The sequence below is a fragment of the Pseudoalteromonas sp. NZS71 genome, assembly GCF_015864715.1.
GTDB classification, from domain to species: Bacteria; Pseudomonadota; Gammaproteobacteria; order Enterobacterales; family Alteromonadaceae; genus Pseudoalteromonas; species Pseudoalteromonas arctica.
This window is the reverse complement of record NZ_JADYWS010000004.1, coordinates 57,672-173,014: the sequence shown is the minus strand read 5'-3', so window position 1 is coordinate 173,014 and position 115,343 is coordinate 57,672. Positions and strand designations below refer to the sequence as shown.

Here is a 115,343-nt window from a genome sequence, read left to right as displayed (position 1 = left end):
TTTACCGGGTTACGATATGATCTCTAACCTATCGGTAGCTAACGATGGCGGTGGTCGCGATAGCGATGCACGTGATCCTGGTGATGCAGTTGCTGCGAATGAATGTGGCACTAACGGTGCACAAAACTCTAGCTGGCACGGCACGCACGTAGCCGGCACAGTTGCTGCGGTAACCAATAACGGTGAAGGTGTTGCAGGCGTAGCTTATAACGCAAAAGTAGTGCCTGTTCGTGTACTTGGTAAGTGTGGTGGTTTAACCTCTGATATTGCAGATGGTATTATTTGGGCATCTGGCGGAAGTGTTTCAGGTATTCCTGCCAACTCAAACCCTGCAGATGTAATAAACATGAGTTTAGGCGGCAGCGGTTCATGTAGCTCGACAACTCAAAATGCAATTAACACCGCGCGTAGTAACGGCACTGTGGTAGTTATTGCTGCAGGTAACGATAACGATAACTCAGCAAACTACAACCCAGGTAACTGTAATGGTGTAGTAAACGTAGCATCAGTAGGTCGTAATGGCGGTCGAGCTTATTACTCAAACTACGGTAGCAATATTGATGTTGCAGCACCGGGTGGCGCGCAAAGTTTTGCAAACGACTCTGAAGGTGTTCTATCAACTTACAATTCAGGTTCGTCTACACCTTCAAGCGACAGCTACGGTTATTCGCAAGGTACATCAATGGCTGCGCCTCACGTAGCAGGTGTTGCTGCACTTATTAAGCAAGCAAAACCAGATGCAACGCCTGACGAAATAGAAAGTATTTTAAAATCAACAACCCGTTCGTTCCCTGCTACATGTACTAGCTGTGGTACGGGTATTGTTGATGCAGCCGCAGCTGTTGCAGCAGCAAGTGGCGGCACCACTCCGCCTACAGGCGGTGATAGCGAGCTTATTAATGGTGAAGCTAAAACAGGTTTAAGTGGGGCTGCAAATGCACAAGCATTTTACACGATGACCGTACCAAGCGGTGCAACTAACGTAACATTCACTATGAGTGGTGGTACTGGTGATGCTGATTTATACGTACGTGCGGGCAGTAAACCTACAACTACTACCTATGACTGTCGCCCTTATAAAGGCGGTAATAGCGAAGAGTGCTCTATTGATAACCCTACAGCAGGCACTTACCACGTAATGCTTAACGGCTACTCTGCGTATTCAGCTGTGAGCTTGGTAGGTAATATTACTGGTGGTTCATCGTCTGGTGGCAGTACAGGCACTCCACAAGCTGGCGGCGGTACTATAAGCGATGTGACAGCCAATACTGGTCAGTGGAAACATTACACGTTAGATGTACCTGCAGGAATGAGTACGTTTGCAGTAACAACGTCGGGTGGAAGTGGCGATGCAGACTTATTTGTAAAATATGGCAGCCAACCAACAACCACTACGTACGATTGTCGCCCTTATAAAAATGGCAACGCAGAAACATGTACATTTACCAATCCACAAGCAGGTACTTGGCACTTGAGCGTTAACGCTTATAGCACTTTCTCTGGTTTAACACTTAGCGGACAATACCAACCGTAATTTAAAGTTTGAGCCGTAAATAAAAAACCGATGTTGTTTCCAACATCGGTTTTTAAATAGTAAGTAGCTGATTAATTAAAGCTAAAACCTACACTTTATTACTGTTATAGCTTCTCTAGTACTGATTCTGCGCGGCTTACAACAAACTCTTTGTCTTGCTCTACAAATAAACCAGTTACTACTGCATTTTCAACAATCATAGCGTAACGCGTTGAACGTAAACCACCAAAACTAGCGGTATCTTTATCAAGCCCTAACGATTTAGTGAAACTTCCATCGCCATCAGCAAGCATTGTAATTTCTTGCGCGTTTTGCGAGTCGCCCCATGCTTTCATAACAAATGCGTCATTAACAGATACACAGTAAATAGCATCAACACCTTTTGCTTTAATTTTATCAGCAAGAGTAATAAATTCAGGTAAATGTGCATTTGAACACGTTGGTGTAAATGCACCTGGCACTGCAAATAACACGACTTTTTTACCTTCAAACAACTCTTTATTTGTAAGAGATTGCATACCGTCGTCAGTTAATTGCGTTAACGTAACCGATGGTAATTCTTGGCCTTGCTCAATCATGGTGGTTCCTTTAAAAGATCAATACAGAATAAGTAACAATCATACTACGTAACCTATTACAGTGTAGGTAAAGTGTAACTAACTTAGTAACTCAGAGTAGTCTAGCAAAGGTTTGTAGACCGAGTTCACTACATTTTATGAAAACTATTTTAGCTTCTATAGTTTTCATAAAATTTATTGCTCTGTAGTTAAGGTAAATTCAAATCATTTATAAAGCGAGAAAAGTCATTACCTAACTTTTTATCCCGCATGCTGTACTCTACAATTGCTTTTAAATAGCCTAACTTATCTCCGCAATCGTGAGAGCGACCACTCATATGGAATGCTTCAACGGTTTCTTGTGCCATTAATGCGTCAATAGAATCTGTAAGTTGTATTTCACCGCCAGCACCTACAGACGTTTTTGCGAGTAGAGGCCAAATATTCTTACTCAGTACATATCGCCCTACAACAGCAAGATTTGAAGGTGCTAAATCTGCATCAGGTTTTTCAACCATTGCTTTAATTGCAGCACTTTTACCTGGCATTAACTCAACACCGTTTATATCAGCAATACCATATTTACTAACGTCTTCTTTAGCTACTGGCTCAAGCATTATTTGACTTGCTTGAGTTTCTTTAAAGCGTTTAATCATGGCCGCTAAGTTTTCAGTTTTTTGGTCCGCTGTATAAGCATCAAGTATCACATCTGGCAGGAGCACTACAAAGTTATCGTCACCAACTATTGGCTTAGCACACAAAATAGCATGCCCTAGCCCTTTAGCTTCACCTTGGCGTACACTCATAATGGTGACATCAGGCGGACAAATAGAGCGAATCTCATCTAATAAAGCACGTTTAACACGTTTTTCAAGAGTAGCTTCTAGCTCGTAACTTGTATCAAAATGGTTTTCGATTGCATTTTTAGAGCTGTGTGTAACTAATACAATATCTTTAATACCGGCAGATACACATTCGCTGACAATATATTGAATTAGAGGTTTATCAACTATAGGGAGCATTTCTTTTGGAATAGCTTTTGTCATAGGGAGCATTCTCGTCCCTAAGCCTGCTACTGGAATTACAGCTTTCATATCTATCCTTAGTGATTAAGTTTGTAAATAAACTAGCAGATACAAAATAGATACCAGCTGAATAAAGTTACCTCTTTTGAAGAAGTAAATTTGAAGCTGCTTTTAAAATGAAGACTCTACACTTTGGGAATATAAAATAGATAGGTAAATAGTGAACTTATTAATGATTTTGTTAGGGGTGAGATTACATTAGCTAAATAAAAAAGTCTGAAGTTGTTATTAATAACAACTTCAGACTAATTAATATTTAACAATACCTTACTGAAGGTAGAGTTATAAAACCTTTTTATAATTAAAGACCAGCGCGATCTTTAATTACTGCAATAAGTGGTGAGCTAGCAAAGTTGCCTTCAGCCCAAGCAATATCAGCACCATCTGCTAGAGCACTTTTTGATAAGTTTTTAACTATATACTCACCAGTATCCACTGCATTACTAGCAACAGCATGGCGTAATAAGTTATTACCATTACATTGTACTGCATCATAAATATTACGAATTTTTACACGAGAGCTTTTAAGCTTGCTGCGTAATCGGTTTTTATCGTCTGCCGCAATATATTCACAAATAGATACTGCTAATTGATCTTCAGCATTTGCAGGTGCTGTATACGAAAAAGAACTTACAGCGACAACAGCAGTAAGTGCAACTAGCTTTGGTAATTTAAACATGACAAACCCTTTATAATACTTTGTTCTTATATAGACTATCAAATATTATATCAATCTATCAAAAATTACGCAATAATGTTAATGTTCTTTATACAAAGTTACGAATTTATAACTAGATTTGTTTTTTTCATCAGGAAGGTTTTCTTGCTCTTCTTTCACGTCCCAATTAGCAACTTTATTGTAATCAGGAAACTGTGTATCGCCTTTAATATCTAAATCAATAAAGGTTAAATACAAGCGTTCTGCTTTTGGTAAAAATTGCTCATAAATATTACCGCCACCAATAATCATTACTTCTTCAACAGCACAAACTAGTTCTAGTGCGGCCTCTGGTGTAGTTACCACTTCAATACCCTGTGCAGTATATTCGCTGTTTCGAGTAATAATAATATTACGACGCCCAGGTAAAGGACGGCCTATTGACTCAAAAGTTTTACGACCCATGATCACAGGTTTACCCGTAGTTATTTTTTTAAAATGCTGAAGATCCGCAGGTAAATGCCATGGCATTTTATTATCTAGGCCAATTACACGGTTATTTGCCATTGCTGCAATCATTGAAATTATCATAATAAACACCTAGTACTTTATTCTTAAACAAAGAAAAAGGAGCATAAGCTCCTTTTTAATAAATTTTATTTAATTAACGCTCGTAGACAACTTCTACGTCGTAATCATCTTCATCCCAGTCGTCCCAATCATCATCATTGCCTTTACCTTTAGTGGCTTTTTCATGATAGGTATCCCACTTGAATTCAACTTCTTCATCTTCAACTTGTACAAACTTCTCTTTAGGCATGCTATCAAGTAGTGTCATTATGTTGTGGATTAAAGGTTGAGTATTAAGTTTATTAATTGCTGAAATGTGATAAATATTTTCAGTTTCGCCCAGCTCTTCTGCAATCGCTTCGCATAGCGCTTTTGCTTCATCTGCTGGTAATAAATCTATTTTATTAAACACTAACCAGCGTGGTTTTTCAGCTAATTTAGGACTGTATTGGTGTAGCTCGTTAATAATCGAGAATGCATTATCAACAGGGTTTGAACCATCTACCGGCATTACATCAATAATGTGCAATAACACACGACAACGCTCTAAATGCTTCAAGAAGCGAATACCTAGGCCTGCACCATCAGATGCACCTTCAATTAGACCCGGAATATCGGCTATAACAAATGATTTATTTGCTTCTGGACGTACCACACCTAAATTAGGAATAAGCGTCGTGAATGGGTAATCAGCTACTTTTGGTCTTGCTGCAGATACACTGCGGATAAACGTAGATTTACCTGCATTTGGTAATCCTAGTAAGCCTACATCAGCTAATAATAGTAACTCTAACTTTAAGTTACGTACTTCACCGGGTGTGCCCAATGTTTTTTGACGAGGTGCTCGGTTAGTACTTGATTTAAAACGTGCATTCCCCAAGCCGTGGAAACCACCTTTTGCAACCAAAATTCGTTGACCATCTTGAGTTAAGTCGCCAAGTCCCTCTTGGGTATCAACATCCATGATGCGCGTGCCTACAGGCACCATAACAAATAAATCATCGGCTTTTCGGCCTGTACAGTTACGGCTACGACCATTAGTACCACGTTCAGCTCTATGAAAGCGCTCAAACTGATAATCAATTAGGGTATTTAAGTTTTCATCAGCTTGTAGATAAACACTACCACCGTCTCCACCGTCACCGCCGTCTGGTCCACCATCTGGAACATATTTTTCACGACGGAAAGACACGATGCCGCTGCCACCGTCTCCAGCTTCTGCGCGAATTTCTACTTCATCTACAAACTTCATGATTACTCACTTTAGGGATTGGCTTGTTTAATAACTCTATTATATACCCAAGCCAACACAAATGCAGGCTTGGGTATATATTTTGACTGACTACAAAACAAAAAACCCCGCAAAGGCGGGGTTTTTAACTACCTTACTGATTACTCAGTTACGATAGTTACGTATTTACGGTTTAAAGGACCTTTTTGTTCAAACTGAACTTTACCATCTGCTTTTGCGAAGATAGTGTGGTCTTTACCGATACCTACGTTAGTACCAGGGTGGAAACGAGTTCCACGCTGACGAACAATGATGCTACCCGCTAGAACTGATTCGCCACCAAAACGCTTAACACCTAGGCGTTTGCTTTCTGAATCGCGACCGTTACGAGTACTACCAGCTGCTTTTTTATGTGCCATTTCTAAGTACCTCTAATTAAGCGCTAATGCTAGTGATTTTAACTTCAGTGAACCATTGACGATGGCCCATTTGCTTACGAGAATGCTTACGGCGTCTAAATTTAACAACCTTAATCTTCTCACCGCGACCATGTGAAACAACCTCAGCTGTTATCTTGCCACCGTTTACGAACGGTACACCGATCTCGATTTTCTCACCATCAGCAACTAAAAGTACTGAATCAAATTCTACTGCCGCACCAGTTTCAACGTCTAATTTTTCAAGACGAATCGTTTGACCTTCAGTCACACGATGCTGTTTACCACCACTTTGGAAAACCGCGTACATAATTAACTCCGTCTGTGCACCCTCAAATCGGCGCAACTAAAATATTCTTCGATAGGGCGCGAAGTTTACGCTAACGCGAAATAACTAGCAAGCCTATTTTGTAATTAAAATGAATAAAAAGTAGCTGCTTTGAGAGCAATTCAATATTTACCCCATTTTATATTAATTAGCCCTTTTGCCAAGCGCTTTTTAACTCTTAGTCGAAATAAATTAATGTACTCAAATATGACCCTCACAGCTTAATATCTAAGCACACCATAAACTGTATATTGATTATCAATTAATCAGTTATCTTGGCTAATTCAGTCTAAATTAAGTACTTTAATAGTGTTTTTTCAATCAATCGTCACAAAATATCGAGCTAGTGCATTTTTTGTTGTACAATCTGCGCCGTTCACACATAAAAATTGGCTCGGAGATCAATGGATATAAAAGCTATCCAGGCGTTAATCGAAAGCGATATGAATGACGTCAATCAACTTATACATGCGCAAATGCGCTCAGATGTGGCGTTAGTTAATCAGCTTGGTTTATATATAGTTAGCAGTGGCGGCAAACGCGTTCGTCCAATGCTGGCAATTTTAGCAGCCAAAGCGCTCGGTTATCAGGGTAAAGATCACATAACACTTGCAACAATTGTTGAGTTTATTCATACAGCAACGCTATTGCATGATGATGTTGTAGATGAATCAAACTTACGACGTGGCACGCCTACAGCAAATGCTGAATTTGGTAATGCTGCTAGCGTATTGGTTGGTGACTTTATTTACACTCGTTCATTTCAGCTTATGGTTGGTCTTGGAAAAATGCAGATTATGCAAATACTTGCCGATGCAACAAACATTATTGCTGAAGGTGAAGTATTGCAGTTAATGAACTGCAACGACCCAGATACGACCGAAGCCAGTTATATGCAGGTTATTTACTCTAAAACAGCTAAGTTGTTTGAAGCAGCGACAGGCCTTGCTGCCATTATTACTGAGCAAGACCAAACTACTCTCGATGCACTAAACCTATATGGTATGCATTTAGGTACTGCGTTTCAGCTAGTAGACGATGTACTCGATTACAATGCAGATGCTGAGCAGTTGGGTAAAAACATTGGTGATGATTTAGCTGAAGGCAAACCAACGCTTCCACTTATTTATGCTATGCAACATGGTAGCAAGCAGCAAACGCAGCTTATTCGTGATGCAATAGAGCACAGTAATGGTATGGAGCATTTAGAAGAAATTCTATCGGCACTAAAGCAAACTAATGCGCTTGAATTTACAATGCAAAAAGCAGAGCTTGAAGCTGACAAAGCTATTGCGTGTTTAGACTTTTTAGCTGAGTCTGACTATAAGCAAGCACTCATAAGCCTTGCTCGTATTGCGGTTGACCGCGACCACTAGTTTTAACTAGTTACACAGTGTGAAATTAATTCTGAGCAATAAAAAAGCCTGCAAATGCAGGCTTTTTTGTTATTCTACTTTGGCTATTACGCCATGAAATCAACACCTTCTTTGATGTCTTTTTTCAGTGTTTCAAGCATGTCATTTTTTGCTTTTGTTTCAAATGCGCTTAGTTCGCCGTAAGAAAGAATTTCTTCTACGCCGTTTTTACCTAAACGTACTGGATGTGCAAAGTACTCTGCATCGCCACTTTCAACAGCAACGTAAGCGTAATCTACAACTTCTTCACCCTGTAGGCCTTTAACTAAAGACATACAAAAACGAGCTGCAGCAGCACCCATAGATAGCGTAGCTGAACCACCGCCTGCTTTAGCATTTACAACTTCAGTACCCGCATTTTGGATACGTGGAGTAAGTGCAGCAACTTCTTCATCAGTGAAAGAAACACCTTCAACTTGAGAAAGTAGAGGAAGAATAGTTGTGCCTGAGTGACCACCAATTACTGGTACTTTCACAGTTGCTACGTCTACGCCTTTAAGTTCAGCAACAAATGCTTCTGAACGAATAACGTCAAGCGTAGTAATACCGAATACGCGTTTAGCGTCGTAAGTACCTGCTTTTTTGAATACTTCAGCAACGATTGGAACTGTGCCATTTACTGGGTTAGTAATAATACCTACTAACGCTTTAGGACAGCTAGCAACAATGCCTTCTGCTAAAGTTTTGATGATACCAGCATTTACATTAAATAAATCAGCACGATCCATACCTGGTTTACGTGGCATACCCGCTGGGATAAGAACGATGTCAGAGCCTTCAAGCGCTTTGTTTAATTCGTCTGCGCCAAAGCCTGCTACTTTAACATCTGTTGGGATGTGAGAAAGGTCAACCGCAACACCTGGTACTACTGGTGCAACATCATAAAGTGATAATTCAGAGCCAGCTGGTAAGCCTGTTTTTAATAATAAAGACAACGCTTGGCCGATACCGCCTGCAGCACCTAATACAGCAACTTTCATTGGAATTCTCCGTAATTTGAGGTAGGAAACATTTGTGGCTCTTAAGATAATGAAATTAGCGACTAAAAACAAATTTATCCTGTCTATTTCAAGTATATTTTCGACCATAGTCGTAAACTTTTGTGATTTAACGCATCAAACTGACAAGTTAACTAAACAACTGCTGCATAATTATTCATTTTTGTGTAGAATTTGCGGCATAAATAACAAAAACGAATAAAGACTATGCAACCACAAGATAAACAAGAAGCACTGGTAAAAGCATTTAAATCACTATTAAAAGAAGAAAATTTTGGCTCTCAAGGCGAAATAGTTGATGCATTAAAAGATCAAGGCTTTGACAATATAAGCCAAAGTAAAGTATCGCGCATGTTAAGTAAATTTGGTGCTGTACGCACACGTAACGCCAAACAAGAAATGGTTTACTGCTTACCTGCTGAAATGGGTGTACCTACGGCTAAAAGCCCATTACGCCAATTAGTAATCGACATTATGCACAACGAAATGATGATCATTATTCGTACCAGTCCAGGCGCCGCTCAGCTTATCGCTCGTTTATTAGATTCATTAGGTAAAGCAGATGGCGTACTAGGAACAATTGCAGGCGACGATACTATTTTTATCGCTCCTGCTAAAATATCTGAAATAGATGTAACACTTGAACGTGTTCGCATTTTATTTGATACGGTTTAATAGCAAACTAAATTTGTTTTAAAAACCCGACTGAAGGCGCAAAGAAAGCAGAACCCATATCGGCTTGAGTAAAATCAAGCCAGTGGTCGTAACAATCCCCTTCCCCTAAACGACTATTAAGTACTTTTTCAAATGCGGTGCCCGTACAAGAGCATGTAATTGATAACATTCCCTGCTCATACACATCGCCATAAGGCATGCTCTGATTTAATAATAGCGGTTGTCCGTCTTCGTCTTTTAGCTCACTTCGCGAAGCATGGCTGGTTTCGATCGCGGGGGTAATTAGCGTGTTATCAAGGCGCGTACGCCCCATTATTTGTTCTTGCTCGCTCAATGATAAGTGCTGCCACATAGTTAAATCATGCTTATAGCGCTGTACATGAATATAACTCCCCTGATCTTCAAAATTGCCAGGGTTACTAATTAAAGCCGTAGCGCGCTTTTTTCTTCCATGTGCGGTGTCGCCACCATAAATAAAACCATTAAAATCACGACCATCTAAAAAGCGAAAATTACGAATTTGCTCCACCAGCTCAACATCGGGAGCAAATAGTTTTAAAATTTGCAGCGCAAATAAATGGTTAACGTCTTCACGGTCAGAGCGAATTTGCACAAATAAATCGCACGGTTGTACGCTCATTTGATGATCGCTATGGTTTATATTAGGAAAGCTCTGTAATTCGCTTGGGATGTATTCAGGGAGGATATGCGGCCAATATTGCGCACCAATAGCAACCATACAAGAGAGCATTGATTCTGAAAATTGATCGCTAAATTCTTCTTCAATAGCGCTTACTTGTTTTAACTTTGCGCGAAGTGATTCATCTTGACCATCAAACACATTAAAAAATAAGTGCAAACCGTGTAAGTTTGCTTCAGCACAAATCCCTGATTGCGCTTGCGCCATTGTTATTCCTTAGTTTTACAGATAAAAACACAGCGAATAACAAATTAATTACGATTCGAAAAAATTCACCGTGTGAGGTTTTATTTTTATTATAGCCTGTTCATTATTTTCAAATGACTGGCCATATTGTGCAGCAACTTCAATTTCTTGTTTATCAATAACAAGTGAATAAACATACGCCGAACCAATAAAGCGACGACTTATGATTGTAGCTCGCTTGCTGAGTTTGTCACTTTGGTTATCTGCCACTAATTCTATTTGATGAGGGCGCACATATATAAGCCCTACGCTTACGTTTTGCTTACTCTCAATATAAGATTCGACTAAACCAAATGGTGTTTTGTATTCAGTTGCTGTTAATACTTCTGCGCTCAAGTATATGCCTTGACCCAGAAACTCTGCAACCTCCTTTGAACATGGAGCTGCAAAAAGCTGCTCGGGCGTGCCTTGTTGCTCAATTTTACCGCGATGCATAATGGCAAGTGTATCTGAAAACGCAAACGCCTCTTCTTTTGAATGTGTAACAAACACAGCAGACACTTGAGTTGCCTTAATAATTCGACGTATATCGGCAATTAATTCAAAGCGTACTTGTGTGTCGATATTTGAAAAGGGCTCATCAAGTAGCAATAAACTAGGCTTATAAGCTAATGCACGAGCAATAGCTACACGCTGCTGTTGACCACCCGATAACTGATGCGGGAACCTGTCGGCACAGCCAATTAAATGTACCAGCTTAAGCATTTCATCAACGCGTTGCTGCTTTTGAGCTTTACTCATTTTACTAAGCCCGAATGCGATATTATTTGCTACCGTTAAATGCGGAAACAATGCATAATCTTGAAACATCATGCCGATGTTACGGTGCTCAGGCGAGACAAACGATTGCTCATCACTCACTAATTTACCGTCTATAAAAATAGACCCTTGCTTAGCTTCAATTAAACCTGCAATCGCTTTTAACGTGGTCGTTTTGCCGCACCCACTCGCTCCGAGTAGGCAAACAATTTCATCTTTACCTACTGTTAAATCTAAATTGTGGATAACCTTTGTGCCGTTATAGTGATAGCTCACGCCTTGTAAAATTAAACTACTCATTTAACTACGCTGCTCCATAGAACGATTAATAAAATACAAAGGAATAAACCCAACAATAACAATAAATAATGCCGATATAGAAGCAAGCTCTAACTGCTCGTCACTCACATACTGAAATACATGAGTAGCTAAGCTTTCAAAATTAAACGGCCTGAGCAATAGCGCAGCCGGCAGTTCTTTCATGCACTCAATAAATACCAATAACGCAGCAGTAAGCAATCCTCTTCGCAGTAAAGGTAGGTGCACTAAACGCAGTGTTTGTCCTTGGCTTTTACCCATTGATTGGCTTGCCATATCAAGTGATGGGCTAATACGTAAAAAACTCGACTCAATTGCTCCGTGTGCAATGGCGTAAAACCTAACAATATAAGCAATAATAATAGTAAGAATGCTACCTGTAAGCAGTAAGCCAATATCTAAATTATACGGCTCGAGCGCTGTGTTAATGGTGTTCTCTAATAATGTAAGGGGTAACAAAACCGCAATAGCGAGTACTGTGCCAGGCAACGCATATCCTGTGCTTGCTAAACGCCCAGGAATAAGCGGATACGTTTGCTTTGCCACACGCTGATAAAAAACCACAAAAACACTCAACGTAATCGTTATTAGGCTCACAACCCCTGCCACTTTTAAACTTTGCCAAGCGTAACTAAAAAACTCTACATTCCATGCTTTATCAAAGTAAGTAATGGCGTAATTTATGAGTACTGCAATAGGAGTTACAAACGCGATAAGTAAAATAAAGCTACAAAATGCCGTTGCGAGCCAAGCTGACTTTCCTTTTAATACATAGAGAGATTCACTATTTACACTTGATTGGCGCTCAAATACAGCTTGGTTACGACGACTAAAGCGCTCTGCCATTAATGCTAAAAATAACAGTAATAACATCACACCCGATATTTTAGCTGCCGCTGTAAGTGAGTAATAACCAAACCACGTATCGTACACAGCCGTAGTTAATGTACTTACGGCAAAATAACTCACTGTTGCAAAGTCAGCCATGGTTTCCATACTTATAAGCGCAAGAGCCGCCACAATAGCCCCACGAGAGAGTACTAAGCTTACTTTAAAGAAACTTTGCCAAGGAGATAATCCCATTAACTGGCTAGCTTGTACTAATTTGAATGACTGCTCGCGAAGAGCCGTTTTAAAAATCAAAAATAAATACGGATAAAGCACCAAGGCAATCATAACGATGGCGCCGGGTAATGTACGTATATCAAAAAACCAATAGTCATTAGGCGATTGCCAACCAAACCATTCTCTCAGCGCTATTTGCACCGGGCCCGCATAATCTAATAAATCAGTGTATACATAGGCAATAATATAGGTGGGCATAGCAAGGGGCAGCATAAGTGCCCATTCAAACTGTTTTTTACCCGGGAAACTACAGTAAGCCGTTAGCCATCCAAGTGGCAAAGCTATGGCGCAGCTAAGGACGCAAACACCTAAAACAAGCAATACGGTATTGGTTATGTAATCCCAAAGCACGGTATCCCACAGGTGAGAAAACACCTCAGAGCTACCTTGTAGAGATTCAAAAAGAAGAAAAAACAACGGGGCCGATAGAATTAAGCCAGTCGACCACGCAAAGAGCTGCCATTTAGACAGCTTAAATTTATTAGTCATTAAAGATCGAACTTCACCTCATCAATTAGCTTAAGCGCTAACGGACGATATTTACTAATCTCATCAAGTGGCAAGCTGTCTTCTTTAAAACTCCCCCAAGACGCAACCAAACTTGATAGTTCAACACCCGACTTAACTGGATACTCCATATTTAATGAGGCATACATGTTTTGTGCTTTGCTGTCGGTCATATACTCTATGAGCTTTAATGCATTTTCAGGGTTTTTAGCATATTTGGTAATAACCGCACCCGAAACATTTATGTGTGAGCCACGATTAGTTTGATTCGGAAAGTTAATATTTACGGCCTCAGCCCAACCTTTTTGTTCTTTATCTTCTAGCATTTTACCAAGGTAGTAACTATTACCTAATGCCAAGTTACATAAACCTTCTTTAACGGCTTTAACTTGAGCACGATCGTTACCTTGAGGTTTACGTGCTAAATTAGCCTTAACACCTTCAAGCCACTCTTTGGTTTGCGCTTCACCATGGTGTGCAATCATAGAAGCCACTAAACCTAAGTTATATGGATGTTTGCCAGAACGCGTACAAATTTGTCCTTTGTATTTAGGATCTGCTAAATCTTCATAAGTGAGCTTAGGTAACGCACCAATTCGCTCTTTTGATGAATACACATTACGCACTCGCTTAGTAAGCGCGACCCATTGGCCATCACCGTCACGAAAAGCTGCAGGCACGTTATTATTTACACTGTCACTTTTTATAGTTTGTGTTAATTTTAAATCTTCTAATTGAATAAGCGCACTAAAATTAGAGGTTAATACTAAATCGGCTTTACTATGTTTACCTTCACGTTTAACACGCTCAATTAACCCTTTTTTAGCAAAAACAACATTGGTTTTTATTCCCGTTTGTTTTGTAAAATCTTCTAAAATTGGCTGAATCAAAAACGGCTGACGAAAAGAATAGATATTAACAACGTCACTTGCAAAGGCTGGTGCCGATGCTGCTAATCCTAAAACAAGTGTAAATACTGTCTTCATTATTTCACCTAAATAATTGTTATTATCATCGAATTCTACCGCGCTCATTCAAAAAGTGCACACTTTAAATAAATGTAAATATGTAAATAACGCCCAAAAAGGAAATGCAGTGTAAGAGATGTCTCACGGATGTGACAGCTAATGAGTAAAAATCAAGATAAAAAACACACAAAAACAACCTAAGCACCTGTATTAACTGAGCTTTCACATTATTACTATTGCGTAAATACTAATTGAATGTAGTTTTATCCCTATTTTAGTTGCTCTATTGCACTATAATTTACGCATCAACCAAGCAATGACGCTTATTGAGTAAAAGGAAATGGACTGCTTACTCAACCAACCAATGATTAGGTTACCAGGACAACACGGATTTTAGGACAGGCTCAGGATGAGTATCACAACGCAATGTTGTAAAAAGGACAGCGTCAGGAAGATGCGAAAAGGATAACAACACGGCTAAGTTGTTTAACAGGATGTTTAAGGAATAAATGGATAGGCCTTTAAGGCAACACAATGGATTGGTTAAAATAGGGATACACTAGGAAGTGTAATTAAGGATTTGGTAATAGTATTTACCCTACAGGATGTTTAGGAATTTAAGGATACAGGCCCGGATGGTCTACATTACATAGAACTAAAAAGTAATATAGTAATAAACATGGATTAGTAAAAATTGGAGTTGATTAAGTTCAATTGCAGGATGCAGAAAATTAGAAGATTCCGCAAGCGCGCCTAGAGATAGAGCGCGCTTTTCTTTGCCTAAAATTTGGGTTTAGTAAAGCTCTAAGCAACTACCACTAACTTTTGCAGGGTAATACTGCATCCCAGTTAATCAATATTAATACCTTCAAATACTTTATTAATATTTTAAATTTCGCTAAGTTTTTCATTAATTGCGCCGATAACTAAGTAACGCAAGGATCATAAATACTCAATGGATATGAATTTTAAAACGCCGCAAAGCAATACCTTTTTATGTAAAGTATCAGACGCAAGTACAGCAAAACCAATTGGTGTTTTTAGTGCCCAAACTCCCAACGAAAATCCGTATAAAGCTTTATTTAGCCCCAAAGGTTATAACTTTTTAAATATGCCAATGAGTGAGTTTAAAAACATACTTAACGTAATTATCCAGTTAGAAAGCGATATTTCTATTAGTAAATGGGGTGAGGGTTCTCGACCTGATGAATTTAGTTATCAGCTTAATAGAATAGCAAACGCTATTGCGACTACTCACTTTAAGGGAAAAACCGATATTAGCTGTTACTTTTTAAAGCGAGTCGAAGAGGCTAAGGATATGATTGGTGAGGACTGCACCTCGTTTATTCAGGCTCACAATAGCGTAAGCCAATTATATAATACGGTTTTACAATTAACATCTGAAGAAGGCTTCAGAGCAATTCAAAATAAAGCACTTGCTCACTTGAAAGAGCAGCAAGCTTTCGCTTAACTGCGTAAAGCTACTCTTCTAGCGGTCGGCCTTTATTGCGCTTACCAAGCAAATACGCATCACGAAACTTAATAAAATGCTGTTCTAATTTAGAAGATGCATCCATTTCGCCCGCAAGTGCTAATACCATAATAGCCACTTCAGCAGTGCCTAGTTGATGCGCATGAGGGGCAACACGTAATCGGTAATCAGATAGTTTATCAGCAGTAACAGAAAGTACAGGCAAGTTATCTAAGTATGGGCTTTTGCGAATCATTTTTTTAGCTTCACGCCAGGTACCATCTAAAAATATAAATAGCGGTTTTTTACCCTCTTCAATACTTATTTCGGTAATGGCCCTGCCCTCTTCTACATCTTCAGCAGGGAATACTACCATTGGCTGATATTGTGAATCGCTTATCAAAGCTAAAAGAGCGGGATTAGGGTCTGTTCTGTCCCACCTAAAGGCGTGGTTATCTGGCACTATTTCAGCAATTAAGCGCCCAGTATTAGAAGGTTTAAAACTTTCATTGTGATACATTAATAAGCACACAGCTGCTTTACAATCTGCATGCTCAACACCTTTACAAATACAGTAGTGCTTAGCTATTAAGCATTGCTCACAGCGATCTAATTTACCGCCTCGAGCATTAAACTCTCGACGGGATTCACTTATTTGTTGAGCGCGTAATGCTAAAACTGAGTTTTTCACTGTATTTACCTTCAATTAATTAAGCGCGCATTGTAACGACTTATCGCTATTTAATCTTATATTTATAGCCATACCAACCTGCATAAATCTTTGATCAATTTAACGAATTAAATTGCACTATAACGTCGTTAAAAATTTTTTATTTAGAACAACTAGATACAAAAACTTTTGCCTAGTTCTAGCGTAATTTTCTTAACGTTAAATAGACCCCATATATAAGCAGATTCGTATCATTGAATTAATTCAACATCTCTTAAATTAAAAACCAGGCATAAAAAAACCCAACCGAAGTTGGGTTTTTCAAACAAATGCTAAAAAGTTAAATTACTTCTTTTTAACTGCTTTTTTGTTTGGTAAGTCAGTGATCGAACCTTCAAAAATTTCAGCTGCAAGGCCGATTGATTCATTCAATGTAGGGTGAGCATGAATAGTAAGCGCTAAGTCTTCACCATCAGCACCCATTTCAATACCTAAACCGATTTCGCCAAGCATTTCGCCCGCGTTAATACCGATCATAGCACCACCGATTATACGGCCACTTTCTTTATCAAAAATAAGTTTAGTAGAACCTTCAGTACGAGATGATGCAATAGCACGACCAGAAGCTGCCCACGGGAATACCGCAGTTTCAATTTTTAGGCCTTGCTCTTTTGCTTCTTTCTCAGTAACACCTACCCAAGCGATTTCTGGGTCAGTATACGCAATCGAAGGAATACATTTAGGGTCGAAGAAATGCTTCTGACCAGAAATAACTTCTGCAGCGACATGACCTTCATGAACCGCTTTATGCGCAAGCATAGGCTGGCCAACTAAGTCACCAATTGCAAAAATATGGCTTACGTTAGTACGTAATTGCTTATCAACATTAATAAAGCCACGCTCATCAACGTTTACGCCCGCTTTTTCAGCATCAAGTAAGTTACCGTTTGGAGTACGGCCAACTGCAACAAGCACTTTGTCGTAACGTACAGGTTCTGCTGGTGCGTTTTTACCTTCAAACGTTACGTATAAGCCATCTTTTTTAGCTTCAACACCAACAACTTTAGTTGAAAGCATTACGTTGAATTTTTTGCTTACGTATTTTTGGTAAATTTTGATAATGTCTTTATCAGCTGCTGGAACTAATTGGTCAGCAAATTCTACAACATCAATTGCAGAACCTAGTGCACGGTAAACCGTACCCATTTCAAGACCGATAATACCACCACCAAGTACAAGTAGTTTTTCTGGTACATCTTTAAGCTCTAGCGCGCCAGTTGAATCAATTACACGGTCATCTTGTGGGATGAAAGGTAAGTTAACTGGTTTAGAACCTGCTGCAATAATCGCGTTATCAAACGTGATAGTTGTAGAGTCTTTCTCGCCTTCAACTACTAAAGTATTGCTGCCAGTGAATTTACCGTAACCAGATACAACTTTCACTTTACGCATTTTAGCCATGCCCTCTAGTCCACCAGTTAACTGGCCAACTACAGAATCTTTCCAAGTACGAACTTGGTCAAGATCGATCTTTGGTGCGCCAAAAGTAACACCATGAGATGACATTTCAGCTGCATCATCAATCACTTTAGCTACGTGTAAAAGTGCTTTTGAAGGAATACAACCAACATTAAGACATACGCCGCCTAATGTTTCACGAGATTCTACCAATGTAACTTCTAAGCCCAAGTCAGCAGCGCGGAATGCCGCAGAGTAACCACCAGGACCACCGCCTAGTACAACAACTTGAGTTTTTAATTCGTTGCTCATGCTATTACCTTAATTGTTTGAACGGGACACTGCCCTAAAGTTTAACTGCCATGTTTCTGCAAGGCAGAAAGTGAGAGCAGATCACAAATTTGTGCAAAGATTGTATCATTGCAAATGGTAAAAATCCCAGCTAAAAACAACTGGCTGGGATTTGATTCTATTCATTGTCCAGCGATTACATCACCAATTGGCGAATATCGCTCATGTAACTTGCAAGAGTCACAGTAAAGCGTGCAGCTAAGGCTCCGTCAATAACCCTATGGTCGTATGACATAGACAGCGGAACCATTAGTTTTGGTTCAAACTCTTTGCCATTCCATTTAGGTTTCATTTCAGATTTAGACACACCTAAAATAGCCACTTCTGGCGCATTAACAATCGGCGTAAATGCCGTACCGCCAATACCGCCAAGGCTAGAAATAGTAAAACAACCACCTTGCATATCAGACGATGTAAGCTTCCCGTCACGTGCTTTAACAGATACTTCCATTAATTCGCGTGATAGTTCAATAATGCCTTTTTTATCAACATCTTTAAACACTGGTACAACTAAACCGTTTGGCGTATCAACTGCAACACCAATGTTAATGTACTTTTTAAGGATTAAGCTTTCGCCGTCTGCAGAAAGCGATGAGTTGAATTTTGGAAATTCAGCAAGTGCTTTTGCAGCTGCTTTCATTACAAACACAAGCGGCGTAATTTTAACACCCAGCTTTTTCTTCTCGCTAAGCACATTTTGCTCTTTACGGAATACTTCAAGGCTTGTGATATCAGCTTCGTCAAACTGTGTAACATGTGGGATTTGCACCCAGTTACGGTGTAAGTTTTTGCCTGATAGCTTTTGAATACGAGACAGCTTTTGCTCTTCAATTTCGCCAAACTTAGCAAAATCAACTTTAGGCCATGGAATAAGACCAAGCTCGCTACCACCAGCGCTACTACCTGCTGACAATTGACCAGACTCAACTTGCTTAACTAAGTTTTTAACGTAGTTTTGCACGTCTTCTTTAACTATACGGGCTTTGCGACCAGTGCCTTTAACATTAGCTAGGTTAATACCAAACTCACGCGCTAAACGGCGAACAACAGGTGATGCATGAGCATACGCGCTGTTTTCTGTGAAGCTTTCATTACTTGCTTTTGCAGGTGCTGCTTGAGCCGGTGCCGACTCAGTTTTAGCCGCAGCTGCAGGTGCTGATTTTTCAGCTGGTGCAGGTGCTGCTACTGGCGCGCTGCCTGCAACTTCAAATACAAAAATTAATGAGCCAGTCGATACTTTATCGCCAGCGGCTACTTTAATTTCTTTAACTGTACCTGCAAATGGAGCTGGTACTTCCATTGCAGCTTTGTCGCCTTCAACGTTTAAGATTGATTGATCTTCTTCAACCGTATCGCCAACTGCAACCATAATTTCAGTTACTTCAACTTCATCGCCACCAATATCAGGTACATTAACTTCTTTAGTACTTGGTGCTGCGTTTGCTGTTGAGCTAGCTGCTGGCGCTTCTACAGGAGCCGACTCTTTAGCCGGTGCTGCAGATTCACTTCCTGCTACTTCAAAAACAAACACTAATGAGCCTGTTTTAACTGTATCGCCAGCGGCGACTTTAATTTCTTTAACTATACCGGCAAATGGAGCTGGAACTTCCATTGCTGCCTTGTCGCCTTCCACGTTTAAGATAGATTGCTCTTCTGAAACGGTATCACCAACAGCAACCATGATTTCAGTTACTTCAACTTCATCATCGCCAATGTCTGGTACGGTTACTTCTTTAGTTGAAGAACCTGTAGAAGCAGCAGGCGCTGCCTCTTCAGATTTAGCTGGAGCAGCGGCTGATGCTTTTTCTTCACCAGTGCTTTCACTCTCGCCTTCAAACAAAAATACTAAAGAGCCAGTTGTAACGGTGTCGCCAACGTTTACTTTAATCTCTTTCACTGTACCCGCTTGCGAAGCAGGTATTTCCATTGATGCTTTGTCGCCTTCAACATTTAATAATGATTGGTCCACATCTACTTTGTCGCCAACGCTTACTAATATTTCGGTTACTTCTACTTCATCGTCACCAATATCTGGTACTTTAATTTCAATACTCATTGCAAACCTCTTATGCGTACAGTGGGTTAAGTTTGTTAGTGTCGATGTTGAACTTTTTAAGTGCTTCAACAACTACTGACTTCTCAACTTCACCGCGTTTAGCAAGTTCAGATAACGTAGCAACAACAACGTAGCCCGCGTTAACTTCAAAGTGACGACGTAGGTTTTCGCGGCTATCAGAACGACCGTAACCATCTGTACCTAACACTTTGTAGTTGCTGCTTGGAATGAATGAACGCGCTTGTTCTGCGTAGTTTTTCATGTAATCCGTTGCTGCAACAGTCACAGAGTCGTTTAATACGCTTGTGATGAATGCTGTTTTTTGCTCGCCTTCAGGGTTAAGCATATTGAAACGTTCAACATCTTGACCTTCACGCGTTAATTCATTGAATGACGTAACAGAGAACACGTCAGACGCAATGCCATACTCTTCGCTTAGAATCGTAGCGGCTTTACGTACTTCAGTCATAATAGTACCTGAGCTTAATAGCTGTACGTTGGCTTTTTTACCTTCGTAACTTTCAAGCTTGTAAATACCCTTACGAATACCTTCTTCAGCGCCTTCTGGCATAGCTGGCTGATGGTAGTTTTCGTTCATAAGCGTTAGGTAGTAGTAAATATTTTCTTGGTCATCACCGTACATACGACGAATACCGTCTTGTACAATAACAGCTACTTCAAACGCGTAAGTTGGGTCATATGAAATACAGTTAGGAACCGTATTAGCAAGAATATGACTGTGACCATCTTCGTGTTGCAAGCCTTCACCATTTAGCGTTGTACGACCCGCAGTAGCACCTAATAAGAAACCACGTGCTTGTTGATCGCCCGCCATCCATGCCATGTCACCAACGCGTTGGAAACCAAACATAGAGTAGTAAATGTAGAACGGGATCATTGGTAAATCGTTAGTGCTGTATGAAGTTGCAGCAGCAACCCATGATGACATTGCACCTAACTCATTAATACCTTCTTGAAGCACTTGCCCTGATACAGTTTCTTTATAATAAGAAACAATATCACGATCCTGTGGCGTATAGTTTTGGCCATGCGGGTTATAAATACCGATTTGACGGAATAAACCTTCCATACCAAATGTACGCGCTTCATCGGCAATAATTGGTACGATGTTTTTACCAATGCCTTTATCTTTTAATAAGATATTAAGTGCACGAACAAAACCCATAGTGGTTGAAATATCACGCTTTTGCTCTTCAAGTAGCGGCTTAAACGCGTCTACTTCTGGCAACGTAAGTTTTTCACTAAAACGTGGAATACGCTTAGGTGTATAACCTTTAAGTTCATCACGACGAGCATGTAGATATTTATACTCAGGTGAACCTTCTTCAAGCTCTAAATAAGGTAGTTCTGCAAGTTCCTCTTCAGATACTAAATCATCAAGACCAAGGCGTGAACGTAAATGCGCAACATGCGACATGTCCATTTTTTTCACTTGGTGCGCAATGTTTTTACCTTCAGCTGCTTCACCCATGCCGTAACCTTTTACAGTTTTAGCAAGAATTACAGTTGGACGGCCTTTAGTGTCTTCTGCTTTTTTAAATGCAGCAAATAATTTTGATGACTCATGACCACCACGCTTAAGCGCGAAAATTTCGTCATCTGTCATGTCAGCAACAAGTGCAGCTGTTTCTGGGTAACGACCAAAGAAGTTTTCGCGTACATACGCGCCATCTTTAGCTTTATATGTTTGGTAATCGCCATCAACAGTTTCGTTCATTAACTGTAGTAATTTACCCGTTGTGTCTTTAGCTAGAAGAATATCCCAACCGCTGCCCCACACTAGTTTAATTACGTTCCAGCCAGCGCCTTTAAACAAGCCTTCTAGTTCTTGAATAATTTTACCGTTACCCATAACTGGGCCGTCTAAACGCTGTAAGTTACAGTTAACTAAGTAACAAAGGTTATCTAGTTTTTCACGTGCAGCAAAAGAGATTGCACCGCGTGATTCTGGCTCATCCATTTCACCGTCACCTAAAAACGCGTATACACGTTGGTTTTTAGTATCTTTTAAGCCACGACCATCTAAGTATTTTAAGAAGCGCGCTTGGTAAATAGACGAAATAGGACCTAAGCCCATTGATACCGTAGGGAACTGCCAAAATTCAGGCATTAACTTAGGGTGTGGGTACGATGGTAAGCCTTCGCCATCAACTTCTTGGCGGAAGTTATCTAGTTGTGCAGCCGATAAACGACCTTCAACAAATGCACGTGCATAAATACCAGGAGAAATATGACCTTGGTAATAAACTAAGTCACCACCGTCTACATCATTTGGTGCTTTAAAAAAGTGGTTAAAACACACTTCATAAAATGCAGCAGATGATTGGTAAGACGCCATATGGCCGCCTAAGTCGAGATCTTTTTTAGATGCACGTAGAACGATCATAATCGCGTTCCAACGTATAATTGAACGAATACGGCGCTCAAGATTTACATCACCCGGGTAAGCAGGTTCTTGATCTACAGGAATAGTATTAACGTAGTTCGTGGTAATACCCGTTGGCATATCAACGCCGTCTAAACGGGCTTGCTCTAATACTTGCTCAAGTAAAAACTGAGCTCGTTCAACACCTTCTTCGCGCACAACTGATTCAAGAGCTTGTAACCACTCTTGTGTTTCTAGCGCGTCTACGTCAATTTTATTGACTTCAGACATATGGAGGTTTCCTTATGTTTAAAATACGAATATTGTTAATTTAATATCACAGCTACTTAATTTGTGTGTTCAAAGTAGTTATGTACTAACTTAATTTTGTTTAGTGCGTCTTAAACTACGTTCAATTCGCGAATGTTCTTTGCCTGCTTCAAGTAGTGCTTCTTCGATAAATGCTAAGTGCGCATTACTTGCTAAACGGGCTTGTTCTGGATTACCGTCAATAACGGCATCCATTAATAAACGCCTGTGTTGGGCTAATTGACTGCTAATATCTGACTTTTTTAATAAAACAGTTAAATTTTGCAATACATTTTGCTCAAGCAGCGCTTTCATGCCTCTTACTAAATGCAGTAACACCACATTATGCGAAGCTTCTGCCACGCTAAAGTGAAATGCATTAATTGCTTTTGCTTTTTGCTGTAAATCATCATTAACTAGGGCAATTTTATCAAAGCTTTCTTTCACTTTGCTAAAATCGTTGCTGGTCCCGCGCAGTGCCGCGTAGTAAGCAGCAATCCCTTCTAATGCATGACGAAATTCAAGTAAATCAAACTGCGACTCAGGGTGTTTACTAATCAAATCAAAAAGTGGATCAGTAAGCCCTTCTTCGAGCTGATTTTTTACAAACGTGCCGCCACCTTGGCGACGCGTAACTAAACCTTTCGCTTCTAATTTTTGAATTGCCTCACGCAGTGACGGGCGAGACACTTCAAATTGCTTTGCTAGTTCACGCTCTGGTGGCAACTTTTCACCTGGTGCTAACGAGCCTTCAAGAATCATGTTCTCGAGTTGCTGTAAAATAACATCAGATAACTTTGCTGCTTTGATCTTTAAAGACATGAATCAACGTCCGCGTTGTATAAATACCAAGAGCCCATAAAGCGGGGCTTTGAGTAGTATGATTTACCCAAAAGGTAAATTGGTCATACCAAAAATTTTCAATACGGTATCAAAAACCTTATTAGCTGTCAATTTACAGGTAACTTGAGCAATTAAAGTAGCGTAACGCATTTTGAACGAAGATTAAACAATGCGCAATTTACAAAAATTGTTATAACGTTAATAGTATGAAAACAATTGGTCTGACCAGAAAAATAGAGTGTTAACTCTAGTTGAATTTATTAAAGAAATTAATAACAGGATAAAAGTACCAAAGAAATAGCTGCAATTTACACACGATCAGTCCACTAAATATAAAACATAATACGCGCTATAAAATTTCGATCACGCAATATCGTAGCAGCGGGTTTACCCCGCGACTATTGTGCAAGTAATTACCTAAACGTAAAACACAATGCGCGATGTAAAATCGCGACTACGCAAATTTATAAAAATTGCATATGCTTTAAATTCGTGGGTCTGTGATTGCTAAAATACGGGTATGTTATGCATCGTTCATATTTATTACGAAAGGGAAGAGTATCAAAAGCAAACCAATATTATGCTATTACACTGGTTTGTCATGAGCGAAACAACCTATTCACAAGCTTAATAATTAATAGAGCTATTATCAATGAAATGAGGGGATTAGAAAGAGAGCAACTGATTAAATCAAATACTTTCGTGATAATGCCAAACCATATTCATTGGTTATTACAATTATCCGATAGCGCAACATTAAGTGAGGTAATTAGAAGCTTCAAAGGACGCTCAGCCACGGTGTATAGACAATTTGGCAGACAAAAGCTTTGGCAAAAAGGGTTTTATGATCACTTAATAAGAAATACCGAAGACTTAAATAGCTGTGCTAGATACATAGTCGCAAACCCTTTGCGTGCAAATTTAATAGAAAATATTGCAGACTACCCATATTGGGATAGTATTTATCTAAACTCGTAGCAGCGGGTTTACCCCGCGACATTTGGCAACTAATCTCCCAACCGAAAAACAAAATGCGCGATGTAAAATCGCGACTACGCAAATATCGTAGCAGCGGGTTTATCCCGCGACATTAGGCAACTAATCTCCAACCAAAAACACAATGCGCGATATCGTAGCAGCGGGTTTACCCCGCGATTATTGTGCAAGTAATTGCCTAAACGCAAAACAAAATGCGCGATGTAAAATCGCGACTACGCAATCGTAGCAGCGGGTTTACCCCGCGACATTTGGCAACTAACCTCCCAACCGAAAAACACAATGCGCGATGTAAAATCGCGACTACGCAAATATCGTAGCAGCGGGTTTACCCCGCGACATTTGGCAACTAATCTCCCAACCAAAAACACAATGCGCGATATAAAATCGCGACTACGCAATATCGTAGCAGCGGGTTTACCCCGCGATATTTGGCAAGTAATTGCCTAAACGTAAAACACAATGCGCGATGTAAAATCGCGACTACGATAGTCCACCAAATAATGTAAGTAGTGCTATAAGTACTAAGTAAAATAATACATTGCGCTTAACAAGCTTAATCATACAAGTGGCTTCGTAGGTACAGCCGTAATAACGCTTTTCAACTTGCTCTGCAGCAAGTGCAGTACATGTTACTACTTCTCGGTTTGGAGATTTAAAGTTAAGTACGTAACGTAGCCAACAGCTTGTGCCTTTATTAAAGTTACCTATTACTAAATAACCAAAGCTGGTAATACGTGCAGGTAACCAGTCGAGCCAAAACAATAGTTTATGTATAAGTTTAAAACGCTTAGCAAATATTACTTTATGATCTTCTCGTACTAAATCAGCTAAAGTACGTACCAGTGCATATAAAACCGCACCTGGCGCGCCTAAAACAACGAACCAAAAAATAACCGCACAGTAAAATCTAAAGTTTACCCACGCCAATGTTTGCCCAAAGGTTTCGCCACTTTCTTCGTCTTCTGTACGCTTTTGACCTATTTGCAACGCATATAAAGATGCAGCAGTACCGTCATCTCGCGTTAACGCATTTAAATACGACTTATATAAAGCACGCTGCTTAGCACAACCAAAGCAAACCAAAAGCACCGCGATATTAATGCCCAACTGCCACAAAACAAAATCAGATAAACAATAAATTAGTGCCATCGCAATCACTGGAAGTAAAAGCCAAATTAAAAAGCCCGGTGCTGAGCTAAATAAGCCCTTATCACCAAGTAATTTATTAGAGCGATTTAAATAACCATTTGCGTAATAACTTATCTGCCAGTAATTAGACCGAGCTCCTAAGCGCTCTAGTATTAATGCAATTATTATAGAAACTAAAATCATGGGAATAACTCTCTTAACTTAGTTGTTCAAGCATATTAAAAAACAATGGCCAATTAAAGCTACTGCCAGGATCGGTTTTACGCCCAGGGGCAATATCGCAATGCCCAACAATACGCGAAGGGGTAATTTTTGGATAGCGTTGCATTATAGATTTACTAATAATAGTTAATGTTTTGTACTGTGCTAAAGAATATGGAGCAGTGTCGGTACCTTCAAGCTCAATGCCAACGCTAAAGTTATTACAAGCAGGTACCCCCTCAAACTCGGATTGCCCTGCATGCCAAGCGCGCTTTTCAAAAGGCACGTATTGTATAACCTCACCGGTGCGCTTTACAAAGCAATGGGCCGATACACGTAAATTCTTTAAGTCACTAAAACTCGGATGAGCATTGCAATCAATGCACCCCATAAATAACTCATCAACAAAAGGTGTACCAAACTGCCCTGCTGGCAATGATATATTGTGAATCACCAATAAAGAAATATCAGCCTCATCAGGGCGCTCATCAAAATGCGAACAAGGCCGCTGCGCCACCGTACTTAAAACACCGTCTAAATTTATTTTCATGATACGTTTATTATATAAATATCAAGATATACATATCGCTGATGCTAATGGATTTATTAAAAAAATGATAGTAACAAGCGAGGTATAAAACCTCACCTACAAATAATTCAAACCCATACGTAGGTGCTAATTTACATCCGCTCATGTAACATAACTTTTGAAATTAAAAGCGAGCTATAAAACCCTACCTACAGATAATTCAAACCCATACGTAGGTACGAATTTACTTCAAGCGCTTATCTTTATATTAGCGAAAAGGCAATCGCTTCTCTTTCTTTTATAAACATAGTAAAATTTGCTTAATTTATTAACGCTTATGAGCTTTTATTATGTCTATCCCGCACTCTTTAGTTAGCCAACTTGTCACTCTTGCACTCGACGAAGATCTAAATTATCAAACAGCTCAAGAAGGCGATATTACCGCGCAGCTTATCCCTCAGAGCGAGCAAGCCAACGCAAAAGTAATTACCCGCGAAGACTGTATTTTTTGCGGAAAAGACATCATCCTAGAAGTATTCAAACAGGTAGACCCAAGCGTTAAAGTTAATGTACTTATAAATGATGGCGACGCAGTTAAAGCAAACAGCACATTATTTACCGCTATTGGCTCGGCTCGTTCAATATTAACTGCCGAGCGTACAGCACTTAACTTTGTGCAAACGTTATCGGGTACAGCCACTACTACAGCACATTATGTAAAAGAATTAAGTGGTACAACAACGCAACTACTCGATACACGCAAAACCATACCTGGTCTGCGCGCTCTTCAAAAATACGCAGTAAAATGTGGCGGGGGTGCAAACCATCGAATTGGATTATTTGACGCTTTTTTAATTAAAGAAAATCATATAGCAGCTTGTGGCACAATAAACAAAGCAGTAGCTCAAGCTAAACAAAACCACCCAAACAAACCTGTCGAAGTCGAAGTAGAATCACTCTCAGAACTTAAGCAAGCGATTGAGGCTGGTGCCGACATAATAATGCTCGACAACTTTAGCGTAGAACAAATTAAACAAGCCGTAATTTTGACCAACAAGCGTGCAAAATTAGAGGTTTCAGGCAACATGACTCTAGAAACGCTCAAAACTTATTCACAAGCCGGCGTCGATTTTATATCAAGCGGAGCGTTAACAAAAAACTTACAATCAATCGATTTATCGATGCGTTTTGAACAATTTTAAAGCAACAACTGCCAATTAATACCGCTAATCGATTGACAAGTTAAGTAAAAAAGCATTAAATAACCCGAAAGGCTTACTTTGTAACATTTTGTTAAATAAAATCGCTTTTTTATAAGAAGATACGTGCTAAATACTAAAATAAAATGGTAGACTAATTCTGTTGTACTATTTTATTTTAAAAGGTAGTCATAAATAACTAGTACCTTTAGTTTTTAAAGACATAATTAAAAACTAAAGCAACTAAACTACTTACTTTATGCCTATACTATTTGTTGCTACAACATGTAGTGCTCTTAGTAAACTTTTATAGCTAGTACTAAACATAATGAATTCACATACGGCTTTTGTGTTTCATACTCTAAAGCTAAAGTGTAATAAAATTAATTTTAAGTAAAACTGTAAAGTAAATCAGTTAAATTAAGTGAGGCATTTTGCCACTTAAGTGATTTAAGTTACAAAAATCTATCCTTTAGGAGAGGAAACATGAAAACAATGACTCAAAAACAACAGGGTTTCACCCTAATTGAATTAATGATTGTAGTAGCAATCATCGGTATTCTTGCTGCAGTAGCGTTACCACAATATCAAAATTACACAGCTAGAGCACAAGCAGCTGAAGCTGTATCTTTAGCAGCAGGTTCAAAAACAGCAATCGCAGAGTTTTACCAATCTAATGGGAGCTACCCAGCAGCTACTACTGCTCCAAAACATACAGAATTATCAGTAACAGGAACTTATTCAAGTTCAGCAGTTACAGCTGCTACTGGTGTTATTGTGGTAACTATGAACACCACTGACGTTTCATCAAAACTACAAGGTAAAAAGTTTACATTTACCCCTGACCTTACAAATAATGCATTCAAGTGGACTTGTACAAATGACCTTGCAACTGGTGACGAAAGTATCGCACCTAAAGGCTGTACAGGAACAACAACTCCTTAATAGTATTAGTAGAAAGAGGGGTTTTGCCCCTCTTTCTGATACACTCGAAACCTAAGGCTACTTCTTAACCTACTAATACCAGTAACTGTCTTGAAACCCTAAAGTAACAAAAAACCTGTAGTCAAAAGAAAAATCAAACTATTTTTGAGGCTTTATATTGTGGCAAAAAAGCAAGAAAGCAAGGGCTTGGATATTTTTCAATGGGTCGGTGTAAGTGCTCGTGGTAAGAAACTAGAAGGAGAGTTAACAGGAAATAGCATAGCACTTGTTAAAGCTCAGCTTCGTAAGCAAGGCATAACACCTTCTAAAGTAAAGCGTAAGGCAAAGCCTCTTTTTGGTATTCAAAGCGTACAAAAAATCACCCCTAAAGATATTGCTTTAGTAACTCGGCAAATAGCAACTATGCTAATGGCAGGTGTACCTCTTATACAAGCAATTGAAATGATAGGCTCCGGGTCTTCCAATAAAAGTGTCTCCAAATTAATGGAGACTATTGCTGACGAAGTAAAAGCGGGCCAACCATTATCTACAGCACTTAGAAAACATCCACGTTATTTTGATGATTTATATTGTGATTTGGTTGCATCAGGCGAGCAGTCTGGTGCACTTGATAGAATTTTTGACCGTGTCGCAATTTATAAGGAAAAATCTGAAGCATTAAAATCTAAAATAAAAAAAGCAATGTTTTACCCTGTAGCAGTTCTAGTGGTCGCACTTATTGTGACTTCTATATTACTTATTTTTGTGGTACCACAATTCCAGGATATTTTTAATGGTTTTGGTGCTGAACTACCTGCATTTACTTTATTTGTAATTGGTATATCTGAATTTATGCAAGCATATTGGTGGATGATACTAATCACTATTGTTGCCTTTGGTTATGCATTTAAAGAAGCTAAATTAAGAAGCTTAAAGCTCAGAGATGCAACTGATAGATTAATATTGAAAATGCCTGTTGTCGGTATGATACTAAATAAAGCAGCAGTTGCTCGCTATGCACGAACGCTTTCGACCACTTTTGCCGCTGGTGTGCCGCTGGTTGATGCACTTGACTCTGCTGCAGGGGCTTCCGGCAATGCCGTTTATCGTTACGCTATTTTAGACATAAAACTCGAGGTTAGCTCTGGTAATCAGATGAACTGGGCAATGCGTAACTCAAAAATATTCCCTGATATGGTAATACAAATGGTCGCGATTGGTGAAGAATCTGGCTCATTAGATGGCATGCTTGCTAAGGTAGCGACTATTTATGAACAAGAAGTTGATGATGCAGTAGACGGCCTTTCAAGCCTACTTGAGCCACTTATTATGGCCGTACTAGGTGTACTTGTTGGTGGCTTAATTATCGCGATGTATTTACCTATTTTCCAACTTGGTTCTGTTGTTTAATTATCAAAAATAACAATTTACAAGAAATAAAAGAGAGCCTCACTTTTTTGCTAAGGTATAGCTATTAATGTCTTCTCACTTACTCTCTTTCACTTCTCTTTGTGATAATAATTTCACTTAATTTTTAGAACAGTTTTTAGGTAAACAAATGCAAAGTATTATTGAAGTAATGCAAAGCCAACTGTGGTTTTATTTAACCACCGTTGGCTTAATTAGTTTATGTATCGGTAGTTTTTTAAATGTGGTTATTTATCGCTTACCATTGATGATGCAACGTGAGTGGCAAAGCGAATGCCGTATATTGCTAGATGATGATCTTACAGCTAATAAATCTAAACAAGCCAATAACAATGAGCCTTTTAACTTAGTAAAACCCAATTCTACCTGCCCTAAATGTAAAACTGCCATTAAACCTTGGCAGAATATTCCTATTATTAGTTGGTTAGCACTTAAAGGTAAATGCGCAAGTTGCAGTAATCCTATTTCGGCTCGATACCCTGCTGTAGAGCTAATTACTGCCCTATTAAGTTTAATTGTTGCCTATAGCTTTGGTGCGACCGAGCAAGCCCTTTTATATATTTTTGTAACGTGGATTTTAGTTGCACTGACCTTTATTGATATTGATCATATGCTGCTGCCAGATCAACTTACACTTCCGCTAGTATGGCTTGCACTTATTGCCTCTGTAATGGGTTACACAATTACGCCTACTGATGCCATTATTGGTGCTGCTTGCGGTTATTTAAGCTTATGGAGTGTGTTTTGGCTATTTAAGTTATTAACTGGTAAAGAAGGTATGGGCTATGGCGATTTTAAATTGCTTGCTGTATTTGGGGCATTACTTGGCTGGCAGTCATTACTTACAATTATTCTGCTTTCGAGCGTAGTGGGTGCCATTATAGGTATTGCGCTGTTGAGCATACAAGGTAAAGACAAAGCAACGCCTATCCCTTTTGGGCCTTATTTAGCGATAGCTGGCTGGATTGCAATGCTTTGGGGCAACCAAATTCAAGGCGCTTATTTTAATTTAATAGGTTATTAAAATGAGTGAACAAATTACTAAAGTTAATAGCTGGGTATTAGGTTTAACAGGCGGTATTGGCTGTGGTAAAACAGCCGTAAGCAATATGTTTGAAGAACTTGGTATTACAATAGTTGATGCCGATATAATTGCGCGCGAAGTAGTACTCCCAAATAGCAAAGGGCTAAAAGCGATTACAGCACACTTTGGTGAGGATATTTTATTGCCTGATGGCACATTAAATAGAGCAGAATTGCGCGCAAAAATATTTACTAGCAACAATGACAAAGAATGGCTTAATGCGTTACTGCACCCTCTTATACGGATAAAAATACTAAACGATTTAAATAATGCAACTAGCCCTTATGTTGTTTTAGTAGCGCCTTTATTGTTTGAAAACAACCTTGATAAATATTGCGACCACACCCTACTTATTGACGTACCAACCTCTGTACAAATAGCGCGTACAGTAAAACGTGACAACACAAGTAGTGAGCAAGTTAAAAGTATTATTGCCTCGCAAATGTCACGTGCCGATAAGCAGCAAAAAGCGGATGATATTTTAAATAACGACCGTAGTTTAAACCTAGTGCATATAGAACTTGTTGATCTTCATAAAAAGTACCTACAATATGCATTACACAACAAAACTAACTCACATTAACACTGTCCTAACTCACACAAACTCGTATTTTAGTTAGTAAAATCACAACAAAGAATGAAAGGTGATGTAATCACCTTCTTTTTTCTGATAAATTGCTTACTATTGAAGGAATAAAACAGGTGCGCAATGAATATTAACTCACCGTTATTGAGAAAATTTATAACCCTTGGCCGCATTGATGCCGACACGGTTAAAAACAAACAAAATGAATTTGCCTCAACAGCTGAGCTTATTTCTAAATGTGGAAAAATCGATAGTAAAGATTTAGCTGAACAATGTATTGATCTGTTTCGCGTACCTTATTTTGATTTAAAAGACTTTGATCCTACAAGAATCCCGGCCGATCTCGTAAAAGAAAAACTTATACGTAAACATCATATTTTGCCGCTTGTTCAAAAAGATCGAAAAGTTTATATAGCAGCATCAGACCCAACAGATTACGGCGCATTCGAAAACTTTGAGTTTAGTACCGGTCTTTCATGCGAAATTGTTGTTGTTGATTATATTCAACTCGATACCAAAATCGAGCAATTACTAGATGCTACTGGCAGCCTAAATTTAACTGATGACGAGTTTCAGGAATTTGCTGATTTAGACTCAGAAAGTCAAAGAGATACAGCACCACAAGATGATGATAAAGACGACGCGCCTATCATCGTATACATCAACAAAATTTTAATGGATGCCATTAAAAAAGGCGCCTCTGATTTACACTTTGAACCGTATGAGCACAAGTACCGTATTCGCTTTCGTATTGATGGCATTTTGCATGAAGTTGCAAGCCCACCCAATACATTAGCCACCAAGCTTTCTGCGCGTATTAAAGTAATGTCGCGACTCGATATTGCCGAAAAACGTAAACCACAAGATGGTCGTATAAAACTAAAAATCACTGAACGCAAAAGTATCGACTTTCGTGTAAGTACTATGCCTACCTTGTGGGGCGAAAAAATAGTAATGCGTATCCTTGATTCATCAAGCGCTATGTTAGGCATTGATGTATTAGGTTACGAGCCTGAGCAGAAAAAGCTCTATATGGATGCACTTGCCCAGCCTCAAGGGATGATACTAGTAACAGGGCCAACGGGTTCTGGTAAAACAGTATCACTATACACAGGTTTAAATATATTAAACCAGCCAGAGCGTAATATTAGTACTGCGGAAGATCCGGTTGAGATTAACCTTGAAGGTGTAAACCAAGTACAAATTAATATTAAAGCCGATATGACTTTTGCCAATGCACTGCGTGCTTTTTTACGTCAAGATCCTGATGTAGTTATGGTAGGTGAAATACGTGACCTAGAAACCGCAGAAATATCAATAAAAGCGGCGCAAACAGGTCACTTAGTTTTATCTACTTTGCATACAAACTCAGCACCGGAAACAATCACCCGTTTATTAAATATGGGTGTGCCCGCTTATAACGTAGCAAGTTCGATCAGCTTAATAATAGCCCAACGTCTAGCTCGTCGTTTATGCCCTAAATGTAAAACGCCAGAACAACTTCCGAGTGAAGAACTGGCTCGCCAAGGATTTAGCGCCAAGCAAATTGAAGAAATGACGTTATATACGCCTAAAGGGTGTGATAGCTGTACCGATGGTTATAAAGGCCGAGTGGGTATTTACGAAGTAATGCAAATTACCCCTGAAATTGCCCAAATTATTATGCGCGGTGGTAACTCGCTTGAAATAGCTGACGTTTCACTTAAAGCCGGATTTAATAATTTACGTTTATCAGGTTTACGCAAAGCAGCCGATGGTCTTACATCCCTTGGTGAAATTAACCGCGTGACTAATTTTTAAAAGTCCATAGTAAAAGTTACAAGGTTCTGAACACTAAATTCAGAGCCTTACTTATACCTAGAGACTCATATCTAAGTAATGTAAAATGCAGAAAAAGATTGTAAAGAGTAAATTATGCCTACTATTGTAAACTGCCCAACCTGTAAAACTAAAGTTGAATGGTCAGAGCAAAGCCCATTTCGTCCTTTTTGCTCAAAACGCTGTCAGCTAATTGATTTAGGTGAATGGTCGTTTGAAAATAACAGAATTTCTGCACCAATCACCTCGGCTGAAGAGTTTAGCCAAGACATGATTGAAGATATTGAAGCTATGCTGGCTAAAAATGAAGATGACTTTTTTAAGTAATTTATCTTCATTATGCCCTAAATACGAAAACCAGCATTAAGCTGGTTTTTTAGTATTTACAAAAAGTATAATTAACTTTTTTGTTTACTGTGCTTTTTATTCATACGCTTTTGCATTTTAGCAAATTTCTCTTTTTGCTCAGCGTTAAGAACTTGCATTACTTGGTGCTGCGTTTTTAGTTTAATTAAACCAAATTGATCACCTTTTTCGCGGCGTTCATTTAATAGCTCTTTTGCTGCATTTTCGTCAAATGTTGCCGCCGAAAGTAACGCATCCATTTTAGCTTTATGCGCTTCACGCATCGCTTTACGGGCTTCTTTATCGTCGCCACGCAACGCTTTCATCTGTGTTTTTTGCGCTTCAAAAATAGCTTTTAGCTTAGTTTGCTGCTCATCTGTTAAGCTTAATTTTTCAACGCCGCGCTCAGAAAGTAAAAAGCGAGCTTGAGAATGGCCTTGTTTATGTCCGTCGCCTTTAGCTAATACGCTACCAGCACCAAGCGTTGCTGTTGCTAAGCCACAGATAAGTACTAATTTTGAAAGTGTGTTTAATTTAGTCATAATCATTACCTTAATATTGAATTGGTTGGTTGAGCGATTGTGGCTGCTAAGCCAGTGAGTTAACTATACCTAACTCAATGCAAAGTAACGCAAAGCAGTGTAAAGGTTGTGTAAAGATTCACCTTTGCACTATTTAGCGGGTAAAATAACGCTATAAACAACTCTAAGGGTTTGTAAATGAAACTATTAATGATTGATGACGACACTGGCCTTTGCGAGCTATTAAGTGAGTATTTAACTGCCCAAGGGTTTGAAATACAAAGCGTACACGACGGTGAGCAAGGCCTTAAACTAGCACAAGCAAATGACTACGCCCTTATATTGCTAGATGTAATGCTACCAACGCTTGATGGTTTTGAAGTGCTTAAACAACTTAGGCAAACAAAACTCACACCGGTCATAATGCTTACTGCAAAAGGTGAAGACTTTGACCGTATTTTTGGCCTAGAGCTAGGCGCTGATGATTACATTCCAAAGCCTTTTAATCATCGTGAATTACTAGCCCGCGTAAAAGCGATAACACGCCGTATAGAGCACATTAATAGCTTAAATGCAGCTACAACGAGTAAGTTACTCGTTAATGGTATTACTGTTAACCTTGCTGCGCGAGAGGCCTCAATCGACGGCTCTACACTGACTCTTACTGGTACAGAGTACGAAATACTCACGCTATTGTGTAAAAATGCAGGCGAAGTGGTTAGTAAAGAGCAAATTAGCGAAGAAGTACTAGGCAGGCGTTTAGCTTCTTTTGATCGCTCTATCGATATGCATGTAAGTAATATCCGTAAAAAAATAGCTGAGCATATTTCAGGTGAGCGAATTAAAACAATGCGAGGTACGGGTTATGTCTTTATCCAAGGCGAATAAAAGCACTTACTTTGCTTGGTTAAAACATCCTGGGCACTACCTGTTTTTTAAAGTATTTATTTGGTTTTGGTTAACTATAATCGGCACCGTAGCAGCGCTTATATTTTTAAGTAATATAACCGCTATTAATGCGGTATCTAACGAGCCACTTTATGGCCCAATGAAAAAAAACCTAATATATACCGCCAAAAGTATTGAGCGTACTGCCATTAAACATAAGCGCAGCCTAAGTGAAGTATTAGTACACCCTCGCCTATCAAAGCGTAAACTTTTATACTTAAGCGCAGCTCAAAGCGAGGACTCTCTTAGTAGTAAAGAGGTGCCAGAGAGCATCGATTTAAGTTTATTAAATTTCACTCAAAATATGTCACCGCAAATTATTTTCACTGAAAAATATCAAGCCTTCGGCCCTGTTAATATAAACGTGCCTGAAGGGAGTTTTTATCTTTATGAAATAGATATTAATCATCAACCACCGCTAATAATGCGCTTTAAGCTTATGCCTAATTGGATGAAAATAGTCATCGCAATTGTTGCCTCTCTTATTTTAAGCTTTGTATTTAGCCGGAACTTAATAGCCCCTATAAATAGCCTTAAAAAAGCGGCAATTAAACTATCAGCGGGTAACCTAAGCGCAAGAGCCGACATTTCTGTAAACCGAAAAGATGAGCTAGGAATACTAGGGCGAGATTTTAACAGCATGGCTAATCAGTTAGAGCTTTTAATCAGCTCACAAAAACGCTTATTAGCCGACATATCACATGAGTTACGATCGCCTCTTACACGTTTAAAAATGGCTACCGGGCTTGCACAAATGCAAGCTAACGACGCTAGCCAATCGTATTTATTACGCATAGAAAAAGAAGCTAACCAACTCGATAAAATGATTGCCGACGTGCTGCAAGTTTCTCGCTTAGAAGCAAAAAGCCAAGCGCTTTCACTGCAAAAACAATCATTACAAATAATTGTAGATCACGTTATTAACGATGCGCAGTTTGAAGCAAAACAAAATAATAAGCAGCTAAATATAGTGGGCGCTGTAGATGTAAACATTAATTGCGACGAAGGCCTTATTGCCAGTGCGCTTGAAAACCTATTACGCAACGCTATTAAATACGCAAATAATACAATTAGCATTACTCTAAAGCATGCTGATGCCATTTATATAGAAATATGTGACGATGGCTCTGGTGTGCCAGATGATCAACTGAGCAAGCTTTGCGAGCCCTTTTTTAGGCAATCAGATGCGCGCGATCGCGTAAGTGGTGGCACGGGTTTAGGTCTTGCGATTGCTAAAAATGCTATTACTGCGCATGGCGGCAGTTTAGTATTATCAAATAAAGAACTAGGTGGCTTGTGTGCTAATATAACCTTGCCATTAATAAAAGAGTAAAGCATGTTTTATAGTAGTGAGCGTGAGCTTAAGAGTAATCAAATAACAATTAATAACTTTTATAAAAACACGCTAATTAAAGCTTATTTAGATACACCTAACGGGCAATTATTTTATGCTTATGCCATACCAGATAAAGCCAAAAATGCCATTGTAATAAGCTCTGGGCGCCTTGAAGGGTTAGATAAATATAAAGAGTTGTTATGGGAGCTGTATAACAATAATTTTGCCATATTCATAGCCGATCACCAAGGACAAGGCCGCTCTTATCGCCACCTACTAAATAAGCACAAAGGCCATGTTAATCAATTTAAAGATTACAGCGCAGACCTAAACTTATTTAATACACAAATAGTGGATACTCATTGGCAAGGTAAAAAGGTGTTAGTGAGTCATTCAATGGGCGGCGCCATAGCATTTGACTATCTTGCGCATTTTGAACACAACTTTAGTGGCGCGTTTTTATCAGCGCCTATGCTTGATATTTATACAAAAAACACACCAAAGCCTTTAGCTAAATTAATAGCAAGTACTGCAACCCTTTTGGGTCAAAAAGACAATTACGCACTAGGGCAAACCGATTACATACCCGATGAGTTTGCTACAAATGTATTAACCAGCAGCCCAGTGCGTTACGAGCTATTTAGGCAAACATATCAAGAAGAGCCATTACTACAGCTCGGCGGTGTTACTTACGGCTGGCTAAATGCGACGTTTGCATTTATAACTTCTGTGGATAACTTAAGCGTGACTATTCCACTTTATATTGCCAGTGCGCAAAACGACGAAGTGGTTGATAACAATGCCCAATATAAATTAGCAAACAGGCACGTAAACACGGTACTTAAAAGCTTTGAAGGCGCTAAACACGAGCTGTTTTTTGAACGTGATGAAATACGCCAGCCATTGCTTAAAAGCTTGTATCAGTTTTGTGAGTCGGTGACGGCTTAATAAGTACCGACAAAGGGTCGAGGTGGATCAGTATATCTACCTCAGACTCAAAGCGTTCTTTAAGCATTGCCTCTACTTCATCAGCTACGTTATGTGCGCGAATCAAACTTAAATGATCATCAAGCTCTAAGTGCATTTGGATAAACTTAACTTTTCCGCCTTGGCGCGTGCGAATATCATGCACACCATGTACATCAGCATGGGCTCTGGCTATATCAAATATGCTTTGCTTTTCATCATCTGGCAGTTCTTTATCCATTAAATGATCGGCACTATCGCGAGCAATATCCCAGCTGTTATAAAGTAAGTAACCCGCTACACCTATCGCAAAAACAGGATCGGCATACAACACACCATAATAAGCTAACAAAATAGCTAATAGCACAGCGGCATTTAATATTAAATCACCTTTGTAATGTACTGAGTCGGCTTTTATAGCAATTGAATCGGTGTATTTAACCACCTTGTTTTGTACAAATACAATGACGAGCGTGCACGCAATAGCAAAAATACTTACCCACACACCTAATAAAGAATGGCTTAACTGTATAGGGTTAAATAATCGCTCAATACCATGAAAAGCAAGTAGGCAACCTGAGCCTGCAATAAACGCGGCTTGCCCAAGTCCAGCAAGTGCTTCAGCTTTTCCGTGTCCAAATCTATGGTCATCATCTGCTGGGCGCAGTGCGTAACCTAACACTAAAAAACTCATGGCGGTGGCAGTAATATCCATTAACGAATCAGTTAACGAGCCAAGCATTGAGGCAGAGCCAGAAGCCAGCCATGCCCATGTTTTTGCGCCAATCATTAAACTAACCATTACCATGGTAACAATGCTTGAAGTTTTAACCCAAAATTCGTAGCTACGGTTATGCACGTTTTAATCCGATAATTAGGAGTACTCAATAGTGTGAGTATATCATTTTTTTAAAAGGTTTCGTGTATACTGCCCGTCGTCAAACTACAGATTATTTTATAAGGCTCATTATGCTGGATATTGTTTTATACCAACCTGAAATACCGCCTAACACTGGTAATATTATTCGCCTATGTGCCAATACCGGCTATGCATTACATTTAATTGAGCCGCTAGGTTTTGAGTGGGACGATAAGCGCGTGAAACGTGCAGGACTTGATTATCATGAATTTAGTCATGTTCAACGCCATGCCTCATTTGAAGATTACCTTGAAAAATGTAAACCAAAAAAAATATATGCATGTACAACCAAAGGTAGTCAGTTTCACCATGAAGCAAGTTACGAAGCGGGTGACTGCTTGGTATTTGGCCCAGAAACTCGCGGCCTGCCTGACGATATGATCCAAGCACTGCCAAAAGAGCAGCGTGTACGTATTCCTATGCAAGCCAATAGCCGCAGCATGAACCTATCAAACGCAGTAGCCGTGTTTGTTTACGAGTCGTGGCGCCAGTTGGGTTTTCCTAACGCGCAGTAAATAGCTTTGAGCTAAACAACAAAAAACCGACATAATGTCGGTTTTTTAGTTTTATAAACCCTTATAAAATTATTCAGAACGTTGCTCTCGGCCTAATAGCGCCATTGCAGCTTCTTTCATATCTTTATTTTCATAAAGCACTTTATAAATTTGCTCGGTAATCGGCATTTCTACACCGCTACGCTGCGCTAATAAATACACTTCTTTGGTATTTCTAAAGCCTTCAACTACTTGACCAATTGATTCAATAGCAGCATCAACGCTTTCGCCTTTACCTAACGCTAAACCAAATCGACGATTACGTGATTGGTTATCTGTACACGTTAGTATTAAATCGCCAAGGCCTGCCATCCCCATGAAGGTTTCTGGCTTAGCACCAAGAGCGCAACCTAAACGAGTAAGCTCTGCAAGGCCTCGGGTGATAAGTGCGGTACGCGCATTAGCGCCAAAACCAACACCGTCCGAAATACCGGCACCAATGGCAATTACATTCTTAACCGCACCACCGAGTTGTATACCAATAAAATCATCATTGTTATACACACGGAATGAGCGACCACAATGAAGTAAATCAGCAAGCTGCTGAGCAAATTCAGGTGACGTAGAAGACACTGAAATAGCTGTAGGTGAACCCATCGCCATTTCTTTTGCAAACGTAGGACCCGACAGTACCGCAAGTGGAATATCATCACCCAATTCTTGCAAAGCCACTTCTTGTAACAAACGTCCAGTATTAGGCTCAAGCCCTTTAGTTGCCCACGCTACTTTGGCACCGTCTTGCAATGCAGGTTTTATCTGGGCAAGTGTGTCGCCAAAAGCATGACTTGGCACAACAACAAGTACAATAGCGCTGCTAGCAACGGCATGTTGTAAGTTAGCTTCAAGAGTAAGAGTATCTGGAAAAGGAGCATCAGGTAAGTAACGTTGATTTTTCCGCTCAGCTGCAAGCGTGGCAACGTCGTCGCTATTTCTTCCCCAAAGTGTCACGTGGTGACCATTTCGGGCTAAACAAATAGCAAGGGCGGTGCCGTAAGACCCCGCCCCTAATACAGTAACAGCTGTAGTTGCTGTACTCATAAGTTATGCGTCTGCTGAAGCCTGGTCAGCTTGCGCAGTACGTTGTTGCATGTATTGTGAAAATAACGCATCAAAATTAACTGGCGCAAGGTTAAGCTGTGGGAAAGTACCACGGTTAACAAGGTTTGAAACAGCTTCACGTGCATATGGGAACAACACGTTAGGACAAAATGCACCTAGCATGTGCGCAAGTTGCACTTCTTCAACTTCAGCAATAGTAAAAATACCTGCTTGTTGAATTTCACATAAGAACGCAGTTTCTTCACCAAGAGAAGCGGTTACAGTTAGCGCTAAAACAACTTCAAATACACCTTCGTCTAGTTTATTAGAGCGTGTATCTAGGTCTAGCTTAACTTCTGGCGTCCATTCTTTTTGAAAAATGGCCGGAGAGTTTGGCGTTTCAAACGATACGTCTTTAGTGTAAATACGTTGAATAGTAAATTGTGCGCCGTCTTGTGCAGCTGCTACGTTTTGATTTTCTTCGTTCATTGTTATTCCTAACTTGTTCGTTATTATAATTAAATTAAGCGTTTAGCTTAGCGTCAAGTTTACCTTGCGCTTCAATAGCCATCATGTCGTCGCAGCCACCGATATGTTCATCATTAATAAAAATTTGCGGTACTGTGCTTGCACCACCTGCTTTGGCAATCATTTCATCGCGTAGCTCAGGCTGTACACCAATATCATAATTTGTGTATTCAACGCCTTTGCTGTTTAAAAGCGAAAGAGCACGCTGACAAAATGGACAATACGCCTTGGTGTATAAAACAACATTACTCATAATAAATCCTCTATCGGCCTAGCTAAACTGATTAGCGACCTGTTGTAGTTGGTAAGCTGGCAGATTGCCACGCACCCATGCCACCTGCTAATAAGTAAACTCGTTCAAAACCAGCTTTACTCATAGCGGCTGCAGTACCTTGGGCAGTCATACCTGTAGTACATACAACTATAATGGGTTTAGTCTTGTACTTTTCAAGGCTTGAAAAGTCAGATTTTTTCGCATTCTCTGGGCTTAAGTGCTCAGCACCAGAAATACGCCCTGCATTAAACTCTTTTTGCGCACGTATATCGATTACTTGACCGTCATCACGGTTAATAAGTAACGTAAGCTGCTGAGGATTTATTTGACGAACAGCTGAAAGCTTACTCTTTATCCAGCCACTAACAATAAGGAAAACAATACCAACCCAAGCAAGGCTTAAAATGGGATGATTTGTAATAAATTCAATATATTGATCCATTCTACTTCCACTATGAAATTATGTTTTAAACCTAGGGCGTGTTGGCCTTTGTGGATTGAAATTTGTTCAATCTAGGGGCGATTAAATCGCGGCGCGAGATTTGTAACCTAGTGGGCTAAGTAAAAACCGAGCAACAAAGAGGTAATAGTCCCTAGAAAGAACCCAACGGGCAGCGTATGTTTGGTATTTATGCTACGTTATCGCCTATTTATGGGGAGTAACCACACTTCATAGGCTCTGCCTTGCCTAAAAACCAAACATACTGCTGCAAATTCAACCACCAAAGTGCAACACGCCCTAATATTTTAAGGATTTTGTACTTTAGCCACGCAAGTATACCCAAACCAACCTAAAATGCGAGTTTAGGAGCACTTAGAGACGTTTAAAAAACGATAAAGCCCCCCATATATAGTTAACAAGAACTCTTGATAATAAATCTATCTCAAGCAGAGTTCAGGTTAGTCAATGAGGTATAAGTGAAAAAATTTAATATCTTGTTTTCAATGCTGATCCTAGCTTAAAAACACGGTATGCTAAAACCACGCTAATAAACCTTTTAGGTGCACAGTATCCATCAACAGATACTAATTTTCAGGAGCTATTATGACAGAGCATAAAAAACCACTGGTATTAATGATTTTAGACGGTTGGGGATACCGCGAAGATACGCAAAGTAATGCTATTCTTGCAGCTAACACACCGGTATTAGACAATTTATGGGCCACACGGCCACACACATTAATATCAGCTTCGGGTTTAGATGTTGGTCTTCCTGATGGTCAAATGGGTAACTCAGAAGTTGGCCATGTGAACTTGGGGGCTGGTCGCATTGTTTATCAAGATTTTACCCGTATCACTAAAGCAATTAACGATGGCGAATTTGATTCAACCCCAGCCTTAGTTGAAAACATAGATAAAGCGGTAAGTGCAGGAAAAGCAGTTCACATAATGGGTCTTTTAAGCCCAGGTGGTGTGCATAGCCATGAAGACCACATAGTTGCTAGCATAAAACTTGCTGCAAAACGTGGCGCTAAAGAAGTTTACTTTCATGGCTTTTTAGATGGCCGCGATACACCTCCACGTAGTGCTAAAGCGTCAATCGAACGTATTGAAGCGTTATTTAGCGAACTTAAATGCGGTCGTTTGGCGTCACTTATTGGCCGCTACTACGCAATGGACAGAGACAACCGTTGGAACCGCGTAGAAAAAGCGTACAACGTAATTGCATTAGCTGAAGGTGACTTTAATTTTGATAACGGCGTAGAGGCACTTAATGCAGCGTACGAACGCGACGAAAACGACGAATTTGTGGCCGCTACAACCATTACACCAACAGGCGCCGCTCCTGCTTCAATAAACGATGGCGACACTCTAATTTTTGCCAACTTTAGAGCAGATAGAGCCCGCGAAATTACTCGCGCTTTTGTTGAGCCTGATTTTGATGGATTCGCAAGAAAAAGAACGCCAGAGCTTAGTGCATTTGTAATGATGACAGAGTATGCAGCCGATATAGATGCACCTATTGCCTTTGGTTCAACACCGTTAGTAAACGTACTTGGTGAGTGGTTTGAAAAAAATAACAAAACACAGCTTCGCATTTCAGAAACCGAAAAGTACGCACACGTTACGTTTTTCTTTAGTGGCGGGCGCGAAAGTGAATTTAAAGGCGAAACACGCGAGCTAATTCCTTCGCCGCAAGTTGCAACCTATGACTTACAACCTGAAATGAACTCAGAAATGCTAACCGACAAGCTAGTAGCAGCAATTAAAAGCGGTAAATACGATGCTATTATTTGTAACTACCCTAACGGCGATATGGTTGGTCACTCAGGTGTATTTGAAGCTGCTGTTAAAGCTTGTGAAGCTGTAGATAGCTGTATCGGCCGTGTTGTTGATGCACTTGAAGAGTTTGGTGGTGAAGCACTAATAACAGCCGATCATGGTAATGCTGAGCAAATGGCTGATCTTAAAACAGGCCAAGCGCATACTGCTCACACTAGTGAACCTGTACATTTTATTTATGTTGGTCGCGATGCAGAGCCTATGCAAGGTAAGGCATTAAGCGATGTAGCCCCTACAATGCTTCACTTAATGGGCATGGAGCAACCAAGCGAAATGACTGGTACGCCTATCATGATGTTGAAATGACACATGAATAGACGTATTAACCGGTTAATTAAGTGCGGTTTAATACTAACTTCATTAGTGACTGCATCTGCAGTTGCTAATGAGGATCGTACTAAAAAAGACTTATCAGAAGTTCAAAATGCACTTGAGCAAAGCCAAGCTGAGTATAACACCCAAAGAAAAAAAATAGCGTCGCTACAAAAAAACCTAAAAAGCCATGAACTCGATATAGCTAAAAATGCTAAAGCACTTAACATGGCAGAGCAATCAGTAAAAGAAACTAAAACACAGCAAAAAGAGCTACAAAATAAAGCCGATGAGCTCGATAAAAAGCACACTCAATTTCAGAAAATTTTAGCCGCGCAACTTAAAAGCGCCTATATGGCCGGTGGCGACGACTACTCTAAAATGCTGTTAAATCAAGAAGACACTGCAAAATTTGAGCGCACACTTAGTTATTACAACTACTTAAATAAAGCCCGTATTGAACAAATTGAAGATCTAAAAGACCTTCAAAAGCAAATAGTACAAAACCAAAAAGAGCTTGTTAAAACACAAGAAAAACTAGCGCTTTTATTTGATGAGCAAAAAAGACGTCAAACTGCATTGCTTAATGCACAAAGTGAACGCCAAGCTAATCTTAAAAATTTACAAGCTCAGCTCAACAGCACCAAAAGTTCAATAAACTATTTAAAAGAAAACCAACAAACTTTGGTAGCAACAATTGAAGAGCTCGAAAAAGAAAAAACACAGAAAATTGAATTACTGGGCCTAAATAAAAACAAAGGCAAATTAGACTGGCCGAGCAAAGGCAAGTTAGAGCACACATTCGGCCAACGTAAACATGGTGGTATTGATTGGAAAGGCGTATTAATTGGTGCAAAAGAAGGCACTAATATTAATAGTGTACATAACGGCCAAGTTGTATTTGCCGATTGGCTAAAGGGCTATGGTTGGGTAATTGTTGTAGACCATGGTGAAGGTTTTATGAGCCTATATGGTCATGCCCAAACACTGCTAAGAGATGTAGGCGACATGGTACGCGAAGGCGAAATCCTTGCTTTAGTTGGCCAAAGCGGCGGACAAGCTAGTTCTGGTCTATACTTTGAAATACGCCACAAAGGACGCGCAGTAAATCCTGTAAAATGGTGCAAACGCATTTAATTAAATAAATCGCTGCACCGCTCTGGAGCAGCTGATGACAACTAAAAAAACTGTAGTAATTACCATTGATCAAAAAAATACAGGCTTTTATATAAGTCTGTATTTGCTTGTATTACTAACCTTAATCGCTTTTTCTAGTAACGCACTAGCAAGCTCGATTAAAGATCTTAAAAGACAACAAATAGACGAAATACTCTTTAACATTCATGCCTACTATGTTGAAGATCTCACCTTACAAAATAGCCACCACATTAAATATAATAGCCAACAGTTTGAGCGTTTATATTCAAAGCTCGACTCTTACTCTAAGTACTTAAATGAGCACGAACTAACCTCATTATTTGATAACACAAATGGACGTTACACCGGTATCGGTATTGAGGTTAAAAATATCGACGAGAATATGACTATTGTTAATGTGGTTAATAACTCCCCCGCAAAAGCAGCGGGTATTTTGCCAGGCGATATTATTGTAAGTGTAAACAACCAAGCAGCCCAAAACCTTACAATCGATGAAGTAGCAACACTAATAAGAGACAGTAAATTTTCAAATATAGACCTAATTATAAGTCGTGATAACAATAAAAACCCACTCACGTTTCATGTAGCACGCCGCCAAATAAACCTCGAAAGCGTAACAAGCGAACTTCTAGATTTTGGTACTGGTTATATAGCTATCAATAACTTCTCTAACCACACATTACATGAGGTTGCTCTGCAAGTTGCTGCCCTGCAAAGCCACTTTGGTTACCCACTTAAAGGCTTAGTAATTGATTTACGTGATAACCCAGGGGGTACATTACAAAGCGCAGTAGCGGTATCAGACCTATTTTTACAAAGTGGTACTATAGTGACGACTAAAGGACGTTTTTACGATGCCAACCAAGCATTTTATGCAAAGCGTGGAGACATTCTAAAAAATGCCCCCATTGTTGTGCTTATAAACGAAAACTCAGCCTCTGCAGCCGAAATACTTGCAGCAGCGCTAAAAGATAATAAACGAGCAACCGTTGTTGGCAGTCAATCTTTTGGGAAGGGTTCTGTACAATCGCTCATTCCTCTAGGTGACGGCAACACTGCATTAAAGCTCACCACAGCTAAATACTTTACGCCGCTAGGTAAATCGATTGATGGAATAGGAATAACCCCAGATGTGGCGGTTAATCAAACAAACCTTTCACAAAGTAATAAAGCCGTTATAATAAAAAATGAACACACTAACAGTAACGCGCAATTACTTACTGGTAACTTAGCCGACTTACAGTTAGTTAAAGCAAAACAATTACTCAGCATGCAGTAACTTGTATAAGCTGTTAAACAAAGCTAAAAAGATAATAAAAACTATAAACGTGAAAATAATAAAATGGCTAATATTAGCTATTTGTTTTAGCTCAGCAACAATTAGCGCCAAACAAATAGCAATAGTGATAGACGATATAGGCTATCATCAACGGGACTTAGAATTCCTTTCCTTACCAGGGCAATTGTCGTATTCAATTTTGCCCCATACCCCTTATTCGCAAATTTTTGCAACGCTTGCTAGTCAATCAAACAAAGAGTTATTACTTCATGTACCTATGCAGGCACTTAACGGTAAAGAACTCGGACCTGGCGCGCTTACTTTAAATATGAATAAAGAGCAGCTTCAGCAAACTCTCGGAACAGCTCTCGCTAGTTTACCGCAAGTTAAAGGCGTTAATAACCACATGGGCTCAGCGCTTACGCAGCAAAGCCAAGCTATGAAGTGGACAATGGAAGTACTTAAAAAGCGCCATTTATATTTTTTAGATAGCCGCACAACCGATTTAAGCCAAGCACAAAATGCTGCTAACTTTTTAGGTGTTGCCAATATTAGTCGCCAAGTGTTCTTAGACAATATAACTACACCAGAACAACTCCAGCTAAGACTTGAAGAATTAAAACAACTAGCCACTACCCATAGCTTTGCCATTGCAATTGCTCACCCCTATCCAGAAACAATTGATTTCTTGCGTGAAGCGTTACCCCAGTTAATAGATCAAGGCTTTGAACTCGTGCCGGTTTCGCAGCTGGTTGAGCGTAAATACATTCAGTTGGCGCAGGCTGAGGGTAAAGGGATTAGTGCTAGATGATATAAGCTTTAAATAATGCTATATCCAAATGATAAACTAACCATTCAATATGCAGCGCATCGGTATTACTTGATAGGATATTTTATCGTTGGGTTTCGCTTCGCTCAAACCAACTTACGCGAAAGCAAAAAGCCCCGTATTTTCATACAGGGCTTTTTAAATTTGCTGCTTAAGCAATATTAGCTCATAGCACTTTGTAACTTTTTCATCGCTGTTTTTTCAAGCTGGCGAACACGTTCAGCAGATACACTGTACTTTTGTGCAAGCTCTTGAAGAGTCGCTTTATCATCCGACAACCAACGTGCGCTAACAATATCTTGTGAACGTTCGTCTAGTGTTTTAAGTGCGCTAAATAAACGAGTATGCGCTTGCTCTTTCCACTGCTCTTGTTCAACGTCGTCAGCTAAATCAGCTGCGCCATCTGTTAAATATTGTACTGGAGAGTACGTGCTTGTCGGTGCGTCGTCGTTATCGTCGCCCGTTAGGTCAAAGCCCATGTCTTGGCCGCTCATGCGCGATTCCATTTCACGTACTTCTTTTTCACTCACACCTAGCTCGCTAGCAACGGTACTAACCTCAGCTTGATTAAACCAACCTAAACGCTTTTTGTTTTTACGAAGATTAAAAAACAATTTACGTTGCGCTTTAGTGGTTGCAACTTTAACTATGCGCCAATTTTTAAGCACAAACTCATGAATTTCGGCTTTAATCCAATGCACTGCAAACGATACTAAACGTACACCCACTGTAGGGTCAAAACGTTTAACCGCTTTCATCAGGCCTATATTACCTTCTTGAATAAGGTCAGCTTGTGGTAAGCCGTATCCCGAGTAGCCTTTAGCAATATGTGCTACAAAGCGTAAATGCGACATAATGAGTTGCTTGGCAGCACTAAGATCACCTTCTTCCTGAAGCTTTTTAGCAAGTTCTTGCTCTTGTTCAACTTTAAGCATAGGAATAGTGCTTACCGCTTGAAGGTAACCGTCCATGCTTGCGCTTTGTTGTCCGACTGTAAGTGCCATTGCGTATAAATCTTTACTCATTTTTCACCTCGGTGATAAACATTTGAAACTATCTTAGCACTCTTTCTTTAAGAGTGCTAACCCCAATTTAAAACTTTTTTAAAGTATAAATCAAGCAGTTTTTAGTATGTGTTTAGTCTACTACAAGCGACTGAATAAGTGATGAATTGAGGGGCTGCAGCAGGTTAACCTCGCTGCATCACCTTATTTACAACTCATTACTTCATGGGAGGATAGTACATAAATATGACAGTTTTAATAACAGGAGGTACAACCCAGTCCGATACGATACGCATATCAAGCTGGGTTGGTTCACTTATAGTTTGCAGGATTTTTTATACTTTATCGGGTTCTATTTCTTTAATATATCGATTTACAGAAAGGTACGAGCCCACAAATCCTAAGCTTGTTGCAAGCAACACTAAAAAGCCGAGCTCATTAAGCGATAATCCAATTAACGAGAAGCTTGTTTGATACACCCCCGCTACACTGCTCACAGCGCTTGAAAGCCACCACATCATTAGTCCTACGCATATAAAGGCAAATAAACCACCTATTACACCATACCAAATACCGGTCCACAAAAATGGGGCATGTATAAAGGTGTTAGTTGCGCCGACTAGCTTCATTACTTGTATTTCTTCTTTTTTATCCATGATCGACAAACGGATGGTGTTACCAATAATAAGCGTCACTGAGGTAAGCAGTAATAATGCGATGGTTATTACACTTTCTTTCAGTAAATCTAGTAATGCATTTAAACGCTCTAGCCACGCTATATCGAGCTTACCAAAATCAACTTCACGTTCATTTTCTAATTTAGTTAGCAGTACTTTAGCCGCATTTGGGTGTCTGTGACGTTTTGTAGGAGTAACAAGTACCACATCAGGTAATGGGTTTTTATCTAAGTACTCTAAAGCTTGCCCAAAGCCAGATACGTCTTTAAATTCTGTTAGTGCTTTTTGCTTTGATATAAATTCAACGCTTTCCACTTCTGGATAAAGTGCTAAACGCTTTACTAATGTTTGCGTTTCTTGCTCGTTCATACTTTCTTTTACAAACAACGATATTTCACTCGCTTCTTCAAAACCACTACTGACTTGCTGGACGTTTTTAACAACAAGATAAAGTGTTGCAGGTAACGTTAGGCTCAAACCAAGTACAGCAATAGTCATCATAGATGCAAGCGGCGTACGCCACATTTCACCTAAGCTATGAACACCTTGGCGAAAAATATTAATAATGAAAAAATAACCGCCAGCTAATACTGATTTTTTTTGCTTGTCGTTACTATTTTGACGACTTTTAAAAAGTAAACTCATAGTGCTCCCTCAGCGAGCGGATCTTGAAGCATGCGGCCATCTTTTAAGGTTAGACTGCGGTACTTCATACGTGCAACCAAACCTAAGTCATGCGTCGCTATAAGAACAGTGGTGCCGTGTTTATTAAAGTCCTCAAACAGCTTTAGGATTTCCATTGAAAGCTCAGGGTCTAGGTTACCTGTAGGCTCATCGGCTAACAAAATTGGCGGAGAGTTTACAATTGCTCTGGCAATACCAACACGTTGCTGCTCGCCTCCAGAGAGCATAGACGGATGACATTTTATTTTGTCTATCAGGCCTACTTTATCAAGCGCACCATGAACACGTTTAGCTATTTGCTTATGGTGAGTACCCTCAATAATAAGAGGCAGTGCCACGTTATCAAAAATGGTATAGCGCTCTAGTAAACGGTGGTTTTGAAAAATAATACCTATATCACGGCGAGCATAAGGAATTTGACGCGAGTTTACTTTATTTAAATCAACACCGTTGATAAATACACTGCCTGCCGATGGGCGTTCCATTAAGCTAATTAACTTAAGCAACGTACTTTTACCCGCACCACTGTGGCCGGTTAAAAAGGCAAGTTCACCCGGTTTAACATGAAAATTAACTTTTTCGAGGGCGCGGTGCCCTCCAGGATAAGTCTTACTTACTTGCTGAAAATTTATCATCTTTTTATTATGCCAATTCAATTAGTTTACTAATAAAATTGGTATTCCTCGCAATTAAAAAGGGAGCAAGCTCCCTCTTTTGGTAAATTAAACGTCGTCCTCATCTTGGCTAAATAACGCATCAATAAAGTCATCGCTTTTAAAAGCGCGTAAATCATCAATACCTTCACCAACACCAATGTAACGAATTGGAATATTAAACTTATCTGCAACCGCAAAAATAACACCACCCTTTGCAGTTCCATCAAGTTTTGAAAGCGTAATACCAGTTAAACCAACGCATTGATTAAATAAGTTCACTTGGCTAATTGCATTTTGACCTGTGCCAGCATCAATGGTTAGCATCACTTCGTGCGGCGCATCAGGATCAATTTTTTTCATAACACGAGCTATTTTTTCAAGCTCCTGCATTAAGTTATCTTTATTTTGCAAGCGACCCGCTGTATCTGCAATTAACACATCTATATTACGTGCTTTTGCAGCTTGGAATGCATCAAAAACAACCGATGCACTATCTGCACCCGTATGCTGTGCAATAACAGGAATGCTGTTACGTTCACCCCAAACCTGAAGTTGCTCAACAGCAGCCGCTCTAAACGTATCGCCAGCAGCCAGCATAACCGACTTACCTTCGCTTTGAAATTGCTTAGCCATCTTACCAATAGTCGTTGTTTTACCAACGCCATTTACGCCCACCATTAAAATAACAAATGGCTTTTTATCTTTGGTAATTACTAAAGGCTGTTCAGCCGTTTTTAGCATCGCCGCCATTTCTTGTTTCATTAACTCATAAAGCGCATCACCATCTTTTAACTGCTTACGGTTTGCAGCATCAGTTAAGCTATCAATCAACTTCATGGTGGTATCAACGCCTAAATCGGCGGTAAGCAGCTGTGTTTCAAGATCTTCAAATAATTCGTCATCTATTTTTTTACCACTAAAAATAGATGCAAAGCCAGAACCTATATTAACGCGAGTTTTTAACAAGCCCTTTTTAAGGCGAGAGAAAAACCCTTCTTTTTTCGGCTTTTCTGCTTTTTTAGCTTCTTCAATTGCAAGTTCTGCTGTGATACGTTCTTGTTCTAAAAGCTCATTTTCTGCTTTTTCAGCAGCAATGCGTTCTTGCTCTAAGCGTTCTTTTTCTGCTTTTTCTAAAGCAATGCGCTCTTGCTCTAAACGCTCATTTTCTGCTTTTTCTAAAGCAATGCGTTCTTGCTCTAAACGTTCATTTTCTGCTTTTTCAGCTGCAATGCGCTCTTGTTCTAAACGCTCGTTTTCTGCTTTTTCAGCCGCAATGCGCTCTTGCTCTAAACGCTCGTTTTCTGCTTTTTCAGCCGCAATACGTTCTTGTTCTAAACGTTCATTTTCAACTTTGTCAGCAGCAATACGTTCTTGCTCTAAACGCATTTGCGCTTCTTGTTCTGCTAAACGTTTTGCTTGCTCTTGTCTTTGTGCTTCAGCATCTGCTTGTTCTTTTGCTAATAACTCAGCATTCGCTTGCTCTATTGCAAGCTTTTCAGCCTTTACAGCTTCATCCTTTTTTTCAAGGCGTATTTGCTCTAGTCGCTCAGCCTCTACCTTTTCTGCAGCCAATCGCTCTTGCTCTAACAGCATCTGCGTTTCTTGATCGGCTAAACGTTGTGCATGTTCTTGTCTTTGCGCTTCTGCATCAGCTTGTTGTTTTGCAAGTAATTCAGCATTGGCCTGCTCAATTGCAATCTTTTCTGCGTTTTCAGCACGCTCTTGCTCTAAACGTTTTGCTTCAATTTGTTCAGAAGCAATACGCTCCTGCTCTAAGCGCTCTGTTTCAGCCTCTGCTTTTAAACGTTCAGCTTCAGCTTGCTCCTGTGCTAGCTTTTCTTGCTCTAAACGTTTAGCTTCAATTTTTTCAGCAGCAATACGCTCCTGCTCTAAGCGCTCTGTTTCGGCTTCTGCTTTTAGACGTTCAGCTTCAGCTTGCTCCTGTGCTAGCTTTTCTTGCTCTAAACGTTTAGCTTCAATTTGTTCAGCAGCAATACGCTCCTGCTCTAAGCGCTCTGTTTCGGCCTCTGCTTTTAAACGTTCAGTTTCAGCCTGCTGCGCAAGCTTTTCTTGCTCTAGCTTCTGCGCTTCTTCTTGCGCTAATGCTTGTTGTTTATCAGCGGCTGCTTTTTGCTCTGCTTCTTTTTTATCTGACTTGCCAAAACCGAGCCACGACATGAATTTACTTTTTTTTGTCATACTTGCTAATAACCACTTATAAAAATCTGATAAACTAAAATTTGAAATAGCTTGGCAATGCCCAGCAATAGTTGCTAATAAATACAACCATTCAAAACGTAAGTGTTCAATAGTAACACTTTTAATACGGTTGAAAAATGAAGCTACACGTAATCACCCATAATATTATCTGAGCTAGATACCATATACCATTTTTTAGTGAGCTAAATGAGAAAAAAAACAACGCAAAATAAAGCTACTAACAAGCCCAGTGATGGCTTTATTAGAGTGATTAGTGGCCAATTTCGAGGCCGAAAACTCCCTGTTAAAAATGTAGAAGGCTTAAGACCTACTACCGATCGAATTAAAGAAACTGTATTTAATTGGCTAATGCAAGATACGCGTGACACAAATGTACTTGATTGTTTTGCAGGTTCTGGTGGGTTAGGATTTGAAGCGCTATCTCGATTTGCAAAAAACGCCACATTTATCGAGCTCGACTCGTCAGCTGCCAAGCAATTAGAACAAAACATTAGCACTTTAAAGCTCGACAACGCATACGTTAAACATACTAATTCACTCTCCTTTTTAGAGCAAAAAAACACAAACGAAGCGTTTAATCTTGTATTTGTTGACCCACCATTTCGTAAAGATTTAGCGCAAACAACCTGCGATTTATTAGAAAAAAACCAATGGTTAAGCGATGATGCATTAATTTATGTTGAAGTAGAAACAGAGTTAACCACCTTCAAGAACCCGAGCAACTGGTTGTTAATTAAAGAAAAAAAGGCAGGCCAAGTGTTTTGCAAACTCTACCAGCGCCAAGCAAATTAATACTGTTTTACATGATGCGTTTCTGTTAATATTGTCCTTTACATGTGGTGTTGCTTCGGATTACAATACCGCACCATTTTTGAACCACTTGATCAATGTTTGATCAACTTGAGCAACGCTCATAATTTAGGTAGGTGAATTTTTAATGCCAGTAATTAAAGTAAGAGAGAACGAACCGTTTGACGTAGCACTTCGTCGCTTCAAGCGTTCATGTGAAAAAGCAGGAATCCTTTCAGAAGTTCGTCGTCGCGAGCACTATGAAAAACCAACAGCTGAGCGTAAGCGTAAAAAAGCTGCTGCAGTAAAACGTCACATGAAAAAACTTTCTCGTGATAACGCACGTCGCGTTAAATTATACTAATATATTAGGTCTTGTATAAATGAGCCTTTTAATAACGCTAAAAGATGCGCAAAAAGATGCGATGAGAGCTAAAGACAAATTACGTCTTAACCCTATTCGTATGGTACTTGCTGCAATCAAGCAACGTGAAATTGACGAGCGCATAGAACTAGACGACGCAGGTATTACCTCCGTTATAGTGAAGCTTGTTAAACAACGTCGTGACTCTTACACTCAGTACAAAGATGCTGGGCGTGATGATTTAGCTGATATTGAAGCCAATGAAATAGTAGCACTTGAAACTTTCTTACCTCAAAAATTGAGTGAAGAAGAAATCATTGCTCTCATTGATGCGGCTATTGCTGATACTAACGCAGCAGGTATGCAAGACATGGGTAAAGTAATGGGTATAATCAAAAGCAAAGCCGAAGGTCGTGCCGATATGGGCAAAATCTCTGGTTTAATTAAGCAACGATTAACTGCCTAATACTCCCACATACATTAAAGTATGATTGAAGTGAACCGAGCCTTGCGCTCGGTTTCTTTGTTTTTAACTTTAATAAAAAGTACACCTACTAGGTTACTTTAAAATGAAATTTTTTATAGCTTCCCTATTTATTTTGCTATCATTTTGGTAAGTTAAAGCACGCTATACTTTGCATCAAGCAAGTATAAAAAAGTAAATTTCATATTCGTTATTCTTCTTATTATTTCAGGACTGTATTTTACTAATGGCTGGAAAGATCCCACGTAACTTTATAGACGATTTACTTGCCAGAACCGATATTGTCGACCTGATAGACTCAAAAGTAGGTCTAAAAAAAGCAGGTAAGGATTATCAAGCTTGTTGCCCATTCCATAACGAAAAATCGCCCTCATTTACGGTATCGCAAGACAAACAGTTTTATCATTGCTTTGGTTGTGGCGCTAATGGTAATGCTATTTCGTTTGTAATGGAGTATGAAAAGCTTGAGTTTGTAGATGCTATTGAAGAAATAGCAAGCATGCTTAACTTAGAAGTACCTCGAGAACAAGGCACAAACTCAGCACCAGAACGTACTGCTGCGCAAAAGCGCTCTGATTACGATTTAATGCTTCATACTGCGCGCTTTTATCAGCACCAATTAAAACACCACAGTAATTCTGCCGCCGTTATTGAATATGTAAAAGGCCGTGGTTTAAGTGGTGAAACAGTTAAAAAGTTTATGATTGGCTACGCTCCCAGCGAATGGGATGGATTATGTCTTCAGCTTGGCCGCAATAAAGAACAAAAAGAGCAATTAGTTGAATTAAAGCTAGCTTCAGAAAAAACACCAGGCAGACAATTTGATTTTTTCCGCGACCGATTAATGTTTCCTATTCGCGATAAACGCGGACGCGTTATTGCATTTGGTGGGCGTGTAATGCAAGCCGACCAAGGGCCAAAATATTTAAACTCGCCAGAGACCCGAATTTTTCATAAAGGCTTTGAGCTTTACGGACTTTATGAAGCAAAGCAAGCCCATAAAAAGCTTGAGCATGTAATGGTTGTTGAAGGTTACATGGATGTTGTTGCCCTAGCCGAGCAAGGGATTGAATATGCCGTTGCATCGCTAGGTACCGCAACAACAAGCGAGCACATGCATACGCTGTTTAGAACAACAGATAAAGTAATCTGTTGTTACGATGGCGACAGAGCTGGCCGTGATGCAGCTTGGAGGGCGCTTGAAAACGCACTTCCTTATTTAAATGACGGTAAAGCACTGCAATTTACTTTTTTACCCGATGGCGAAGACCCTGACTCTCTTGTACAAAAAGAAGGTAAGGAGCAATTCGAATTGCGCCTAAGCCAAGCAGATGACTTTACCAAAGTATTGTTTAATAAATTAAGCCAAGAAGTTGATTTAACACTCGACTCAGGAAAAGCTAAATTACTCAGTGCAGCACTTCCACTCATTGAAAAAATCCCAAGTGAATTTTATCAAGAAAACATTCTTGAACAGTTAGGGCGTTTAATCGGAAGAACACGTGAGCAATTAAATAACCGTTTAAAAACGCCAAAGCAACAGCATTCGATTGAACGTAAGTTTAAAATAACACCAATGCGTCAAGCGATTGGTATTTTAATTCAACATCCTAATTTGGCTAAAAATGTGCCATATTTGCCTGAACTCGCACAAATGAATATTGCTGGTATAGGGCTATTATTACGCTTACAAGAGCAAGCTTTAGAAAAAGAAAGCATTACCACAGCGCAACTACTCGAATTTTTTAGAGGAACTGAAGATTACGAGCCCTTAATCAAGCTTGCAACGTGGCAACACGACATAAATGAAGAGCGTTTAGAGACGGTTTTTAAAAATACTTTCAAGTTTATTGAAGATCAGTGTTTAAATTATCGACTCGAGACCCTATTAATAAAGGACAAGACTCAAGGCCTTAGTAGCGACGAAAGACTTGAGTGTCATTTGTTAATGACAGCGTTAAAAGCCACTAACAGCTAGTCAAAATTGATTTAAACTGTTATACTGTGCTATTCACTGCGTCACATTATTCTAGTTGGCTTTAATGCAAACTACATGATGGCGCCTGTTGTATCAACTTATCAGAGTGGAAGAAACAATCTCTATGGATCCAACTCCTCAGTCACAATTAAAACTTCTGATTCAAAAAGGTAAAGAGCAAGGCTACTTAACTTTTGCAGAAGTAAATGATCACCTTCCACAAGACATTATAGACTCAGATCAAGTAGAAGATATCATAAGCATGATTAATGATATGGGTATCAAGGTTAGCGAAAACGCGCCTGATGCTGATGAATTAATGATGCAAGAAACAACGACAGACGAAGACGCAGCTGAAGCTGCCGCTGCAGCCCTTGCGACTGTAGAAAAAGAAATCGGCCGTACAACGGATCCGGTTCGCATGTACATGCGTGAAATGGGTACTGTTGAACTTCTTACACGTGAAGGCGAAATTGTAATCGCTAAACGTATCGAAGAAGGCATTAACCAAGTACAGATTTCTGTTGCAGAGTACCCTGAAGCAATCACTTACCTGCTAGAGCAGTGGGATAAGTTTGAAGCTGAAGAAATGCGTTTAAGCGATATCATCGTTGGATTTATCGATCCTAATGAAGATACAGCGCCAATTTCAGCAACTAATATCGGTTCAGAATTAAGTGCTAAGCAACTTGATGACGATAAAGATGACAAAGATGATGCTGATAGCGATGACGAAGATGAAGAAGAAGTAGACACAGGGCCAGATCCTGAAGAAGCGCGCATTCATTTTGAAAATTTACGTGATTTATACAATAAAGCACGTGATACGTTTGAAGCTAAAGGTCGTTCGCATCCTGAATCACAAGCCGCCATTTTTGAAATTGGTGAGCTTTTCAGAACCTTTAAATTAATACCTAAACAGTTTGACCGCATGGTAAATAACATGCGTGAAATGATGGATCGTGTTCGCGTTCAAGAACGTCTAATCATGAAACAAGCTGTACAAATTGCTAAATTACCGAAGAAAACATTCGTTAAGCATTTTGCTAATAACGAAACTGACGCTTCGTGGGTTGATTTAGAAATTTCAGGTAACGAAAAATACTCAGCTAAACTTGAAGAAGTTAAGCCAGAAATCATTCGTAGCATTAATAAACTATCTGTTATTGAACAAACAACAGGTTTAAGCATTGAGCGTATTAAAGACATTAACCGTCGAATGAGCATTGGTGAAGCGAAAGCACGCCGTGCGAAAAAAGAAATGGTTGAAGCTAACTTACGTCTTGTAATCTCAATTGCTAAAAAATATACAAACCGTGGCTTACAATTCTTGGATTTAATTCAAGAAGGTAACATTGGTCTGATGAAAGCAGTTGATAAGTTTGAATATCGCCGTGGTTATAAGTTCTCTACTTATGCTACGTGGTGGATACGTCAAGCAATCACTCGCTCTATTGCTGACCAAGCAAGAACAATCCGTATTCCAGTACATATGATTGAAACGATTAATAAACTTAACCGTATTTCTCGTCAAATGTTACAAGAAATGGGTCGTGAGCCAAATCCAGAAGAATTAGCAGAACGCATGATGATGCCTGAGGATAAAATCCGTAAGGTACTTAAGATTGCTAAAGAGCCAATTTCAATGGAAACACCAATCGGTGATGATGAAGATTCTCACTTAGGTGACTTTATCGAAGATACAACTATTGATTCGCCAATTGATTCGGCAACAATGGAGTCTCTTCGTGGCGCAACTAACGATGTACTTGCAGGCCTAACAGCCCGTGAAGCTAAAGTACTACGTATGCGTTTTGGTATTGATATGAATACCGACCACACCTTAGAAGAAGTAGGTAAACAGTTTGACGTAACACGTGAACGTATTCGTCAAATAGAAGCGAAAGCGCTGCGTAAATTACGCCACCCTTCTCGCTCAGATTTACTGAAAAGCTTTTTAGACGCTAAATAATTTAGCGCTACTATATAAACTAAAAAGGCCGCTATAGCGGCCTTTTTTCTATTTGAAGGAAATAATCATGGCTTGGATCCAAATTCGTATTAACGCCAATGCTGCAACAGCAGATGCAGTAAGTGACCTATTAATGGAAGCGGGTAGTGCTTCAGTAACCTTTATTGACGCAAAAGACACCCCTATTTACGAACCCAAAATTGGCACCGTTGTATTTTGGGCTGATACAACAGTAATTGGCTTGTTTGAAGCTAATCACGATATGAATGCAGTCGTTGCGTTATTGAAACGCCATGATGAACTAAAAGACAATTTAGTATACAAAATAGAGCAGCTTGAGGATAAAGACTGGGAACGTGAATGGATGGATAACTTCCACCCTATTCAATTTGGTGAAAGACTATGGATTTGTCCAAGCTGGCGCGACATTCCAGATCCTGATGCAGTAAATGTACTGCTTGACCCTGGCCTTGCTTTTGGTACGGGCACACATGCAACAACGGCCTTGTGTCTTAAGTGGTTAGAAAGCCAAGATCTAACAGGTAAAACGGTTGTTGATTTTGGTTGTGGCTCAGGCATTTTAGGTATTGCAGCTATAAAACTAGGCGCAGAGCGCATGATTGGGATTGATATTGATCCTCAAGCGCTTGAGGCAAGCCTCGATAATGCTAACCGCAATGGCGTTGCAGACAAACTTGAAGTATACCTTCCAGAAAACCAACCTGAGTTTACCGCCGACATAGTAGTGGCAAATATATTAGCCCAGCCACTTCGTGAATTGCACAGTGTAATTTTAGGTTTATTAAAGCCTGGCGGCAAAATTGCCATGTCGGGTATTTTAGAAGAACAAGCACAATCAGTTGCTGATATTTATGCACCGTTTATTGAACTAGATGATATTGCCGTTGAAGGTGATTGGACTCGAGTAAGTGGCACTAAAAAAGCGTAATAAACTGCATAACCAAATTTAGAGCATTAACTCAAAACCTGCATGTAAAGCCTGTATTTAACAGGCTTTACTATTTTTTTACATATTAAAAGTTTTCTGATTATTGTGTAAAAAATAAAACTTGTATAAATTTCAAACAAATCAACCTACTTGTCATGTGGTTATCAAATGTCAATACGAAAAGGGCAAAAAAAAGTTACTTTTGTTCAATTTATAGCCTTTGATTTTTGTGAAAAAAACCGTAAACTTAGCGCCCCTTGAAAAGAGGCCTATTGAATATAGTGCGTATCGGTAAATACCAACTTGAGAATAATGTAATTGTCGCGCCAATGGCTGGCATTACAGACAGACCATTTAGACAACTTTGCCGTCGTTTAGGCGCGGGGCTTGCTGTGTCTGAAATGCTATCGTCTAATCCTAAGGTTTGGAAAACGGAAAAGTCGATGAACCGTATGGATCACAGCGGTGAGTCGGGTATACGCGCTGTGCAAATTGCAGGAGCAGATCCTGAGCTTATGGCGCAGGCCGCACAATTCAATGTTGCTAACGGTGCACAGATCATAGATATCAATATGGGGTGCCCAGCAAAAAAAGTGAACAAGAAACTCGCAGGCTCTGCCTTATTACAGTTTCCTGAACTTGTGGAAGAGATTATTGATGCAGTCGTTAATGCTGTTGATATACCTGTGACACTTAAAATCCGTACAGGATGGGATCCGGATAACCGTAATGGTGTAGAGATTGCGAGAATAGCTGAACGTTATGGCATTGCATCACTTGCTGTACATGGGCGTACGCGCGCATGTATGTACAAAGGTGATGCTGAGTACGCCACGATTAGGGATATAAAACGTTCAGTGTCGATTCCTGTTGTTGCCAATGGTGATATTACATCACCAGAAAAAGCAAAACAGGTTTTAGACTATACGGGTGCAGATGCCATTATGATTGGCCGAGCCGCCCAAGGTCGCCCTTGGATATTTAGGGAGATAGACCACTATTTGCGAACTGGGGAACACTTACAGCCGCCTGCTATTGCAGAGGTGCGCAGTATTTTAATGGAGCATTTAACAAACCTCCATCTGTTTTACGGTGAGCCAATGGGAGCGCGAATTGCTCGCAAACATGTATCTTGGTATTTGCAAACCCATGACAGTGATGGTCAGTTTAGGCGAGTATTTAATGCGCTCGACAACCCACAAGCACAGGTCGTCGCATTAGAGCAATACTTTAAAACACTAGCAGCTAACTAAGAAAGAAAGAGACTTAATAATGTTCGAACAAAACGTGACTTCTCCATTTATCACTAACCCTCATGTTCAGTCACACGAGAAACCGCAGCCATTGCGTGATGCAGTAAAAAAAGCTGTTCACCACTATTTAAAGCAGCTTAACGGTCAAGATGTGCAAGACGTTTACGACCTTGTTCTTTCAGAGCTAGAAGCGCCATTACTTGAAGAAGTGATGACATATACACGTGGTAACCAAACTCGTGCAGCAATTTTACTAGGTATCAACCGTGGTACTTTACGTAAAAAGCTTAAAAAATACGGCATGAACTAATATGCTGGCTGTGATTTATCACAGCTAATTATTAAAAAAGCACCCTAGGGTGCTTTTTTTATGCCCGTAGTTTAATAGCCGAGTTGCAAAATGCTCACCCTCATCGGCGCTTTATAAGTCGTTTTTTGAGTTGTAATCAGTTAAAATGCCCGCTTCTAAGCTAGCTCATTAACTGAGGAAATCAAACTACAATGGATACTCATCGTCCCATTCGTCGCGCACTATTAAGTGTGTCTGATAAAACCGGTATTGTTGAATTTGCCCGCGCACTAGAAGCGCAAGGCGTTGATATATTATCAACTGGCGGCACATGTAAACTACTTGCTGATAACGGCATAAAAGTGACTGAAGTATCAGATCACACAGGCCACCCTGAAATCATGGATGGTCGCGTAAAAACTCTTCACCCAAAAATTCACGGCGGCATATTAGCCCGTCGCGGACAAGATGAAAGCGTAATGGCAGATAACAACATTTCTGCTATCGACATAGTTGTAGTTAACTTATACCCCTTTGCGAATACAGTCGCTCAAGAAAACTGCAGCCTTGAAGATGCTATTGAAAATATTGATATTGGCGGCCCTACAATGGTTCGTGCAGCCGCTAAAAACCACAAAGACGTAACAATCGTGGTAAACGCGAGTGACTACGACCGTGTTATTAGTGAAATGCAAAACAATAATGGCTCTACTACATATAAAACACGTTTTGACTTAGCGATTGCAGCTTACGAGCACACTGCCGCATACGATGGCATGATTGCTAACTACTTCGGTAAAATGGTTCCTGATTACACCGAGGAAGCTGCTGTAGAGACTAAATTCCCACGTACTATCAATATGCAGTTCACTAAAAAGCAAGATATGCGTTACGGTGAAAACTCACATCAAGATGCTGCTTTTTATGTTGAAAGTGACATTGCTGAAGCATCAGTTGCAACAGCAACTCAATTGCAAGGTAAGGCCCTTTCGTTTAACAACATTGCAGATACCGATGCAGCACTTGAATGTGTTAAAGAATTTGACGTACCTGCGTGCGTAATTGTAAAACATGCTAACCCGTGTGGTGTTTCAATTGGGGACAATATTCTACAAGCATACGAGCGCGCTTTTAAAACAGACCCTACATCAGCATTTGGTGGCATTATTGCCTTTAACCGAGAGCTAGATGCAGCAACGGCACAAGCAATTGTTGACCGTCAGTTTGTTGAAGTAATTATCGCACCTAGTATTTCGAGCGACGCTGCAAAAATTGTTGAAGCTAAAAAGAACGTTCGTTTATTAGAATGTGGACAGTGGACAGGTAAAGCCGCTGGCCAAGATATTAAACGCGTTAACGGCGGTATTTTAGTTCAAGACCGCGATTTAGGCATGGTAACGCAAGGCGATTTAAAAGTTGTTTCTAAACGTCAACCTACAGAGCAAGAGCTTAAAGATTTACTATTTTGCTGGAAAGTAGCTAAGTTTGTTAAATCAAACGCAATTGTTTATGCCCGTGACGGTATGACCATTGGTGTAGGCGCAGGCCAAATGAGCCGCGTATACTCAGCTAAAATTGCAGGCATAAAAGCTGCAGACGAAAACCTTGAAGTTAAAGGTTCAGTTATGGCGTCTGATGCATTCTTCCCATTCCGTGATGGAATTGACGCAGCAGCAGCCGCTGGTATTACTGCGGTAATTCAGCCAGGTGGCTCAATGCGTGATGAAGAAGTGATTGCAGCTGCTGATGAAGCTGGCATGGCAATGGTACTTACTGGTATGCGCCATTTCCGCCACTAATCACACGAAGGGTTAAACGTTGGTTTAACCCTTTTTGTTTGCTATAAATTCACGTATTCTGATTATTCAATAACCTATTTAAAATTATAATGTGAAGGAACAAACAATGAAATTTGCGCTAAAATCGCTACTTGTAGCCACACTAACGATGACATCGACTATGGCGCTTAGCCATAACCACGAATCGAGCCTCGAGCATGCACTTCAATCAAGCGAACGTAGCGCTAAAAACAGCGTTCGTGACGAATATCGTCACCCGGCTCAAACACTAGCATTTTTTGGCTTTAAACCAACTATGACAGTTGTTGAAATTGCGCCAGGCGGTGGTTGGTATAGTGAAATTTTAGCGCCAGCACTAAAAGAGCAAGGCACTTATTATGCCGCGCACTTTCCTGCTGATTCATCAGTTGGCTACTACCAACGCTCTCTTGCGGGCTTTAAACAAAAAGTAGCTGAAGATGAGCGCTTTAGTAGCGTTAAAATTACTGAGTTTGCACCTGTAACACATTTAGATATTGCGCCAGCTGGCAGTGCCGATATGGTTTTAACTTTCCGTAATGTACATAACTGGTATATGGGCAAAGATAAAAGCGGTGCATTAAGTGCATTCCAAGCTTTTTATAAAGCCCTTAAACCAGGTGGTACATTAGGTTTAGTTGAACACCGTTTAGCTGAAGAGCGTGCTGACGAAGATCAAAAAACATCAGGTTATATGAAGCAGAGCTACGTAGTAGACCTTGCTAAACAAGCTGGGTTTGAATTAGTAGCAAGCAGTGAAATAAATACAAATCCAAAAGATACAGCCGATCACCCTAAAGGTGTATGGACGCTACCACCAAGCTTAAGACTCGGCGAACAAGATGCTGACAAATATAAAGCCATTGGTGAAAGCGACCGCATGACGCTGAAATTTAAGAAACCGCTTTAAATAGGAATTTTCGCCATGAATGTTTTAGTCATTGGCAGCGGCGGCCGCGAACACGCACTTGCGTTTAAAGCCGCTCAAAACACCAAAGTAAATACTGTATTTGTAGCCCCTGGTAATGCAGGTACTGCACTTGAACCAAAACTTGAAAACGTAGCAATAAACGTTGACGACTTAGAGGGTTTACTTAGTTTTGCACAGCAAAACAATGTAGAGCTTACTATTGTAGGTCCAGAAATACCGTTAGTACTGGGTGTTGTTGATAAGTTTCGTGAACATAACATGGCTATTTTTGGCCCAACGGCAGGCGCAGCCCAGCTTGAAGGCTCTAAATCGTTTACTAAAGATTTTTTAGCACGCCACAATATTCCATCAGGCGATTATCAAACGTTTGAACAAATTGACCCAGCCCTTGCTTATTTAAAAGAAAAAGGCGCCCCAATTGTTGTAAAAGCTGATGGTTTAGCTGCGGGTAAAGGCGTAATTGTAGCAATGACGGAAGCCGATGCCGAAGATGCTATTCGCGATATGCTTGCAGGTAATGCTTTTGGCGATGCGGGAAGCCGTGTTGTTATTGAAGAATTTTTAGACGGTGAAGAAGCGTCTTTCATTGTAATGGTTGATGGCAAAAACGTATTACCTTTTGCAACAAGCCAAGATCATAAACGTGCATATAATGGTGATGCAGGTCCTAATACGGGTGGCATGGGTGCATATTCACCAGCGCCAGTTGTTACGGATGAAATCCACCAGCGTATTATGAACGAAGTGATCTACCCTACGGTAGAAGGGATGGCAAGCGAAGGCCATCCGTACACCGGTTTTTTATACGCAGGTTTGATGATTGACGAAACAGGTACCCCTAAAGTAATTGAGTACAACTGTCGCTTTGGCGACCCTGAAACTCAACCAATGATGCTACGTCTACAATCAGACCTAGTTGAATTGATTGAAGCTGCTAACCGTGTAGAACTTGATAAAACAACGATTAAGTTTGACCCACGCGCAGCCGTTGGTGTTGTACTTGCAGCTAAAGGTTACCCTGGTGATTACCCTAAAGGTGATGCAATTTCGGGGCTAAAAGTTGATTACCCTGCGGGTGAAAAAGTGTTTCATGCAGGCACTAAACAAAGTGGCAATGACGTTGTAACCGCAGGCGGTCGCGTATTATGCGCAACAGCACTTGGTAACACCGTTACGCAAGCGCAGCAGCGCGCCTATGAGCTTGTTAAACAAATTAGCTGGGATGGTATGGAATATCGTACTGATATAGCTTACCGTGCTATTGCACGCGAGCAATAGCCTGTAATACCTATTCATTGGTATAACCAGTTAATTTAACTACAAAAGCGCAGTTTATCTGCGCTTTTTTAGTGCTACACTAATTAAAAGGTTTTTTAAAAGTAAATTAACGTTGGAACTAAGAACTTTACGTTACCATGCAATTGCTGTTGCCATACTGATATTTATATTTTTTATAATCAGTACATTGGCATCAAACCTTGTCGTGCCTACACGATATACAATTGATAAAACGGCTCCAATGTACCTCGATTACGCCTACTATATTGACGAAACCAAAACTAAAACATTCGATACCATTATTAACCAACCTGAGTTACTTACTCATCAACCATTTTCAGATGTTCCATGGAGTTTTAGCCAGCAAAACTATTGGTTGTTTCTTGATTTAGAAAATAAAAGCCTTAACAAGCAAAATGTTGTGGCACATTTTGACAACCCTATGGTCGATCACCTTACGATTTATCGCCTCGATAAAAACAACAAACTAATTGAAACATACAAACTCGGCGATAAAGAAGAAGCCCTCTCTTTGTTTGAATACAGCGTACCGCATATTCGTTTTTTAGTAGAAAGAAAATCATCACAACGCCTAGTAATGAAAATAGACACAGTCGGCATAAGTAAAACACCTGTAAACTTATATCGTGATAAAGAGTTTATTGACTTAGTGCGCTCTCAAACTGGGATCTGGGGTATTTTTGTAGGCGTGCTATTGATGGCTGCGCTTTATAACTTGGTGCTTTATTTTGGCATAAAAGACCGTGTTTATTTAATTTATATTGGCTATATCATTAGTGCGTTAACCTTATTGGGTGCAGTGCTTGGTTTTGGATTTTATTTATGGCCAGTGCAATGGCAGTTATATATTCACGAAAAAGTCATATTTTTTAACTACGCAATATCATTTTTCACTCTCGCCTTTTGTACTATGTTTTTACGCTATCACAAGGACAATTGCTGGCGATACAAAATGAGCGTAAAACTGCTTTTGTTTATGTCAGTAATGGCTATAGCTAGTCTATTTATTCCTGAGTACATTGCAGCCCCGTTGTTTTTTTGTGTAATGGCACTTTTATACGTTGTTTGTATTATTTTAATTTATAACAAGCTACGTAGCGGCTTTAGGTGGGCTAAGTTTTATGTACTTTCGTGGATACCGCTGATATTTGGTGCGGTAATACAGCCTATGGAGCTCACTGGCTTTTTGGCTTATAGCTTTACCTCCCGCCATGCCTTTTTAATGGCTATTTTGTGCGAAGTTATTTTAATGGCAATGGCGTTAGCTGACCGAGTAAGGTATCAGCGCGAACGTGCGCTTTACCATGCCACGCACACACAACAAACAAAGTTACTTAATAGCTCCAAGCTAAAACAAGCATTTATGGCGCTACAAAGCCAAAACCGCTCAACAACTTTATGTTTAATAAAAATACGTCACTTTAATTCGCTCAATACTATTATTACCTCTTCTCAGGGCTACACACTTATAAAGCATGTAGCCAAAGAGCTTGAATTAGAACTCAGCCATGAACGCGAATTTACAAACCTCGAAACAGATTTAAACACCAGCCCACGCTTAGCCGATTTAAGCAGTGGCGTATTTGCCTGTATTTCTACTAAAACACAAAACCAAGAAATGCTAGAAGCACTACTGACTAAAATAATTAGCAGCCTACCAAAACAATATGAAATTAAAGGGCTAAACCTGCAGCTTAGTTACAGTATAGGTATTAGTAGTGCAGGTAAGAGTAACGACTTTGAATATTGGTTAAAGCGTGGTTATTTAGCGCTTAAAAAAGCAAAAGGTAGCGTTAATCAAGTTGGGTCATCGTCAAACGGTAATAATCTAATGATGGACGTTGCTCTAGCCGCTAAGCTGCAACAAGCCATCAAAACAAATCAACTGGCACTTTATTACCAACCTCAAATAAACTTATTAAGTAACCACGTAAGTGGTGCTGAAGCTTTATTACGTTGGCCCGACCCAGCTTACAGCAACTTATCAATTGAAGAACTAATAATACTTGCTGAGCACACAGGCATTATTAACGAGCTAACACTGTGGGTAATAGAGCAAGCCTGTAAAGACATAGTCAAGCTTACAAAAAATGGCTATAACGAGCACACAATTAGCGTAAATTTAAGCGCTAAAAACTTAACTATAAATAACTTAGCCGAAAAAGTAGAAAATATTTTAATTAAATACCAAGTGCCGGCACAGTTACTTAAATTTGAACTAACCGAATCGGCCTTCGTAGATAGCCAGGATGCACTTATAAAGTTAGTTGATGAGCTAACCGCATTAGGTATTAAAGTAGTACTGGATGACTTTGGGACAGGCTATGCGTCACTTAGCTACTTAGTCAATTATCACTTTAGTGAACTTAAAATAGATAAGTCATTTGTTTTTGATTTACCTAATAACCCTACTCACCAGGTTATTGTACAAACAGCCATTGATATGGCGCATAACCTCAATTTATCAATAACAATTGAGGGGGTAGAAACCCAAGAAATCCATCACTTGCTCAAAGATATGAATGCTGATTGCGCCCAAGGTTATTTATACGCAAAAGCACTGCCTTACACCGACTATTTACACTTCTTAAAAAGCCAATATAGCTTAAAAATGTTAGACTCCTCTTTTTAACATCTTTAGGGGCCAAGTAAAGATGCAAGGCACACTGCGTAAATTAAAATCGAGCTTAACCGAACCAGTACAATATCACTTACCTGTAGGTGAACACCTAGTAGACTTAAATGCATTTATAGGTAAGGAGCTTACGCTTACCTTTAGTGGCACTATTTTATGTTCTAACTGCGGTAAAAAAACCAAAAAAAGCTATTCTCAAGGTCACTGTTTTGTATGCATGCGCAAGCTCGCTAGTTGCGATATGTGTATTATGAAACCAGAAACCTGCCACTACGATCAAGGTACTTGCCGAGAGCCACAGTGGGGCGAAGAAAACTGCATGATTCCGCACTATGTATATCTCGCTAACACCTCTGGCTTAAAAGTAGGTATTACCCGCCACACACAAATACCGACTCGTTGGGTTGATCAAGGCGCTACTCAGGCATTACCTATTTTTAAAGTGCAAACCCGCCTGCAATCAGGTTTAGTGGAAGTTGCATTGGCTGAATTTATTGCCGATAAAACGAATTGGCGCAATATGCTAAAAGGTCAAAACGAAGCAATTGACTTAAAAGCAGCTGCAGCCGAGCTGATCCCACAAATTAGTGAAAAGCTAAACGAGCTCAGTGAATTATTTGGCGCAACAGCAATAGAACAACTTGATGAAGATGTGGTTGATTTAAACTTTCCAGTAACCGAATACCCAACAAAAATCAGCTCATTTAACTTTGATAAAGACCCTGTTGTAAGTGGTGTTTTACAAGGTATTAAAGGCCAGTACTTAATTTTTGAAAAAGGCGTTATTAATATTCGTAAATTTACGTCTTATGAAGTAACCGTAGGCTAACGGGCTATGTTAAACAGCTACCCACAGTTATTGGTTATTTATAATGAGCTTGAGATAGCCCATAACCAACAAGAGCAACAAGAGTGCTTACACAGCGTTATGCAAAGTGAACTAAGCGATGTGCGAGTACTTAATAAGCAAGGTGACTACCTTAATTTACAAGGCACTGCTTGCCCTGAATTGAATGGCGAGCAACTAGCACAGCTTGTTACAGCTTACTTATTAAATGAAGGACAATGCTGCCTTGGTAAAATCAAAACCCTAAGCACAGCGCAGGCGTTTAATTTATTAGGGCTATAAACACTCTCTTTATTTAAACCTCAGTAAGCACTTTTATATGCGCTACAGCACTGCGACCTAAAGCTGATAGCGCATAGCCACCTTCTAAATACGAAATAACACCTTTGCAGCCGCCCTCTTTAGCAACACCACATAGTTGCTCGGTAAGCCAAATGTAGTCATCCTCTACAAACTTTAAGCTCGCCATATCATCTTCTAGGTGTGCATCAAACCCTGCGCTTATAAAAAGTAATTCAGGCTTAAACGCTTTTAATTTTGGTAACCATTGCCCAGTAAACACCTCTTTTAGGTCGTCGCCATTACTAGCAATTGGCAGAGGTGAATTAACTATATGACTATTATTTTTAACCGCTGTATTAGGATAAAACGGATACTGAAATAACGAACAAAGCAGTACGTTTTCGTCATCAATAAAAATGTCTTGTGTGCCATTCCCATGGTGTACATCAAAGTCAGCAATCGCAATCCGCTTAATCCCTTTGCTTTGTGCGTACTTAACGGCAATAGCTAAGTTATTAAACACACAAAACCCAGATGATGAATCTTTATTAGCATGATGCCCTGGCGGGCGCACAGAACAAAAAGCAGCATCGAGTTTATCAGCAAGTATTTCGTCAACAGCTAACAATCCGGCACCTACTGCCCGCTCAATCGCTTTAAACGAATCGGGGCACAGCCACGTATCGCCATCTAAATTAGCGAGCCCTTCTGTTGGTAGTGTAGTTTCTACGTGCTTAACTAAAGCTTCATCGTGAGCAAGTAAATAATGCTCACGCTCGGCCTTAGGTGCTTGCAGGTGTGTTAAGCCAACATCTACACCGCTGGCTAATAATCTGTCGGTAATTGCATCTAAGCGCTCTGGGCACTCAGGATGGTCGTCTATCATTTTATGTTTACGGCAATGAGGGTGTGAAATAACTGCAGTACGCATAAAATGCTCCTAGCCAAAGTAAATTGAATGCTTAATATAACAAAGCCACCGACGGGTGGCTTTGCGACTTTGGTTTATATTGATACTTTAAATATCGATACCTTGAATATCAATATTATTAGCTATTTTGCTTTTAAATGCAGGTTTCTAAAATCAAAGCTAAAGTCGGTAACTTGTGTTGATACTGCACGCATTTTAGCGCTGTTTACACGATTTTGTGAGCTCATTTCAAAACGAATAAACGCATCCGCTTCAAGCAGCTTTTCATCCCACTTAACTATAAATGTATTACCAGTGTAATGCTCAAGTGTGCCTTTTAAGCGCTTAGTATGCGTAAAATCAATATGCAATTTACTATCAAGTTGTTCAATAATTACATCGCCATACCAATCATCGTGTAATGTACCGGTGTAATTAATGTTTGGTAATTGTGGTTGGTAGTCAGCGGGGGCTTCTGGTTTTGCATTAGCGTACGCCTGTTGTTTACCTTCAAAATGACTTTTAGCTAAATCCTCTACCCAGTCTTTATCTTCAAGCTCAAGCGCATCTTCAAGTACTTCATGGGTTACTGCCGAAAGTGCACCGAAAGCTTGTTGATTAGATAAAATAACAATACCAAGTTTTTTCTCAGGCAATAAAGTAACTTGCGATACCATTCCTAAAATACCACCGCCATGACCTAGCTTTTTAAAGCCGTGGTAGTCTTCAATGCTCCAACCTAATCCATAACCTCTAAACTGCTGATGATACGATTCAAACGCACTTTTAGACGCCATAGACGTAATATGTGGGTGCCACATTTGCGCTTGTTGCTTTTCGCTAAACAGCTGCTCGCCACTTGGCATTTTACCGCCTGCTAATTGCGTACGAAGCCATTGGCTCATGTCGTTTACACTTGAAGCAATGGCACCTGCGCCTCTAAAATCTTCTAGGTAATTCACAAAAAATGGATGAAGCGTGCCATCCATAGGAATATGACCTGTCGCCCAGTTTTTATTACTTTTTGGAATACGTGAAAAGCCTGCGCGTGAGTTGTCCATGTGTAGCGGTTGTAATATATTTTTTTCGATGTAATCGTTCCAGCTCATCCCCGACACACGTGCAACCACTTCACCAGCGGTAACAAACATCAGGTTGTTATAAGCGTACTTACTACGAAAACTGCTCGCTGGTTTTAAATACTGTAATCCCGCTAAAATTTCATCAACTGACTTGTCGGTACTTGGCCAAATCATTAAATCGCCTTGCCCAAGCCCTAGCCCACTGCGGTGACTTAATAAATCACGAATACGCATTTCGCGTGTTACGTATGAGTCGTATAATCTAAACTCTGGTAAATGATCAATTACGCGGTCATCCCAGCTTAACTTCCCCTCATCAACCAACTTGGCAAGCGCTGCTGTTGTAAACGCTTTCGTGTTTGAAGCAATACCAAACAAGGTGTCTTTGTTTACTTTTTTGCTGGTATCGAGATTAGTTACACCAAAGCCTTTAGCAAATATCACTTTATCGTTTTCAACAATGGCGACTGCCATGCCGGGTACGTCAAAACGCGCCATTGAGGCTTTAATAACGTCGTCAATTTTGTTGGTATCAACTTGTGCCCAGCTGCTAAACGTAGTGCCTGCTAGTAGTGCAATTGCGGCAAGTTTGGTTAATTTCATATCAATCCTATTTTATTATTTTTGATGAACTGCAAATTCAATTGCTGCGCGCTCTTGATTGGTATCGCTTTTTTGTGCGCGATTTAATATCGCATCACTGTATTCTTTTGGTACGCCCGCTTCAAGTGATCCGCGATGAACGTGTTTTATGTACCAATCGTATGGGAGTACATCGCTGTCATGGGTATTAGCTATATAACAATGTGCAGTTACAGTCTCACCCGTTAGAAGCGTTGGGGCTATATCTACGCAGTCGTAACCTACGCCCTCAATACCATCTAAAATAACTTTTTCATCTTCATTAAGCTCATAAATAACGCCGTAAACCAGCGCGCCTTCTTTATCGCTTGGGCAAATACTACATTTGCCAGAGCCATCTTTAAATAGCATATCAAAAGTTAGCTCGTAACCTTTAAGTACCGCTGTTCCTACACGCTTTACATTAGGTAAGCGCGCTAACAAACGATTAGATGACATATTAGAGCCAAACGAAAAATTATATAACGGCATTTTATCTCCTGTACTTTTTAAATAAGTTAAATAACAACACGTACTGCAAGGGCAATTAAAATAACGCCAATTCCACGGTCAAACCAATAACCGCGTTGTTGGAAAAAACCCCTTACATTATTTCTAGAAAGTATTATTGAAAGCATTGAAAACCACGCCCAAGTAGCCAGTGCCATGTACACACCGTAACCGATCTGTACGCTAGTCGGTGTTGTTGGGCTAATCACGAGTGTAAATAACGACATAAAAAATAACGTGGCTTTTGGGTTTAATGCATTTGTGAAAAAGCCGCGCCTAAAAGCAAGCCAAACAGGTTCCTCTTGAACGGTTTTGTTTTCAACATCTTTTGCAGCCTCGCCTTCATTACTTGCTGTAGGTTTTGCAGCTCTGAGTGCTTGTACGCCTAAATAAGCTAAATATGCACCGGCAAGATACTTAAGCGCCATAAATAAACTAGGCGATTGCGTTAAAATAAGCGCAACACCTAAAACGCAATAGGCAACGTGCAGTAAAATAGCAGCGCCAACACCGGCGCTTGTCCACAATGCATTGCGCCTTCCTTGTTGCACACTTTGCTTAAGTACTACGGCAAAGTCAGGCCCTGGGCTTGCTACTGCAAAAAAATGAGCAATAACAATCAGTAAAAATTCATCTAAGTATTCCACGCAGATCCTTGCTAGTTTGGCGAATAAGCTAATAACAGCGGGTTAGCCGAGTTATTTACCAATGCTTTAATTTCTTTTTGTGCTTTTTTGAACTGACCACGTAAATGCGGCTTTAAATGTTTTTTAGACACTTTATCGTTTTTAAAGTAACTAATCAGGGCATGCATAAATACCGTATGTGTTTCACTTAACTTAGCTTCACGGTTAGCGTATGGATTATAACAAGAGCCACAACCGCCTTTAAACTGATACACCGTGTTGGTCATCATCACACCAAATCCTAAAAAACAAGCAAGTGCATCGGCAGCTTGTGGTAAATACTCCCTACCGCCTGGCGGTAGCACCCCAACGTGATGGATAAGTATGGTGGCCAGAGTACCCGCATAACTTGCCACTAAATCTTGTGGCTGATTAATCTGATTAGGGTTAAAAGAGATACTGACCTTATGGCTTGGCGGCACAATTAGGTGGCTGCCTTCGCCACGTATTTCATCACTAAATTCAAAGTGCGGAAAAACTTGTGGTTGTAACTGCTGAGGTGCGACTAATTGAATAGGCCATGCATCCATACCCGCGTAATTAGTAACGCGGGTAAAAACATTACTCGCCATTTCCTCAATGCTCGATACCGAATCAGGGAAAAAAGTGGCCGTTGGCAGTATTATTTGTGTTTGCTTTGTAAAAAACTCAGCATCAAAATTTTCTACAGCCCAAATAAATGTATCAATAAGCCATTGCTGCTCTTGATCTTCCAATAAAGGTGCCGATTTAAATAAAGCTAACATAAGGTGCTCTTATAAGTTTTAGTGCTAGTTTAGTCTTTCTGTGTAAGCGCCCAATCCCACGCTTGAGTATTGTATAGCGGCACTGTTGATAGCGCATGGTGGTGGCTACCACTGGATTCTTTAGTTGAGTACGATAAGTACAATAAAGTACGATTCTCAGCATCGTAAATACGGCGCACTTTTAGTGATTTAAATAATATACTTTTAGATGATTTGAATATCACTTCACCTGATTTACTGCGGTCTATTTTTTGTAGCTGCTGCGCTGTAATAGGCCCCGTTTGACGACACGCTATAGACATATCAGAGGGATCAGAAAAATCCAAATTAGCCTCTATATGACTAATATGACAAGTAACGCCTTCAAGGATTGGATCTTGCTGCGAATTAACTACAACATCTTTAGTTGTAAATAACCCAAGACTTACCGACGCAACATCATCAGAGCAAGCACTTAATGTAACAACAGCACCTGCAAGTAAAACTAAACGTTTAAATTTTTGTGGTAATTTCATACTTATCCTTAATTAATATATAAGTAACTTAGCACCTACGTTACTAAGCGAAGGTTCACCTGTATGTTTTTATACTAACATCAAAAATAAATACGACTAAATTAGTTTAAAGTAAAGATTTTAGATAGCTCAGGGTTTAGCGAACCCTGTTGTATTTGATACAATTAACTCTCGCTCATGCAGTAACTCATAATAGGAAACGCCTAAATGCCGCACATTATTATTGAACACTCAGAAGACCTCCCTGTATTACCACAAGTTCTCGTAGAAAAAATTCACAATACCGCCTTTGAAAGCGATTTATTTGAGTTAGAAACCATAAAAACGCGCGCTATTGCTTATCAGCAATATCAACTTGGCGCAGGAAAATCAGGGTTTATACATATCGCGGTACATATATTGGCTGGGCGCTCAATTGAGCAAAAACAAATGTTAAGCGAACTGCTACTTTCATGCTTAAAAACATACTGCAGAGCATCAGACAGCCTAAGCGTAAATATTTACGATATTGAGCATGAGATATACCGTAAAAATTAGTTAACTCTTGTAGTTTTGAGCAATAGAAGTAAACACTAGCAAGTAAAAAGCCCCAATAGGGGCTTTTTTTGTATTCTGAAATCAGATGCAGCTCATTATTATTTACAAGACAGAGCATGAATAGCGTCCGATCTAACGCTGGAATTTAATAGTGCATTCGCACTCTTTCAAATTTAAGAAAGCTTAGCTTAATCTATGGATTAACTTTATTTAAATTATATTTATTATTAGGGGTAAATAAAGAATAATAAATTACACGATATTAAATTCATGTAGCATTAAATAATTTGAGTAGGTATTTTTTTGGAAAGTTTGTAAAAGTGGTGGCCCCTCCCAGACTCGAACTGGGGACCTAACGATTATGAGTCGTGTGCTCTAACCAACTGAGCTAAGGGGCCAACTTTTATATAACTGCTAGGCAGTTAATTTTTGAAGCGTTCAGTCACAGAGCGACTAAAGCGGGTTGCAGTATAAAAACTTTTTAGGTGCTTGTCACTACCAAACACCTTTATTTTAACAATCAGTAAGCTAACTGCTTAAATAGTAATCTTTTAGGTGGGTATAAGCATAAAATGTAAGATATTTCCCATGATATTTTCTGCATTAAATTATAAAAACCTTCCCCCCACATGTAGTCTTTTATATTTAACGCTCTACTTTTTTAAGTAAAGCTAACATATATGTGTAGGCATACAAGGCTGTAAAAAATATGCTTGGGGCTACTGTAAGTGCCAAATTAGGTGTCTGATTAATTACATTCACCATAATCACTAAGCTCGATTGAACAGTAATCGGAATAATAGGCGCAAAAAGTACACCTGCTATTTTTTTGTTACCTAAATACGAGGCGCTAGAGTTAATTGCATTATTGAAGCTTTGTCGTATTGCTACGTTTTGTGGTGTTTTAGAATGAAACATACAAATAATTGGAGTTACAAACGCAAGCGTTACATAACTAGACTTATACTTGTTGACGACCTTTTCTAAAATAAAAGTAAAAAACAGCGTTACAAATCCACTATACAAACCTTGTACTAATGCAGCTTGAAACGTGACAGATTTAGCAATATCTGCCGAACTATTTGCCCAGTAGGCCCAACTAAAATAAAAAACGAATGACACAACGCCTGACAGTATAAGTCGAATATTCAATTAGCTACCTCAATATGCGTAAAAACTTGGTTTAATGATAACACTAGAAGTGATGGTAATATTGCCACTTAATAATAGAGTAATTAATCGCGTATTGTAGATATATAAACAAACTAATGTTAAAGACTTCCTAAATGGCATCAATACAGAATCAGAACACTGCTGTTAGTTAGAAAGCTTAATTGAAGTAAACGATAGGTGTGGCTGAGGGAATGTTGGGAGTGAGTTACAAGAAATAAATCACTTAGTTTGAGTCAATTAAAAATTAGATTTTGATAAAAAATATTTACTTTAAAAACTGATATTGTGAGCCGATCAGTACTGAAGTTTTTATTTAGCTAAACCTCAGTAGTCGGCTTACACAATATATAATCTGTCATTATTTTTTCGCAATAATGTAGATTGCATGTATTAACCCTGGGAAATAACCTAGCAGTGTTAATAAAATATTTAACCAAAAATGCATACCTAAGCCAACTTGCAAAAACACACCTAATGGCGGTAATAAAACCGAAAGTATTATACGAATAATATCCATGACTAAACTCCATTTAAATTAAGCATTAAAAAGACGTAAAGCCCAGTGTTAGTGGGCCTTAACTATACTGTATTATTCAGCAACAATAGCTAGTTTATCAACTACGTCACGAACATCTTCAGCATTTTTAGCAATTTTAACTGCTAGTTGTTTTTCAGCTTCAGACTCTACTGAACCGTTCAGAGTTACAATACCATTGTCGGTATCAACATCGATGTCTGTACCACCAACTTCTGAATCAAACAGGAAGCGAGTTGTGATTACAGTGGTGATTTTAGCGTCCGTTAAGTCGTTATCATCATCGTCCATCATGTCTTTGCTTCTATCTTTTGTGTCCATGCTTTTAACAACGGTAAGGCTGTTTTCAACATCAGATACGCCATCTAGGCTAAGTACAAGTTCTTCTGCTAGCTCTTTATCAAGCTCGCTATTAACTTTACCTGTAAGTACTACCTTGCCATTTTTTACATCAGTGTTAATGTCAAAGTTGTTTAGATTAGTGTTCATAAGTAGAACTGTTTCTGCCTTACCATCAATCCAAGCATCTTTACTTTCGTTTTCCCAGCTGTTTGCTTGGGCACCCATAGCCGTAGTACCAAGAACTAAAGCCGCGATAATAGATTTGTTAAATGTTTTCATAATCTTTCTCCTTTTGATTAAAGACACTTTAACTAATGCGAGCTTTAGGCCAACTTTATTTATATATATATTTCAATAACTTGATGTAACTTTGGGATAAGGCACTATCTATAGCTGTGTAACTATTTACAGGCTACTCGGTAAAACTTTCTCAAATAGTGAAAATAACTAGATAATTGCATTTTTGGTTAATCTATCGTTAATATAACAAAACATAAAACATCATTTAAAATTAAATCATTGATAATTAAGGTTATTATATTTGGTGCGTGCTTTGCATATAAACATCAAGAGCTGTATTAATAGTAAATATAATAAGGAATGCCCCATGTCTGTAAAAGTCGAAGACCGCCCAATAGAGCAAGTACGCGAACAAGTAATTGATCAATTAATTTATAATTACAGTCATGGGGTTATTTCTGTTGATGCATTTGAGAGACGCTTAGATAACGCGATGGATGCACCTAATAACGAAGCTCTTTTAGCCTTAGTAGAAGATTTAACACTTAATACTGATCAGCAATATAAAGCAGAAAAACAATCGCAATTTACACCACATTATAGTGCACAACAAAACAGTGATGATGATTTTACATTACGCAGCATTTTAGGCTCTAACGAGCGAAGCGGTCAGTGGGTCGTGCCAAAGAATATATATTTGAGTAACTTTATGGGATCGGTGGTGCTAGATTTTACCGATGCCATTTTTGCGCATCAAAATGTAACTATTCACGTTAACTGTATTTTTGGTAGCGATGAGATTTACGTACCAGAGCATGTAAATGTAGTGTCTAAAATGTTTTGTATTTTAAGTAGTCTTGAAAATAAATCTGTGTCGCTTAACAAACGCCAAGGTCCTACTATTCATATTGAAGGAAAGGCAGTTATGGGATCGGTTGAAGTAAAAATAAAGCGCACAATTAAAGAAAAATTTATGAGCTTTGCAAATGAGCTAAAAACCCAGTTTGGCACGGGTAATAATAGCCGCTAACTATAATTGAGTAGCAGCACTTTAGCGTGCTGCTTGGTATTTTATTATAAATCGTTATTTCGCTCGCTTGGTATGTCACTTAAATACTCTACAAATTCCACCTCAAACCCGGCGGGATCAATAAAGTAGACATTCTTTCTGAAAGGATTCTCGCTACCTTGCTTGCTTAGAGTAAAACCCACTTTATTTAAGCGCATTACTACTGCGCTTAAATTATTAGTTACATAAGCAAAGTGTGCAAAACCAATTTGATGGCCCGATAAGTTTCTGTTTTCACCCTCACCATGATCGCTTATCGCAATGTAATGCGTGTCATCTCCAAAGTGTACCCAGCGTCTTGGTTTTCCATGCCAATCGCCTCTGCCCTCACTTCTAATCGACCAATGTGGAAATACAGCGCGATAAAATTTAAGCATGCTACCTATATCACTCGCGACTAAGTTTACGTGCTCTAAATGCATAATGTTGTCCTATCAATTAAGTTAGGAGCACGATAAAACCTCAAGCTAACTTTAGGTAAAGCGTTATTTAAAATTAATTCGATTTAATAAACACATAAAGGAACATAATGACTTATTAATTGCTCATTATTATTTTTTAAAAATATATACACATTTCAATCTTGTATAAAAAACAAACATAAGTATTTGGGGTTTATTGTTTACTTTATGTCAAAAGTCGCTAAAATACGCCGGCTGAAATATATAAACGTTCTTTTACAACCCAAAGGTAATACCATGCATCCAATGTTAAACATTGCGGTTCGCGCTGCGCGCAACGCAGGCAAAATTTTACTTCGCGCAAGTGAAGATTTATCAAAAGTTGAAGTGCAACAAAAAGGCGCTAACGACTTAGTAACTAACATTGATAAAGAAGCCGAAGCCGTAATTCGTGACACTATTTTACAGTCTTACCCTACTCACTCTATTGTTGGTGAGGAATTAGGTGAGCATAAAGGCAAGGATGATGATTACCAATGGATTGTAGATCCTATCGATGGAACAACTAACTTCATCAAAGGTATCCCTCATTACGCGGTTTCTATCGCACTTAAAGTTAAAGGTCGTTTAGACCAAGCTGTTATTTATGATCCAATTCGTGGCGAGCTTTTCACTGCGTCTCGCGGACAAGGCACTCAGTTAAACAGCAAACGTCTACGTGTTAGCAAAACGACGGTCCTTGCAGGCACTGTACTTGCTACTGGCTTCCCTTTCAAAAACAAAAACCACATGGACGCATACACTGAAGCGTTTAAAGCATTGTTTGTACACACTGCAGACATTCGCCGCGCAGGTTGTTCTGCTTTAGATATGGCATACGTTGCAGCTGGTCGTGTTGATGGATTTTTTGAAATTGGTTTAAAACCTTGGAACTCTGCTGCAGGCGAACTTATGGTTAAAGAAGCGGGCGGTATGGTTGTAGATTTCGCTGGTGGTAATAACTATAACCACAGCGGCAATATTATCTGTGGTTCACCAAAATTGACTCAAGCAATTATTCGTGAAATTCGTCCAGTACTAACTGAGTCGTTACTTCGCTAATTTGATGCTATTAATAGCATGCTAAAAAGGAGCTCAGGCTCCTTTTTTTGTGTCTAAAAATAAGGATTATCTAGCTTGAGTTCTACTGTTTTACCTTTTTCGTAAGGTAATGTATTTAAATCCTTCGCAAAGTATTCATCAAACAACGTATCAAACTCACCATTTTTTTGCATTATTTTAAGCCCTTTTTCAATTGCCACTGCAAGCTCTGGCTTACTATTTGATACAAAATAATAAAATCCTGTTGGGTAACTTATATATAAGTTAGGTACTATCACTAGGTTGCTTTCTTTATTTGCCGCTAGCTCTGAATTAACCTCGATGAATGAACGTGGAAAGTAATCAATACGCCCTGCACTTGTTAAGGCAAACATAGCCTGATAATTTGCAAACGGTCTTATATGCAAGCCATTAAATGCCATTATTTTTGTATCTGGCCAATCATGACCTTGCACCGCAGAAAGCTTACCTAACTGCCCTAAGCTAGTAATACCTTTAAATCTAGCAATGCTGTTCTTACTTGTTAATAGTGCCCTTTTACCTATGTAGCCTTTAAATAATGGGATTTTAATCGCAATAGCTAAAGACTCTCTTTCGGGACTGCTCATACTCCAGTATAAATCTAAATTTTTTGTATCTAGTGCTATTAAAGTACGTTGTTGATGGGGATGAATTAAAACGGGGTTAATCTCTGCAGGGTATTGTGCGCTAACCAATGCTTTTTCTAATAGCTCGTTAAGGTAGTCGTCACGAGCATATTGCACACGCTGCTCCTGGGCTACATTTACGATATTTACCTCACTCGCTAAAGCGCTGCATACAAACAAACTTACTACGTTAATCAAATACTTTAATGGCAACATAATTATCACCTTAGTTATTATCGGTAGTTTTAACAGTTATTATTGATAGTTTAAATTATCGCGTTATTTAAGCTAAATAGCTTCCAGCGCCTAAATATAAGATGACGATATTATGTAACTGTACTTATTAATAACCGCGCTATTAATACTTATTTTAAATACATAGTACGACGTTACACTCATGGCGTGCTCTACAAAGTTAGCACTGTTTATTCATACTTGCACAGTAAAGCTAAAACAATCGTGAGCATAAATATATTACAGGCAATAAAAAACCGCTCAATGAGCGGTTTTTTAAAGTAGTTACAAAACCATTACGGCATTGCGTCTAGGTCTGCACCTTCTTTTTCAATTACTTCTGGTATTAAGTCTTCTTTGCTTACGCCCATTGCTATAGCAACAGAGCTCGCAACATAAATCGAAGAATAAGTACCAATAAACACACCAAATAGCAATGCAGTTGCAAAGCCATGAATGGTTTGTCCGCCCCATGCAAACAAAGCAATCAATACTAAAATAGTCGTGATTGATGTTACAAGTGTACGATTAAGTGTTTGCGTAAGTGAAATATCAATAATTTCTACAGTATCGTCAATGCGCACTTTGCGGAAGTTTTCACGTATACGGTCAGATACAACAATCGTATCGTTAAGTGAATAACCTATTACCGCAAGAATTGCCGCTAATATAGTTAAATCAAACTCTAAACCTAATATCGAAAATAAACCCACAGTAATAATAACATCGTGTAGTAGTGCACCTACCGCACCCACAGCAAAGCGCCATTCAAAACGAAATGCAACGTAGATTAAGATACAAATAAGTGCAGTTAACATGGCAAGGCCACCCTGCTCTTTTAAGTCTTCACCTACACTTGGGCCCACAAACTCAATACGGCGCATTACTACGCTGTCGTCTGCTTTTTTAAGCGCATCAATTACTTGGTTACCAATCACTTCAGCTTTTACATCGCTACCGCGTGGTGCTAAGCGAACTAAAATCTCTTGGCTTGAACCAAATAGCTGCACTGATGCATCAGCAAAACCATTATCAGCTAGTGCATCACGTACTTTTTTAAGATCAGCCGGTTGTGAAAAACCCACTTCTACCGCCGTACCGCCGGTAAAATCTAAACCAAAGTTTAGGCCCTTAACAAAAATTGATGCAAACGACGCTAAAATTAATAACGTCGAAAAACCCATAGCCACTTTTCGAAGAGACATGAAACGAAGGGTTCTACTACCCAAACTTAAAATTTGCATGTCAGCTCCTTAAATCGAAAGTTTATCAATACGTTTACCACCAACAAATAAGTTGATTACCGCACGGGTACCAACGATGGCTGTAAACATTGAAGTTAAAATACCAATCGCAAGTGTTACTGCAAAGCCCGCTATTGGGCCGGTACCTACTGCAAACAGTATAATGGCAGCAATTAGCGTGGTGATGTTGGCATCGAATATAGTGCTAAATGCGCTATCGTAGCCAAAATGAATTGCTTGTTGAGGGCTTCGGCCATCGGCTAGCTCTTCACGGATACGTTCAAAAATAAGTACGTTAGCATCAACCGCCATACCTACCGTTAATACAATACCGGCAATACCAGGTAGCGTAAGTGTAGCGCCTGGAATTAAAGACATAACACCAACAATCAGTACTAAGTTAGCCGCAAGAGCAAGGTTTGCAACCATACCAAAGCCTTTGTAGTACACAAGCATAAACACAAGTACAAACGCAAAACCAAGTGCAACCGCAGTCATACCCGCTTCAATATTTTCTTGACCTAAACTTGGACCTACAGTGCGCTCTTCAACAATTTGAATTGGTGCTACAAGCGCACCTGCACGAAGTAGCAAACTTAAGTTATGTGCTTCAGCTGGGTTATCGATACCTGTAATACGGAACGAGCGATCAAGACGTGCTTGAATTGTTGCTACGTTAATAACTTCTTCAACCTTAATAGGCGGAAGCGCTTTACCGTCTGCATCTTTTTTACCTGATGGCTTATATTCAATAAATACCGTTGCCATACGCTTACCAATAGCACGTTTGGTAAAGGCATTCATTTTTGCCCCACCTTTGCTATCGAGCGTAATACTCACTTGCGGGCGTTGGTATTCATCAGCGCCAGATTGCGCGCCAGTAATATGACTGCCTTCTAGAATAATACGCTTTTTAAGTACAACAGGGTAACCGTCGCGGCTCATGATCATTTCAGTACCCGCTGGGATACGACCTTGAGCAGCAGCGCTGATATCAGCGTTTTCGTCTACTTCGCGAAATTCAAGTGTTGCTGTTGCGCCTAAAATTTCTTTAGCGCGTGCTGTGTCTTGAATACCTGGTAGTTGAACAATAATACGCTCAGCGCCTTGGCGTTGTACGTTAGGTTCTGCAACACCAATTTGGTTGATACGGTTACGAATAATCGTTTCATTTTGCTTGATAGCGTAGTCACGAATTCCTTTGAGTTTTTGCTCACTCATCGTCGCAAAAAATGCTTTATCGTTACTGCTGTCATCAATGTAAACGTTTAGTGGGTAGCGAGTTTCTAAAACGCTTTCAGCTGCATTTTTATCTTCCTCGGTACGCATTTCTACACGCATACGCTCAGAGCCGGCTACACGTCGAACACTACGGTAACGTAGTTTTTCTTCGCGCAGGTCGCTACGAAAATCTTGTTCCATTTGCTCAAGCTGGTTATCAACCGCTGTTGCCATGTCGATTTCCATGGTGAAATGTACGCCACCACTTAAATCAAGACCTAGCTTCATAGGGTTACCACCAACCGCTTTTAACCAAGCTGGTTGAGCAGGTGCCATATTAATAGCAGAAATGTAATCGTCGCTCAGCGAATCACGCAGTAAGTCATGCGCTTTAAGCTGTTCTTCAACATTTTTTAAACGAACTAAAATTTGCCCATCTTCAAGTATTGTCGATTTAGCGGTTACATTATTTTTTTCAAGGATTGCGTTTACTTTGTCTACAACACTGAGATCTACATCAGCGCCTTTAGCACCTGAAACTTGTATAGCCGGATCACGACCATACAAGTTTGGAGAGGCATATAAAAGGCCAATGGCTACCACAGCTAAAACAAGTAAATACTTCCAAACTGGAAACTTGTTTAACACGGGGTCGTCCTTATTATTTTTATAGCGACTTCATTGTGCCTTTTGGCAATACTGCAGATACTGCAGATTTTTGTACTGTTACTTCTGCCTGCTCGTTTAAAGAGATAACGATGAAATCTTTCTCTTCAGAAATCTTCACAATTTTACCCACTAAACCGCCTTGGGTAAGTACTTCATCGCCTTTAGCCATCATACTCATTAAGCTTTTGTGCTCTTTAACGCGCTTAGCTTGCGGGCGGTAGATTAAAAAGTAAAAAACCAAACCGAAAATAGCTAACATTATTAGCATTTCCCAACCACCGCTTGCCGCAGGTTGACCAGCTGCTGCGTGTGCATTTGAAATAAATAAACTCATGATACTTCCTCTTTAATTTTAAAGTTTAATTTTTTATATCTACTAGCTCTGGCACGTCTTGGCCTCGGCGAGCATAAAAATCTTGTACAAATTCTTCTAATTTACCTTCGCTAATTGCATTACGTAAACCTTCCATAACACGTTGATAGTAACGTAAGTTATGAATTGTGTTTAGTCGCGCACCTAAAATTTCGTTACATTTATCAAGGTGATGCAAATAAGCTCGTGAATAGTTTCCACACGTATGGCAATCACACTCAGGGTCAAGTGGCCCTGTGTCTGTTTTATGTACTGCGTTACGTATTTTAACTACACCTGTGGTAATGAATAAATGGCCGTTACGCGCATTACGTGTTGGCATAACACAGTCAAACATATCAATACCACGGCGAACAGACTCAACTAAATCCTCTGGCTTGCCTACACCCATAAGGTAGCGTGGTTTGTCTTCTGGCATTTTAAACGCACAATGATCAAGAATATTCATCATTTCGTTTTTAGGCTCGCCTACTGATAGACCACCTAATGCATAGCCATCAAAGCCAATTTCTTCTAAGCCTGCTTGCGATTGTGCACGTAATTCTGGGTACATACCACCTTGAATAATACCAAACAAAGCAGATGGATTGTCGCCATGCCCTTCTTTTGAACGCTTAGCCCAACGAAGAGATAACTCCATAGAATCTTTAGCTTCTTTTTCAGTTGCTGGGTATGGCGTACACTCGTCAAAAATCATAACGATGTCTGAGCCTAAGTCGCGCTGTACTTCCATCGACTTTTCAGGCGACATCATAATTTCATCACCATTTACTGGAGATTGAAATAACACGCCTTCTTCAGTGATTTTACGCATTGCGCCTAAGCTAAATACTTGGAAACCGCCTGAGTCAGTTAAAATTGGGAAATCCCAATTCATAAAGTCGTGTAAATCACCATGTTGCTTAATGATTTCAGTACCTGGGCGAAGCATTAAATGAAAGGTATTACCTAAACATATTTGCGCACCAGTGGCTTTTACCTCATCTGGCGTCATACCTTTTACAGTACCGTAAGTACCAACAGGCATAAATGCAGGTGTTTCTATTACACCACGGTCAAAAATTAAGCGGCCGCGGCGCGCTTTTCCGTCAGTACAATCTAATTCAAATTTCATATCATCCTCAATGTCAGAAAAACAGTCCAACAAGCTATAATTTAACCGCTCGATTCTACCCTTTTTGCCTCATTAATACTATTAGCTGCGATAAATTCAGTTTTGCTTATTATGCTAAACAAAAACCCCAGCTTCGTTGCTGGGGTTTTTAGTGTTTTTTACTGAGTATTAAATAATAAATGGTTACTTACGTGTTAAAAACATCGCATCACCGTAACTAAAAAATCGGTATTTTTGTTCAATTGCCGTATCGTATGCACCCATAATATTGTCTTGTCCGCTAAAAGCACTTACTAACATAATGAGTGTTGACTCAGGTAAGTGAAAATTAGTGACCATGGCATCAACAACATTAAATTGGTAACCCGGAAAAATAAATATATCGGTATCACCAAAATACGTATCTAACTTGCCGCCGTGAACTTTAGCTGCCGACTCTAATGAGCGTACTGAAGTTGTGCCAACCGCAATTACACGCCCGCCACTTGCTTTGGTTTGTGCAACGGCAGCAACTACATCATCGGGCACTTCTATGTACTCGGAATGCATTACATGCTCATCAACACTATCCACTCGTACTGGCTGAAAAGTACCGGCGCCAACGTGCAAAGTAACAAAAGCCATGTTTACACCTTTATCTTTTAGTGCCGTCATTAACTTATCGTCAAAATGTAAGCCCGCTGTTGGCGCAGCAACTGCACCTGGCTTTTCTCCATAAACAGTTTGGTAACGCTCGCGATCAGCTTCGGTATCAGGTCGGTCAATATAAGGAGGCAGTGGCATATGACCAATATCATTAAGTATATCTAGCACGTTTTGGCTATGATCAAACTCAAGCTCAAATAATGTATCGTGGCGTGCAACCATTATTGCCTTGGCTTTGCCTTCAAGAATAACTTCGTTACCAACCTTAAGCGACTTGCTCGCGCGTACGTGCGCAAGTACGCGATGTTCATCTAGCACTCGCTCTACAAGCACCTCAACTTTGCCGCCAGAGGCTTTTTGACCAAACATACGTGCTGGAATAACGCGTGTATTGTTAAAGACTAACAAATCGCCTTCGTTTACTAAATCAAGTATGTCGCTAAACACTTTATGTTCTAGAGTTCCGCTTGGGCCATCTAAAGTAAGTAAACGGCTGCTAGTTCTGTCCGCTTTAGGAAAACGAGCTATTAATTCATCAGGTAAGTCAAAGCTAAAGTCAGCCACGCGCATAATTAGTAATCCACATCATTTAAAATCGCGCCAAGTGTATATGTATCGGGTATTAAGCTCAAGAAATCAGCCAAACTTATAATGTCTTGTTTGCGTGTTTCTCATTAAATTTTCTTGTTCTTATGGTTAAATGTCACTATTCTTGTTCGGCTGAATTATTATAAGTTACATTAGGGGTGTTCAACACGTGCCAAACCAGCTTAAATTGCTAATATTAAACGCAAGTAGTGCTGAACGTCGCGCGATTAAAGGCACTTTAGATAGCTTAAATGTATTTACCTTTATTGATGCGCAAGATAGCCAACAAGCTTTAAAGCTTTTAAAACAACACCCTGTTGATATTATAATAACGGGCATTAATGTTGGAAAAATTGACGGCTGGCGCTTTTCGAGGATGATCCGCTCAGGATTATTAAAAACACCAAAAAACACCCCAATTTTACTTATTCCGCCAATTTACTGTGAGCGTATTGCAGAAACAACAGCCCGAAGCTACGGGATAGATGCTGTACTGCCGTTTGAACATAAAGACATGCTCCCTCAAGTACTTGCGAATGTTTTATCTACTCACTTAGAAAAAAGTAGCCGGCTAAACTTATTATTATTAGAGCCACTTCAAAATACGGCCGACAAAATAAGTGAACAGTTAAAGTTAAACTTTGCTATTACTCACGTTACCTCAGCCAAAGCAGCACTAAACGCTTACAACCAACAGCAGTTTTCAATTGTGCTACTCGATGCCACTACATCAAGTGCAGAGAGCTCGAGTGTACTCGTTGAAGAAATCCTACAGCACAATTCTAAACAAGCTATTGTTACGATTATAGAAAGTGATGATGCTGATTACGCTGAGCAGCTTTTGCTGTCTGGTGTTACCGATTTTATTAGAGCCCCATACGACCCTTCATTTTTAAATAAAGTGTGTGACCACGCCGCACGACGTGAAGATTTTATGGTGAGTTATGCTGAGTTTGCTTACAAAGTAGAGCAGCTAAGCGTGAGCGAAGTGCGTTACAAAGAGTTATTTTCGGCTCATCAGCGTATTTTATTGCATTTGAATACGGTTGTTTTAGAGCTTGATCAGCAAGGGCATATTCGTTTTATTAACCCTGCATGGGAGACATTAAGCGGTTTTGGTGTTAAATCATCACTACAAACCCCATTAAGCGCTTATTGTAATAACGAAGATAAAGGAAGACTAAATTATACTATTAATGACATTTTACATGGTGGCGAGCAACAGCAACAAATAGAAGTAAAGCTCACCCATAAAAATGGCAATTTAATTTGGGTCGAATGCAGATTACAGCTAATCAAAAATAGTCGTAATAACGCGACCATAACCGCCACTATCGACAACATACACGAACGTAAACAAGCAGAGATCCAACTACGTCATTTAGCACACCATGACCCATTAACTGGTTTACACAACCGTTATTACTTCGACCAACAGCTTAATAAAATATGCCAAGATAAATACACGTATGATGGCATCGAGCATGCTGTTATTTATATTGACCTCGATCACTTTAAAATAATAAACGACAGCAAAGGTCACCACCAAGGTGACATAGTATTAAAAGAAGTGGCGCAATTATTTAAAGCAAATATTGGCGAAGACCATTTAGTGTGCCGAATAGGCGGCGATGAGTTTGCAGTAATACTTACCGATATGAATTTACTGGATGCACACCTTATTGCTGAAGGTGTGTGCAGCGCGATAGAAAAACATGCTTTTAAATCAGAAGATCAGATATACACAATTAGCTGCTCTATCGGTTTAACTCAAATTACGACACAAAATAACGATCCTAATGAGTGTTTAAAACAAGCCGATATTGCTTTGTATATTGCCAAAAATTTAGGGCGTAACTTAGTACATTGCTACTCAAAAGAAGATGCTCAAAATAATACGCTTCAAACTGGGCTTGAATGGGGTCACGAAATTCGCCAAGCACTGCAGCAAGATAATATTGAACTGCATTACCAACCTATTTGGGATTTTAAAGAGTGTAAAGTTGCTTATTTTGAAGCGCTCTTACGCTTAAAACTCAAAGGTGAACTTGTGTACCCAAATCAATTTATTCCCTCTTTAGAGATGCTTAACGACACATTTTTGATGGATCAATGCGTTATACGTAATGCCGTTGCTTGTGTGTCTAAGCATCCAGAGTTAAACCAAGTTGCTATTAATTTGTCAGCACAATCATTCTTAGATGAACGCTTATTGCCATTAATTGAATCAAACCTTGAAAAGTATAACGTGCCCCCTTCGCGGATAATTTTTGAAATAACTGAATCAGCAAGTATTAACAACTTAAAAGCGACTCGTAAAATGATTGAGAAGCTTAATAGCTTAGGCTGTCATTTTTCTATTGACGATTTTGGAACTGGCTTTAGTACATTTAACTATTTAAAGCAGCTTCCAGCACAGCATGTAAAAATTGATGGCTCATTTGTAAGCGACATGCTTAATGACCCTATAGACTTAGCGTTAGTAAAAGCAATAAATGATATTAGTCGGTCTCTCGATAAGCGCTCTGTAGCTGAGTACGTTGAAAACGAAGAGATATTTTTTGCACTAAAAGAGATAGGTGTTGATTATGGACAAGGCTACTTTATTGCACGCCCAGTACCTGTTGAAAAAGTAAAAGATGAACTTGAAAAAATTTCAAAAAATAAAACGTTTTACCAACAACAAGCTAGCCCAAAATAAACAAAATTAAACAATTTGTTACTACCAATATTACCTTTCTTGCCTATACTTTCAGTATCAAATAAAAAATGTCGTGCCTTTTAATGTATTTCACTTTAAAAACATGACATTACCTTTTGGCGACGTAGTACTGATATTTATAGTGGGTTTCAAAGCTATTTAAGCTTTTAAGGAGAAAGGTATGACACAGCTAGTTATGTTATTACTGATTATACATTTTGCAATCGCGTATCAGTGTTATCGTTACGCAAATATTAAAGGCTACCCAGTTAAGGTTTTTACTGTATTAGGCTGCGTGCCTTACTTTAACTTGGTGGTATGGATTTATTTACTATTTTTACCCGAACTTGAGCCTTTTGAAAGCCATCTTCAAAATCAAAAGCAGCCTTTATAGGCTGCTTTCATTCATTTCCTATTCTTATTTAGAAAAATCTAAACTACATTGGCGCTTTAAAAATATCTCAAGCTGTTGACTAAATAACTTAAAGTCGCGGATCCGCCCCGTAGTTTTACGCCACAATATGCCAATATCTCTATATGCATCGCTTTGTGATGGTGTTGCCACCATATTTTTATTATCTAAAATTCCGGCGTTAATCGCCATTTGTGGTAAAAAAGTCACTCCGAGCTGATGCTCAACCATACTCAATAATGTATGCAAGCTTGCTGCTTCAAATGGGTTAATACAACTAGCACGATTTAAATGACATGCACTGAGCGCATGGCCTGTCATACAGTGCTCACGCTCGAGTAAGAATACGCTAGCCTCTGGTAATAGATTAAAGTCGACTACGCCCTTTGCAGCGCTGTAATCCTTATGGTGCACTAAACTAAACTGATCTTTTGCCAATACTTGTGTATGAAATTTATCGGTTTCGTATGGCAGTGCAAGTAGCGCTAAATCAATATGCCCATGCTCAAGTTTATCCAGTAGCTTATCACTCGTATCTTCTATTAATACCAGCTCTAAATCACAAAAGGTTTCTTTACAAAAGTGATACAGAGGAGCCGCTATAAAGCTAGCAATTGTAGGTATAACACCCACCGTTAATTTACCACTCAGTGGTGTTAAAAAGCTTTTAGTGAGCTCTTTTAAACTAATTGTATCGTTAATTATTTTACGAGAGCGCTCAACAACTTCTTCACCAATACTGGTAAACATAAGGCTGCGATTTTCGCGTTCAATAAGCTGGCAACCCAAAGTTTCTTCAAGATTTTGAATAGCACTGCTTAAAGTAGATTGCCCAATAAAACAGGCACTGGCAGCTCTGCCAAAGTGCTGATGTTGATGAACAGCTAATAAATACTGTAGCTGTTTGATACTTGGAAGATTGGTCATTTTTTCTTTCCACAAATAAAAAGACCCCAACACCTAGGGCATTGAGATCTTTTCAAGCTAAAAGTCTTTGAGTACTTTTTTGTTAAACCCCAAATGCGGTTCTTAGTACGTAGAAAATAACAATAGCAAGGGCAGCGCCAACTGGCAATGTAATTACCCAAGAAACTACAATGTTTCTGATAACACCCATGTTAAGTGCACCAATTCCACGTGCCATACCTACACCTAATACCGCACCCACTAAGGTTTGAGTAGTAGAGATTGGCATACCAGTACCTGATGCAATAACAACGGTAGAAGCAGCGGCTAGTTCAGCAGCAAAACCACGGCTAGGCGTTAAATGTGTAATGCCTTCACCAATCGTTTTAATTACTTTTTTGCCCAAAATAGCAAGACCCGCAACAATACCAAAACCACCTAGAGGTAGAATCCACCAAGCAATAGCCGCTTTTTTAGCAATTTCACCATTGTTTTCAACAATATTTACAACAGCAGCTAGTGGACCGATTGCATTAGCAACATCGTTAGAACCATGTGCAAAGGCCATACAACATGCTGTTAATACCATAAGAACAGCAAACACTTTTTCAACATTGTTGAATTGCATTTGTTTATCTGCTTTTGGATCGATATTTAAACGAGAAATAGCAATTTTACCAATTATAGCAACGACAACTGCTACAGCTATTGCTAAGGCGTACCCTTCGGCTGCACCTAAATCAACACCAACATGCTTTAAGCCTTTTTTAATTGTGACCAAGGCCATTATAAAACCTGCTAAACCCATATAAAGTGGTACATACCGTTTAGCATTTTTTAGTGGTGCATCTGTATTAAAAATAAGTTTTTGTGCACTCATAAATATTAAGTATGCAATAAAGCCTGATATGGCGGGCGTTATAATCCAACTACCTACAATACCACCTACTTTATCCCATTGAATCGCCTCAGTACCAACAGCAACTAACGCAAAACCAATGATTGCACCAATGATTGAGTGAGTCGTTGATACTGGCCAACCCAAGAACGAGGCCATTAATAACCAAGCACCCGCTGCAAATAAAGACGAAATCATACCCAGAACCATAAGTTCAGGAATGTCTGCAAATGGTGCGGCATCGATAATTCCTTTACGAATTGTTGATGTAACCTCACCACCTGCTAAGTAAGCGCCTGCAAATTCAAAAATCATCGCTATAAAAATAGCTTGTTTGATTGTTAGCGCTTTTGAACCTACAGATGTGCCCATGGCGTTCGCTACGTCGTTCGCGCCAATACCATAAGCCATAAAAAAGCCGACTGCTGCGGCAATTAAAATTAATACCGTGCCGTAAGATGCAATGATATCCATTGTAAAACCTTAATCTTTCGTGTTTGAACTGATTTTAAATTAACGAGCTAACATCAGCTCAAGACGTGATCCTACGCGCTCTGCAATATCTGCAAGCTCGCCAACCCATTCAATGATTTTGTACAAAAACATAACATCAATTGGATTTAACTCACCCTCTACATCACGTAGCTGGCGGCGTACTTTTATCTGCATTTCGTCCGTGTCTTGTTCTATGGCATCCAATTCAACTAACATTTTTTCTACTAAGGTGACTTCTCGACCTTTAAAACCCGTTTCTAGCAATTCTTCTAATTCGTTAATTGCTTTAGATGCTTGTTTAGTCGCATCTACACAACGGGTTAAGTAAGCTAAGAAATCAGCTTGCATAACTTTTGGAATGGTCATTTCACGACCAATCACTCGCCCTGCAATGTCTTTCGCTTTATTAGCAATCTTATCTTGTTGAGTTACTAGTTCGAGAAGATCTGTACGCTCTACCGGCATGAATAAACCACGCGGTAATTGTAAACGTATATCTCTTTTCATATCATCAGCTTCACGTTCTAAATTGCGAATAGTGATGCGAAGCTCTTCTGCTTGTACCCACTCTTCTTTAAATACGTGATTAAAAAAAGGTATCAAAGCTTTACTTGCTTGATGAACCTTCTTGATGTGTTCTTCCATTGGTTTGATAGGAGATTTTGCAAATACTCCTAAAAACGCGTTTGTAGGCATAACTGACCCTTTAATCAAATTGATATGCTTTGCAGCATGAATTTTACAGTATTAACCAAGATTGTGAACGCTTTTTATTACTTCACTAAAGCTTGCAACACACAAAGCGACACTAAGCCGCTTTAATAGAAAAGCATGATGGGTAAAAAATCATAGTGATTTTTCTATATCTTCTTGAGATGTATGGCGAATATCTTTGCCATTAACAAAATAAATAATGTATTCAGCAATGTTCTGACAGCGATCACCAATACGCTCTAATGAGCGAACAGACCAAACTAAGTCCATGATTTTAGGGATTGAGCGTGGATCTTCCATCATGTAAGTCATTATTTGACGTGTGATAGCTTCATATTCGCGGTCAACTTTTGCATCTTCTTTATGTACTTGAAATGCACGTTGCACATCCATACGCGCAAATGCATCCAGTACGTCGTGTAGCATTTTTAAAACTTGACGGCCCATATTTTCAATATTTACTAATAAATCTTGCTGATCTTTGGTAAATGAGTCTAGTGCAACTTTAGCAATTCGCTCAGCTTCATCGCCAATACGCTCTAAATCAGCGATTGTTTTAGCTATTGCAATCACTAAACGCAGGTCACTTGCTGCAGGCTGACGACGAGCAATAATACGCGTACACTCTTCATCAATGCTTACTTCCATAGCATTCACTTTATAATCGTTCTGACGTACCTTTTGAGCAAGCTCTGCATCGTTACGGCTCACAGCATCAAGCGCACTATTTAACTGCTGCTCAACTAAGCCACCCATGCTTAATACATGATTACGTACATTTTCTAGTTCTTGGTTAAAACGCCCAGAAATATGTTTATTAATATTATGTTCCATAGTTACCTTCTCTCTTAATCTTGCACAACACGCTACAACGGGCTAATTAACCGTAACGACCGGTAATGTAATCTTCGGTCTTTTTCTTCGTTGGTGTAGTAAATAAGGTATTTGTGTCTGAGTACTCAATCAATTCGCCCATATACATAAAGGCTGTTTGATCAGATACACGTGCTGCTTGTTGCATGTTATGTGTAACAATAACAACGGTAAATTGGTTTTTTAAATCGTTTATTAGCTCTTCGATTACCAAAGTAGAAATAGGGTCAAGTGCTGATGTAGGTTCATCTAATAAAAGAACTTCTGGCTCAATTGCAATTGAGCGAGCAATAACTAAACGCTGTTGCTGACCACCCGATAAGCCAAACGCGCTATCGTGTAATCTGTCTTTTACTTCATCCCATAAAGCAGCACCACGAAGTGATTGCTCTACCACTTCGTCTAACTTACGCTTCTCTTTAATGCCTTGTAAGCGTAGGCCATAAACCACATTTTCATAAATTGATTTAGGAAATGGGTTAGGACGCTGAAACACCATACCTACATTACGACGAAGTGCTGCTACATCTACGCTCTTATCGTAAATATTTTGACCGTGAAGTAATATTTCACCTTCAATACGGCAAATATCAACCAAATCGTTCATGCGGTTAATACAACGTAATAGAGTTGATTTACCACAGCCCGATGGTCCTATAAACGCAGTTACTTGGCCTTTTGGAATGTTCATATTTACTTTATTAAGCGCTTGCTTATCACCGTAGTAAAGATCGAGATCTTTAATCTCTAGCGCTTTTTGGTCATCCGTTAAATTTTCTAGGTCTAACTTCTGGCCTATATTAGCTTGGTTTACTTTTGGAGCGACTGTAATCATTTTTGTTACCTATAAAATCTTTACTAATTAGTGTTCAAGCGATCTGAATTTTTCACGTAAATGGTTACGTATACCAATGGCCGTTATGTTTAGGGTAATAATCACCGACACCAATAAAAAGGCCGTTGCGTATACCAGCGGGCGTGCCGCTTCAACATTAGGGCTTTGGAAGCCAACATCGTATATATGAAAGCCTAAGTGCATGAACTTTCTATCTAAGTGAAAATACGGGAAGTTGCCATCAAGTGGTAATGTAGGAGCCATTTTTACAACGCCTACTAGCATTAACGGTGCAACTTCACCTGCAGCACGCGCAACTGCCAGTATTAAACCTGTCATAATTGCAGGGCTTGCCATTGGAATAATTATGCGCCATAACGTTTCAACTTTTGTTGCGCCAAGCGCTAGTGAACCATCGCGTACGGTACTTGGAATACGAGATAAACCTTCTTCAGTCGATACAATAACAACTGGCAACGTTAGTATAGCGAGCGTTAATGCCGACCACATTACACCTGGCGTACCAAATACTGGCGTTGGCGACGATTCTGGATAAAATAATTGGTCTAAGCTACCACCTAACATGTATACAAAAAAGCCGAGGCCAAATACACCGTATACAATTGAAGGAACACCGGCCAAGTTAATCACTGCGATACGAATCATTTTAGTGATTGCATTTTTTGCGGCGTACTCGTGTAAGTAAATTGCAGCAACAACGCCAAACGGCGTCACAATTACAGCCATCAGCATAACCATAAATACAGTACCAAATATAGCAGGGAAAACACCGCCTTCTGTATTTGCTTCACGTGGATCATCGGATACAAACTTACCTAGTTGCACAAAGTAGTGGCCTAGCTTTGCAAAAAAGCCCATATCGTTTGGAAACCAAACATCAAGTACTTGATACATAGGAATTGTAACAACTTCACCGCGCATATCTTTTACAGTTACGTGGTCACGTTTAGCTTGTTTGCGTAGTGCAAATAAATCTTTTTCAAGTACACCATACTCTGCACGTAATTCAGCACGTGCTTGAGCAAGCTCAGCAACACGTTCATCAGTGAGAGCGTTATCAAGTAAGTAGCCTTTTTCTTTTAAACGTAAGCGTTCAAGTGCGTAGTTAATATGCCCAATGTCGCCATTTTGCAAATCAAGTGCTTCGTCATTTAAATCAACTGCACGCTCAACAAGCTCATGTAGCGCTTCTATTTTATCGCCATTAACCGGTTGACCGTCTTTAATAACGTTTTGCACATAACCATAAAAGTTACCGTTTTTACTACGCTCAAATACTGCAAGCGCCGCTGGTGCTGTTTTATTTGTTATGTCGGTTTCTAATATCCAACGAAAATCTAAGTCTACATATTCGCGGTTACCTGTTTTAATAAGCAAGCGCTCTATTTCTTCTTTTTCAAATTCGCTAACATCAATACCTGTCGCGGCTAAACGCGTTTTTGGTACTAATTCACGATCGTAAACTTCGCCAATCACGGTTTGCTTTGCAATCGACCCTTCAAGTTCAAATTGCACAACTTCCGAAGGCCAAAAAAAACTTAACCCCTTCCAGGCTATCATTGCTAATAAGCCTAAAACTGAAATCAAACTGATGCTCACTGCACCACCGGTCATCCAAATCCAAGGAGAACCAGACTTAAACCACTGCTTTACCATGTCATGTCTCTCCGCTTACATCGAGCTGTATTTTTCACGCAGTTGCTGGCGAACAAACTCAGCTACTGTGTTAAAAATGAATGTGAATATGAATAGTACAAAGGCCGCTAAGAACAGTATTCTATAATGTGAACTGCCTACTTCAGACTCTGGCATTTCAACTGCAATATTTGCCGCAAGCGTTCGCATACCTTGGAAAATACTCCAATCCATAATAGGTGTATTACCCGTGGCCATAAGTACAATCATGGTTTCGCCAACTGCTCGGCCAAGTCCCATCATTACCGCTGAGAAAATACCAGGGCTTGCTGTTAGTAATACAACGCGTATTAGTGTTTGCCACTGCGTTGCACCTAATGCTAATGAGCCGTTTGATAAATGCTTTGGAACACTAAATACAGCATCTTCTGCAATTGAGAATATGGTAGGAATAACCGCAAAACCCATCGCAATACCTACAACAAGTGAGTTACGTTGATCGAATGTCATACCCAGCTCATTTGTTAAGTACTGACGTACATTGCCGTCAAACATCCAAAGTTCAACAAATCCACTCATCGCAAACGAAAACCAACCAATAAGTAAGACGACCGGAATAAGGATAATTGAATGAGAACCTTCAGGAATTCTATGGCGAATCTTTGTTGGCAATTTAGTCCAAGCTAAGCCCGTCGCTAACATACCTAGCGGTAATAGTACGAGTAACCCAACAATCGCAGGTAAGTGTTCTTCTATTAACGGTGCTAACCAGAGACCCGCTAAAAAACCCAAAATAACCGTTGGTAATGCTTCCATTATTTCTACGGTAGGCTTAACCACTTTACGTAATTTGCTCGACATAAAGTATGCCGTGTAAATAGCCGCCGAAAGCGCGATTGGTACAGCAAACAACATAGCGTAAAGTGCAGCTTTTAATGTACCAAACGAAATTGGCACTAATGAAAACTTAGACTCAAAGTCATCACTAGCTGATGTTGACTGCCATATATAACCTGGCTCTGGGTAACCTTCGTACCAGACTTCTTGCCAAAGTGCTGACCAAGTAACTTCTGGATGCTCGTTGTGAATATCTAATACGGTTAGTTTGTTATCCGCTAAAATTAACGCAGCATTTGAACGTGGTGCAATTGCAAAGTTCTCTATTGCACCTTCACTTACTTTACCTTGCCAAAGTTTTGCTTCACTTGTTGTGTAATACACACCTAGCTCACCATTATTGCCGGTAGTAAAAAAAGTACGACGGTAAAACTCAGTAAATATATTTAGCTTACTTTGCTTAGTCGTTTCAAATGAGCGAATTTTTTGATATTCGCGGCCTGTGTCAGTGTTTACTTCAAACCACTGCGAAACTTCGCCGTTATCATTGGCAAGCATTAATGAGTTTGCACCTGCTAGTAATTGTGCAGATACAATATTGGCATTTTCTTCGTTAGCTGAAAGTAACTGAATTTGTTCTACATCACTTGGGTCACGCGTATCGTATACGTAAACTTGATTAGCAGAACGTACAAAAGTACGGGTTGTATCTGGAGACATTAATAGCTCATCTACACGCCCTTCAACATCTAGCTCTGTGCGCTCAACAACCCACTCAACTTCGCCAGTAAACATATTCTCTTCAGCAACAAAACTGCTAAACAGCACCCGTTTGTCTTCTGTAAGTGCGACAACGGCTGTTCTGTCTTCATAGTGGCTAAATGCAAAGCGTTTAATAGCTGAGCCTTGTTCATCTACTTCCAAAGCCATTTCCCCAAGAGGAAAGTCTAAACGAGGCGTTAATTTACGCTCGTTATTAGGAAAGGTGACCAAAAATTTAGGTGCTACGACCATTACAGTGCCATCTTTTAAACCAAACGCATAATGCCCTTGAAAAGGCGCGCTAGTTGCAAAGCTTGTTGCATCACTTGGTAGCTCGGCGTTTAATGTTTTAAGCTTTTTACCAAAGCTGCCATCTTGCACACTGTAAAAATCAACCTGCCCTTGCTGACTGAGTAAATAAGCAACTTCAGTTTGCTCTTCTACACCTAGGCCTGCTATTTGCTGCGAATTAGCGACCTGAAAGCTATCGCGTTTTTCTACTTTTGCTGATTCAAAAATTGGCTGTACTACATAAAGAAGGTAAAAGAATATTAATAGCAGTGCTACCAATACCATTATCCCACCTGCGGTTATACCAAATTTGGCAAACCGATCTTTAAATAGACGGCTTCGATCCGTATTAAAAGTCGGTTTATTCGGATTTGAAGTCATCAAAACACCCTTAAATCTTAACGTTGTATAAATTATATTTCATCAAGATGACAGTAATGTTACAGCAGTAATAATAAGCACGTTAAAACGGTTTTAAATAAAACTAGCGAAGAAAATCGCTAAATAAGTCTCATATAGATGATTTTTAAGTGAACTAAATTATAAAATAATTGGACAAAGCATTTATCGAGGTCAATACTAAAAGAGTACTTACTAAAAAAGAATGACTATTAATACCACGTATAGTCAACACAACCATATTCAATTTTATTATTTTAAAATCAACGATTTATAAAAAAGTGCAACAACACACAATTTAGATTAGACAATACACTTAATGCCTATGCATTTACTTTCTTTGGGCTTAAAAAGAGAATTATTTATGAAGCAGTTGGTTATAACTATTCTAGGGCAAGATCGCCCTGGTTTAGTAGAGAGTATCTCATCCGTCGTGTTACAAAATCATGGCAACTGGCTAAGCAGTAACTTAAGCCATTTATTAGGTCATTTTGCAGGTATTATTCAACTTGAAGTTGCTGAGGAACACTTTCAATCATTACAAAGCGCTTTAAATAAGTTACCTAAGTTAGACGTTCGAATTGAAACCGGAAACACAGAAATTGAACCATCAACATTAGAACAAATCAATCTGGTTATTACAGGTAACGATCGCCCAGGTATTGTTCAAGAGTTGGCGAGTGTAATACGCCACAAAGGCGCTAACATTACTCATTTAAATTCAAGGCAGCAAAGTGCGCCTAATTGGGGGGTGCCTATTTTTAGTGCTGTTGCTACCGTTACTTTACCCAATGGTATGAATAAAGATGAAGTCATTGAAGCATTGGAATCAATAACAAGTGATTTAATTGTAGATACAGAAGAAGTTTGACATCCCTAGGTGCGTGCCACACGTTGACACGCATATTATTCTAGCCAGTTTATCAAAGCCCTCTGCGGGTTATTTAACGCAGACATAAAATAAGCCGATGCAAGCATCGGCTATTTTAAATGGTTATCTTATAAAGCTACATATCCATATGACGATTCGTACTTTGCATCATTTGCTTTATACCTTGCTTTTCCAGCTCTAGTATTTGTTGCAGCTTTTCTTGGCCACTTTGAGTTTCAGCGCGCTCAAGTAAGTATTCGTATAATTCAATTACCTTTTGATGCTGCTCTGATAAGTAAGCTTGAATAACTTTCTCATCAAATTGCTGGTCTTTACTAATGTCTTCGAAAGTAATTAGCTCAGGATTTTTAGCAAAGTATTCATAACAGTACGTATCGAGCGTATTTATTTCGGTTATCGCTTTAAACCCGACTAAATCTTCAGCGAGTTTTTTTTCGTAATTTAGGTAGTAGTCCACCAGCATTGCATTATGTTCATCGAGTAAATCCTTTACGCTATGAAAATTAGCCGCCATTTGCGTATGAAACAAAACGGTCCAATCGTATACCTCTTTAATTGTTTTAACTTGCATGTGCATTCCTTACTTAGTTGACTGTATAGGTACTACACTGCGTAAAGCGTGCCAATTAAAAAACCATTCAAAAACAGAAGGTTAATTTTAAAATGAATATTAATTAGCAATTTAATAGAATAACTTACAAATTATAGGTAATTTTTATAGAGCAATGCGTGGGTAGTAACCGTACTGCTCTATCGTCTTGTTGCTTTATATTATTTAAGTCCTTGTTTGCGCCACAGCAGGTAAACCGCAGGAATAACAAGTAAGGTGAGTACAATTGCACTGCCCATACCGCCAACCATAGGTGCAGCTATTCGACTCATTACTTCGCTTCCGGTGCCCGTGCCATAAAGTACAGGTAATAAACCGATAATAATTGTCGCGACAGTCATCATAACCGGGCGTACTCGAAGCCCTGCACCTTCAATAATAGCTTGCTGTAATTGCACTAAACTAAGTGGCTTACCAGTCTGCTCTGCTTCGATGCATTTTTCTTGATAGGCCTGGTTTAAATACACCAACATAATGACCCCAATTTCTACCGCAACACCGGCTAAGGCAATAAAACCTACACCCACTGCAACTGAAAAGTTAAAGCCCTCTAAATACATTAGCCATACGCCACCAATCATTGCCAGTGGCAACGTGGCCATAATAATAGTAACCTCAGCAAAGCTTCTAAAATTAAGGTAAAGCAACACAATAATTATTGCTAATGTGAGTGGTAATACATAAGTCAGTTTGTCTTTAGCGCGCTGCATGTATTCATACTGCCCAGCCCACGTAATTGAGTAGCCAGCTGGTAGTATTAGGTCTTTATCGAGCACTTGCTGAGCGTGCTCAACGTAAGTACCAATATCAACGCCATCTATATCAATAAAACTCCAACCGTTTAAACGTGCATTTTCGCTTTTTATACCAGGCGGTCCATCTTCAATAAATACAGCAGCTACATCACCAAGTGCTATACGCTGCCCTGTAGGCGTTACAATAGGTAACAACATTAGCTCTTCTGGCGAGTCTCTGTATGCTTGCGGATAACGTAAATTAACAGGGTAGCGCTCTTGCCCTTCAACGGTTTGAGTTACGTTTGTACCACCTATTGCAGTAGATACAACTTGCTGTACGTCGCTAATGTTTAAGCTATAACGCGCCGCTTTTTCACGATTTATATCTACTTTTATATAACGCCCACCAGCTACTCGCTCTGAATAAACCGATGCGGTGCCTTGTAGATCTTTTAAAAGCACTTCTATTTGTTGACCAATTTTTTGAATTTCACTCAACTTTGGTCCCGCAACTTTAATGCCCACGGGAGTTTTAATACCGGTTGCGAGCATATCAATACGTGTTTTAATTGGCATTACCCACGCATTCGTCAACCCCGGAAACTTAACCAAACCGTCGAGTTCTTTTTTAAGTTTTTCAAGGGTCATACCATCGCGCCATTCATCTTTTGGTTTTAACTGAATAAACGTCTCTATCATTGTAAGCGGCGCAGGATCTGTTGCAGTTTCTGCTCGCCCAACTTTACCAAATACTGTTTTAACCTCGGGTACTGTGGCAATTAGCTTGTCGGTTTGCTGTAGTATTTCGCGCGCTTTACCTACCGATAAACCAGGATACGTTGTGGGCATATACATTAAGTCGCCCTCATCAAGTGGCGGAATAAATTCACTGCCTATTTTGTTTACCGGGTAAAAGCCAATAACAGAAACAACCACCGCGAGTACCAATGTCATTTTTGGAAATTTAAGCACCCAGTTAAGTAGTGGGCGATACGCTGCAACGAGTAATCGGTTAACTGGATTTTTTTGCTCCGAAATAACTTTACCTCTAATAAAGTAACCCATTAATACCGGCACTAAGGTAATCGCAAGCCCAGCAGACGCCGCCATAGCATAGGTTTTAGTGTAAGCCAGTGGCGCAAACATACGTCCTTCTTGCGCTTCTAAAATAAATACCGGCATAAAGCTGACGGTAATAATTAATAAACTAAAAAATAATGCAGGACCCACTTCACTCGCCGATTTAGCCACAACTTCCCAGCGGTTTTCGTTGGTAAGGGGTGTTTTTTCCATATGTTTGTGCATATTTTCAATCATAACGATAGCGCCGTCGGTCATTGCGCCTATCGCTATTGCAATTCCCCCTAAAGACATAATGTTGGCGTTAATCCCCTGCCAATACATAATTATAAATGCCGTTAAAATCCCAAGCGGTAACGTAATAATCGCCACCAGCGATGAGCGCACATGAAACAAAAACACCACACACACTAAAGCAACTACAATCAGCTCTTCAATTAGCTTACTTGTTAAATTATCTACCGCGTTATTTATTAAGTTGGAGCGATCGTACACAGGGACTATTTCAACGCCCTCTGGCAATCCCTTTTTAAGCGATTCTAATTTTGCTTTTACCAGCTCAATAGTTTTTTGTGCATTTTCGCCATAGCGCATAATAACAATGCCGCCGGTTACCTCGCCTTCGCCATTTAGCTCTGCAATACCACGGCGCATTTGCGGTCCGACTCGAATATCAGCTACATCACGTAATTGCAGCGCTGTACCATTAGCATTTACGCCAAGCGGAATAGCTTCTAGGTCGGCAACACTTTTAATGTAGCCGGTGCTTGTTACCATGTATTCAGCTTCAGCCATTTCAACTACCGAGGCGCCCATCTCTTGGTTGCCTTGTTGAATCGCCGTTTGAATAAGGCTAAGCGGGATACCATATGCACGTAATTTATCAGGCTCTACATTGACTTGGTATTGCTTAACCATGCCACCAACAGCAGCCACTTCAGATACACCGGGCACAGTTTGTAGCTCAAACTTTAAAAACCAATCTTGTAAGCTTCGTAGCTGACTAATATCGTGTTTATTTGTTTTATCAATTAGTGCGTATAAGTAAATCCAACCTACGCCTGTTGCATCAGGGCCAAGCTCTGGCGTAGCGCTATCGGGCAATCGGTTTGCTGCTTGGCTTAGGTATTCTTGTACTCGGCTACGCGCCCAATACAAATCAGTTTTTTCGTCAAAAATAACGTAAACGTACGAGTCACCAAAAAACGAAAAACCCCTTACAGTTTGTGCACCCGGCACAGAAAGCATTGCTGTGGTGAGCGGAAATGTAACTTGGTCTTGCACTACTTGCGGCGCTTGCCCCGGGTAAGTGGTTTTTATAATGACCTGAACATCAGATAAGTCAGGCAAGGCATCCACGGGAGTATTTTTTACAGCAAACAATCCTCCACCCAGTAAAATTAATGTAAGCAACAACACAAAAAAGCGATTGCTAACAGACCAGCGAATAATGGCAGTTATCATAATGGCTCCTAGTGAGAACTATGTTGCATAGTAGAATGATCAATCGGCTCTGCGTTTTGCGCTTTAGTAATTACAAATTCATCGTTAATAATGCTAAAAGTAAAATTAATATACTGGGCATTTTCAAACTGACTAATATCAATATCTGGCGCTAATACAAAGTCCATTGTGGCGGGTTCTCGATTCCATTTTTCAATGGCTTCTCGGCTAATATTAATAATGCGATTTTGTGTATCTATGGCATTAATAGTGCCGTTAACCGTGGCGTTTTGTGGCTGCATATCCATGTTCATATTTGAGTCTGAACCAGAATCCGAACTCATACCTGAGTTAATACTAGAACTAGGCATTTCCATTCGTTTAAAGTCGGAGCTTTTACTCGATTCAGAGTCTATTAAAAATTGCGCTGAAGTCACTACCGTGTCACCTGTCATTACACCTGACAAAATGACAGCTTCATTACTATTAATTTGCCCAACTTCAACTTCTACCGATTTAAAACGACCCTCACCTAATGCAATAACCACACGGTTTTGATGCTGCGTGCGAATTACCGCTTCTTTAGGGACTGTAAATTGCGCCTTACTCGCTTTAGCGTGAATGCTCACTTGTGCAAACATATTTGGTTTTAACCGATGATCTGCATTTTCAAACCTAAGCCTTACACGCAGAGTCCGGTTTTTAGCATCAAGCGCGGGGTAAATGTAATCAACCTTACCTTCCCACTTTTGATCTTTTAAGTAATCAAGCGTCATTGTAACGGGCAACCCAACACTCACTTGTTCTGATTGGCGCTCGAACACTTGTGCCTCTACCCAGATTTCATCAAGCTGGGCAATACTCATCATTGATGTGCCTGGTTTAACGTAAAAGCCTTCTCGTACTGTTAGCTCATCTACCACACCACTTTGCTTTGCGTAAAAAGTAATATTTTGCATTATCTTTTTATTTTTTTGTAAGCGCTCGATAAATCCATCAGACACATTTAACGACTCTAAACGCGCCTTTGCAGCGCGAATTAACACGGTATTATTACGATTAACTGCCAATAAAAGCTCTTCCTGTGCGTTCACCAATTGTGGTGAATACAATGTATATAAAGGCTCACCGGCTTTAACTTCTGCACCTTGTGCTTTAACATATAAACTTTCAATCCAGCCTTCTACACGCGGATGAATGTGAATAAGTTGGTCTTGGTTATATTGCACATAACCCACAGTATTTATATCGCTGTGAAGTGTTTTAAGCTGCACTTTGGCAGTTCTTACACCAAAGTTATTAACTACTGCAGGCGAAATAGTTACAGCACCTGGTCCATCCTGAGCCTTGCTAGCGTTTTCATACACAGGTACTAAATCCATTCCCATTGGCGAAAGCCCTGGCGCGTCACGCCTGTAATTACTATCCATAGGGGCTACCCAATATAAGGGCTGTTTGTCTGCGCTTTGTTGTTCATTCATTGCCGAGTTGCTAGGTAAAAACTGCATTACTAAGCTGCCTATTAACCCAAAGGCGCCTGCGCCAACTAAGGCGGCAACAAGTAACTTTAAATTAGTATTCATTGTGTAATTCTCCAGTTTGCTCGCTCATTACTTGGGGGTCTAAGCTACTTGCATAATAATTAAGGCGGGCGGTAATAATATGTTGATCTACTTGAATATTCAGTGCATCAATTTTGGCGTTAAGTTCACTAATGCGCGCGCGCATCACGTCAGAAAAATCCCCGTCGTCGCGTGTATAAGCATTTAGTGTTGCCTGAGATTGCTCTGACATTTGCGGTAATAACGTATTTTGATAAAGCGCATCGCGTTTTTGCAAACGAGCGAGTTGGCTAAACTCCTTAAAGTACATGCCTTTGAGTTTTTGAAGCGCCACCAGCTTTTGTGTTTTAGTAGCTTCTGCACTAGCAATAGCCGATTTAACCTGTTGATCTTGTCTGTTATCAGTAAACAATGGCAAATCAATACTAAACCCTACAGAGAGTAAATCAGCTCGCGACTCACCCATCGGGGTATCATCTCGGTAACCATAACCCACATTAACGCCCATCTGAGGTTTGTAGCTTTGCTTAGCGAGTGCAACTTCGGTTTGCTTTGCCGTTACGGTTTTATCTATCGCAATAATTGCGGGATGCGTCATAAGCAACTGTATTAGCTCATCAAATTCAAGGCTCGCAAAATCAACCAGCCCTGCGGTTTTAGTAAACTCAGTATTTAAAGGCTGCATAAGCATATCCATAGGTAACCACTGTGCTAAGCGGTTTTTAGCACTTTCAAATTGCTGCTCAAGCATAACCAGCTTATCTTCAAGACGGGTGAGTTCTAATTGCGCACGAATAATATCTTGCTGACGTGTTTTACCTAAGGTGCTTGCGTAGCTTGCTTCGGTAATGTCAATAAGTTGAGTAAATAGCCCTTTATCTAGCTCAATTAAAGCAATACTTCGCTGAGCACGATACGCGTTTAACCACGACTCAATCACAATTGCTTTTACTTGTGCTAAGCGATCGGCGCGCTGCCAAGGGTATTGTTGAGCAGACTGTGCTAATGCTTTTTGTCTAAGCGCTAAACTATTCCCTCGGCTAAACTTTTGGCTCAAATCAACTTTAAGCTGCGTCATCCCTTCTTGGTCAAACGCATAACCGTTAGTAGGTAAGTTGAGTAAGCCAACCGTTAAAACAGGATCGGGTAAGGTGCCTGCGGCAATGCTTTGCGCTATTGCAGCATCTTCTTGGTAGCCACTCGCTTTTAGCCATGGCTCATGCGTTAGCGCATAATTAAGCGCTTGCGTTAAGCTAAGCGTTTGCTCATTACTAGTTTGCTTTAGCATTTCGGTATTTAGGTTATTTTGCGCATTAACAGCTGTGCTAAATAACACAACACTACATAATACGACTTTAATACTTACAGCGTGGTTCATCACCTGCTCCATCTAAAAATAAAAGAAAATCTTAAATTAGGAAGCAAAAAAGGTGTTTAGGAGTTACCAATAAACGGGGTTATCGCAATTTTTACATACACCTATCCTGCTATTAAGCAGACATAGGAGGGCGATAGAGTGAACGAGGTATATTAATTTGTGTAGTAAATACACGTACATTTACTTTTTCAGATTCAAGTAAAGTAACGCTAAATAAAGTATCAACATTAAGCATTGAGTTAGCAGCGCAGCCACTCATAGGGCATTTACAGTCATTTTGTGGCGTACTTTCGTCGTCGCAACAATCCATCTGCATCATATTTTCAGACATGCTAGCGACAGCTGTTGCATCACTACTTTGTGTCATTGGCATTTGGGCATGCATTGCTGTTTTAGTTGGCATATGTGGCATTTCGCATACCATAGCTACAGACGCAACTGCCTGACCCACAAAAGTGAGCAGTAAAGTTATCATGAGTAAACTAGAGTAAAAACGTTGCAACATTATGCCTTTTAATAAACTTTAAAATGATTGTAAGGTAACCTAACGGCAACCACAAATACTTTAATTATGTAGACTGCGGTTTATCAGGTGTTTTAATTAAGTTACTCGCGATAATTGCAAATATACAATATGCGCTAAAATACCAAAACCCTTCACCAAATTGTGCATTCATAACAAGTAGCTCACCACTTTTACCATGGGCGTTACCTGCTAAGTAAGTCACTATTAATGCAATAACAAATACATCAACCATGCTCCACTTACTTAATGCACAAATAACCAGACCGAGCTTTTGCTTAAACCCATTCAAAGGTAGGCAACAATAAAGCAATTGTAATAGCAGCTTCAAGCTTGGAATAACAATAGAAAACAACCCCACTAAAGCGGCTACAAATAAATTATTATTGCTAGCAAGCTCTTTAACTGTGCCTAAAATACTTTGTGTTTTGTTATAGGCGCTAATCTCACCTTCTAACTTATCAAGCCCTAGCATGTTCGAGAACATCATTAGCATACTGCGAGTTCGACCATCGCCCTCTTCAGCCAGCATTTCAATACCCGCTTGCGCTAGTTTTGATTTATCTATGTTGCCCTCTATTGTTAATACTGGTTTTGTAATACCAGGAAACAATAAACAAAGAGCAACCACTACACTTATAACCGACAACCAATTACGCATATTTATTCTGCTATTGCCTCAATAATGTCGTCACTGTATAAAACAGCATCCAGTAAAAAATTAAATATATCGCCAATGTGTAGCTCTGAGTTTATGTTGGCCAAATGGACCATAGCTTCATCTACATTATCTAATTCAAATTCTTTTATAAGCGATAAACACTCACCTAAAGTGCCTTTTTCAAGTAGCAAAGCATCTGATATTGCAGCATCTAAGGTAAACTCTTTAACTATGTCTTTTAAATCAGCATCTAAAATAGCATCAAGCACCGAGAACAAACCCACTAGATACCCTTGCTCGGTCAGCTCTTTATTATTTTGCTCTAAAATAAGCGACATAAATTGAGCCCGCGTTAAAGCAAGCTTAGTTAATTCGGTTGGTTTTTCGACCCCCAACTCACTAATTGCTAATACGCGAACAAATTGCCTTATTGTGTCTTCACCTAAATAAATAACCGCTTGTGAAATAGAAGTAATAACTAAATTTGCTTTGCCTGAACGCGCGTTAGCCAGCTTTAAAACCCTGGCTGTTATAGCTACATCTCTGGCCACTCGTTGATGAACTTCTTTAAAGCAAAGTTTTTGTTTTGCTGTAAAACGCAATAGATCAAAAACAGTTAACTTTGAAGGCTCTACACCTTTATACGTAATCATTTCTGGGCGAGAAAAAAAGAACCCCTGAAATAAATCACAGCCTGCCAATTTTAATATATTAAATTGTTCATGCGTCTCTATTCGTTCAACAATTATTTTTGCATGTGGATTTGCGCGTTTTATTTTTTTAATGCGCATATTGGTTTTAATAACCGGATCATCTATCTCAATTTTTATGTAATCAACATGTGCTAATAGTGGCTCCCATTTTGGATCGCCATCGTAATCATCAAGTGCAAAAACATACCCTTCTTTTTTAAGTTCTTGCACACGCTCAGCAACCGCAGGAATATTGCCCGTGCGCTCTACTATTTCAATAACACTATTTTCTGGCAATAAAAGTTTGGGAAAGTTATCGAGAATAGTTTCTGATGACAAGTTTATAAAAGCTAAATGATGCGCGGTAAGTCTATCTAAACCTACCAACATTAATGCATTAAAAAACAGGCGGCTTGTCGCATGCACATCAGAAGTGCCCACAGGAAACGCATTGTTGGCTGAGTCTCGATAAAGCAGTTCGTACGAGAAAACATTCTGGTCTATATCAAAAATAGGTTGCCGCGCGACAAACTGAGTTATTTTTTGTACCTCATCAGGTATGTTATTTAATTTCACTTGGCTCTAAACCTATAAATAAGAGATGGCAAAACAGCCAATAATATGTGTACTTTAATGCAACTCGCATAAGATAAACATAGTCGTCATTGCAAAAATGTTAAAATTACATAACACTAATATAAAAATATTAATATAAAAGGTGGAGATTTGGCTAATTTTATTCGGTTATTAGTACTGAGCCCTCTGCTATTTGTATTTTTTAGCTATGCCAGCATTAACCCTACTCCCCTCAAATACAATGTTAGCGCGTCAGGTAGTCATTATCCATATTATACAAATGATCCAGAAAAGCCTGGTGTATTACCCGAAATTATTGAAAAAGCACTCGATGATACAAATATTGCAGCTTCTCATATCGACCTACCCACAAAGCGTATTACCAAATATTTACAAGATGAAATAATCGATTTTGATGTTATTTCATTAGAATGGCTCCCAAAGGATGAGAGAAATGACTCTCGTTATGTTTTTTCAGAGCCCCTTATTTATGCCACAGAAATGATTGTTACCTTGCCTCAAAATGCCCAGAACTGGCAAAACGCTGATAGCTTAAAGGGCAAAAATATAGGAACAGTACTAGGTTACTATTACTTTAATGACAACACCTTTGAGCGTGTTGACTTTCCATCCGAGAAAGAACTTATGACCGCTCTATCAAGAAACCGTGTAGAAGCAGCACTAATAGGTAAGTTAACTGCGCTCTATTGGGCAAAGCAGTTAGGGATAAACATTGCCTTTGGCGCACAGCATTCCCATGGTTTTTTAAGAATTCGTTTATTGAGCAAACATAAAGGGTTATTGCCCCAAATAAACCTAGCAATTAAAAACCTTCACGCTCAAGGATATATAAAAAGTATTGAAGATAAGTATATGAGTAATATACCCACACAAAATTAAGGGACTAATGGCGCAGAGCTCGTGTTTTGGAGTACAATAGCAGTAAATGTTAACTCGACCAGAATCAGAAAGAGCCCCATGAGTATTGAAAAAGCCTTAATCGAACGTAGTAATAATCAATGTGAATTGTGTGCAGCCACCGAGAACTTATCTGTTTATGAAGTACCACCGGTAACTGAAACCCACTCAGATAAATGTATTTACACGTGTCAAACATGTAAAGATCAAATCGAGAATAACAGCGAAATAACGCCTACACATTGGCACTGTTTAAACGATAGCATGTGGAGCCAAACTCCTGCAGTACAAGTTGTAGCTTACAGAATGCTTTCGCGTTTAGCGCCTGATAATGGCTGGGCACAAGATGCGCTAGACATGATTTACCTTGAAGAAGATACGCTAACGTGGGCTAAAAAAGCACTTGCTGAAGATGACGATTTAAAGCATGTAGATAGCAACGGTGTAGTACTTCAAGCAGGCGATACTGTTACCCTAATTAAAGACTTAGACGTTAAAGGTAGTAGCCTTACAGCTAAACGTGGAACAGCTGTTCGTAATATTGGCCTAACCAGCAACCCTGAACATATTGAAGGGCGAGTTGACGGCCAGCGCATTGTTATTTTAACTAAGTTTGTTAAAAAATAATCGTTTGTTTTTAATTATTAAAGGCGCTAATGCGCCTTTTTTTATGTTTAAAATAAGTTAAGGAATGATTAAGTAACTAGGTAATACACTAAGGACATAATATTGAGTAAGGATAACCAACATGGAAAAGCATCAAGCAGTATCTTCGCGTAAAAAGGCAGTTGCAGGGATTGGCTTATTGGCGCTTAGCGCTTTTGCAGTAACTGTCTGCGGTGAGCAAACTAAATCGACTGAAAACACAGAAATTGCAGAAGCAATAACCAGCCTAACTATCCAAGCTAGCTACAAAGATCGCAGTATGCTTCGCCCTGGCTCGCAATTAATAGTTACGCTTTCCAATGTATCTAAAATGGATGTAAAAGCCGATATAATCACACAAGAAGTGATTGATGTAACCCAAGCCCCGCCATTTACCGTTGAGCTAATTTATGATGCCAGCAAAATTAGCGATAAACATCGCTATAGCCTAAGCGCCAGAATTATAAATAAAGACAAAGTGCTTTACACAAGTACAACAAATCATGACCCGTTTGCAGAATCACAGTTAACTACCCCCTATAAAATTGAGCTTTCAAAAGTGTCGACTCAAAAACCCGATGTAACACTCACAAATACTTACTGGAAAGCAATAACAATAAATGCTCAAACTGTGAATGTTACAACTAAAGAACCATTCATTCAGTTCAATAAAGACCACCGCGTTAATGGCTTTTTAGGCTGTAATAATTTTAGCGGTAGCTATAGTACCGAGCAGCAAACAATTACACTTAGTCAGCTAGCAAGTACAAAAAAGATGTGCTCGGATAATATGAGCCAAGAAGCGGCTATGTCTGACGTACTTAGCAAAACTTCAAAGTGGGAAATAACAGGTGAATCACTAAAACTTAAAAACAGTCGCGGTAATACACTTGCTACTTTTAGTGCGGTTTATTTTAATTAATATTTAGCTCCCTTATATAAATATTACCTAACACATTCGTATTGATTTTAAATAAAATGCCCAGCAAAGCTGGGCATTTTATTATTCGTTATAAGCGCTATTTAAAGTTACTCATCAACGAGTTGTTCACTTCTGTAAAAACCACTTGGCTCACTTAACAAACTAACAAGTTCAGGCATTATTGCATCCATTGTTTGCTTTAGCTTCCATGGAGGATTAATTACAATCATGCCCGATGCTGTCATACCGTGTACATCAGTATCGGCTTCAGTGCCTAATTCAAATAACTGAATGTTGCGCATTCCTGAATCAATTAAGCCCTGCTCCATATTATCAATGCGTTCTCTATCAACAACCGGATACCAAATCATGTAAGTACCTGTAGCAAAGCGCTGATGAGCTTTAACTAAGGTTTTTACAACCGTTTCGTAGTCATCTTTAATTTCGTATGGAGGATCAATTAATACACACGCTCTGCGAGATGCTGGTGGTAACAAACCAACTAAGCCTGCAAAACCATCCTCTCCACGTACACGAATAGATCGCTTACCTTGCATGTTTTCTTCAAGTAATAATAAATCGCGCGGGTGCAGTTCAAAAAACCAACCCTTATCTTGGCGGCGTAAGTAGTGCTCTGCAATTTTTGGTGAACCTGGATAAAACGCAAGTTCGTCAGTGTCGTTAAATGACTTAATTAATTCAATGTATTCATTAAGCTCAGCATGCTCACTTTTATGATGCCAAAGTTTTTCAATACCATCTTGATACTCTTGCGTTTTTTGCGCATCGGCAGCTGCAAGTTCAAAAAAGCCAGCACCTGAATGTGTGTCTATATAATCAAGCGGTTTATCTTTAATTGTTTGATAATTTAGCACTTGTGCCAGTACTAAGTGTTTAAGTACATCGGCAGGATTACCCGCATGAAATGAGTGTCTGTAACTAAGCATTATTTATTTTCGCCATACGCAATTTAATATCGTAAGTGAACCATAAGCACTAGGCTTTGGCAACTTACACCAAGATAAGAGAGTGTTTAAGTGAACCATTTCTGAATGAAAAAGCCCATATGCTGAATTATCCCTTAACGCAAAAGAAAAATCAGCTAAAACCACCGTAAATGCTGGCAAATCAACACACTTTGCTTTACATTTGCATGACATTAATTACAGTTATATGAGCGCCTTTATGAATAACACTACTCTTCAACAACTCGAACAACTGATCGATTCTTTAATCGAACGTAATAACCAATTACAAACAGATGTTGTTACTTTAAAAGAACAGAACACTAAACTAAGCGATGACAACGAATTGCTACAACTTGAAGCTTTAGAAAATGAAGAAAAGCAAAAAGATGCCAGCACTACTTTATCTGGTCTTCTTGATAAGTTACAAAGCGCACAACAGGCTAGCTAATGTCTGAGCTGCAAAACCAGCGGGTCACTGTTGAGTTGCTAGGTAAAGAGCAGCAATTTGCTTGCCCTGAAGGGCAGGAAGATGCATTAATAGCAGCAGCTAAAAATCTAAATGACTTAGTTGAGCAAATGAAGCAACGCTCAACCGTTAGAAACGATCAAAAAGCCCTACTAATGGCAGCATTAAACTTAAGCCACGAATTGCTAGAAGCAAAAACACAGGCTACAGTTGAGCAACAGCATCAAGACCAAATGATTGATAAACTCAGTCAGCATTTGGCAAATGACCCCAAACACCAAAAATAAAAAGCGCATACTGCGCTTTTTGTTTATTATTAAAGTAATTAAACATCAGCGTAGAGATAATAAATGAAGTTAAAACTTTCAAACATAGCCTCTTCATGTAAGCACTTACTATTAGCATGCACTTTATTATCAATAGTACCTAGCACCTATGCTGCCGTCACTTGGAATACAATAAACCCTCATATTCAGTTTTTAAAGCAACAAGACAAGCTTCGCTTTTACGACTCTAACCAAGTGTTAATTGAAGGCGAGAAATGTGCCCTACTTGTTGATACGAGCGCCAATTTTGCTGCAGTTGAACAACTTGCTGAAGATTTAAAGAACCGCCTTAAAACACCCTTATGCTATTTAGTGGCTACCCACTACCATGACGATCACTTGCTAGGTATGGCGGTTATGCAAAATTTTTATCCTGATGCCAAGCTCATTGTTCATCAGCAGGTAAATAAAAATTTTAACCTTTATCAAACAGCATATACCGACAAGCTAGACACGTATGAAAAGAGCATTGAGCTGAGCTACCAACGATTAGCGAATGTGCCCAAAGAAGAGCAAGCTAAATGGCGAAATAAGTTAGAGCTTGCAAAAAAACGACTTTTTCGCTGGCAAGAATATCAACTTGGCGAACCAAAAATAATAATCGATAATCATAAAACTATCGACCTTGGTGGTTTTGAGATAACCATTGAGCCGCAGCAAGCCCATACTAACGGTGATTTAACTATTACTACTAATAATGGCAGTGTGCTGATTGGTGGCGATATCGTTGACTGGCTTCCTTACCCTGGACACGGTGAACTTAAAAGTTGGCAAACGTTGCTTAAGCAATATATTAACGACGAAAAGCTCACTATTATTTTACCTGGGCACGGCGGTACATTAACAAAAGAGCAGCTGAAACAGCCTCTATCATTTTTAACAGCCATAACAGAGCACGTTAAAAACAATAAAGATCAAAGTATTGAGCAGTTAATGCTGTCGTTTCCTGAATCAGTTATTGAGCCTTATAAACAAGAAGCGCTTAATATAAAATCGAGCAACTTCTTTTTACAAGCTGGCCTAAATCGCGCAAAAAGCGCAGAATAACTCAACACAACGGATTGTGTTAAAATAATAAAAGGAATTCACAAAAGTGATCACTATGCGCAGTTTGGTTTTATGTTGTTTGGGTATTTTGTTATTTGGTTGTCAATCAACGGAGCAAGAACCACAAGAAGCTCCACAAATATTTACTCATTTTGAGCCTGACTATACTTATGATATTGATGATGAAGTAGCTCAAACGCCCCAAGTTAGTGAGCACGTTACGCCACTTCAATTCAAAAAAACAATCGTAAAAAAGCGCCCACCAAAAACCACCGATCTGTGGGTGCATATAGCCAACAATCTACACTTTACGGTTTATCAAAATCGCGCGTTAAAAAAGCGTATCAGCTGGTACGCAAAGCAACCTAACTACTTACAAACTGTGAGTAAACGCGCAGCGCCTTACCTGTATCATATCGTAAAAAAAATTGAGCAAAAGCAACTACCTATGGAGCTCGCTTTACTACCATTTGTAGAAAGCGATTTTAGACCAACGATAGCCTCATCACAGCAAGCTGTTGGTGTTTGGCAGTTAGTTGGCGCAACAGCGCATCACTTTGGAGTTAAGTCAGACCAATGGTACGACGGTCGCCAAGACGTACTTGCTTCAACCGATGCTGCACTTGATTACTTAAGCTACTTACATAAACGCTTTGATGGTAATTGGCTACATGCTTTGGCTGCTTATAACAGTGGTGAGGGCCGCGTTAAACGCGCAATCGAAAAAAACAAAAAACGCGGTAAAAGCACCGATTACTGGTCACTCAGTCTGCCAAAAGAAACCGCCGACTACGTACCCAAGTTACTCGCTTTAAGCTATTTAGTTAAGCACCCACAAAAGGGCATTAAACGCCCAAAGCTTGCATATAAGCCATTTACAACACAGATGAATATAGGCCAGCAGTTCGACTTTTCAGTCATCGCTAAGCTCTCTGGTATAGGTTCAAAGCAGTTACACGCGATTAATCAGGGATATTTAAAAAATCAAAGCTCACCTAACGGGCCGCATACTTTACTGCTGCCTATAGGGCAAGAGGCCTTATTAAAAAGTCAGTTTTTTAAATCAAACTTTGCTGGAGAGTACATCGTTAAACAAAACGACACGCTATACGGCATCGCTAAACGTTTTAGTATGTCGGTAAAAGCTTTAAAACAACTTAATAACAAAAATAATAATTTAATAGGCGTTGGAGAAAAGTTATTAGTTGGACAACCTAAAACCCTGCCAAGCACATTAACTGTTGATTACAAAATCAGCCCTTATTTAGAACACCAAGAGATTGCGATTCCCACCATTGAAATAGATTATGAAGTTAAGTCGGGCGATAGCCTTTGGAGTATAAGTCAGCTTTACGATGTACCTCATAGCGACTTGGCAAAATGGAACAAACTCTCTGCATCAAGTATTTTAAAGCCTGGCACTCAATTAGTACTGTTTATACCACAGGCTGAAAAGCAAAAAGCAGCCCCAACAAAAAAAGATTTTCTGCTAAATTTACAAAAAACACTAAATCAGCCACGTTAAGTTTATAAACAAGTATATTTCGCGTAAAATTGCGCCCTAACATAGTTATTATTTGAAGAGACAAGCATGCAAATTAGCAAAAATTCAGCAGTTGAATTTCATTACACCCTTAGCGAAGCGGGCGAGCAAATTGAAAGTAGCACAAACGAAGCGCCACTGACTTACATTCATGGCAGCGAAGGCATGCTTCCTGGTTTAGAAAAAGCACTTGAAGGCAAAGAAGCTGGCGAAAAATTTAGTGTAACTCTAGAGCCAAGTGAATCATACGGCGAGCGTGTTGATGACTTAATTCAACGTATTCCGCTTAAGCACCTACAAGGCGACGTTAAAGTATGGAAACCTGGTATGACAGCAATGGTTAGCTCTAACCAAGGTCGTCATCAGGTTACTATAGTTAAGGTTGGTCGTTTTAACGCAGATTGTGATTTAAACCACCCATTTGCTGGTAAAACGCTAACGTTTGACGTTGAAGTTATATCAGTACGTGAAGCAACAAGTGAAGAAGTTTCTCACGGACACGTGCACGCTGAAGGCGGCTGTGGTCACTCTCACTAGTTAGCAATAAAGGAAGTAAGTATGTCTAAAGTTGCAGTTGTTACAGGTGGTACAAAAGGTATTGGCTTAGCCGTAGTAAAGCGTTTGCTAAACAATGGCTATGAAGTACATAACCTTGATATAGAGCTGAGCGAAATCGGTATATTTCATCAGTGTGATGTAAGTGATGTATCGGCGGTACAAAGCTGTATCAACGCTATCTGTGAACAAAGCAAACGTATTGATGTACTTGTTTCTAATGCTGGAAAACACTTAAGCGCAAATATAGAAAGCACCGACGAGCAAACTCTCGATGCACTTTTTGCGCTTAATGTTAAAGGCGCTTATGCCGCAATACAAAGCGTATTGCCAAGCATGAAAGCGCAAAATGGCGGCGCTATTATATTAGTCGCTTCCGATCAGGCAATTATAGGTAAACAAAACTCTTTTGCGTATAACCTAACAAAACATGCCCTTGCCTCAATGGCTAAAACAACAGCGCTTGATTACGCGGGTTTTAATATTAGAGCAAATGCGGTATGCCCTGGCACAATAGAAACCCCGCTATTTCATAACGCGATAGATGCGTACTGCGCAAAAAGTGGCGCAAACAAAGCTGAAATAGTTGCCGAGGAAGCAAGTCTGCAACCGCTTAACCGATTAGGTCAAGCCGACGAGGTTGCCGCCCTTGTGGGCTTTTTAGCAAGCGACGATGCCAGCTTTATTACTGGCAGCCTACAAAGTATTGATGGTGGTTACACAGCGCAATGAGCATGCAAATTATTGACCCTCATGTGCATTTTTTTAATCTTGCCGAGGGGCAATATACTTGGCTACAAGGCGAAAACCCGCCAGCATGGCCT

110 protein-coding genes and 1 tRNA gene (2 of these 111 cut by a window edge) are annotated in these 115,343 nt (G+C 39.5%); 50 read left to right on the top strand and 61 right to left on the bottom strand.

The window, feature by feature from the left end; all coding sequences use genetic code 11:
• A protein-coding gene (locus I6E85_RS04130; protein WP_197236626.1) for a S8 family peptidase crosses the window boundary here: on the top strand, positions 1-1,534 show its 3' portion. The gene continues 593 nt to the left of window position 1, outside the view; the window shows 1,534 of its 2,127 coding nt (coding positions 594-2,127); the start codon falls outside the window, past its left edge; its stop codon occupies positions 1,532-1,534.
• A gap of 104 nt (positions 1,535-1,638) precedes the next feature.
• Here I6E85_RS04130 and I6E85_RS04125 read toward each other — a convergent pair whose 3' ends face one another.
• The 7 genes from I6E85_RS04125 to rplU form a co-directional block, all read right to left on the bottom strand.
• Positions 1,639-2,112, bottom strand: a complete 474-nt coding sequence (locus I6E85_RS04125) for a peroxiredoxin (RefSeq protein ID WP_007586078.1) — start codon at positions 2,110-2,112, stop codon at positions 1,639-1,641.
• A 188-nt stretch (positions 2,113-2,300) separates the two neighbouring features.
• Positions 2,301-3,185: a UTP--glucose-1-phosphate uridylyltransferase GalU gene (gene galU, locus I6E85_RS04120; RefSeq protein WP_007586080.1), complete on the bottom strand. Its 885-nt coding sequence runs from the start codon at positions 3,183-3,185 to the stop codon at positions 2,301-2,303.
• A 292-nt stretch (positions 3,186-3,477) separates the two neighbouring features.
• Positions 3,478-3,855, bottom strand: coding sequence for a DUF3718 domain-containing protein (locus I6E85_RS04115; protein WP_197236625.1), 378 nt, complete (start codon positions 3,853-3,855; stop codon positions 3,478-3,480).
• Positions 3,856-3,933: 78 nt separating this feature from the next.
• Positions 3,934-4,425 (bottom strand): type 3 dihydrofolate reductase, encoded by a 492-nt coding sequence (folA, locus tag I6E85_RS04110; RefSeq protein WP_024590638.1) that lies wholly within the window; start codon positions 4,423-4,425, stop codon positions 3,934-3,936.
• Between the two features lie 73 nt (positions 4,426-4,498).
• A complete protein-coding gene (gene cgtA / locus I6E85_RS04105) occupies positions 4,499-5,656 on the bottom strand; it encodes an Obg family GTPase CgtA (protein WP_010553337.1) in 1,158 nt (385 codons plus the stop codon).
• Positions 5,657-5,796: 140 nt separating this feature from the next.
• On the bottom strand, positions 5,797-6,054 hold the full coding sequence (gene rpmA / locus I6E85_RS04100) for a 50S ribosomal protein L27 (RefSeq protein ID WP_002957747.1): 258 nt from the start codon (positions 6,052-6,054) through the stop codon (positions 5,797-5,799).
• A gap of 16 nt (positions 6,055-6,070) precedes the next feature.
• Positions 6,071-6,382, bottom strand: coding sequence for a 50S ribosomal protein L21 (gene rplU, locus I6E85_RS04095; protein WP_002957748.1), 312 nt, complete (start codon positions 6,380-6,382; stop codon positions 6,071-6,073).
• Positions 6,383-6,804: 422 nt separating this feature from the next.
• Between rplU and ispB the strand changes: the two genes are divergently transcribed.
• On the top strand, positions 6,805-7,776 hold the full coding sequence (ispB, locus tag I6E85_RS04090; RefSeq protein ID WP_024590637.1) for an octaprenyl diphosphate synthase: 972 nt from the start codon (positions 6,805-6,807) through the stop codon (positions 7,774-7,776).
• A gap of 86 nt (positions 7,777-7,862) precedes the next feature.
• Here the strand turns inward: ispB and mdh are convergent, their stop codons facing one another.
• Complete coding sequence (gene mdh, locus I6E85_RS04085; RefSeq protein ID WP_024590636.1) at positions 7,863-8,795, bottom strand: malate dehydrogenase; 933 nt, start codon at positions 8,793-8,795, stop codon at positions 7,863-7,865.
• A 225-nt stretch (positions 8,796-9,020) separates the two neighbouring features.
• On the opposite strand from mdh, the gene argR reads away from it, so the two are divergent.
• The gene (gene argR, locus I6E85_RS04080; RefSeq protein WP_002957753.1) at positions 9,021-9,488 is read left to right on the top strand and encodes a transcriptional regulator ArgR; all 468 of its coding nucleotides are present in this window, start codon (positions 9,021-9,023) and stop codon (positions 9,486-9,488) included.
• A 7-nt stretch (positions 9,489-9,495) separates the two neighbouring features.
• Here argR and I6E85_RS04075 read toward each other — a convergent pair whose 3' ends face one another.
• The 4 genes from I6E85_RS04075 to I6E85_RS04060 are packed head-to-tail and all read right to left on the bottom strand — an operon-like array spanning position 9,496 to position 14,129.
• On the bottom strand, positions 9,496-10,395 hold the full coding sequence (locus I6E85_RS04075) for a Dyp-type peroxidase (protein WP_024590635.1): 900 nt from the start codon (positions 10,393-10,395) through the stop codon (positions 9,496-9,498).
• A 48-nt stretch (positions 10,396-10,443) separates the two neighbouring features.
• Positions 10,444-11,493, bottom strand: coding sequence for an ABC transporter ATP-binding protein (locus I6E85_RS04070; protein ID WP_024590634.1), 1,050 nt, complete (start codon positions 11,491-11,493; stop codon positions 10,444-10,446).
• Positions 11,494-13,125, bottom strand: a complete 1,632-nt coding sequence (locus tag I6E85_RS04065) for an iron ABC transporter permease (RefSeq protein ID WP_024590633.1) — start codon at positions 13,123-13,125, stop codon at positions 11,494-11,496.
• Positions 13,125-14,129 carry a Fe(3+) ABC transporter substrate-binding protein gene (locus I6E85_RS04060; RefSeq protein WP_024590632.1) on the bottom strand — a complete coding sequence of 335 codons (1,005 nt, stop codon included), beginning with the start codon at positions 14,127-14,129 and terminating at the stop codon, positions 13,125-13,127. The genes I6E85_RS04065 and I6E85_RS04060 overlap by 1 nt, the downstream gene beginning before the upstream one ends.
• A 937-nt stretch (positions 14,130-15,066) precedes the next feature.
• Between I6E85_RS04060 and I6E85_RS04055 the strand changes: the two genes are divergently transcribed.
• Positions 15,067-15,582: a hypothetical protein gene (locus I6E85_RS04055; RefSeq protein ID WP_024590631.1), complete on the top strand. Its 516-nt coding sequence runs from the start codon at positions 15,067-15,069 to the stop codon at positions 15,580-15,582.
• A 10-nt stretch (positions 15,583-15,592) separates the two neighbouring features.
• Here I6E85_RS04055 and I6E85_RS04050 read toward each other — a convergent pair whose 3' ends face one another.
• From I6E85_RS04050 to pdhR, 5 genes are all read right to left on the bottom strand, one after another.
• Positions 15,593-16,273, bottom strand: coding sequence for a tRNA-uridine aminocarboxypropyltransferase (locus I6E85_RS04050; protein WP_024590630.1), 681 nt, complete (start codon positions 16,271-16,273; stop codon positions 15,593-15,595).
• A 324-nt stretch (positions 16,274-16,597) separates the two neighbouring features.
• The gene (gene lpdA / locus I6E85_RS04045; RefSeq protein WP_007586124.1) at positions 16,598-18,022 is read right to left on the bottom strand and encodes a dihydrolipoyl dehydrogenase; all 1,425 of its coding nucleotides are present in this window, start codon (positions 18,020-18,022) and stop codon (positions 16,598-16,600) included.
• Between the two features lie 175 nt (positions 18,023-18,197).
• Positions 18,198-20,117, bottom strand: coding sequence for a pyruvate dehydrogenase complex dihydrolipoyllysine-residue acetyltransferase (aceF, locus tag I6E85_RS04040; RefSeq protein ID WP_169044333.1), 1,920 nt, complete (start codon positions 20,115-20,117; stop codon positions 18,198-18,200).
• A gap of 10 nt (positions 20,118-20,127) precedes the next feature.
• Positions 20,128-22,794 (bottom strand): pyruvate dehydrogenase (acetyl-transferring), homodimeric type, encoded by a 2,667-nt coding sequence (gene aceE / locus I6E85_RS04035; protein ID WP_197236624.1) that lies wholly within the window; start codon positions 22,792-22,794, stop codon positions 20,128-20,130.
• 90 nt (positions 22,795-22,884) lie between these two features.
• Positions 22,885-23,634: a pyruvate dehydrogenase complex transcriptional repressor PdhR gene (pdhR, locus tag I6E85_RS04030; RefSeq protein WP_007586129.1), complete on the bottom strand. Its 750-nt coding sequence runs from the start codon at positions 23,632-23,634 to the stop codon at positions 22,885-22,887.
• Positions 23,635-24,180: 546 nt separating this feature from the next.
• On the opposite strand from pdhR, the gene I6E85_RS04025 reads away from it, so the two are divergent.
• Entirely contained in the window at positions 24,181-24,633 is a 453-nt protein-coding gene (locus I6E85_RS04025; protein ID WP_197236623.1) for a transposase, read from the top strand.
• Positions 24,634-25,134: 501 nt separating this feature from the next.
• On the opposite strand, the gene ampE is transcribed toward I6E85_RS04025, so the two are convergent.
• Positions 25,135-25,986, bottom strand: a complete 852-nt coding sequence (gene ampE, locus I6E85_RS04020) for a beta-lactamase regulator AmpE (RefSeq protein ID WP_197236622.1) — start codon at positions 25,984-25,986, stop codon at positions 25,135-25,137.
• Positions 25,987-25,999: 13 nt separating this feature from the next.
• Positions 26,000-26,554: a 1,6-anhydro-N-acetylmuramyl-L-alanine amidase AmpD gene (gene ampD / locus I6E85_RS04015; protein ID WP_197236621.1), complete on the bottom strand. Its 555-nt coding sequence runs from the start codon at positions 26,552-26,554 to the stop codon at positions 26,000-26,002.
• 329 nt (positions 26,555-26,883) lie between these two features.
• Here ampD and nadC point away from each other — a divergent pair, with 329 nt between their 5' ends.
• The 7 genes from nadC to yacG all read left to right on the top strand — a co-directional run bounded on the left by nadC (position 26,884) and on the right by yacG (position 33,899).
• Positions 26,884-27,735, top strand: coding sequence for a carboxylating nicotinate-nucleotide diphosphorylase (gene nadC, locus I6E85_RS04010; protein WP_197236620.1), 852 nt, complete (start codon positions 26,884-26,886; stop codon positions 27,733-27,735).
• Between the two features lie 483 nt (positions 27,736-28,218).
• The gene (locus I6E85_RS21140; RefSeq protein WP_197236619.1) at positions 28,219-28,677 is read left to right on the top strand and encodes a pilin; all 459 of its coding nucleotides are present in this window, start codon (positions 28,219-28,221) and stop codon (positions 28,675-28,677) included.
• Between the two features lie 159 nt (positions 28,678-28,836).
• Positions 28,837-30,066 carry a type II secretion system F family protein gene (locus tag I6E85_RS04000; protein WP_197236618.1) on the top strand — a complete coding sequence of 410 codons (1,230 nt, stop codon included), beginning with the start codon at positions 28,837-28,839 and terminating at the stop codon, positions 30,064-30,066.
• A 148-nt stretch (positions 30,067-30,214) separates the two neighbouring features.
• Positions 30,215-31,108 (top strand): A24 family peptidase, encoded by an 894-nt coding sequence (locus I6E85_RS03995; RefSeq protein ID WP_197236617.1) that lies wholly within the window; start codon positions 30,215-30,217, stop codon positions 31,106-31,108.
• A gap of 1 nt (position 31,109) precedes the next feature.
• Positions 31,110-31,751, top strand: a complete 642-nt coding sequence (gene coaE / locus I6E85_RS03990; protein ID WP_197236616.1) for a dephospho-CoA kinase — start codon at positions 31,110-31,112, stop codon at positions 31,749-31,751.
• A 126-nt stretch (positions 31,752-31,877) separates the two neighbouring features.
• Positions 31,878-33,554 (top strand): type IV-A pilus assembly ATPase PilB, encoded by a 1,677-nt coding sequence (gene pilB, locus I6E85_RS03985; RefSeq protein WP_024608869.1) that lies wholly within the window; start codon positions 31,878-31,880, stop codon positions 33,552-33,554.
• A 114-nt stretch (positions 33,555-33,668) separates the two neighbouring features.
• A complete protein-coding gene (gene yacG, locus I6E85_RS03980; RefSeq protein ID WP_007586146.1) occupies positions 33,669-33,899 on the top strand; it encodes a DNA gyrase inhibitor YacG in 231 nt (76 codons plus the stop codon).
• 71 nt (positions 33,900-33,970) lie between these two features.
• Here yacG and I6E85_RS03975 read toward each other — a convergent pair whose 3' ends face one another.
• Positions 33,971-34,459, bottom strand: a complete 489-nt coding sequence (locus tag I6E85_RS03975; protein ID WP_197111597.1) for a Spy/CpxP family protein refolding chaperone — start codon at positions 34,457-34,459, stop codon at positions 33,971-33,973.
• A gap of 177 nt (positions 34,460-34,636) precedes the next feature.
• Here I6E85_RS03975 and I6E85_RS03970 point away from each other — a divergent pair, with 177 nt between their 5' ends.
• From I6E85_RS03970 to I6E85_RS03960, 3 genes are read left to right on the top strand one after another with little or no spacing between them, the layout of a single operon-like run.
• Positions 34,637-35,326 carry a response regulator gene (locus I6E85_RS03970; RefSeq protein WP_101163286.1) on the top strand — a complete coding sequence of 230 codons (690 nt, stop codon included), beginning with the start codon at positions 34,637-34,639 and terminating at the stop codon, positions 35,324-35,326.
• Positions 35,304-36,719: an ATP-binding protein gene (locus I6E85_RS03965; RefSeq protein ID WP_024590618.1), complete on the top strand. Its 1,416-nt coding sequence runs from the start codon at positions 35,304-35,306 to the stop codon at positions 36,717-36,719. The genes I6E85_RS03970 and I6E85_RS03965 overlap by 23 nt, the downstream gene beginning before the upstream one ends.
• Before the next feature lie 3 nt (positions 36,720-36,722).
• Positions 36,723-37,670 carry an alpha/beta fold hydrolase gene (locus tag I6E85_RS03960; RefSeq protein ID WP_007586153.1) on the top strand — a complete coding sequence of 316 codons (948 nt, stop codon included), beginning with the start codon at positions 36,723-36,725 and terminating at the stop codon, positions 37,668-37,670.
• On the opposite strand, the gene I6E85_RS03955 is transcribed toward I6E85_RS03960, so the two are convergent.
• Positions 37,630-38,496 carry a cation diffusion facilitator family transporter gene (locus I6E85_RS03955; protein ID WP_081709160.1) on the bottom strand — a complete coding sequence of 289 codons (867 nt, stop codon included), beginning with the start codon at positions 38,494-38,496 and terminating at the stop codon, positions 37,630-37,632. The two genes, I6E85_RS03960 and I6E85_RS03955, sit on opposite strands and share 41 nt — an antisense overlap.
• Positions 38,497-38,657: 161 nt before the next feature.
• Here I6E85_RS03955 and trmL point away from each other — a divergent pair, with 161 nt between their 5' ends.
• A complete protein-coding gene (gene trmL / locus I6E85_RS03950; protein WP_007582820.1) occupies positions 38,658-39,122 on the top strand; it encodes a tRNA (uridine(34)/cytosine(34)/5-carboxymethylaminomethyluridine(34)-2'-O)-methyltransferase TrmL in 465 nt (154 codons plus the stop codon).
• Between the two features lie 69 nt (positions 39,123-39,191).
• On the opposite strand, the gene gpsA is transcribed toward trmL, so the two are convergent.
• The 4 genes from gpsA to I6E85_RS03930 are packed head-to-tail and all read right to left on the bottom strand — an operon-like array spanning position 39,192 to position 41,443.
• Positions 39,192-40,199: an NAD(P)H-dependent glycerol-3-phosphate dehydrogenase gene (gpsA, locus tag I6E85_RS03945; RefSeq protein WP_007582822.1), complete on the bottom strand. Its 1,008-nt coding sequence runs from the start codon at positions 40,197-40,199 to the stop codon at positions 39,192-39,194.
• 3 nt (positions 40,200-40,202) lie between these two features.
• Positions 40,203-40,688 carry a protein-export chaperone SecB gene (secB, locus tag I6E85_RS03940; RefSeq protein WP_024590616.1) on the bottom strand — a complete coding sequence of 162 codons (486 nt, stop codon included), beginning with the start codon at positions 40,686-40,688 and terminating at the stop codon, positions 40,203-40,205.
• Positions 40,689-40,722: 34 nt separating this feature from the next.
• Positions 40,723-40,980, bottom strand: coding sequence for a glutaredoxin 3 (gene grxC, locus I6E85_RS03935; RefSeq protein WP_002957783.1), 258 nt, complete (start codon positions 40,978-40,980; stop codon positions 40,723-40,725).
• A 31-nt stretch (positions 40,981-41,011) separates the two neighbouring features.
• On the bottom strand, positions 41,012-41,443 hold the full coding sequence (locus I6E85_RS03930) for a rhodanese-like domain-containing protein (RefSeq protein WP_002957784.1): 432 nt from the start codon (positions 41,441-41,443) through the stop codon (positions 41,012-41,014).
• A gap of 603 nt (positions 41,444-42,046) precedes the next feature.
• On the opposite strand from I6E85_RS03930, the gene gpmM reads away from it, so the two are divergent.
• From gpmM to I6E85_RS03910, 4 genes are read left to right on the top strand one after another with little or no spacing between them, the layout of a single operon-like run.
• Entirely contained in the window at positions 42,047-43,591 is a 1,545-nt protein-coding gene (gene gpmM, locus I6E85_RS03925; RefSeq protein WP_007582830.1) for a 2,3-bisphosphoglycerate-independent phosphoglycerate mutase, read from the top strand.
• A 3-nt stretch (positions 43,592-43,594) separates the two neighbouring features.
• Positions 43,595-44,734 carry a murein hydrolase activator EnvC gene (locus I6E85_RS03920; protein ID WP_024590615.1) on the top strand — a complete coding sequence of 380 codons (1,140 nt, stop codon included), beginning with the start codon at positions 43,595-43,597 and terminating at the stop codon, positions 44,732-44,734.
• Between the two features lie 34 nt (positions 44,735-44,768).
• Complete coding sequence (locus I6E85_RS03915) at positions 44,769-46,034, top strand: S41 family peptidase (RefSeq protein ID WP_024590614.1); 1,266 nt, start codon at positions 44,769-44,771, stop codon at positions 46,032-46,034.
• 49 nt (positions 46,035-46,083) lie between these two features.
• On the top strand, positions 46,084-46,845 hold the full coding sequence (locus I6E85_RS03910; RefSeq protein ID WP_024590613.1) for a divergent polysaccharide deacetylase family protein: 762 nt from the start codon (positions 46,084-46,086) through the stop codon (positions 46,843-46,845).
• Between the two features lie 179 nt (positions 46,846-47,024).
• Here the strand turns inward: I6E85_RS03910 and rpoH are convergent, their stop codons facing one another.
• From rpoH to ftsY, 4 genes are all read right to left on the bottom strand, one after another.
• Positions 47,025-47,888 carry an RNA polymerase sigma factor RpoH gene (rpoH, locus tag I6E85_RS03905; RefSeq protein ID WP_007582838.1) on the bottom strand — a complete coding sequence of 288 codons (864 nt, stop codon included), beginning with the start codon at positions 47,886-47,888 and terminating at the stop codon, positions 47,025-47,027.
• 314 nt (positions 47,889-48,202) lie between these two features.
• A complete protein-coding gene (gene ftsX, locus I6E85_RS03900) occupies positions 48,203-49,189 on the bottom strand; it encodes a permease-like cell division protein FtsX (RefSeq protein WP_024590612.1) in 987 nt (328 codons plus the stop codon).
• Entirely contained in the window at positions 49,186-49,863 is a 678-nt protein-coding gene (gene ftsE / locus I6E85_RS03895; protein ID WP_007582842.1) for a cell division ATP-binding protein FtsE, read from the bottom strand. The genes ftsX and ftsE overlap by 4 nt, the downstream gene beginning before the upstream one ends.
• 87 nt (positions 49,864-49,950) lie before the next feature.
• On the bottom strand, positions 49,951-52,083 hold the full coding sequence (gene ftsY / locus I6E85_RS03890) for a signal recognition particle-docking protein FtsY (protein WP_081709159.1): 2,133 nt from the start codon (positions 52,081-52,083) through the stop codon (positions 49,951-49,953).
• Between the two features lie 207 nt (positions 52,084-52,290).
• Here ftsY and rsmD point away from each other — a divergent pair, with 207 nt between their 5' ends.
• The 14 genes from rsmD (at position 52,291) to I6E85_RS03820 (ending at position 67,993) form a co-directional block, all read left to right on the top strand.
• Positions 52,291-52,896 (top strand): 16S rRNA (guanine(966)-N(2))-methyltransferase RsmD, encoded by a 606-nt coding sequence (rsmD, locus tag I6E85_RS03885; RefSeq protein WP_007586536.1) that lies wholly within the window; start codon positions 52,291-52,293, stop codon positions 52,894-52,896.
• Positions 52,897-53,041: 145 nt separating this feature from the next.
• Positions 53,042-53,257 carry a 30S ribosomal protein S21 gene (gene rpsU, locus I6E85_RS03880; protein ID WP_002957797.1) on the top strand — a complete coding sequence of 72 codons (216 nt, stop codon included), beginning with the start codon at positions 53,042-53,044 and terminating at the stop codon, positions 53,255-53,257.
• 19 nt (positions 53,258-53,276) lie between these two features.
• Entirely contained in the window at positions 53,277-53,723 is a 447-nt protein-coding gene (locus I6E85_RS03875) for a GatB/YqeY domain-containing protein (RefSeq protein WP_024590610.1), read from the top strand.
• 244 nt (positions 53,724-53,967) lie between these two features.
• Positions 53,968-55,719, top strand: a complete 1,752-nt coding sequence (gene dnaG, locus I6E85_RS03870) for a DNA primase (protein ID WP_007586534.1) — start codon at positions 53,968-53,970, stop codon at positions 55,717-55,719.
• A 124-nt stretch (positions 55,720-55,843) separates the two neighbouring features.
• Positions 55,844-57,691, top strand: coding sequence for an RNA polymerase sigma factor RpoD (rpoD, locus tag I6E85_RS03865; protein WP_007586533.1), 1,848 nt, complete (start codon positions 55,844-55,846; stop codon positions 57,689-57,691).
• Positions 57,692-57,758: 67 nt separating this feature from the next.
• Complete coding sequence (gene prmA, locus I6E85_RS03860; RefSeq protein WP_024590609.1) at positions 57,759-58,640, top strand: 50S ribosomal protein L11 methyltransferase; 882 nt, start codon at positions 57,759-57,761, stop codon at positions 58,638-58,640.
• A gap of 281 nt (positions 58,641-58,921) precedes the next feature.
• Positions 58,922-59,893 carry a tRNA dihydrouridine synthase DusB gene (gene dusB, locus I6E85_RS03855; protein ID WP_010553368.1) on the top strand — a complete coding sequence of 324 codons (972 nt, stop codon included), beginning with the start codon at positions 58,922-58,924 and terminating at the stop codon, positions 59,891-59,893.
• A gap of 19 nt (positions 59,894-59,912) precedes the next feature.
• Complete coding sequence (gene fis, locus I6E85_RS03850; RefSeq protein ID WP_002957804.1) at positions 59,913-60,203, top strand: DNA-binding transcriptional regulator Fis; 291 nt, start codon at positions 59,913-59,915, stop codon at positions 60,201-60,203.
• Positions 60,204-60,394: 191 nt separating this feature from the next.
• The gene (purH, locus tag I6E85_RS03845) at positions 60,395-61,981 is read left to right on the top strand and encodes a bifunctional phosphoribosylaminoimidazolecarboxamide formyltransferase/IMP cyclohydrolase (RefSeq protein WP_007586526.1); all 1,587 of its coding nucleotides are present in this window, start codon (positions 60,395-60,397) and stop codon (positions 61,979-61,981) included.
• A 106-nt stretch (positions 61,982-62,087) separates the two neighbouring features.
• Positions 62,088-62,909 (top strand): class I SAM-dependent methyltransferase, encoded by an 822-nt coding sequence (locus I6E85_RS03840; RefSeq protein ID WP_024590608.1) that lies wholly within the window; start codon positions 62,088-62,090, stop codon positions 62,907-62,909.
• Between the two features lie 15 nt (positions 62,910-62,924).
• Positions 62,925-64,208 (top strand): phosphoribosylamine--glycine ligase, encoded by a 1,284-nt coding sequence (gene purD, locus I6E85_RS03835; protein WP_024590607.1) that lies wholly within the window; start codon positions 62,925-62,927, stop codon positions 64,206-64,208.
• Between the two features lie 112 nt (positions 64,209-64,320).
• Positions 64,321-66,861 (top strand): EAL domain-containing protein, encoded by a 2,541-nt coding sequence (locus I6E85_RS03830; protein ID WP_024590606.1) that lies wholly within the window; start codon positions 64,321-64,323, stop codon positions 66,859-66,861.
• Between the two features lie 22 nt (positions 66,862-66,883).
• Entirely contained in the window at positions 66,884-67,693 is an 810-nt protein-coding gene (locus I6E85_RS03825) for a DUF2797 domain-containing protein (protein ID WP_010553372.1), read from the top strand.
• Positions 67,694-67,699: 6 nt separating this feature from the next.
• Entirely contained in the window at positions 67,700-67,993 is a 294-nt protein-coding gene (locus tag I6E85_RS03820; RefSeq protein WP_024590605.1) for a hypothetical protein, read from the top strand.
• Between the two features lie 13 nt (positions 67,994-68,006).
• Here the strand turns inward: I6E85_RS03820 and I6E85_RS03815 are convergent, their stop codons facing one another.
• The 6 genes from I6E85_RS03815 to I6E85_RS03790 all read right to left on the bottom strand — a co-directional run bounded on the left by I6E85_RS03815 (position 68,007) and on the right by I6E85_RS03790 (position 73,063).
• Positions 68,007-68,924, bottom strand: a complete 918-nt coding sequence (locus tag I6E85_RS03815; protein WP_024590604.1) for a histone deacetylase family protein — start codon at positions 68,922-68,924, stop codon at positions 68,007-68,009.
• A gap of 122 nt (positions 68,925-69,046) precedes the next feature.
• Positions 69,047-70,588 carry a serine hydrolase gene (locus I6E85_RS03810; protein WP_024590603.1) on the bottom strand — a complete coding sequence of 514 codons (1,542 nt, stop codon included), beginning with the start codon at positions 70,586-70,588 and terminating at the stop codon, positions 69,047-69,049.
• Between the two features lie 15 nt (positions 70,589-70,603).
• Positions 70,604-71,098, bottom strand: coding sequence for a gamma-glutamylcyclotransferase family protein (locus tag I6E85_RS03805; RefSeq protein ID WP_007586500.1), 495 nt, complete (start codon positions 71,096-71,098; stop codon positions 70,604-70,606).
• 26 nt (positions 71,099-71,124) lie between these two features.
• Entirely contained in the window at positions 71,125-71,763 is a 639-nt protein-coding gene (locus I6E85_RS03800) for a LysE family translocator (protein WP_024590602.1), read from the bottom strand.
• 11 nt (positions 71,764-71,774) lie between these two features.
• Entirely contained in the window at positions 71,775-72,548 is a 774-nt protein-coding gene (locus tag I6E85_RS03795) for a hypothetical protein (protein ID WP_024590601.1), read from the bottom strand.
• A 29-nt stretch (positions 72,549-72,577) separates the two neighbouring features.
• Positions 72,578-73,063 carry a CreA family protein gene (locus I6E85_RS03790; protein ID WP_024590600.1) on the bottom strand — a complete coding sequence of 162 codons (486 nt, stop codon included), beginning with the start codon at positions 73,061-73,063 and terminating at the stop codon, positions 72,578-72,580.
• A gap of 207 nt (positions 73,064-73,270) precedes the next feature.
• Between I6E85_RS03790 and I6E85_RS03785 the strand changes: the two genes are divergently transcribed.
• Positions 73,271-73,600, top strand: a complete 330-nt coding sequence (locus tag I6E85_RS03785; protein ID WP_024590599.1) for a 5-carboxymethyl-2-hydroxymuconate Delta-isomerase — start codon at positions 73,271-73,273, stop codon at positions 73,598-73,600.
• A 321-nt stretch (positions 73,601-73,921) separates the two neighbouring features.
• Here I6E85_RS03785 and I6E85_RS03780 read toward each other — a convergent pair.
• The 4 genes from I6E85_RS03780 to I6E85_RS03765 form a co-directional block, all read right to left on the bottom strand.
• A tRNA-Ile gene (locus I6E85_RS03780) sits at positions 73,922-73,998 on the bottom strand.
• Between the two features lie 247 nt (positions 73,999-74,245).
• Entirely contained in the window at positions 74,246-74,752 is a 507-nt protein-coding gene (locus tag I6E85_RS03775) for a hypothetical protein (RefSeq protein WP_101162741.1), read from the bottom strand.
• A gap of 379 nt (positions 74,753-75,131) precedes the next feature.
• Positions 75,132-75,290: a YqaE/Pmp3 family membrane protein gene (locus I6E85_RS03770; protein WP_002957822.1), complete on the bottom strand. Its 159-nt coding sequence runs from the start codon at positions 75,288-75,290 to the stop codon at positions 75,132-75,134.
• A gap of 72 nt (positions 75,291-75,362) precedes the next feature.
• Entirely contained in the window at positions 75,363-75,929 is a 567-nt protein-coding gene (locus I6E85_RS03765; RefSeq protein ID WP_101162740.1) for a BON domain-containing protein, read from the bottom strand.
• Between the two features lie 328 nt (positions 75,930-76,257).
• On the opposite strand from I6E85_RS03765, the gene I6E85_RS03760 reads away from it, so the two are divergent.
• On the top strand, positions 76,258-76,920 hold the full coding sequence (locus I6E85_RS03760) for a LiaF domain-containing protein (protein ID WP_101164314.1): 663 nt from the start codon (positions 76,258-76,260) through the stop codon (positions 76,918-76,920).
• Positions 76,921-76,964: 44 nt separating this feature from the next.
• Here I6E85_RS03760 and I6E85_RS03755 read toward each other — a convergent pair whose 3' ends face one another.
• Positions 76,965-77,381, bottom strand: a complete 417-nt coding sequence (locus tag I6E85_RS03755) for a VOC family protein (protein WP_101164315.1) — start codon at positions 77,379-77,381, stop codon at positions 76,965-76,967.
• Positions 77,382-77,657: 276 nt separating this feature from the next.
• Here I6E85_RS03755 and suhB point away from each other — a divergent pair, with 276 nt between their 5' ends.
• Positions 77,658-78,461, top strand: a complete 804-nt coding sequence (suhB, locus tag I6E85_RS03750; protein WP_002957826.1) for an inositol-1-monophosphatase — start codon at positions 77,658-77,660, stop codon at positions 78,459-78,461.
• Between the two features lie 53 nt (positions 78,462-78,514).
• Here suhB and I6E85_RS03745 read toward each other — a convergent pair whose 3' ends face one another.
• From I6E85_RS03745 to queA, 6 genes are all read right to left on the bottom strand, one after another.
• The gene (locus I6E85_RS03745; protein WP_024590596.1) at positions 78,515-79,324 is read right to left on the bottom strand and encodes an ABC transporter substrate-binding protein; all 810 of its coding nucleotides are present in this window, start codon (positions 79,322-79,324) and stop codon (positions 78,515-78,517) included.
• A 314-nt stretch (positions 79,325-79,638) separates the two neighbouring features.
• Positions 79,639-80,586 carry a protein translocase subunit SecF gene (gene secF, locus I6E85_RS03740; RefSeq protein WP_024590595.1) on the bottom strand — a complete coding sequence of 316 codons (948 nt, stop codon included), beginning with the start codon at positions 80,584-80,586 and terminating at the stop codon, positions 79,639-79,641.
• 9 nt (positions 80,587-80,595) lie between these two features.
• On the bottom strand, positions 80,596-82,455 hold the full coding sequence (secD, locus tag I6E85_RS03735) for a protein translocase subunit SecD (RefSeq protein ID WP_024590594.1): 1,860 nt from the start codon (positions 82,453-82,455) through the stop codon (positions 80,596-80,598).
• 19 nt (positions 82,456-82,474) lie between these two features.
• Complete coding sequence (yajC, locus tag I6E85_RS03730) at positions 82,475-82,810, bottom strand: preprotein translocase subunit YajC (RefSeq protein WP_007586472.1); 336 nt, start codon at positions 82,808-82,810, stop codon at positions 82,475-82,477.
• A gap of 25 nt (positions 82,811-82,835) precedes the next feature.
• Positions 82,836-83,963 carry a tRNA guanosine(34) transglycosylase Tgt gene (gene tgt, locus I6E85_RS03725; RefSeq protein WP_007586471.1) on the bottom strand — a complete coding sequence of 376 codons (1,128 nt, stop codon included), beginning with the start codon at positions 83,961-83,963 and terminating at the stop codon, positions 82,836-82,838.
• Between the two features lie 183 nt (positions 83,964-84,146).
• Entirely contained in the window at positions 84,147-85,178 is a 1,032-nt protein-coding gene (queA, locus tag I6E85_RS03720; RefSeq protein WP_197236615.1) for a tRNA preQ1(34) S-adenosylmethionine ribosyltransferase-isomerase QueA, read from the bottom strand.
• Positions 85,179-85,365: 187 nt separating this feature from the next.
• Here queA and I6E85_RS03715 point away from each other — a divergent pair, with 187 nt between their 5' ends.
• Together I6E85_RS03715 and I6E85_RS03710 are read left to right on the top strand one after the other, a co-directional pair.
• Positions 85,366-87,897: a GGDEF domain-containing protein gene (locus tag I6E85_RS03715; protein WP_197236614.1), complete on the top strand. Its 2,532-nt coding sequence runs from the start codon at positions 85,366-85,368 to the stop codon at positions 87,895-87,897.
• A 181-nt stretch (positions 87,898-88,078) separates the two neighbouring features.
• Positions 88,079-88,291, top strand: a complete 213-nt coding sequence (locus I6E85_RS03710; protein ID WP_002957835.1) for a hypothetical protein — start codon at positions 88,079-88,081, stop codon at positions 88,289-88,291.
• Positions 88,292-88,315: 24 nt separating this feature from the next.
• Here the strand turns inward: I6E85_RS03710 and I6E85_RS03705 are convergent, their stop codons facing one another.
• The 7 genes from I6E85_RS03705 to I6E85_RS03675 all read right to left on the bottom strand — a co-directional run bounded on the left by I6E85_RS03705 (position 88,316) and on the right by I6E85_RS03675 (position 96,957).
• Complete coding sequence (locus I6E85_RS03705; protein ID WP_007586467.1) at positions 88,316-89,236, bottom strand: hydrogen peroxide-inducible genes activator; 921 nt, start codon at positions 89,234-89,236, stop codon at positions 88,316-88,318.
• An 82-nt stretch (positions 89,237-89,318) separates the two neighbouring features.
• Positions 89,319-90,587: an inorganic phosphate transporter gene (locus I6E85_RS03700; RefSeq protein ID WP_007586466.1), complete on the bottom strand. Its 1,269-nt coding sequence runs from the start codon at positions 90,585-90,587 to the stop codon at positions 89,319-89,321.
• 39 nt (positions 90,588-90,626) lie between these two features.
• Positions 90,627-91,304 carry a TIGR00153 family protein gene (locus tag I6E85_RS03695; protein ID WP_002957838.1) on the bottom strand — a complete coding sequence of 226 codons (678 nt, stop codon included), beginning with the start codon at positions 91,302-91,304 and terminating at the stop codon, positions 90,627-90,629.
• 150 nt (positions 91,305-91,454) lie between these two features.
• On the bottom strand, positions 91,455-92,156 hold the full coding sequence (gene phoU / locus I6E85_RS03690; protein ID WP_007586465.1) for a phosphate signaling complex protein PhoU: 702 nt from the start codon (positions 92,154-92,156) through the stop codon (positions 91,455-91,457).
• Between the two features lie 46 nt (positions 92,157-92,202).
• Complete coding sequence (gene pstB, locus I6E85_RS03685) at positions 92,203-93,030, bottom strand: phosphate ABC transporter ATP-binding protein PstB (protein ID WP_007586464.1); 828 nt, start codon at positions 93,028-93,030, stop codon at positions 92,203-92,205.
• Between the two features lie 27 nt (positions 93,031-93,057).
• Positions 93,058-94,707, bottom strand: coding sequence for a phosphate ABC transporter permease PstA (gene pstA, locus I6E85_RS03680; RefSeq protein ID WP_197236613.1), 1,650 nt, complete (start codon positions 94,705-94,707; stop codon positions 93,058-93,060).
• A gap of 15 nt (positions 94,708-94,722) precedes the next feature.
• Positions 94,723-96,957, bottom strand: a complete 2,235-nt coding sequence (locus tag I6E85_RS03675; RefSeq protein ID WP_197236612.1) for an ABC transporter permease subunit — start codon at positions 96,955-96,957, stop codon at positions 94,723-94,725.
• 382 nt (positions 96,958-97,339) lie between these two features.
• Here I6E85_RS03675 and I6E85_RS03670 point away from each other — a divergent pair, with 382 nt between their 5' ends.
• Positions 97,340-97,846: a glycine cleavage system protein R gene (locus I6E85_RS03670; protein ID WP_002957843.1), complete on the top strand. Its 507-nt coding sequence runs from the start codon at positions 97,340-97,342 to the stop codon at positions 97,844-97,846.
• Between the two features lie 136 nt (positions 97,847-97,982).
• Here I6E85_RS03670 and I6E85_RS03665 read toward each other — a convergent pair whose 3' ends face one another.
• From I6E85_RS03665 to I6E85_RS03635, 7 genes are all read right to left on the bottom strand, one after another.
• The gene (locus I6E85_RS03665) at positions 97,983-98,438 is read right to left on the bottom strand and encodes a hypothetical protein (RefSeq protein WP_002957844.1); all 456 of its coding nucleotides are present in this window, start codon (positions 98,436-98,438) and stop codon (positions 97,983-97,985) included.
• A 200-nt stretch (positions 98,439-98,638) separates the two neighbouring features.
• Positions 98,639-101,758, bottom strand: a complete 3,120-nt coding sequence (locus I6E85_RS03660; protein ID WP_197236611.1) for an efflux RND transporter permease subunit — start codon at positions 101,756-101,758, stop codon at positions 98,639-98,641.
• Positions 101,759-101,766: 8 nt separating this feature from the next.
• A complete protein-coding gene (locus I6E85_RS03655; RefSeq protein WP_024590587.1) occupies positions 101,767-103,320 on the bottom strand; it encodes an efflux RND transporter periplasmic adaptor subunit in 1,554 nt (517 codons plus the stop codon).
• Complete coding sequence (locus I6E85_RS03650; RefSeq protein WP_024590586.1) at positions 103,310-104,677, bottom strand: TolC family protein; 1,368 nt, start codon at positions 104,675-104,677, stop codon at positions 103,310-103,312. The genes I6E85_RS03655 and I6E85_RS03650 overlap by 11 nt, the downstream gene beginning before the upstream one ends.
• A 112-nt stretch (positions 104,678-104,789) precedes the next feature.
• Positions 104,790-105,152, bottom strand: coding sequence for a hypothetical protein (locus I6E85_RS03645; protein WP_306790319.1), 363 nt, complete (start codon positions 105,150-105,152; stop codon positions 104,790-104,792).
• A gap of 94 nt (positions 105,153-105,246) precedes the next feature.
• Positions 105,247-105,861 (bottom strand): paraquat-inducible protein A, encoded by a 615-nt coding sequence (locus I6E85_RS03640; RefSeq protein WP_010554372.1) that lies wholly within the window; start codon positions 105,859-105,861, stop codon positions 105,247-105,249.
• Positions 105,862-105,863: 2 nt separating this feature from the next.
• The gene (locus tag I6E85_RS03635; RefSeq protein ID WP_197236610.1) at positions 105,864-107,129 is read right to left on the bottom strand and encodes an EAL and HDOD domain-containing protein; all 1,266 of its coding nucleotides are present in this window, start codon (positions 107,127-107,129) and stop codon (positions 105,864-105,866) included.
• Between the two features lie 150 nt (positions 107,130-107,279).
• On the opposite strand from I6E85_RS03635, the gene I6E85_RS03630 reads away from it, so the two are divergent.
• The 3 genes from I6E85_RS03630 (at position 107,280) to I6E85_RS03620 (ending at position 109,614) form a co-directional block, all read left to right on the top strand.
• On the top strand, positions 107,280-108,029 hold the full coding sequence (locus I6E85_RS03630; protein WP_024590583.1) for an ABC transporter substrate-binding protein: 750 nt from the start codon (positions 107,280-107,282) through the stop codon (positions 108,027-108,029).
• A 78-nt stretch (positions 108,030-108,107) separates the two neighbouring features.
• Complete coding sequence (locus I6E85_RS03625) at positions 108,108-108,674, top strand: PhnA domain-containing protein (protein WP_007586451.1); 567 nt, start codon at positions 108,108-108,110, stop codon at positions 108,672-108,674.
• Positions 108,675-108,795: 121 nt separating this feature from the next.
• Positions 108,796-109,614 carry an META domain-containing protein gene (locus tag I6E85_RS03620; RefSeq protein ID WP_024590582.1) on the top strand — a complete coding sequence of 273 codons (819 nt, stop codon included), beginning with the start codon at positions 108,796-108,798 and terminating at the stop codon, positions 109,612-109,614.
• A gap of 107 nt (positions 109,615-109,721) precedes the next feature.
• Here I6E85_RS03620 and I6E85_RS03615 read toward each other — a convergent pair whose 3' ends face one another.
• Positions 109,722-110,561 (bottom strand): 23S rRNA (adenine(2030)-N(6))-methyltransferase RlmJ, encoded by an 840-nt coding sequence (locus I6E85_RS03615; RefSeq protein WP_007586449.1) that lies wholly within the window; start codon positions 110,559-110,561, stop codon positions 109,722-109,724.
• A gap of 238 nt (positions 110,562-110,799) precedes the next feature.
• Between I6E85_RS03615 and I6E85_RS03610 the strand changes: the two genes are divergently transcribed.
• The 7 genes from I6E85_RS03610 to I6E85_RS03580 form a co-directional block, all read left to right on the top strand.
• Positions 110,800-111,030: a hypothetical protein gene (locus tag I6E85_RS03610; RefSeq protein ID WP_007586448.1), complete on the top strand. Its 231-nt coding sequence runs from the start codon at positions 110,800-110,802 to the stop codon at positions 111,028-111,030.
• On the top strand, positions 111,030-111,335 hold the full coding sequence (locus I6E85_RS03605) for a cell division protein ZapA (protein ID WP_007586447.1): 306 nt from the start codon (positions 111,030-111,032) through the stop codon (positions 111,333-111,335). Before I6E85_RS03610 ends, I6E85_RS03605 begins: the two co-directional genes overlap by 1 nt.
• A gap of 63 nt (positions 111,336-111,398) precedes the next feature.
• On the top strand, positions 111,399-112,421 hold the full coding sequence (locus I6E85_RS03600; RefSeq protein WP_024590581.1) for an MBL fold metallo-hydrolase: 1,023 nt from the start codon (positions 111,399-111,401) through the stop codon (positions 112,419-112,421).
• 55 nt (positions 112,422-112,476) lie between these two features.
• Complete coding sequence (locus I6E85_RS03595) at positions 112,477-113,946, top strand: LysM peptidoglycan-binding domain-containing protein (protein ID WP_024590580.1); 1,470 nt, start codon at positions 112,477-112,479, stop codon at positions 113,944-113,946.
• Between the two features lie 66 nt (positions 113,947-114,012).
• Positions 114,013-114,501 (top strand): peptidylprolyl isomerase, encoded by a 489-nt coding sequence (locus I6E85_RS03590; protein ID WP_007586440.1) that lies wholly within the window; start codon positions 114,013-114,015, stop codon positions 114,499-114,501.
• Positions 114,502-114,522: 21 nt separating this feature from the next.
• Positions 114,523-115,251: an SDR family NAD(P)-dependent oxidoreductase gene (locus tag I6E85_RS03585; protein ID WP_024590579.1), complete on the top strand. Its 729-nt coding sequence runs from the start codon at positions 114,523-114,525 to the stop codon at positions 115,249-115,251.
• Positions 115,248-115,343, top strand: the start of a protein-coding gene (locus I6E85_RS03580; RefSeq protein ID WP_024590578.1) for an amidohydrolase. 744 nt of this gene lie beyond the right edge of the window; only the first 96 of its 840 coding nucleotides appear in the window; it begins with the start codon at positions 115,248-115,250; its stop codon lies beyond the right edge, outside the window. The genes I6E85_RS03585 and I6E85_RS03580 overlap by 4 nt, the downstream gene beginning before the upstream one ends.

Excerpts from the sequence above, each read along its gene's own strand:
- I6E85_RS04125 (WP_007586078.1), bottom strand. The coding sequence starts at position 2,112 with ATGATTGAGCAAGGCCAAGAATTACCATCGGTTACGTTAACGCAATTA.
- galU (WP_007586080.1), bottom strand. The coding sequence starts at position 3,185 with ATGAAAGCTGTAATTCCAGTAGCAGGCTTAGGGACGAGAATGCTCCCT.
- I6E85_RS04115 (WP_197236625.1), bottom strand. The coding sequence starts at position 3,855 with ATGTTTAAATTACCAAAGCTAGTTGCACTTACTGCTGTTGTCGCTGTA.
- folA (WP_024590638.1), bottom strand. The coding sequence starts at position 4,425 with ATGATAATTTCAATGATTGCAGCAATGGCAAATAACCGTGTAATTGGC.
- cgtA (WP_010553337.1), bottom strand. The coding sequence starts at position 5,656 with ATGAAGTTTGTAGATGAAGTAGAAATTCGCGCAGAAGCTGGAGACGGT.
- rpmA (WP_002957747.1), bottom strand. The coding sequence starts at position 6,054 with ATGGCACATAAAAAAGCAGCTGGTAGTACTCGTAACGGTCGCGATTCA.
- rplU (WP_002957748.1), bottom strand. The coding sequence starts at position 6,382 with ATGTACGCGGTTTTCCAAAGTGGTGGTAAACAGCATCGTGTGACTGAA.
- ispB (WP_024590637.1), top strand. The coding sequence starts at position 6,805 with ATGGATATAAAAGCTATCCAGGCGTTAATCGAAAGCGATATGAATGAC.
- mdh (WP_024590636.1), bottom strand. The coding sequence starts at position 8,795 with ATGAAAGTTGCTGTATTAGGTGCTGCAGGCGGTATCGGCCAAGCGTTG.
- argR (WP_002957753.1), top strand. The coding sequence starts at position 9,021 with ATGCAACCACAAGATAAACAAGAAGCACTGGTAAAAGCATTTAAATCA.
- I6E85_RS04075 (WP_024590635.1), bottom strand. The coding sequence starts at position 10,395 with ATGGCGCAAGCGCAATCAGGGATTTGTGCTGAAGCAAACTTACACGGT.
- I6E85_RS04070 (WP_024590634.1), bottom strand. The coding sequence starts at position 11,493 with ATGAGTAGTTTAATTTTACAAGGCGTGAGCTATCACTATAACGGCACA.
- I6E85_RS04065 (WP_024590633.1), bottom strand. The coding sequence starts at position 13,125 with ATGACTAATAAATTTAAGCTGTCTAAATGGCAGCTCTTTGCGTGGTCG.
- I6E85_RS04060 (WP_024590632.1), bottom strand. The coding sequence starts at position 14,129 with ATGAAGACAGTATTTACACTTGTTTTAGGATTAGCAGCATCGGCACCA.
- I6E85_RS04055 (WP_024590631.1), top strand. The coding sequence starts at position 15,067 with ATGGATATGAATTTTAAAACGCCGCAAAGCAATACCTTTTTATGTAAA.
- lpdA (WP_007586124.1), bottom strand. The coding sequence starts at position 18,022 with ATGAGCAACGAATTAAAAACTCAAGTTGTTGTACTAGGCGGTGGTCCT.
- aceF (WP_169044333.1), bottom strand. The coding sequence starts at position 20,117 with ATGAGTATTGAAATTAAAGTACCAGATATTGGTGACGATGAAGTAGAA.
- aceE (WP_197236624.1), bottom strand. The coding sequence starts at position 22,794 with ATGTCTGAAGTCAATAAAATTGACGTAGACGCGCTAGAAACACAAGAG.
- pdhR (WP_007586129.1), bottom strand. The coding sequence starts at position 23,634 with ATGTCTTTAAAGATCAAAGCAGCAAAGTTATCTGATGTTATTTTACAG.
- I6E85_RS04025 (WP_197236623.1), top strand. The coding sequence starts at position 24,181 with ATGCATCGTTCATATTTATTACGAAAGGGAAGAGTATCAAAAGCAAAC.
- ampE (WP_197236622.1), bottom strand. The coding sequence starts at position 25,986 with ATGATTTTAGTTTCTATAATAATTGCATTAATACTAGAGCGCTTAGGA.
- ampD (WP_197236621.1), bottom strand. The coding sequence starts at position 26,554 with ATGAAAATAAATTTAGACGGTGTTTTAAGTACGGTGGCGCAGCGGCCT.
- nadC (WP_197236620.1), top strand. The coding sequence starts at position 26,884 with ATGTCTATCCCGCACTCTTTAGTTAGCCAACTTGTCACTCTTGCACTC.
- I6E85_RS21140 (WP_197236619.1), top strand. The coding sequence starts at position 28,219 with ATGAAAACAATGACTCAAAAACAACAGGGTTTCACCCTAATTGAATTA.
- I6E85_RS03995 (WP_197236617.1), top strand. The coding sequence starts at position 30,215 with ATGCAAAGTATTATTGAAGTAATGCAAAGCCAACTGTGGTTTTATTTA.
- coaE (WP_197236616.1), top strand. The coding sequence starts at position 31,110 with ATGAGTGAACAAATTACTAAAGTTAATAGCTGGGTATTAGGTTTAACA.
- pilB (WP_024608869.1), top strand. The coding sequence starts at position 31,878 with ATGAATATTAACTCACCGTTATTGAGAAAATTTATAACCCTTGGCCGC.
- yacG (WP_007586146.1), top strand. The coding sequence starts at position 33,669 with ATGCCTACTATTGTAAACTGCCCAACCTGTAAAACTAAAGTTGAATGG.
- I6E85_RS03975 (WP_197111597.1), bottom strand. The coding sequence starts at position 34,459 with ATGACTAAATTAAACACACTTTCAAAATTAGTACTTATCTGTGGCTTA.
- I6E85_RS03970 (WP_101163286.1), top strand. The coding sequence starts at position 34,637 with ATGAAACTATTAATGATTGATGACGACACTGGCCTTTGCGAGCTATTA.
- I6E85_RS03965 (WP_024590618.1), top strand. The coding sequence starts at position 35,304 with ATGTCTTTATCCAAGGCGAATAAAAGCACTTACTTTGCTTGGTTAAAA.
- I6E85_RS03960 (WP_007586153.1), top strand. The coding sequence starts at position 36,723 with ATGTTTTATAGTAGTGAGCGTGAGCTTAAGAGTAATCAAATAACAATT.
- I6E85_RS03955 (WP_081709160.1), bottom strand. The coding sequence starts at position 38,496 with ATGGTAATGGTTAGTTTAATGATTGGCGCAAAAACATGGGCATGGCTG.
- trmL (WP_007582820.1), top strand. The coding sequence starts at position 38,658 with ATGCTGGATATTGTTTTATACCAACCTGAAATACCGCCTAACACTGGT.
- gpsA (WP_007582822.1), bottom strand. The coding sequence starts at position 40,199 with ATGAGTACAGCAACTACAGCTGTTACTGTATTAGGGGCGGGGTCTTAC.
- secB (WP_024590616.1), bottom strand. The coding sequence starts at position 40,688 with ATGAACGAAGAAAATCAAAACGTAGCAGCTGCACAAGACGGCGCACAA.
- grxC (WP_002957783.1), bottom strand. The coding sequence starts at position 40,980 with ATGAGTAATGTTGTTTTATACACCAAGGCGTATTGTCCATTTTGTCAG.
- I6E85_RS03930 (WP_002957784.1), bottom strand. The coding sequence starts at position 41,443 with ATGGATCAATATATTGAATTTATTACAAATCATCCCATTTTAAGCCTT.
- gpmM (WP_007582830.1), top strand. The coding sequence starts at position 42,047 with ATGACAGAGCATAAAAAACCACTGGTATTAATGATTTTAGACGGTTGG.
- I6E85_RS03920 (WP_024590615.1), top strand. The coding sequence starts at position 43,595 with ATGAATAGACGTATTAACCGGTTAATTAAGTGCGGTTTAATACTAACT.
- I6E85_RS03915 (WP_024590614.1), top strand. The coding sequence starts at position 44,769 with ATGACAACTAAAAAAACTGTAGTAATTACCATTGATCAAAAAAATACA.
- rpoH (WP_007582838.1), bottom strand. The coding sequence starts at position 47,888 with ATGAGTAAAGATTTATACGCAATGGCACTTACAGTCGGACAACAAAGC.
- ftsX (WP_024590612.1), bottom strand. The coding sequence starts at position 49,189 with ATGAGTTTACTTTTTAAAAGTCGTCAAAATAGTAACGACAAGCAAAAA.
- ftsE (WP_007582842.1), bottom strand. The coding sequence starts at position 49,863 with ATGATAAATTTTCAGCAAGTAAGTAAGACTTATCCTGGAGGGCACCGC.
- ftsY (WP_081709159.1), bottom strand. The coding sequence starts at position 52,083 with ATGACAAAAAAAAGTAAATTCATGTCGTGGCTCGGTTTTGGCAAGTCA.
- rsmD (WP_007586536.1), top strand. The coding sequence starts at position 52,291 with ATGAGAAAAAAAACAACGCAAAATAAAGCTACTAACAAGCCCAGTGAT.
- rpsU (WP_002957797.1), top strand. The coding sequence starts at position 53,042 with ATGCCAGTAATTAAAGTAAGAGAGAACGAACCGTTTGACGTAGCACTT.
- I6E85_RS03875 (WP_024590610.1), top strand. The coding sequence starts at position 53,277 with ATGAGCCTTTTAATAACGCTAAAAGATGCGCAAAAAGATGCGATGAGA.
- dnaG (WP_007586534.1), top strand. The coding sequence starts at position 53,968 with ATGGCTGGAAAGATCCCACGTAACTTTATAGACGATTTACTTGCCAGA.
- rpoD (WP_007586533.1), top strand. The coding sequence starts at position 55,844 with ATGGATCCAACTCCTCAGTCACAATTAAAACTTCTGATTCAAAAAGGT.
- prmA (WP_024590609.1), top strand. The coding sequence starts at position 57,759 with ATGGCTTGGATCCAAATTCGTATTAACGCCAATGCTGCAACAGCAGAT.
- fis (WP_002957804.1), top strand. The coding sequence starts at position 59,913 with ATGTTCGAACAAAACGTGACTTCTCCATTTATCACTAACCCTCATGTT.
- purH (WP_007586526.1), top strand. The coding sequence starts at position 60,395 with ATGGATACTCATCGTCCCATTCGTCGCGCACTATTAAGTGTGTCTGAT.
- I6E85_RS03840 (WP_024590608.1), top strand. The coding sequence starts at position 62,088 with ATGAAATTTGCGCTAAAATCGCTACTTGTAGCCACACTAACGATGACA.
- purD (WP_024590607.1), top strand. The coding sequence starts at position 62,925 with ATGAATGTTTTAGTCATTGGCAGCGGCGGCCGCGAACACGCACTTGCG.
- I6E85_RS03825 (WP_010553372.1), top strand. The coding sequence starts at position 66,884 with ATGCAAGGCACACTGCGTAAATTAAAATCGAGCTTAACCGAACCAGTA.
- I6E85_RS03820 (WP_024590605.1), top strand. The coding sequence starts at position 67,700 with ATGTTAAACAGCTACCCACAGTTATTGGTTATTTATAATGAGCTTGAG.
- I6E85_RS03815 (WP_024590604.1), bottom strand. The coding sequence starts at position 68,924 with ATGCGTACTGCAGTTATTTCACACCCTCATTGCCGTAAACATAAAATG.
- I6E85_RS03810 (WP_024590603.1), bottom strand. The coding sequence starts at position 70,588 with ATGAAATTAACCAAACTTGCCGCAATTGCACTACTAGCAGGCACTACG.
- I6E85_RS03805 (WP_007586500.1), bottom strand. The coding sequence starts at position 71,098 with ATGCCGTTATATAATTTTTCGTTTGGCTCTAATATGTCATCTAATCGT.
- I6E85_RS03795 (WP_024590601.1), bottom strand. The coding sequence starts at position 72,548 with ATGTTAGCTTTATTTAAATCGGCACCTTTATTGGAAGATCAAGAGCAG.
- I6E85_RS03790 (WP_024590600.1), bottom strand. The coding sequence starts at position 73,063 with ATGAAATTACCACAAAAATTTAAACGTTTAGTTTTACTTGCAGGTGCT.
- I6E85_RS03785 (WP_024590599.1), top strand. The coding sequence starts at position 73,271 with ATGCCGCACATTATTATTGAACACTCAGAAGACCTCCCTGTATTACCA.
- I6E85_RS03770 (WP_002957822.1), bottom strand. The coding sequence starts at position 75,290 with ATGGATATTATTCGTATAATACTTTCGGTTTTATTACCGCCATTAGGT.
- I6E85_RS03765 (WP_101162740.1), bottom strand. The coding sequence starts at position 75,929 with ATGAAAACATTTAACAAATCTATTATCGCGGCTTTAGTTCTTGGTACT.
- I6E85_RS03760 (WP_101164314.1), top strand. The coding sequence starts at position 76,258 with ATGTCTGTAAAAGTCGAAGACCGCCCAATAGAGCAAGTACGCGAACAA.
- I6E85_RS03755 (WP_101164315.1), bottom strand. The coding sequence starts at position 77,381 with ATGCATTTAGAGCACGTAAACTTAGTCGCGAGTGATATAGGTAGCATG.
- suhB (WP_002957826.1), top strand. The coding sequence starts at position 77,658 with ATGCATCCAATGTTAAACATTGCGGTTCGCGCTGCGCGCAACGCAGGC.
- I6E85_RS03745 (WP_024590596.1), bottom strand. The coding sequence starts at position 79,324 with ATGTTGCCATTAAAGTATTTGATTAACGTAGTAAGTTTGTTTGTATGC.
- secF (WP_024590595.1), bottom strand. The coding sequence starts at position 80,586 with ATGCAAATTTTAAGTTTGGGTAGTAGAACCCTTCGTTTCATGTCTCTT.
- yajC (WP_007586472.1), bottom strand. The coding sequence starts at position 82,810 with ATGAGTTTATTTATTTCAAATGCACACGCAGCAGCTGGTCAACCTGCG.
- tgt (WP_007586471.1), bottom strand. The coding sequence starts at position 83,963 with ATGAAATTTGAATTAGATTGTACTGACGGAAAAGCGCGCCGCGGCCGC.
- queA (WP_197236615.1), bottom strand. The coding sequence starts at position 85,178 with ATGCGCGTGGCTGACTTTAGCTTTGACTTACCTGATGAATTAATAGCT.
- I6E85_RS03710 (WP_002957835.1), top strand. The coding sequence starts at position 88,079 with ATGACACAGCTAGTTATGTTATTACTGATTATACATTTTGCAATCGCG.
- I6E85_RS03705 (WP_007586467.1), bottom strand. The coding sequence starts at position 89,236 with ATGACCAATCTTCCAAGTATCAAACAGCTACAGTATTTATTAGCTGTT.
- I6E85_RS03700 (WP_007586466.1), bottom strand. The coding sequence starts at position 90,587 with ATGGATATCATTGCATCTTACGGCACGGTATTAATTTTAATTGCCGCA.
- I6E85_RS03695 (WP_002957838.1), bottom strand. The coding sequence starts at position 91,304 with ATGCCTACAAACGCGTTTTTAGGAGTATTTGCAAAATCTCCTATCAAA.
- phoU (WP_007586465.1), bottom strand. The coding sequence starts at position 92,156 with ATGGAACATAATATTAATAAACATATTTCTGGGCGTTTTAACCAAGAA.
- pstB (WP_007586464.1), bottom strand. The coding sequence starts at position 93,030 with ATGATTACAGTCGCTCCAAAAGTAAACCAAGCTAATATAGGCCAGAAG.
- pstA (WP_197236613.1), bottom strand. The coding sequence starts at position 94,707 with ATGGTAAAGCAGTGGTTTAAGTCTGGTTCTCCTTGGATTTGGATGACC.
- I6E85_RS03675 (WP_197236612.1), bottom strand. The coding sequence starts at position 96,957 with ATGACTTCAAATCCGAATAAACCGACTTTTAATACGGATCGAAGCCGT.
- I6E85_RS03670 (WP_002957843.1), top strand. The coding sequence starts at position 97,340 with ATGAAGCAGTTGGTTATAACTATTCTAGGGCAAGATCGCCCTGGTTTA.
- I6E85_RS03665 (WP_002957844.1), bottom strand. The coding sequence starts at position 98,438 with ATGCAAGTTAAAACAATTAAAGAGGTATACGATTGGACCGTTTTGTTT.
- I6E85_RS03660 (WP_197236611.1), bottom strand. The coding sequence starts at position 101,758 with ATGATAACTGCCATTATTCGCTGGTCTGTTAGCAATCGCTTTTTTGTG.
- I6E85_RS03655 (WP_024590587.1), bottom strand. The coding sequence starts at position 103,320 with ATGAATACTAATTTAAAGTTACTTGTTGCCGCCTTAGTTGGCGCAGGC.
- I6E85_RS03650 (WP_024590586.1), bottom strand. The coding sequence starts at position 104,677 with ATGAACCACGCTGTAAGTATTAAAGTCGTATTATGTAGTGTTGTGTTA.
- I6E85_RS03645 (WP_306790319.1), bottom strand. The coding sequence starts at position 105,152 with ATGATAACTTTACTGCTCACTTTTGTGGGTCAGGCAGTTGCGTCTGTA.
- I6E85_RS03640 (WP_010554372.1), bottom strand. The coding sequence starts at position 105,861 with ATGCGTAATTGGTTGTCGGTTATAAGTGTAGTGGTTGCTCTTTGTTTA.
- I6E85_RS03625 (WP_007586451.1), top strand. The coding sequence starts at position 108,108 with ATGAGTATTGAAAAAGCCTTAATCGAACGTAGTAATAATCAATGTGAA.
- I6E85_RS03620 (WP_024590582.1), top strand. The coding sequence starts at position 108,796 with ATGGAAAAGCATCAAGCAGTATCTTCGCGTAAAAAGGCAGTTGCAGGG.
- I6E85_RS03615 (WP_007586449.1), bottom strand. The coding sequence starts at position 110,561 with ATGCTTAGTTACAGACACTCATTTCATGCGGGTAATCCTGCCGATGTA.
- I6E85_RS03610 (WP_007586448.1), top strand. The coding sequence starts at position 110,800 with ATGAATAACACTACTCTTCAACAACTCGAACAACTGATCGATTCTTTA.
- I6E85_RS03605 (WP_007586447.1), top strand. The coding sequence starts at position 111,030 with ATGTCTGAGCTGCAAAACCAGCGGGTCACTGTTGAGTTGCTAGGTAAA.
- I6E85_RS03600 (WP_024590581.1), top strand. The coding sequence starts at position 111,399 with ATGAAGTTAAAACTTTCAAACATAGCCTCTTCATGTAAGCACTTACTA.
- I6E85_RS03595 (WP_024590580.1), top strand. The coding sequence starts at position 112,477 with ATGCGCAGTTTGGTTTTATGTTGTTTGGGTATTTTGTTATTTGGTTGT.
- I6E85_RS03590 (WP_007586440.1), top strand. The coding sequence starts at position 114,013 with ATGCAAATTAGCAAAAATTCAGCAGTTGAATTTCATTACACCCTTAGC.
- I6E85_RS03585 (WP_024590579.1), top strand. The coding sequence starts at position 114,523 with ATGTCTAAAGTTGCAGTTGTTACAGGTGGTACAAAAGGTATTGGCTTA.